The organism is Afifella aestuarii (genome assembly GCF_004023665.1).
GTDB lineage: Bacteria > Pseudomonadota > Alphaproteobacteria > Rhizobiales > Afifellaceae > Afifella > Afifella aestuarii.
Genome location: NZ_SAUF01000001.1, coordinates 1,298,300 through 1,410,078 on the forward strand (window position 1 = coordinate 1,298,300; position 111,779 = coordinate 1,410,078).

At 64.1% G+C, this 111,779-nt stretch carries 104 protein-coding genes and 1 tRNA gene (2 of these 105 running past the window's edge); 63 read left to right on the forward strand and 42 right to left on the reverse strand.

Features of this window, described 5'->3' with window-relative positions:
* The 4 genes from EO094_RS06070 to EO094_RS06085 all read right to left on the reverse strand — a co-directional run.
* On the reverse strand, window positions 1–1,104 hold the 5' portion of the coding sequence (locus tag EO094_RS06070) for an amidase (RefSeq protein ID WP_128291345.1). It extends 249 nt beyond the left edge of the window; only the first 1,104 of its 1,353 coding nucleotides appear in the window; it begins with the start codon at window positions 1,102–1,104; the stop codon falls past the left edge of the window.
* A gap of 18 nt (window positions 1,105–1,122) precedes the next feature.
* A complete protein-coding gene (locus tag EO094_RS06075) occupies window positions 1,123–2,544 on the reverse strand; it encodes a TRAP transporter large permease (protein WP_128291346.1) in 1,422 nt (473 codons plus the stop codon).
* Window positions 2,541–3,263 (reverse strand): TRAP transporter small permease subunit, encoded by a 723-nt coding sequence (locus EO094_RS06080; protein WP_128291347.1) that lies wholly within the window; start codon window positions 3,261–3,263, stop codon window positions 2,541–2,543. The genes EO094_RS06075 and EO094_RS06080 overlap by 4 nt, the downstream gene beginning before the upstream one ends.
* A 70-nt stretch (window positions 3,264–3,333) precedes the next feature.
* Window positions 3,334–4,467, reverse strand: a complete 1,134-nt coding sequence (locus EO094_RS06085) for a TRAP transporter substrate-binding protein (RefSeq protein WP_128291348.1) — start codon at window positions 4,465–4,467, stop codon at window positions 3,334–3,336.
* A 420-nt stretch (window positions 4,468–4,887) separates the two neighbouring features.
* Between EO094_RS06085 and EO094_RS06090 the strand changes: the two genes are divergently transcribed.
* Window positions 4,888–4,964: transfer RNA gene (locus tag EO094_RS06090), tRNA-Arg, on the forward strand.
* Window positions 4,965–5,023: 59 nt separating this feature from the next.
* Here the strand turns inward: EO094_RS06090 and EO094_RS06095 are convergent.
* The 5 genes from EO094_RS06095 to EO094_RS06120 form a co-directional block, all read right to left on the reverse strand.
* The gene (locus EO094_RS06095; RefSeq protein WP_128291349.1) at window positions 5,024–5,935 is read right to left on the reverse strand and encodes a DMT family transporter; all 912 of its coding nucleotides are present in this window, start codon (window positions 5,933–5,935) and stop codon (window positions 5,024–5,026) included.
* Between the two features lie 103 nt (window positions 5,936–6,038).
* Window positions 6,039–8,906 (reverse strand): WG repeat-containing protein, encoded by a 2,868-nt coding sequence (locus tag EO094_RS06105; protein WP_164879567.1) that lies wholly within the window; start codon window positions 8,904–8,906, stop codon window positions 6,039–6,041.
* An 11-nt stretch (window positions 8,907–8,917) separates the two neighbouring features.
* Window positions 8,918–11,701 (reverse strand): WG repeat-containing protein, encoded by a 2,784-nt coding sequence (locus EO094_RS06110; protein WP_128291351.1) that lies wholly within the window; start codon window positions 11,699–11,701, stop codon window positions 8,918–8,920.
* A gap of 307 nt (window positions 11,702–12,008) precedes the next feature.
* Window positions 12,009–12,695, reverse strand: a complete 687-nt coding sequence (locus EO094_RS06115) for a hypothetical protein (RefSeq protein ID WP_128291352.1) — start codon at window positions 12,693–12,695, stop codon at window positions 12,009–12,011.
* A gap of 195 nt (window positions 12,696–12,890) precedes the next feature.
* Window positions 12,891–13,292, reverse strand: coding sequence for a DUF2177 family protein (locus EO094_RS06120; protein ID WP_128291353.1), 402 nt, complete (start codon window positions 13,290–13,292; stop codon window positions 12,891–12,893).
* A 243-nt stretch (window positions 13,293–13,535) separates the two neighbouring features.
* Here EO094_RS06120 and EO094_RS06125 point away from each other — a divergent pair, with 243 nt between their 5' ends.
* Genes EO094_RS06125 through EO094_RS06135 form a run of 3 tightly spaced genes read left to right on the forward strand, consistent with a single transcriptional unit; the run spans window position 13,536 to window position 16,938 of the window.
* Window positions 13,536–14,924 (forward strand): NAD(P)/FAD-dependent oxidoreductase, encoded by a 1,389-nt coding sequence (locus EO094_RS06125; protein WP_128291354.1) that lies wholly within the window; start codon window positions 13,536–13,538, stop codon window positions 14,922–14,924.
* Complete coding sequence (locus tag EO094_RS06130) at window positions 14,921–15,724, forward strand: DUF1365 domain-containing protein (protein WP_128291355.1); 804 nt, start codon at window positions 14,921–14,923, stop codon at window positions 15,722–15,724. The genes EO094_RS06125 and EO094_RS06130 overlap by 4 nt, the downstream gene beginning before the upstream one ends.
* Complete coding sequence (locus EO094_RS06135) at window positions 15,721–16,938, forward strand: SAM-dependent methyltransferase (RefSeq protein WP_128291356.1); 1,218 nt, start codon at window positions 15,721–15,723, stop codon at window positions 16,936–16,938. Before EO094_RS06130 ends, EO094_RS06135 begins: the two co-directional genes overlap by 4 nt.
* Before the next feature lie 3 nt (window positions 16,939–16,941).
* Here EO094_RS06135 and EO094_RS06140 read toward each other — a convergent pair whose 3' ends face one another.
* The 8 genes from EO094_RS06140 to EO094_RS06175 form a co-directional block, all read right to left on the reverse strand.
* A complete protein-coding gene (locus tag EO094_RS06140) occupies window positions 16,942–17,727 on the reverse strand; it encodes an SDR family NAD(P)-dependent oxidoreductase (RefSeq protein ID WP_128291357.1) in 786 nt (261 codons plus the stop codon).
* 110 nt (window positions 17,728–17,837) lie between these two features.
* A complete protein-coding gene (locus EO094_RS06145; protein WP_128291358.1) occupies window positions 17,838–18,329 on the reverse strand; it encodes a TlpA family protein disulfide reductase in 492 nt (163 codons plus the stop codon).
* Entirely contained in the window at window positions 18,329–19,054 is a 726-nt protein-coding gene (locus EO094_RS06150; protein ID WP_128291359.1) for an ABC transporter ATP-binding protein, read from the reverse strand. Before EO094_RS06150 ends, EO094_RS06145 begins: the two co-directional genes overlap by 1 nt.
* 3 nt (window positions 19,055–19,057) lie before the next feature.
* Entirely contained in the window at window positions 19,058–20,230 is a 1,173-nt protein-coding gene (locus tag EO094_RS06155) for an ABC transporter permease (RefSeq protein WP_205649832.1), read from the reverse strand.
* Window positions 20,217–21,509: an ABC transporter permease gene (locus EO094_RS06160; protein WP_128291360.1), complete on the reverse strand. Its 1,293-nt coding sequence runs from the start codon at window positions 21,507–21,509 to the stop codon at window positions 20,217–20,219. The genes EO094_RS06155 and EO094_RS06160 overlap by 14 nt, the downstream gene beginning before the upstream one ends.
* Window positions 21,510–21,511: 2 nt before the next feature.
* Complete coding sequence (locus EO094_RS06165) at window positions 21,512–22,999, reverse strand: Fe-S-containing protein (RefSeq protein WP_128291361.1); 1,488 nt, start codon at window positions 22,997–22,999, stop codon at window positions 21,512–21,514.
* A gap of 71 nt (window positions 23,000–23,070) precedes the next feature.
* Complete coding sequence (locus tag EO094_RS06170) at window positions 23,071–23,604, reverse strand: iron transporter (RefSeq protein ID WP_128291362.1); 534 nt, start codon at window positions 23,602–23,604, stop codon at window positions 23,071–23,073.
* 81 nt (window positions 23,605–23,685) lie between these two features.
* Complete coding sequence (locus EO094_RS06175; protein ID WP_128291363.1) at window positions 23,686–25,647, reverse strand: FTR1 family iron permease; 1,962 nt, start codon at window positions 25,645–25,647, stop codon at window positions 23,686–23,688.
* 213 nt (window positions 25,648–25,860) lie between these two features.
* Between EO094_RS06175 and EO094_RS06180 the strand changes: the two genes are divergently transcribed.
* Window positions 25,861–26,634 carry a HugZ family pyridoxamine 5'-phosphate oxidase gene (locus EO094_RS06180; protein WP_128291364.1) on the forward strand — a complete coding sequence of 258 codons (774 nt, stop codon included), beginning with the start codon at window positions 25,861–25,863 and terminating at the stop codon, window positions 26,632–26,634.
* Window positions 26,635–26,686: 52 nt separating this feature from the next.
* Here EO094_RS06180 and EO094_RS06185 read toward each other — a convergent pair whose 3' ends face one another.
* From EO094_RS06185 to EO094_RS06195, 3 genes are read right to left on the reverse strand one after another with little or no spacing between them, the layout of a single operon-like run.
* Window positions 26,687–27,079, reverse strand: a complete 393-nt coding sequence (locus tag EO094_RS06185) for a Fur family transcriptional regulator (protein WP_128291365.1) — start codon at window positions 27,077–27,079, stop codon at window positions 26,687–26,689.
* A 4-nt stretch (window positions 27,080–27,083) separates the two neighbouring features.
* Entirely contained in the window at window positions 27,084–27,911 is an 828-nt protein-coding gene (gene znuB / locus EO094_RS06190) for a zinc ABC transporter permease subunit ZnuB (RefSeq protein ID WP_128291366.1), read from the reverse strand.
* Window positions 27,904–28,740 (reverse strand): ATP-binding cassette domain-containing protein, encoded by an 837-nt coding sequence (locus EO094_RS06195; protein ID WP_425455845.1) that lies wholly within the window; start codon window positions 28,738–28,740, stop codon window positions 27,904–27,906. Before EO094_RS06195 ends, znuB begins: the two co-directional genes overlap by 8 nt.
* Before the next feature lie 101 nt (window positions 28,741–28,841).
* On the opposite strand from EO094_RS06195, the gene znuA reads away from it, so the two are divergent.
* Together znuA and EO094_RS06205 are read left to right on the forward strand one after the other, a co-directional pair.
* Window positions 28,842–29,882 carry a zinc ABC transporter substrate-binding protein ZnuA gene (gene znuA / locus EO094_RS06200; RefSeq protein ID WP_128291368.1) on the forward strand — a complete coding sequence of 347 codons (1,041 nt, stop codon included), beginning with the start codon at window positions 28,842–28,844 and terminating at the stop codon, window positions 29,880–29,882.
* A 53-nt stretch (window positions 29,883–29,935) separates the two neighbouring features.
* Window positions 29,936–30,859: an alpha/beta fold hydrolase gene (locus tag EO094_RS06205; RefSeq protein WP_246008374.1), complete on the forward strand. Its 924-nt coding sequence runs from the start codon at window positions 29,936–29,938 to the stop codon at window positions 30,857–30,859.
* Window positions 30,860–31,274: 415 nt separating this feature from the next.
* On the opposite strand, the gene EO094_RS06210 is transcribed toward EO094_RS06205, so the two are convergent.
* The 3 genes from EO094_RS06210 to EO094_RS18850 form a co-directional block, all read right to left on the reverse strand.
* Window positions 31,275–32,480 (reverse strand): porin, encoded by a 1,206-nt coding sequence (locus EO094_RS06210; protein ID WP_128291369.1) that lies wholly within the window; start codon window positions 32,478–32,480, stop codon window positions 31,275–31,277.
* Between the two features lie 379 nt (window positions 32,481–32,859).
* Entirely contained in the window at window positions 32,860–35,493 is a 2,634-nt protein-coding gene (locus EO094_RS06215; RefSeq protein WP_128291370.1) for a sensor domain-containing protein, read from the reverse strand.
* 344 nt (window positions 35,494–35,837) lie between these two features.
* Window positions 35,838–38,333 carry a lytic transglycosylase domain-containing protein gene (locus tag EO094_RS18850; RefSeq protein WP_205649833.1) on the reverse strand — a complete coding sequence of 832 codons (2,496 nt, stop codon included), beginning with the start codon at window positions 38,331–38,333 and terminating at the stop codon, window positions 35,838–35,840.
* Window positions 38,334–38,449: 116 nt separating this feature from the next.
* Between EO094_RS18850 and dapA the strand changes: the two genes are divergently transcribed.
* Both dapA and smpB read left to right on the forward strand, forming a co-directional pair.
* A complete protein-coding gene (gene dapA / locus EO094_RS06225; RefSeq protein WP_128291848.1) occupies window positions 38,450–39,328 on the forward strand; it encodes a 4-hydroxy-tetrahydrodipicolinate synthase in 879 nt (292 codons plus the stop codon).
* 23 nt (window positions 39,329–39,351) lie between these two features.
* Complete coding sequence (gene smpB / locus EO094_RS06230; RefSeq protein ID WP_128291372.1) at window positions 39,352–39,825, forward strand: SsrA-binding protein SmpB; 474 nt, start codon at window positions 39,352–39,354, stop codon at window positions 39,823–39,825.
* A gap of 29 nt (window positions 39,826–39,854) precedes the next feature.
* Here the strand turns inward: smpB and EO094_RS06235 are convergent, their stop codons facing one another.
* The 3 genes from EO094_RS06235 to EO094_RS06245 all read right to left on the reverse strand — a co-directional run bounded on the left by EO094_RS06235 (window position 39,855) and on the right by EO094_RS06245 (window position 41,679).
* Window positions 39,855–40,214 (reverse strand): hypothetical protein, encoded by a 360-nt coding sequence (locus EO094_RS06235; RefSeq protein WP_128291373.1) that lies wholly within the window; start codon window positions 40,212–40,214, stop codon window positions 39,855–39,857.
* A gap of 104 nt (window positions 40,215–40,318) precedes the next feature.
* Window positions 40,319–41,008, reverse strand: coding sequence for a uracil-DNA glycosylase (locus EO094_RS06240; protein ID WP_128291849.1), 690 nt, complete (start codon window positions 41,006–41,008; stop codon window positions 40,319–40,321).
* 29 nt (window positions 41,009–41,037) lie between these two features.
* Window positions 41,038–41,679: a LabA-like NYN domain-containing protein gene (locus EO094_RS06245; RefSeq protein ID WP_128291374.1), complete on the reverse strand. Its 642-nt coding sequence runs from the start codon at window positions 41,677–41,679 to the stop codon at window positions 41,038–41,040.
* Window positions 41,680–41,864: 185 nt separating this feature from the next.
* Here EO094_RS06245 and rpoZ point away from each other — a divergent pair, with 185 nt between their 5' ends.
* The 14 genes from rpoZ to gatA all read left to right on the forward strand — a co-directional run bounded on the left by rpoZ (window position 41,865) and on the right by gatA (window position 53,904).
* Window positions 41,865–42,236 carry a DNA-directed RNA polymerase subunit omega gene (rpoZ, locus tag EO094_RS06250; protein WP_128291375.1) on the forward strand — a complete coding sequence of 124 codons (372 nt, stop codon included), beginning with the start codon at window positions 41,865–41,867 and terminating at the stop codon, window positions 42,234–42,236.
* A 180-nt stretch (window positions 42,237–42,416) separates the two neighbouring features.
* Entirely contained in the window at window positions 42,417–44,615 is a 2,199-nt protein-coding gene (locus EO094_RS06255) for a RelA/SpoT family protein (protein ID WP_128291376.1), read from the forward strand.
* A 52-nt stretch (window positions 44,616–44,667) separates the two neighbouring features.
* Entirely contained in the window at window positions 44,668–45,258 is a 591-nt protein-coding gene (locus EO094_RS06260; RefSeq protein WP_128291377.1) for a DUF2062 domain-containing protein, read from the forward strand.
* Window positions 45,255–46,016, forward strand: coding sequence for a pyridoxine 5'-phosphate synthase (locus tag EO094_RS06265; RefSeq protein ID WP_128291378.1), 762 nt, complete (start codon window positions 45,255–45,257; stop codon window positions 46,014–46,016). The genes EO094_RS06260 and EO094_RS06265 overlap by 4 nt, the downstream gene beginning before the upstream one ends.
* Window positions 46,013–46,414 (forward strand): holo-ACP synthase, encoded by a 402-nt coding sequence (acpS, locus tag EO094_RS06270; RefSeq protein WP_128291379.1) that lies wholly within the window; start codon window positions 46,013–46,015, stop codon window positions 46,412–46,414. The genes EO094_RS06265 and acpS overlap by 4 nt, the downstream gene beginning before the upstream one ends.
* Window positions 46,415–46,530: 116 nt before the next feature.
* Window positions 46,531–47,301: a signal peptidase I gene (gene lepB / locus EO094_RS06275; RefSeq protein WP_128291380.1), complete on the forward strand. Its 771-nt coding sequence runs from the start codon at window positions 46,531–46,533 to the stop codon at window positions 47,299–47,301.
* Window positions 47,298–47,999, forward strand: a complete 702-nt coding sequence (rnc, locus tag EO094_RS06280) for a ribonuclease III (protein WP_128291381.1) — start codon at window positions 47,298–47,300, stop codon at window positions 47,997–47,999. Before lepB ends, rnc begins: the two co-directional genes overlap by 4 nt.
* Window positions 47,990–48,940, forward strand: coding sequence for a GTPase Era (gene era / locus EO094_RS06285; RefSeq protein ID WP_128291382.1), 951 nt, complete (start codon window positions 47,990–47,992; stop codon window positions 48,938–48,940). Before rnc ends, era begins: the two co-directional genes overlap by 10 nt.
* Before the next feature lie 296 nt (window positions 48,941–49,236).
* A complete protein-coding gene (ppa, locus tag EO094_RS06290) occupies window positions 49,237–49,779 on the forward strand; it encodes an inorganic diphosphatase (RefSeq protein WP_128291383.1) in 543 nt (180 codons plus the stop codon).
* 161 nt (window positions 49,780–49,940) lie between these two features.
* Complete coding sequence (gene recO, locus EO094_RS06295) at window positions 49,941–50,681, forward strand: DNA repair protein RecO (protein WP_128291384.1); 741 nt, start codon at window positions 49,941–49,943, stop codon at window positions 50,679–50,681.
* A gap of 103 nt (window positions 50,682–50,784) precedes the next feature.
* On the forward strand, window positions 50,785–51,489 hold the full coding sequence (locus tag EO094_RS06300; protein WP_128291385.1) for a metal-dependent hydrolase: 705 nt from the start codon (window positions 50,785–50,787) through the stop codon (window positions 51,487–51,489).
* 152 nt (window positions 51,490–51,641) lie between these two features.
* Window positions 51,642–51,929: an Asp-tRNA(Asn)/Glu-tRNA(Gln) amidotransferase subunit GatC gene (gene gatC, locus EO094_RS06305; RefSeq protein ID WP_092810711.1), complete on the forward strand. Its 288-nt coding sequence runs from the start codon at window positions 51,642–51,644 to the stop codon at window positions 51,927–51,929.
* Window positions 51,930–51,932: 3 nt separating this feature from the next.
* Window positions 51,933–52,412, forward strand: coding sequence for a GNAT family N-acetyltransferase (locus tag EO094_RS06310; RefSeq protein WP_205649834.1), 480 nt, complete (start codon window positions 51,933–51,935; stop codon window positions 52,410–52,412).
* Window positions 52,413–52,422: 10 nt separating this feature from the next.
* Window positions 52,423–53,904, forward strand: coding sequence for an Asp-tRNA(Asn)/Glu-tRNA(Gln) amidotransferase subunit GatA (gene gatA / locus EO094_RS06315; protein ID WP_128291386.1), 1,482 nt, complete (start codon window positions 52,423–52,425; stop codon window positions 53,902–53,904).
* A gap of 74 nt (window positions 53,905–53,978) precedes the next feature.
* Here the strand turns inward: gatA and EO094_RS06320 are convergent, their stop codons facing one another.
* Window positions 53,979–55,400 (reverse strand): MFS transporter, encoded by a 1,422-nt coding sequence (locus EO094_RS06320; protein WP_128291387.1) that lies wholly within the window; start codon window positions 55,398–55,400, stop codon window positions 53,979–53,981.
* A 433-nt stretch (window positions 55,401–55,833) separates the two neighbouring features.
* Window positions 55,834–56,175: a DUF6455 family protein gene (locus EO094_RS06325; protein WP_128291388.1), complete on the reverse strand. Its 342-nt coding sequence runs from the start codon at window positions 56,173–56,175 to the stop codon at window positions 55,834–55,836.
* 214 nt (window positions 56,176–56,389) lie between these two features.
* On the opposite strand from EO094_RS06325, the gene EO094_RS06330 reads away from it, so the two are divergent.
* From EO094_RS06330 to EO094_RS06365, 8 genes are all read left to right on the forward strand, one after another.
* A complete protein-coding gene (locus EO094_RS06330) occupies window positions 56,390–56,698 on the forward strand; it encodes a hypothetical protein (RefSeq protein ID WP_128291389.1) in 309 nt (102 codons plus the stop codon).
* Window positions 56,699–56,867: 169 nt separating this feature from the next.
* The gene (gatB, locus tag EO094_RS06335; protein ID WP_128291390.1) at window positions 56,868–58,364 is read left to right on the forward strand and encodes an Asp-tRNA(Asn)/Glu-tRNA(Gln) amidotransferase subunit GatB; all 1,497 of its coding nucleotides are present in this window, start codon (window positions 56,868–56,870) and stop codon (window positions 58,362–58,364) included.
* A 92-nt stretch (window positions 58,365–58,456) separates the two neighbouring features.
* Window positions 58,457–58,786 carry a hypothetical protein gene (locus EO094_RS06340; RefSeq protein ID WP_128291391.1) on the forward strand — a complete coding sequence of 110 codons (330 nt, stop codon included), beginning with the start codon at window positions 58,457–58,459 and terminating at the stop codon, window positions 58,784–58,786.
* 154 nt (window positions 58,787–58,940) lie between these two features.
* Window positions 58,941–59,297 carry a hypothetical protein gene (locus EO094_RS06345; protein ID WP_128291392.1) on the forward strand — a complete coding sequence of 119 codons (357 nt, stop codon included), beginning with the start codon at window positions 58,941–58,943 and terminating at the stop codon, window positions 59,295–59,297.
* 392 nt (window positions 59,298–59,689) lie between these two features.
* A complete protein-coding gene (locus EO094_RS06350) occupies window positions 59,690–60,151 on the forward strand; it encodes a GNAT family N-acetyltransferase (RefSeq protein ID WP_128291393.1) in 462 nt (153 codons plus the stop codon).
* Between the two features lie 58 nt (window positions 60,152–60,209).
* Window positions 60,210–61,793, forward strand: a complete 1,584-nt coding sequence (gene guaA / locus EO094_RS06355) for a glutamine-hydrolyzing GMP synthase (RefSeq protein ID WP_128291394.1) — start codon at window positions 60,210–60,212, stop codon at window positions 61,791–61,793.
* A gap of 36 nt (window positions 61,794–61,829) precedes the next feature.
* A complete protein-coding gene (locus EO094_RS06360) occupies window positions 61,830–62,495 on the forward strand; it encodes a transglycosylase domain-containing protein (RefSeq protein ID WP_164879568.1) in 666 nt (221 codons plus the stop codon).
* A gap of 307 nt (window positions 62,496–62,802) precedes the next feature.
* Complete coding sequence (locus tag EO094_RS06365) at window positions 62,803–64,134, forward strand: sodium-dependent transporter (RefSeq protein ID WP_128291395.1); 1,332 nt, start codon at window positions 62,803–62,805, stop codon at window positions 64,132–64,134.
* A gap of 137 nt (window positions 64,135–64,271) precedes the next feature.
* Here EO094_RS06365 and EO094_RS06370 read toward each other — a convergent pair whose 3' ends face one another.
* Window positions 64,272–64,772, reverse strand: coding sequence for an Lrp/AsnC family transcriptional regulator (locus tag EO094_RS06370; protein WP_128291396.1), 501 nt, complete (start codon window positions 64,770–64,772; stop codon window positions 64,272–64,274).
* A 99-nt stretch (window positions 64,773–64,871) separates the two neighbouring features.
* Between EO094_RS06370 and EO094_RS06375 the strand changes: the two genes are divergently transcribed.
* Window positions 64,872–65,279, forward strand: coding sequence for a DUF2000 family protein (locus EO094_RS06375; protein ID WP_128291397.1), 408 nt, complete (start codon window positions 64,872–64,874; stop codon window positions 65,277–65,279).
* 169 nt (window positions 65,280–65,448) lie between these two features.
* Here EO094_RS06375 and EO094_RS06380 read toward each other — a convergent pair whose 3' ends face one another.
* A complete protein-coding gene (locus EO094_RS06380) occupies window positions 65,449–66,348 on the reverse strand; it encodes an SDR family oxidoreductase (protein WP_128291398.1) in 900 nt (299 codons plus the stop codon).
* Window positions 66,349–66,445: 97 nt separating this feature from the next.
* On the opposite strand from EO094_RS06380, the gene EO094_RS06385 reads away from it, so the two are divergent.
* Together EO094_RS06385 and EO094_RS06390 are read left to right on the forward strand one after the other, a co-directional pair.
* On the forward strand, window positions 66,446–67,282 hold the full coding sequence (locus tag EO094_RS06385) for a helix-turn-helix transcriptional regulator (RefSeq protein WP_128291399.1): 837 nt from the start codon (window positions 66,446–66,448) through the stop codon (window positions 67,280–67,282).
* A gap of 395 nt (window positions 67,283–67,677) precedes the next feature.
* On the forward strand, window positions 67,678–68,505 hold the full coding sequence (locus EO094_RS06390) for a transporter family protein (RefSeq protein ID WP_128291400.1): 828 nt from the start codon (window positions 67,678–67,680) through the stop codon (window positions 68,503–68,505).
* A 15-nt stretch (window positions 68,506–68,520) separates the two neighbouring features.
* Here the strand turns inward: EO094_RS06390 and EO094_RS06395 are convergent, their stop codons facing one another.
* Window positions 68,521–69,333: an IclR family transcriptional regulator gene (locus EO094_RS06395; RefSeq protein WP_128291401.1), complete on the reverse strand. Its 813-nt coding sequence runs from the start codon at window positions 69,331–69,333 to the stop codon at window positions 68,521–68,523.
* A 117-nt stretch (window positions 69,334–69,450) separates the two neighbouring features.
* Here EO094_RS06395 and EO094_RS06400 point away from each other — a divergent pair, with 117 nt between their 5' ends.
* From EO094_RS06400 to EO094_RS06455, 12 genes are all read left to right on the forward strand, one after another.
* Window positions 69,451–71,010 carry a M81 family metallopeptidase gene (locus tag EO094_RS06400; protein WP_128291402.1) on the forward strand — a complete coding sequence of 520 codons (1,560 nt, stop codon included), beginning with the start codon at window positions 69,451–69,453 and terminating at the stop codon, window positions 71,008–71,010.
* A 66-nt stretch (window positions 71,011–71,076) separates the two neighbouring features.
* On the forward strand, window positions 71,077–72,660 hold the full coding sequence (locus tag EO094_RS06405) for an ABC transporter substrate-binding protein (protein ID WP_205649869.1): 1,584 nt from the start codon (window positions 71,077–71,079) through the stop codon (window positions 72,658–72,660).
* 97 nt (window positions 72,661–72,757) lie between these two features.
* A complete protein-coding gene (locus EO094_RS06410) occupies window positions 72,758–73,699 on the forward strand; it encodes an ABC transporter permease (protein ID WP_128291404.1) in 942 nt (313 codons plus the stop codon).
* 94 nt (window positions 73,700–73,793) lie between these two features.
* Entirely contained in the window at window positions 73,794–74,588 is a 795-nt protein-coding gene (locus tag EO094_RS06415; protein ID WP_234629372.1) for an ABC transporter permease, read from the forward strand.
* A 1-nt stretch (window position 74,589) separates the two neighbouring features.
* Window positions 74,590–76,275 (forward strand): ABC transporter ATP-binding protein, encoded by a 1,686-nt coding sequence (locus EO094_RS06420; protein WP_128291406.1) that lies wholly within the window; start codon window positions 74,590–74,592, stop codon window positions 76,273–76,275.
* Entirely contained in the window at window positions 76,272–77,441 is a 1,170-nt protein-coding gene (locus tag EO094_RS06425) for a M20 aminoacylase family protein (RefSeq protein WP_128291407.1), read from the forward strand. Before EO094_RS06420 ends, EO094_RS06425 begins: the two co-directional genes overlap by 4 nt.
* A gap of 82 nt (window positions 77,442–77,523) precedes the next feature.
* On the forward strand, window positions 77,524–78,660 hold the full coding sequence (locus tag EO094_RS06430; protein WP_205649870.1) for a M20/M25/M40 family metallo-hydrolase: 1,137 nt from the start codon (window positions 77,524–77,526) through the stop codon (window positions 78,658–78,660).
* Window positions 78,660–80,225 (forward strand): gamma-glutamyltransferase, encoded by a 1,566-nt coding sequence (locus tag EO094_RS06435; protein ID WP_128291409.1) that lies wholly within the window; start codon window positions 78,660–78,662, stop codon window positions 80,223–80,225. The genes EO094_RS06430 and EO094_RS06435 overlap by 1 nt, the downstream gene beginning before the upstream one ends.
* A gap of 9 nt (window positions 80,226–80,234) precedes the next feature.
* Window positions 80,235–81,752 (forward strand): amidase, encoded by a 1,518-nt coding sequence (locus EO094_RS06440; protein WP_128291852.1) that lies wholly within the window; start codon window positions 80,235–80,237, stop codon window positions 81,750–81,752.
* 105 nt (window positions 81,753–81,857) lie between these two features.
* A complete protein-coding gene (locus tag EO094_RS06445; RefSeq protein ID WP_128291410.1) occupies window positions 81,858–82,478 on the forward strand; it encodes a biliverdin-producing heme oxygenase in 621 nt (206 codons plus the stop codon).
* Between the two features lie 278 nt (window positions 82,479–82,756).
* Window positions 82,757–85,231, forward strand: coding sequence for an ATP-binding protein (locus tag EO094_RS06450; protein ID WP_128291411.1), 2,475 nt, complete (start codon window positions 82,757–82,759; stop codon window positions 85,229–85,231).
* Window positions 85,228–85,596 (forward strand): response regulator, encoded by a 369-nt coding sequence (locus EO094_RS06455; RefSeq protein ID WP_128291412.1) that lies wholly within the window; start codon window positions 85,228–85,230, stop codon window positions 85,594–85,596. Before EO094_RS06450 ends, EO094_RS06455 begins: the two co-directional genes overlap by 4 nt.
* Before the next feature lie 24 nt (window positions 85,597–85,620).
* On the opposite strand, the gene EO094_RS06460 is transcribed toward EO094_RS06455, so the two are convergent.
* From EO094_RS06460 to EO094_RS06470, 3 genes are all read right to left on the reverse strand, one after another.
* Complete coding sequence (locus EO094_RS06460) at window positions 85,621–85,920, reverse strand: Hpt domain-containing protein (protein ID WP_164879569.1); 300 nt, start codon at window positions 85,918–85,920, stop codon at window positions 85,621–85,623.
* A gap of 243 nt (window positions 85,921–86,163) precedes the next feature.
* A complete protein-coding gene (locus tag EO094_RS06465; RefSeq protein ID WP_342772734.1) occupies window positions 86,164–86,874 on the reverse strand; it encodes an HAD family hydrolase in 711 nt (236 codons plus the stop codon).
* 39 nt (window positions 86,875–86,913) lie between these two features.
* Window positions 86,914–87,951 carry a LacI family DNA-binding transcriptional regulator gene (locus tag EO094_RS06470; RefSeq protein ID WP_128291415.1) on the reverse strand — a complete coding sequence of 346 codons (1,038 nt, stop codon included), beginning with the start codon at window positions 87,949–87,951 and terminating at the stop codon, window positions 86,914–86,916.
* Between the two features lie 510 nt (window positions 87,952–88,461).
* Between EO094_RS06470 and EO094_RS06475 the strand changes: the two genes are divergently transcribed.
* The 5 genes from EO094_RS06475 to EO094_RS06495 all read left to right on the forward strand — a co-directional run bounded on the left by EO094_RS06475 (window position 88,462) and on the right by EO094_RS06495 (window position 94,236).
* Window positions 88,462–89,367 carry a substrate-binding domain-containing protein gene (locus EO094_RS06475; RefSeq protein ID WP_128291416.1) on the forward strand — a complete coding sequence of 302 codons (906 nt, stop codon included), beginning with the start codon at window positions 88,462–88,464 and terminating at the stop codon, window positions 89,365–89,367.
* Between the two features lie 144 nt (window positions 89,368–89,511).
* Window positions 89,512–91,029, forward strand: a complete 1,518-nt coding sequence (locus EO094_RS06480) for a sugar ABC transporter ATP-binding protein (RefSeq protein ID WP_128291417.1) — start codon at window positions 89,512–89,514, stop codon at window positions 91,027–91,029.
* Window positions 91,026–91,985, forward strand: coding sequence for an ABC transporter permease (locus EO094_RS06485; protein WP_092810799.1), 960 nt, complete (start codon window positions 91,026–91,028; stop codon window positions 91,983–91,985). Before EO094_RS06480 ends, EO094_RS06485 begins: the two co-directional genes overlap by 4 nt.
* A 14-nt stretch (window positions 91,986–91,999) precedes the next feature.
* Window positions 92,000–92,950 (forward strand): tagatose kinase, encoded by a 951-nt coding sequence (locus EO094_RS06490; protein WP_128291418.1) that lies wholly within the window; start codon window positions 92,000–92,002, stop codon window positions 92,948–92,950.
* Window positions 92,947–94,236: a D-tagatose-bisphosphate aldolase, class II, non-catalytic subunit gene (locus EO094_RS06495; protein WP_128291419.1), complete on the forward strand. Its 1,290-nt coding sequence runs from the start codon at window positions 92,947–92,949 to the stop codon at window positions 94,234–94,236. Before EO094_RS06490 ends, EO094_RS06495 begins: the two co-directional genes overlap by 4 nt.
* Before the next feature lie 99 nt (window positions 94,237–94,335).
* Here the strand turns inward: EO094_RS06495 and EO094_RS06500 are convergent, their stop codons facing one another.
* Window positions 94,336–95,349, reverse strand: coding sequence for an NADP-dependent oxidoreductase (locus tag EO094_RS06500; RefSeq protein ID WP_128291420.1), 1,014 nt, complete (start codon window positions 95,347–95,349; stop codon window positions 94,336–94,338).
* Window positions 95,350–95,483: 134 nt separating this feature from the next.
* Between EO094_RS06500 and EO094_RS06505 the strand changes: the two genes are divergently transcribed.
* From EO094_RS06505 to EO094_RS06520, 4 genes are all read left to right on the forward strand, one after another.
* Window positions 95,484–96,041, forward strand: a complete 558-nt coding sequence (locus EO094_RS06505; RefSeq protein ID WP_128291421.1) for a flavin reductase family protein — start codon at window positions 95,484–95,486, stop codon at window positions 96,039–96,041.
* A 7-nt stretch (window positions 96,042–96,048) separates the two neighbouring features.
* A complete protein-coding gene (locus tag EO094_RS06510; protein ID WP_425455846.1) occupies window positions 96,049–96,627 on the forward strand; it encodes an HD domain-containing protein in 579 nt (192 codons plus the stop codon).
* A 105-nt stretch (window positions 96,628–96,732) separates the two neighbouring features.
* Window positions 96,733–97,944: a putative DNA modification/repair radical SAM protein gene (locus EO094_RS06515; protein WP_128291423.1), complete on the forward strand. Its 1,212-nt coding sequence runs from the start codon at window positions 96,733–96,735 to the stop codon at window positions 97,942–97,944.
* Entirely contained in the window at window positions 97,944–99,419 is a 1,476-nt protein-coding gene (locus EO094_RS06520) for a UdgX family uracil-DNA binding protein (protein WP_128291424.1), read from the forward strand. The genes EO094_RS06515 and EO094_RS06520 overlap by 1 nt, the downstream gene beginning before the upstream one ends.
* 60 nt (window positions 99,420–99,479) lie before the next feature.
* Here EO094_RS06520 and EO094_RS06525 read toward each other — a convergent pair whose 3' ends face one another.
* Together EO094_RS06525 and EO094_RS06530 are read right to left on the reverse strand one after the other, a co-directional pair.
* Window positions 99,480–100,187, reverse strand: coding sequence for an LrgB family protein (locus EO094_RS06525; protein ID WP_128291425.1), 708 nt, complete (start codon window positions 100,185–100,187; stop codon window positions 99,480–99,482).
* Entirely contained in the window at window positions 100,171–100,593 is a 423-nt protein-coding gene (locus EO094_RS06530) for a CidA/LrgA family protein (protein WP_128291426.1), read from the reverse strand. The genes EO094_RS06525 and EO094_RS06530 overlap by 17 nt, the downstream gene beginning before the upstream one ends.
* Before the next feature lie 91 nt (window positions 100,594–100,684).
* On the opposite strand from EO094_RS06530, the gene EO094_RS06535 reads away from it, so the two are divergent.
* The 6 genes from EO094_RS06535 to EO094_RS06560 all read left to right on the forward strand — a co-directional run bounded on the left by EO094_RS06535 (window position 100,685) and on the right by EO094_RS06560 (window position 106,091).
* The gene (locus EO094_RS06535) at window positions 100,685–101,593 is read left to right on the forward strand and encodes a LysR family transcriptional regulator (protein WP_128291853.1); all 909 of its coding nucleotides are present in this window, start codon (window positions 100,685–100,687) and stop codon (window positions 101,591–101,593) included.
* Window positions 101,594–101,693: 100 nt separating this feature from the next.
* On the forward strand, window positions 101,694–102,149 hold the full coding sequence (locus EO094_RS06540; protein ID WP_128291427.1) for an RrF2 family transcriptional regulator: 456 nt from the start codon (window positions 101,694–101,696) through the stop codon (window positions 102,147–102,149).
* Between the two features lie 115 nt (window positions 102,150–102,264).
* A complete protein-coding gene (locus EO094_RS06545; protein WP_281275230.1) occupies window positions 102,265–103,272 on the forward strand; it encodes a sulfate ABC transporter substrate-binding protein in 1,008 nt (335 codons plus the stop codon).
* A gap of 12 nt (window positions 103,273–103,284) precedes the next feature.
* Window positions 103,285–104,133, forward strand: coding sequence for a sulfate ABC transporter permease subunit CysT (gene cysT / locus EO094_RS06550; protein WP_128291429.1), 849 nt, complete (start codon window positions 103,285–103,287; stop codon window positions 104,131–104,133).
* Window positions 104,123–105,016, forward strand: a complete 894-nt coding sequence (cysW, locus tag EO094_RS06555; protein ID WP_128291430.1) for a sulfate ABC transporter permease subunit CysW — start codon at window positions 104,123–104,125, stop codon at window positions 105,014–105,016. Before cysT ends, cysW begins: the two co-directional genes overlap by 11 nt.
* A 7-nt stretch (window positions 105,017–105,023) precedes the next feature.
* Entirely contained in the window at window positions 105,024–106,091 is a 1,068-nt protein-coding gene (locus EO094_RS06560; RefSeq protein ID WP_128291431.1) for a sulfate/molybdate ABC transporter ATP-binding protein, read from the forward strand.
* Between the two features lie 194 nt (window positions 106,092–106,285).
* On the opposite strand, the gene EO094_RS06565 is transcribed toward EO094_RS06560, so the two are convergent.
* From EO094_RS06565 to EO094_RS06585, 5 genes are all read right to left on the reverse strand, one after another.
* Window positions 106,286–107,446, reverse strand: coding sequence for an HlyD family secretion protein (locus EO094_RS06565; protein WP_128291432.1), 1,161 nt, complete (start codon window positions 107,444–107,446; stop codon window positions 106,286–106,288).
* Window positions 107,447–107,451: 5 nt separating this feature from the next.
* A complete protein-coding gene (locus EO094_RS06570) occupies window positions 107,452–109,041 on the reverse strand; it encodes an efflux MFS transporter permease (RefSeq protein WP_128291854.1) in 1,590 nt (529 codons plus the stop codon).
* A 296-nt stretch (window positions 109,042–109,337) separates the two neighbouring features.
* The gene (locus tag EO094_RS06575; RefSeq protein ID WP_128291433.1) at window positions 109,338–109,784 is read right to left on the reverse strand and encodes a MarR family winged helix-turn-helix transcriptional regulator; all 447 of its coding nucleotides are present in this window, start codon (window positions 109,782–109,784) and stop codon (window positions 109,338–109,340) included.
* Window positions 109,785–109,932: 148 nt separating this feature from the next.
* A complete protein-coding gene (locus EO094_RS06580; RefSeq protein ID WP_246008434.1) occupies window positions 109,933–110,391 on the reverse strand; it encodes a MarR family winged helix-turn-helix transcriptional regulator in 459 nt (152 codons plus the stop codon).
* A 29-nt stretch (window positions 110,392–110,420) separates the two neighbouring features.
* Window positions 110,421–110,840, reverse strand: coding sequence for an organic hydroperoxide resistance protein (locus EO094_RS06585; RefSeq protein ID WP_128291435.1), 420 nt, complete (start codon window positions 110,838–110,840; stop codon window positions 110,421–110,423).
* Window positions 110,841–110,963: 123 nt separating this feature from the next.
* On the opposite strand from EO094_RS06585, the gene EO094_RS06590 reads away from it, so the two are divergent.
* Window positions 110,964–111,440 (forward strand): MarR family winged helix-turn-helix transcriptional regulator, encoded by a 477-nt coding sequence (locus tag EO094_RS06590; RefSeq protein ID WP_128291436.1) that lies wholly within the window; start codon window positions 110,964–110,966, stop codon window positions 111,438–111,440.
* Window positions 111,437–111,779: the 5' portion of a hypothetical protein gene (locus EO094_RS06595; protein ID WP_128291437.1), read on the forward strand. Its footprint extends 104 nt past the window's final position; the window shows 343 of its 447 coding nt (coding positions 1–343); the start codon lies at window positions 111,437–111,439; its stop codon lies off the right edge, out of view. The genes EO094_RS06590 and EO094_RS06595 overlap by 4 nt, the downstream gene beginning before the upstream one ends.

The following is a 111,779-nucleotide window of genomic DNA, read 5'->3' on the forward strand; positions in this document are numbered from 1 at the left end:
GGCGTCGTAGCGGGCAAAGACGCGGTCGAGCCCGGCATTGAGGATGTTGCGCCAGTCGAGAGCGGCAAGATAGTCGACGGCCTTGATCTCGCGGCCTTCTTCGATGGCGTCCTGCATGTGCTGGCTGAGCTGATCCCAGCCGCGCTCGGCCCAGGGGCGGAGATTGCGTGCAAAGCCCGCCATCATCAGACGGCGATGGGCGGGATGGGCGTTGGCGAACGCGGCCGGCAACTCGACCTCGTCGCATTGATCGCCGAGGAGGCTGGCGAGCTCCTGCATGGCGCCCTGCATGTCGGCATCGGCCTGGTCCCAGACGGGCGTTTTTATGAAGGCGAATTGCGGCTTCACCGGAGGCGCGCTCCGCGCCGCCTCGAGAAGCCGGTCGCGGGCGATCGGATGCGTGTCGTGGTCGCCGGCGTCGTAGCCCTGGAGCACCTCGGCGAGGAGGGCCGCATCTTCCACCGAGCGGCCGAAGACGCCGATCGTGTCAAGCGGCTCGGACTGTACGATGAGGCCGGTGCGGGGAATGACGCCGTGGCCCGGCTTGAAGCCGACGACGCCGCAATAAGACGCCGGCCGCAGCATCGAGCCGTTGGTCTGGGTGCCGACCGAGAGCGGCACCATGCCGGCGGCGACGGAGGCGGCAGAGCCGGCCGAAGACCCGCCCGGCGTGCGCGTCGTATCATGCGGATTGCGCGTCTTCGTCGGGGCGAGAAAGGCGAGCTCGGTCGTCGTCGTCTTGCCGAAGAGGATCGCCCCTTCCGCCCGCAGTTTTGCGGCGACGAAGGCATCCTGGCGCGGACGGCGGCCGGCATCGAGCACGGTGCCGTTTTCCTTCGGCATATCGGCGGTGTCGATGATGTCTTTCAAGGCCACCGGCAGGCCGTGCAGGCGGCCGATCGGCTTGCCGGCCTTGCGCCAATCGTCGAGACGCTGCGCCTGGGCGAGGACATGGTCGGCATCGAGAAAGGCGAAGGCTTCGATCTCGCCTTCCTTCTCCGCGACGCGGGCGAGACAGGCCTCCGCCACGGCAAGTGCGCTGATCTCGCCGCGGGCGAGGTGGTCGCGCAACTCGCAGGCATCCAAGGTTCGTTCGGCCGTCATCTCGTTCTCCCCATTCGCTCACCGTCCGTAAACGAGATTCGGCAGCCAGTAGACCACCCCCGGGAAGACGTAGATGAGCGCCATGGCGAGGATGACCATGCCGAGAAAGGGCATGCAACCCTTGAAGATCTCGACGAGCTGCACCTGCGGCGGGGCGATGCCCTTGAGGTAATAGGCCGACATGGCCATCGGCGGGGTGAGGAAGGATGTCTGCAGGTTGAGCGCGACGAGAATGCCGAAGAACAGGGGATCGATGCCGAAATGCGGCAGGAGCGGCAGGAAGATCGGCACGAAGATGATGATGATCTCCGACCATTCGAGCGGCCAGCCGAGCAGGAAGATGATGATCTGGGCGAGGATCAGGAAGACGATCGGCGAGATGTCGAGGCCGGTGACGAAATCGGAGATGACCTGTTCGCCGCCGAGATAGGAAAAGACGGAGGAAAACGTCCACGAGCCGACGAAGAGCCAGCACACCATCGCCGAGGTTCTGACCGTCAGATAGACGGATTCCTGCAGCCGCTGCCAGGTGAGGGCGCGGTAGGCGAGAGCGAGGATGAGGCCGCCGAGGGCGCCGACCGCTGCGGCCTCCGACGGTGTCGCAAGGCCGAAGAGAATGGCGCCGAGCACGGAGAGGATGAGGATCGCCAGCGGAAAGAACGAGGTGATCAGAAGCCACAACAAGGCGAAGCCGGAGACCTGCATCTCTTCGGTTTCGGGCGGGCGTGGCGCGATCTTCGGATTGAGCCAGGCGCGGCCGACGACATAGAGGACGTAGAGGCCGGCGAGCAGCAGCCCCGGCAGGAGCGCGCCGGCATAGAGCCGGACGATCGAGACGCCCGAAGTCGCCGCATAGACGATGAGCATGATCGAGGGCGGGATGAGGATGCCGAGCGTGCCGCCGGCGCAGATGACGCCTGAGGCGAAGCTCGTGTTGTAACGGGCGTTGAGCATCGCCGGGAAGGCCAGCAGCCCCATCAGCGTGACGACGGCGCCGACGATGCCGGTGGCGGTGGCAAAGAGCGCGCAGGTGATGAGGGCGGCGACCGCCATCGAGCCCGGAATGCGTTTGGCCGCGATCTGAAGCGTGGAGAAGAGACGGTCGACGATGTTGGCGCGCTCCACCACGTAGCCCATGAAGAGGAAGAGCGGCACCGCGGTCAAAACGTCGTTCGACATGACCGAATAGGTCTGATTGACGAAGAGATCGAAGATGCGATTGTTGAAGAAGCCGCCGAGCCAGGTTTCGATGCGCGTCCAAAGATCCGCACCGTCGGTGAGGGCACGATCGTAGAGGCGCCATTGCCGGTCGGCGTCGAAATAGGCGTAGTAGCCGAAGCCCACACCGAGCGCCATCAAGGTGAAGGCGATCGGAAAGCCCAGCATGATGGTGAAGATGAAGATGCCGAGCATCGCCACGGCGATTTGCGGGTCGGTCATCTTTCGCCCTTCGTGCCGGGGCTTCCGGGTCGCTCAACGGGCGGCCCGCTATCGTCGCGTTCGTCGCGATGGCGGGGGTGGTCGCGGTGGAAGATGTTACGGGTCTGGCCCGCGGGCAGAACGATGTCGATCGCCTCGCCGCCATGGTGGAGGATGTCGCGCTCATGTTCCTTGATGAGCTGCTCTTCGAGCTCCTCCACATCGCTTTCGTGCTGCGGCCAGGCGCCCCGGCGGATGCACAGAATGCAGCGGAAGACCTGGGCGATGCCCTGCTGGAAGAGCAGGATGCCGGCGGCGACGATGATGAGCTTGAACTGGAAGATCGGCACGTTGGCCGGGCTCATGACGCTCACTTCCATGTAGCGGAGCGAGCGCGAGGCGTATTTCCAGCCGGCGAAGATGAGGGCGAGGATGCCCGGGAAGAAGAACAGGAAATAGAGAACGAGCTCGACGATCGCCTGGGTGCGCGGCCGCCAGAGCCTGTAGACGACGTCGCCGCGCACATGGCCGTCGCGCGACAGGGTGTAGGCGCCGCCCATCATGAAGAGCGCGCCGTACATCATGTAGGAAATGTCGAAGGCCCAGCTCGTCGGGGCGCCGAGCACATAGCGCACGAAGACTTCGTAGCCGACGCCGAACGTCATGACGAGTATCGACCAGGCAAAGGCCTTGCCGAACCACGCGGAGACCCTGTCGGCGAAACGGATATAGGCTTCCATCGGAAAACCGCTCGGGATCGGGCTGGGAAACGGAGGAGGGGCGGGGGCCCAAAACCCCCGCCGAAAGGTCTCAGAAGCCGAGCTTGCCGGGGAAGTAATGCTCGTAGGCGAGCTTGTAATTCGCCTGGTTCATCAGGCTGTAGAAGGCGACGCGCTCCGACCAGGCTTTCTGGCTGTCGACCACCTTGGCGAAGAACTCGTCCTGCATCAGGCCTTCGAGGACGGTGTCCCAGGATTCAAGCTGGGCCGCCATGATGGCGTCCGGCGTGCGCGAGACGGTGACGCCGTCTTCGTTGATGAGGCCCTGCAGATCCTTCGAATACTGATCCATGGCGAGGCCGTAATTGGCGGTGTTCGCCGCCTCCGCCCCGTATTCCAGGATCGCCTGGAGATCGGGATCGAGGGAATCGAAGAGATCCTTGTTGAAGGCGATTTCGAAGAACTCCGCCGCCTGGTGATAGGAGCCGAGCATGTAGTTCTTCGACACATCCTGGGCGCCGAAGCGTCGGTCGGAGGTCGGGTTATTGAACTCGAAGGCCTCGATGACGCCGCGCTCGAGCGCCGGCACGATTTCGCCGCCTGGAAGCTGCGTCACCGACAGGCCCATGCCCTGCATGATGTCCGTGGCAAGGCCCACGGTGCGGTATTTGAGGCCCTTCATCTGATCGGCGGAGGTGATTTCCTCCTTGAACCAGCCGAGCGGCTGGGTCGGCATCGGCAAGGCGAAGAAGCCGACGATGTTGAGGCCCAGAACGTCCTGGACGAGCTCGCGGTAAAGATCCTTGCCGCCACCGAAATGGATCCAGGCCAGAATCTGCGACGCGTCGGCGCCGAAGACCGGGCCGGTGCCGAAGAGCGAGGCGGCCTTGTTCTTACCGTACCAATAGGCGGTCACGGTGTGGGTGGCGTCGATGACGCCGTCGGCAACCGCGTCCTGGACCTGGAAGGCCTGGACCACGGCACCCGCCGGCAGAAGATCGATCTTGAGCCGACCTCCGGACATTGCCTCGACGCGGTCGGCATATTGCTTCGCCATGTCCTGAAAAACGTCCGAGGCGGGCCAGGACGACTGCATCTTCAAGGTTTGCGTGCCCTGGGCGGAGACGATGGCCGGAGCGGCAAGCGCGCCTGCCGCGCTCCCCGCGGCGAGGGTTCCGGCTTTCAAGAAAGATCGGCGCGATACGGGCGTTTTGCTCTCAGACATGTTTCCTCCCGGATGTCGTTTCCGGCTTTTGTCGCCGGTCTTTTGCTTGCCGGCATATCTGAGCCTGGAAAACGTCTGAGTTCAAGTAGAAGTCTTGAGTCGATGTAGAAAGACGGCGTCACAGGGCGGTGAAGGGAGACTTTTAAGAACAAAAATCGCGGGTCTGATTTCTAAGATAACTGACGGTTTCTTTAACTCGTAAAGTGATTGACTTGGGGTGTTGGGTGAGGCGGCGCCTGAGTGCTGCGGGGCGATGTCGACCGATGAGAGGCGTCCGCAGAACTTGCCGGGGCGACAGAGGGGGGCGCGACAGAAGACGAAGGAAGCGGGGCTTGTTCGCTCTTCCTCGAGACGGTAGATAGCAGGAGCTTGGCGCCTGTGCCCGTCGGCCGCGTGTCGGGGCTCGGGTGCGATCGATCAGGCCCCGTAGCTCAGCAGGATAGAGCATCGGATTCCTAATCCGAGGGTCACAGGTTCGAATCCTGTCGGGGTCACCATTTTCTGAGTATTCGGCCCGGAGAAACGGGTGATGGCCTGGTTCCGGCGTGGGCGCCGCTCACCGTCTTTGGCTTTCGGTTTCCTGGCGTAATCCGCGCACCGGCCAGATCTCCAAAATGCCGGCGACGAGGACGAGGGCGCCGCCGATGATTTCGAGGCGCTGCAGCGCTTCGCCGGCGAGCACAGCGGCCGAGGTCGCCCCGACGAGAACCTCCGCCATCAAGAGGATTCCGACACGCGCCGGCTCCAGGCGGACGGTCGCCCACATGAGCGCGGCGATGGAAAGGCCCCACCACAGGCCGCCGCCGGCAAGCGTGACCGCAAGGAGGGAGAGGAGGGTGCGAATGCCGTCCGGCTGCGGCCACGTCTCCAGGACGGGCGCGAGAAGGAGCGCAGTCGCCGCCGCGCCGACGGCGAAGACGAAGGCCGCCTCACGCGGCTGAAGACCCGATTTCGTGCGCATGCCGGTGGTGGCGACCGACCAGAGAATGCCCGCGAGAAGCCCCATCCATTCGCCGGTGCTTTTCGGCATCGGGACACCGCCATCGGCGCCGAGCATCACGACGAGACCGACAAGCCCGACGGCGATGGCGGCGATGCGCATCGGCGGCGTCGGCCAGCCCATGACGTAGCGGCCGATCAGCGTGCTCCAGACGGGCGTCAGGAAGTAAAGAAGGATGACGATCGCCACGCGGCCATAGACGAGGCCGATGGAATAGAGCGCAAAGGCGGCGCCGCCGAGCGCGACCGAGGCGAAAGCGGGGAGGCCGGCACGGGCGATGGCGTGGCGGCGGAAAATGGCTGCGGGAGAGAGAAGAAGAGCCGCGGCGAAGGTGATCGCCAGCGTGCCCCAGGCGCCGGGGAGGCCGAGACCCGATAGCGCGCGGACCGGAAGCCAGTAGAATCCCCACAGGACGCCCGTTGCAAAGACGATGGCGGTGGCCAGAGACGTGGTGCGCTCGCGCTGCATCCGGCCTTCTCTAAAGCGCTTCAAGATCCGGCGGAAGCCGGCCGGTTCTTCGTCTTCTTACATATGCGAGCTGGCGGAGGTGCAAGCACCCCCGCCAGCTGTGTCAGCGGCAGCGCTTGGGGAGACTCTCCGGCCAGAGGCGGCGGTTGTCCGGGCCGTAGAGGACGCGCACGCCGCAGGTTTCGTTGACGCGGGCGAGGGGGCGGCCCTCTCTGTCGATCATCATGGCGTTGGCGCCGGTCGTGACGATCGCCCGGTCGTCGGAGAAGCGCGACGCATCGCGGTAGACGGGCGGGATGAGATAGCGGCCCTCGCTGTCGATATAGCCGTAAAGGCCTTCCTGCGCGGCCGCGTAGGCGAGGCCCTCATCGTCAGGGCGTGAAAGATCGCGGTACCGGCCGATCTCAAGGCGATCGCCGGAACGGTCCATCCAGCCGGGCTTTTCGTTCCGGTTCGGACGATTGAGCGCGACGCCGTTGCGGAAGGAACCGCCGCGGCCCTCGACGCTGAGCGTCTCATCGCCTTGCGCGTCGGCATAGACCGTCCTGTCCTCATCCTCGTTCCAGCCGACGAGCCAGTCGGCGTCCGCGGGCCACGCCCATTGCGCGGTGGGGAGGTCGGCCGTCGTCTCGCCGTCGCGATCGATCAGATGGGCGCCCTCGGCGGTGGCGAAGAGGGCGCGATCGCCGTGGAAGGACGAGCCGACGCCGCGGCGGAGCGGCAGAGCCCATTCGCCTTCGGCTGTCAGATAGCCCGTGGCGGGCCGGCGGATGGTGCGCAGCCAATGCCCGACACGGGCGAATTGCGTCTCGCGGCCATCGATTTCAACGTCGCCGTTCTCCGACAGAAGGAGATGGAGACCGGCCTCGTGGGACAGGACTTCGACACGCCCGTCCGGCCAGGTTGTGACTTGCAGCGAGGGCGTGAACGCCACGATCGTCTCGCCCGCGGCATTCACGATCGCCTTCGGCTTTGTGCTGAATATTTCGTCGGAGGGTTCGTCGCGCACCGCCCAAAGCTTGCCGTTGATGCGCTCGATCTCGGCGTAATCGGGATCGATAATCCAGGCACCGCTCTGGTCGATGACGCCGAGCCGGCCCTCGGCGGTCCTGGCGATCGCCTGTCCCTCGACGAAGTCCTGCACCGTGCGGAAGCGGGCCTCGCCCACCGGCTCCCCGGCCGCGATGTCGTAAAGCCTGAGGAGATCATCGGCCGCGGCCGTCTCCTGATAGGTGACGAGGCCGGGTGAGACGATCTTCAGGCCGAACCCGGAGGGGATGTCGTGGAGTGTGCCGTCGCGGCCGAGCGCCTGGATGTCGCCGTTGCGGGAGGTCAGCGCGTAGCCGTTGTGGAAGCGGCTGATGTGATCCTGTGACGGTTCCAGCAGCACTTTGCCCGTCTCGTCGATCATGCCGACGCCTTCGGCCGTGGCGATGGCGAAGCGGGGTTCGTCGGTCGTGAGCGGCTCGTCCTCCAGGAGGCTTACGTTGCCCCACGATTTGTCGACCACCATGCTGCCATCGGAGAGGAGGAGGCCGGTGCCCTCCTCGTTGCACTGACACCAGGTCTGGCCGAGGATCGCGACCGGTACCGGGCTTTCGCCCTTGTCGACGCGCGGCACGATCTCGACGCCGAAGCCGTCGAGCTTCTCGACCGCTTCGGGCGTGAGGAGGGGTTCAAGGTCGGGACCGAGGATGTTGAGCCTGCCGTCGATGTCGTTCGGCCAGTACCAGCCGCCTTTGATCTCGACGGAATCGATCTGGCCGACCCAGTCATGATCCTTGCGGGAGAGATAATGTCCGTCGCGCGAGATGAGCCCGGCGACGGCGCCGTTTTCGTCCTGCACGAGCAGGAGTTCGTCCTGGATCGTCCGCTCGGCGAGAAAACCCTTTTCGAGAACCACCGGCGCATCCGCCTGAGGCGCGAAGACCTGTGTGCCATCCTCCGCGCGATAGGTGACGAAGGGGCCGAACTGGCCGATCGAGGTGCGGCCCGGCCGGTCGATCTCCGCGAGCGTTTTGCCTGCGCGATTGATGATGAAGACCTCTCCGTCATCACCGGAGGCCCACCAGAGATCGTTGCTGATTTGCCGGATCTCCCGGTATTCGGAGCCGACGACGGTGCCATCGGGCTTGAGGAGCGCCTGATAGGTCGCGCCGCCAGCCGCCGTCCACAATCCGCCGGGCTGCCGCGGTGGGTCGATGTAATCGAAGAGCGGCGGCACCAGAACGTTCAAGTCGCTATCGACGATCCCGAGCGCGCCATGGGTGCGGACGAGGAAGAGGTTCGCCTCCGGAGCGCCGAACCCACCGACGATCTCCAGATCCGGCATCGAGCTGATCTCTTTGCCGTCCGGGCTTTTATAGACCGGGGCATAGGTGGTCTGGACCGGAGCGGGCTCGCCGGACCCGACGGAGAGGGAGGCGAGATGCCCCCCGAGATCGATATCGAGCCGCTTCCCGTCGCGCCCGATCAGCACCCATTCATAGAGTTTCCAGACCGGCGCCACACCGATTTCGGCAAAAGCCTGGGCCTCGCCGAAACCGGGCTCGATCACCCAGTCTCCCGATGTGTCGATGAAGCCCCAATGGCTTCCGTCCCTGGCGGCGGCGAGACCATGCGCGAAGGGCTGCACGGCGTCGAATTTCGGCGGGATCGCGAGCTTGCCGTCGCGATCGACGAAGCCCCATTTGTGATCGCTCAGGCCGTAGCCCTGGCGCTGGCCGGCCGCGATGTCATCGATGTTTCTGTCGGCTCTCGGAAGCTGCACCGCGGCCATGCCTTCGCCGAGCGCCGACATGCAGTCGTTGCTGCGGCTCGGCGTCTGTCCGGAGTTCGGATCCAGCGCGGAGAAGAGGATGGAGCTCCCCATGACGTCGCAGGTTCGCATCTGCGCATGCGCCATCGGTGCGGTGAGGGCGCTCGCGAGGAGGGCGGCGCTAAGTGTCGTCAAGGATGCCGTCTTGCTCATGATGGGCCGCCTCAATGCTTGCTGCCTTTGTCGTCTGCACGTTGTTCGGACGCATCGTTTTCGGATGCCCCGTCGTCGGGCGCATCGCCGCTCGCGTCGGTTTCGCAGGTCACTTCGTCCGGCCAAGTGCGGTTGCCGTTCCCATCCTCGACGATGATGTTGCCGCATTGGGCGGCGAAGCGGATCGTCGGCTCGCCCTCCTTGTCGATGAAGAAGAGATCGCCGTCGCGGTCGACCACGAGGGCCTTTCCTTCGCTGAAGGATTTTGCGGAGAGGTAGATGGCGGGCGTGGCGCGCGTACCGTCGCGGCGGAGGTAGCCGAGCCGGTTGCCCGAGATGTCGAGGCGCCGGAAATAGGCGAGCCCCTCGCTCATCGGCCCAAGCGTTTCGAAGAACGGGCCGATGACCTTGTTGCCGTCGGCATCCATGAAACCGACTTTGCTGGCCTCTTCGTCGCGATAGGCGACCAGACCCTCGCCGCCCGTTTCCTCGCGCAGGGCGTAGCGCCCGTCGATGCGTGCGAATTCTTTGCCCTCGCGGTCGATGAGCGTGGTCTCGCCCTCCTTGTCTAGGGTGCGGGCATAGCGGTCCATGCCCGGGATCGGCACGGTCGCGTCGGCATTGAGCGAAAGGATGTTGCCATCGGCACCGACGAGCAGCGTTTCGCTGCGGTCATAGGCACGCGCCACACGCTGCGGCAGGACGAAGTCCAGCCTTTGGGTGAAACGCGGGGGAACCCGCCATGCGCCGCTCGCATCGACGGCGCCCTGGCCGGAGCGGAAGGTCAGGATCGCCAAATTGCCCGCGGTCGTGACGTCTTCCGGATTGCCGTCCGCCTGCATGCGCGTCTCGCCTGACTCATCGAGGAGAAGGGCGCCGCCGTCCGCCGGGCGAACCAGGAAGCCTCCGCCCGGCATCTCGGTCGGTCTCTCGCCGAGGCCGTCAACGATCACCCGCTTTTCGCGGGGGGAGGCGAGGGCATAGGTTTGCTCACCGTCGACCCGGTGCTCGAGAAGATAGAGGCCGGAGGCAAGACGTTTGGGCTCGAGCGAGATGGTCTCGTCCGGATCGATCACCCATCCGCCATTGCGGTCGATGATGCCCCAGTGACGCCCTCCGTAGGTTGGCGCGGCCTTCTTCGCCGGGGCGAAGCCGTCTGCGAATTCGCCGATCTCGACGAATTTCGGCTCGCCCACCGTTTTGCCCGCCGCGATATCCCAGAGGCCCGCACGCGTGCTCCGGGTGTCGGGATCGCGCTCGCGATAGGTCAGGATGCCATCCGCCATCTTGTCGCGGCCGCGGAAGACGGCGCGCCGCACCGGATGCTCGCTGCCATCGGCGGCGACGATCAGCCCGTCGTCCTCGGACGGTTTCTGGGCGAGCGCATAGCCGTCATGGAAGGAGGCAAGCTGCCGGTAAGCCGGCTCAACGACCCAGTCGCCATCGGCCGCGATGGCGCCGTAAAGATCGTTGTCGGCGCGCACGACGAGCGGACCTTCGTCAGCATAATAGGCGTCGATGTCGGACCAGTCCGCGCGGGTGACGATCTCGCCCTCGTGGGTGAGGATCGCAGGCGGCGCATTTCGATCGTTCGGGCGCAAGGTTGCAAGCGGCAGGCTTTCCGCCTTGCCGTCGGCAGCGGACACCGGCGAGATGGAATAGACGTCAAGCTTTGCCAGCGTCTCGTCGTCGAGAAGCGGTGTGCCATCCGGGCCGAGCGCCTGGATTGCACCTTTGTCGTTGTCGTAGATCCACAGCGTATCGCCCTGCTCGCGCGCATAGCCGATGTCGGGAAAGTCTCTTTCGACGACCTCGCCGCCGGCACGGGCGATGATCACGCCGTCTTCGGTCTGGAAATAGGTGGAGGTCTCGTCGGACTTGATCTCCCGCGTGCCCTTGCCGAGTTCGGCAAGCGTGTTGCCCGCCGCGTCGAGCAGCAGCTCGGTGCGGCCCTCGGTTCTGGCGCGCCAGGTGCCGGGTGCGATCAGCCTGAGGCCGCGGAAGAAGGTGTCGTTCAGGGGCTTGCCGGTGGCATCCACCAGCTGCCAGCCGTCTTCGCGGTCGACGGCGAAGGTTTTCCCGTCGGTGATCGGCAGTTTTTGTGTGCCGAGCACCTCCGGCGCGACAACCCACGCGCCGTCCATGCCGAGAAGGCCCCAGGAGCCGAGATAGCGGCTTTCGCGGATCTGGACGAAGACGCCGTCCTCGATGAAGGGGGCCGGCTCCACCCGCATGGTGCCGTCAGGCAGGGAGAGGGATTTCGTGGTCGCTGCGTCCCACACGACGGGCGCAAGCGGCGCCTCAATGGGGGTGAGCTGAACTTCCGCCTGGTTCGCCGGCTCGAGATAGCGCGCGCCGAGCGGAAAACGCTTCAGCACGGCGCCGGTCTTGTCGATCAGGCTGATCGCCTCTTCCTTTTCGACGATGGCGACGCCGGCGGCGTTGAAGGAATGGGCGGCGTCATATTGCGGCTCGATCGCAAAGGCGCCGGATTTGTCGACATAGCCCCATTTGCCGTCGAGTTTCACCGCGGCGAGGCCGTTGGCGAAGGGCGCCGCTTCCGTAAAGCGCGGGGCGATCGCCATTTTGCCGTCGTGGTCGAGATAGCCGTAGACCGGCGCACCATCGAGCGGGCCGGTGGGAACGAGCGCCAGACTATCGTGGAAGCTGTGGAAGCAGCCCGCCACATCTTTTTGCCATTCACAGCTCCGCGGCCAATTGTCGAGTGCGAAAGCGGGGGATGCGGCGAGGGCGGCCGCAACGAGAACTGAGGCGCGGAGCCTGGCGCAGGTCATGGGCTCTCCCGGTCATGCCGATGCCTCCGCAGGCGCAGAACGACATCGGTCGAATGGAAAGATCAACGCACCGGCGCGCCGGCACTATGGAAGGGCCGGCTGTGTAGCATCGCGGCTCAGGGAGCTGTCAATTCGTCACAGTTGAAATTTCGAAGTCATTCTTCCGGCTTCGAGATTCGTGGCTTTCTCATGACGCGGGAGGAATGGTGGCAGGTCCGGGTCGCCGGGAGGGAGGCCCATAAAAAAGGCCCCGCCCGCGACCGCCGCAGCGGCCGCAGACGGAGCCCTTGGCTCGTGCCTTGATGGGTTACTGGCTCGTGCCCGACGAGCTATCGCCGCCGTTCATCGAATCGTTCTTCATCGAGCCGCTATCCGTCGCGCCCGAGCGCTGCTGCTTGTCCATGACGTCCGAGGCGCGGCTTTCCGGCGTTTCGCCGCAGGCGATCAGGGTGCGTTCGACCGGCACCTCATAGAAGCCACGCATGGCGACGACTCTCGGATGCCCGGATTTGTCCTGGCTGCTCGCCATGCCCGACGTGGCGCTGTCGCTGGAGGTGCTGCTGCCGTCCGAAGACATGCTGCCTGTGTCCGATGACATGGCGTTGCTGTCCGAGGTCATGTCGCTGGTGTTCGTGTCGGCCCCCATACTGCCGGAGGTCGTGGTGTCGGAGCTCATCCCGGACGAGGTCGATGTCGTGCCGCTCGTGCTGGTGGACGTTCCGCTCGTGTCCATGGAGCCGCCGCGCTCCTTCTCTGCCGCCGAATAGCCGGCGATGTAATAGAGCACGCCCGGGACGGCGGCCCGATCGAGCGCCGTCACCTCGCGGCAGGTGATGTCGGACGGGCTCTTGTCGCTGCCCATGTTGCTCGTGGCGGAGGTGGTCGTGCCGCTGCTTGTGCCGGTGGAGCCGCCGCTCGTCTGGGCGAGTGCCGGAGCGGCGCCAAGCGCACAGGCCAGTGCGGTGACGGAAATACCAAGAAGATGTTTCGACATGAGGTCCTCCCATTGTTGCGTGGAGCGGCGCCTTCGCGAGGGCGAATGGCGCCTGCTTGCGACGCAGAACCAATGAGAGGTCGGGGCCGGAGTTCCTGAGAAAATAGCTGTGCGGCTAAGCGCTTAGAGGCGTTTTTCAGGGCTCTGATACCCGCGGGCGCAGGGTTCCGCGGCCTCTGCCGACATTGCGCCGGCTCAGCTGATCCAGCGGGTCAGAAGATAGCCGATCAGCGCCGAGAAGCCGGTGAGGAAGGTGCCCCAGCAGATGTCGACGATGCTGACGGAGGCCGGCCAATCGCGCAGGGTGGCGAGGTTGGTCATGTCGTAGGTGCCGTAGGCGATGAAGCCGAGGATGGCGCCGGCGACGAGGGCCGTCGTCCAGCCGCCGCCGTTGATGGCCGGCCAGACGGCGAAATAGATGATGCCGAAGACATAGACGAGATAGAAAAGGCCGGCGACGGCGAGATCGGGTTTTGCCGCCATCAGGTCGCCCAGCCGGTCCTTGTAGAAGGTGCCGCCCATCTGGCTCAGCCACACGAAATCGAGGCCGAAGAAGACGATTGCCGTCGCAATGTAGGCGGTGAGAGATGTGGGCATGGAACGATCCTTTCGGGGCGACCTGGCAGGTGGGGCGACTTGGAGTGACGCGTGTGCTCGAGAATACATACGCGCAAGGGGCCGTGCCAGTTCAGGCGACACTGGAAAAATCGACGGGAAGAAAAATCCACCGGCGGAAAAATCCACGGGCGGAAAAATCGGCCGGCTTTCGTGTGCGCCACCAAAGTCGGACGCAGGATTTTTACCTGAAGCCGTTATCGTGGCCGCACGGAAGGGGCGGACATGCAGCGATTCGTGAATGACGGGCCGGAAACGGCGACCGGGGAGGCCGAGGGCGGCAAGGTCGCGGTGATCGGCAGTGGGATTTCGGGCCTCTCGGCCGCCTGGCTCTTGCGCCGGAGCGGGCGGCAGGTCGTGCTTTATGAGGCCGAGGGGCGGCCGGGCGGGCATTCCAACACCGTGGTGCTGCCGCCGGACAAGGGCGGGATCGCGGTCGATACCGGCTTCATCGTCTACAACTCCGCCAATTATCCCAATCTCGTCGCCATGTTCGAGCATCTCGGCGTGGCGACGGAGGCCTCCGACATGTCGTTTGCCGCCTCGCTCGACGGGGGGCGGCTGGAATATTCCGGCACCGGCCTCAACGGGCTCTTCGGCCAGCGCAGCAATCTCGTGAAGCCGCGATTCTGGTCGATGCTGCGCGATCTCTTACGCTTCTACCGCGAGGCGCCGGCGCTGATCGGACAGGAGAGGGCGCTTTCTCTGACGCTCGGGGATTACCTGTCCGAAGAGCGTTACGGCGAGCCTTTCGTCAAAGACCATCTTCTGCCGATGGCGGCGGCGATCTGGTCGACGACGGCGGAGGAAATGCGCGCCTATCCGGTTCTCGCTTTCGTGCGCTTTTTCGTGAGCCACGGCCTGTTGCAGCTGAAGGACCGGCCGGCCTGGCGCACGGTGAGTGGTGGCAGCCGCGAATATGTGGCGCGCATGCTCGATGGCTTCGGCGCCGACCTTCGGCTCGGCACGCCGGTCGTCGAGGTGACGCGGCAGGCGGACGGTGTCACCGTCGTCGACGACACGGGCAACCGGGACCGCTTTGCGGCCGTCGTGATCGCAGGTCACGGCGACCAGGCGCTCAAAATGCTGGGCGATGCCGATGCGGAGGAGCGCGCCACGCTGTCGGCCTTCTCCTACACGCAGAACCGCGCCGTTCTGCACCAGGATGCGCGCCTGATGCCGCGGCGTCAGCGCGTGTGGTCGAGCTGGAACTATGTCGGCGAGACGGTTGCGGAGACGGCGGAGGGAGCAGACCCGAAACTGTGCGTCACCTATTGGATGAACCGGCTGCAGAACCTCGATCCGGCCTGTCCGCTGTTCGTGACGCTCAATCCGGTGCGCGAGCCGGCTGCCGAGAGCGTGATCGAAGAGTTTTCTTATCAGCATCCGCTGTTCAATTCGGCCGCCTTGCAGGCGCAGCGCGAGCTCTGGCGTCTGCAGGGACGCCGCAACACCTTCTTCTGCGGCTCCTATTTCGGTTACGGCTTCCACGAGGACGGGCTGCAGGCCGGGCTTGCCGCCGCCGAGGCGCTTTCCGGGGCGCGCCGGCCGTGGAACGTTGCCGCACAATCTGGTCGGATCACGCTTTCGCCCCATCTTGAGATGGCGCAATGACCTTTCGATCTGCCATCTATGCCGGCGATGTGGTGCACAGCCGGATGCGGCCCCGCCGCCACCGCTTGCACTATCGCGTGTTCTCGCTGCTCGTCGATCTCGACGAGCTCGAGAGCCTCAGCCGGCGCTTGCGTCTTTTCGGCTATAACCGCTTCTCTTTGTTCAGCTTTTACGATGCCGACCATGGCCGTGGAGAGGCCGGCGGCTTGCGCCGTTGGGTGTCGGAACGGCTCACAGAGGCGGGCATCGATGCCGAAGGCGGGCGGGTCGCGCTTCTCACCTATCCGCGGGTTCTGGGTTATGTCTTCAACCCGCTCAGCGTCTATTTCTGCTACGATGCGAAAGATCGGCTCGTTGCGATCCTGCACGAAGTGTCGAACACGTTTTCCGAAAAGCACACTTATGTGATCCCGGTGACGGGGGAGGTGCAGGAGACGATCGAGCAGGCCTGCGACAAGCTCATGTATGTGTCGCCGTTCATTCCGATGGACTGTCGCTATCACTTCCGCATCGCGCCGCCCGAGGAACGCGTTCTCGTGCGCATCGCCGAGGAGGATAGTGAGGGGCCGCTCCTCATCGCCTCGTTCGCGGGGGAACGGCGCGCCATGAGCGACCGGGGGCTCTTCAAGGCCTTCATGTCCCATCCGCTGATGACGTGGAAAGTCACGGGTGGCATCTATTACGAGGCGCTGCGCCTGTGGTGGAAAGGCATGCCGCTCTTCCGCCACGAGAAGGCGCCGCAGCGCTACGCTTCCACGATCGTCCTGCCGCAAGCCCAAAATGGAGACAATCCGCAATGAGCCACGCCGAACGCCGGTCCTCATCATGGCCGGCGCTCCCCGCCGCTCTTTGGTCGCGCCTTGCCCGCCAGATCGTCGACCGGATTGCGGTCGGCGAGCTGACACTGCATTTCCCGGACGGCAGCCAGATGACGGCCGCCGGCGCAGCCGCAGGTCCGCACGCCGTCATGCATATCCATCGCGGCCGGTTCTTTCTGCGCCTTCTCAACTCAGGCGCGATCGGGCTTGCCGAGGGTTACATCGCCGAGGATTGGTCGTCGCCCGACCTTGAAGCGGTGCTGGAGCTCGCGCTTCTCAACGAGCCGGCCGTCGGCGATGCCGTGGCGCTCAACCGCCTGCAGGGGGCGTGGGAGCGCCTGCGCCATCTCGGCCGGGCGAACACCCGGCGCGGCAGCCGGCGCAACATCGCGGCGCATTACGATCTCGGCAACGAGTTTTACCGACGCTGGCTCGACGAGACGATGACCTATTCGGCGGCGTTATTCGCGCGCTCCGACGTGGATCTCGCCGAGGCGCAGCGGGCGAAATACCGTCGCATCATCGATATTCTGAAGCTGAAACCCGGCGAGCGGGTGCTCGAGATCGGCTGCGGCTGGGGCGGCTTTGCCGAGATCGCTGCGAAGGAGGCGGATTGTCATGTGACCGGGCTCACCCTGTCACGCGAGCAGGCGGCCTTTGCGCGCGAGCGGCTCGCCGGTGCGGGGCTCGGTGAGAAGACGGAGATCCGTCTGGAGGATTACCGCGATACGGCCGGCTCCTACGACAAGATCGTTTCCATCGAGATGTTCGAGGCGGTGGGCGAGGCGAACTGGGCGACCTTTTTCAACGTCGTCCATCGGCGGCTGAAGGAGAACGGCCGTGCGCTCATCCAGGTGATCACCATGGACGAGGGTCGTTTCCAGCATTACCGCAAGAATGTCGATTTCATTCAGCGCTACGTCTTTCCGGGCGGGATGCTGCCGCCGCGCTCCGCTTTCGAGAGCCATGCGCGCGAGGCGGGGTTCGAGGTCGGCGACGCCTTCTTTTTCGGGCGCGATTATGCCGAGACGCTGCGGCGCTGGGAGAAGGCGTTTCTCGCGCATTGGCCGGCGGTTTCCGAGCTCGGCTTCGACGAGCGCTTCCGCCGCCTGTGGCGCTATTATCTCACCTATTGCGCCGTCGGCTTCAAACGCGGGCGTGTCGATGTCGGCCAGTTCCTCTTGGCGCGGGGCTGAGCCTCATTTGGGGATCATGAACCGCGTCAAAAGGAAGAGAAGCGGGTAGGGGAGCGCGCGCAGGAATTTCATCGAGAGCGCCATCTGCCAGGGGAAGACGATCTCGAAGCGCTTCTTTTCAAGTCCTGAGACGATGGCATCGACAGCGCGATCGACCGGGATCAGGAAAGGCATCGGGAAGCTGTTCTTTTCGGTGAGCGGCGTGTCGACGAAGCCCGGATTGATGACGGTGATCGCCACGCCCTTGCGCTTCAGCTCCGGCTGGAGCGATTCCGCCAGGGCGATCAGCCCCGCTTTGGTGGCGCTATAGGCGGCCGCGGTCGGCAGGCCGACATAGCCGGCGACGGAGGCGACGATCGCGACATGGCCGCGTCCGCGTTCCATGAAGCGCGGCAGGAGGGGCCCGAGCCCATGGACTGCGCCCATCAGATTGACGTCGACGGTCTGGCGAAACTCGTCAGCCGAGAAATTCTCCGCCTTGCGCTGTTTGTAGGTGCCCGCGTTCAGAACGGCGAGATCGATGGGTCCGAGCGCTTCTTCGATCGCGGCGACGGCCTCGGCGGTCTTCTCCTTGTCGGTGACGTCGAGGGGGAAGGCGAGGATGTCGCCCTTCAGGCTCTCCGCCTCGGCGGCGAGGGCATCAAGCTTGTCGGCGCTGCGGGCGCTGACGGCCACCTTCCAGCCTTCGCGTGCGAGCCGCAGCGCCAGGGCCCGGCCGATGCCGGTGCTCGCACCTGTGATCCAGGCATTGCGCCTTGCATGCTGGCCTCGCGTCGATCCGATTTCCATGCGGTCTCCCTGTTATGCGGCCTCGCCGCGCCGCGTCAGCCTTTGAAAGTGTCGCGGCGCGGGGCAAGGGCAATGGGAGGAGCGTGCGACGCTCCCGCACAGATTGCGGATCAGAGCAGCGCTTCGACCTTTTCTTCGAGTTCGTCCTCGGTCATCGGGCCGGGCTTCCAGTCGCGGACGATGCCTTCGCGATCGACGATGACGGAGGTCGGAACGGCGATGACGCGGTAGCGCCGCGAGGTGATTTCGAGCTCGTCGGAAAGGAGCGGGAAGCTCACGCCGATGCGCCTTTGCGCGTCGTGGATGACCTTCTGGCTCTGGCCGACATTGACGGCGAGGATTTCAAAGCCGTCCTTCTTCAGGCGCTGATAGACCTTGTCGTGCTCCGGCATTTCGCGCAGGCAGGGGCCGCATTCGGCGCGCCAGAAATTCACCAGCACGACCTTGCCGCGGTAATCGGCGAGATCGACCGGCTGGCTGTCGTCGTTGAGCGCGGCGATCGCCGGGGCTTCCTGGCCGACTTCCGCCGTCTCGTCCTTCTTGTTGCAGCCGCAAAGGGCGACGGTCGTCGACAAAGCGAGGGCGGAGAGGAGCCGGATCATCACGCCACCTCGGAGGCACGGCGGACGCGGCGGCCGTGTTCGAACCAGATGGTGCGATCGGTGCGGCGGCCGAGTTCCGGATTGTGGGTGATGAGGACGATGACGCGGCCTTCACGGTGAAGCTCGGAGAAGAGCTCCATGACGAGGTGCTCGTTCTTGGCGTCGAGATTGCCGGTCGGCTCGTCGGCGAGGATCAGGGACGGCTCGTTGATGAGCGCGCGCGCGATGCAGACGCGTTGCTGTTCGCCGCCAGACAGCTGCGAGGGCAGGTGGTGGGCGCGGTCGGCGAGGCCGACACGTTCGAGCGCCCGCGTCGCCCCCTCTGGATCCACGACCGAATGGTAGTGCTGCGCCAGCATGACGTTTTCCTGAGCGTTGAGATACGGGATCAGGTGAAACTGCTGGAAGACGAGGCCGATGCGCTCGCGCCGCATCACCGCGCGCTCCTTCTCCGTAAAGGTCGACACGTCGATGCCGTCGAGGAGGTAGGAGCCCTCCGTCGGCGTGTCGAGGCAGGAGATGAGATTGAGGAAGGTCGTCTTGCCCGAGCCCGACGGGCCCATGACGGAGACGAACTCGCCGGCGCGAATGGTGAGGTCGATGTGATCGAGCGCGGTGACCGTGCCGAAGCGTTTGGTCAGGCCGCGCGTCTCGATTACGGGACGGGTATGGCTTTCGGAGTTCGTCTCGAACTCCTCCAGCTCGTCGCTCGAAGCCTGGAGCATGGTCTACTCTCCCTTCAGCACTTGCGCAGGAACGATGCGGATCGCTCTGCGGATCGGGACGATGGCGGCGGCAAGCGCCGCAACAAGCGAAATGGCGAGCGTTGCCGGCACCACGATGGCACGGAACGAGATCGCCGTTGAAAAGACCGCCTGACCGAGAAGCTGGGCGAGGCCGAAGCCGATGACGAGGCCGGCGGCGACGCCGATCAGAGACAGGGTGACGGTTTCGATCAGGAACTGGCGCATGATGGCGGAATCATCGGCGCCGAGCGCCTTCTGCAGGCCGATCTCGCGCCGCCGTTCCACGATCATCGCGGTCAGGGTGGAATTCACGCAAACGGCCGTGATGACGAGAATGATGCCGGCGACGAAGGCCATCAGCACTTTGATCTTGTCGAGAAGCTCGCCGTCGGATTGCGACACCTGGCGGATGGGGCGGATGTCGAGGTCGGGGAAATCGGCTTCGACCGTGCTCGCCAGCCTATCGGCCTCCTCGCCCTCCGCCTGGATGCTCAGCATGGCGAGATTGATGACATTCGGCATGCCGAGGAGTTTCTGGGCGAGCGAACGGTTGACGAGGATCTGATCGTCCTCCGCCTCGCCGGTCTCCACGATGCCGCGCACGGTGAGCTCGGTCTTGAAGGAGCCGTCGTCGTTGGAGACCTCGATGGTATCGCCCGGGTGAAGGCCGAGGCTTGCGGCGAGACGTTCGCCCAGCATGCAGCGGCGCTCGTCGAAATCGACGCCGATCCAATTGCCTTCGACCTGCCAGTAGGGCGAAATCTTCTGCGCGCCGGCAAAATCGAGGCCGGCGATGACGGCTTCGCGGTCCTCGACCCGCGCGACGCCGTAAAGGAAGGGCGAGGCGCCGACGAGTCGGTCGGCCGGGAGTTCGGCGATGAGCTTGCGGTAGGTTGCTTCGCTGAACGTCTTGTCGCCCTCCGCAGAGGCCGGCGCGACGATGAAGTTCGCGCCATAGGCCCTGAGCTCGCGGCTCATCTTGGCGGAGATATCGAAATAGAGGCTCGCGAGCGCCGCGATGACGGCCGCGCCGACGGCAATCGCCGTGACGGCGGCGAGAACGCGGCTGCGGCGCACCAGAAGCGCCCGCCAGAGAAGGCGCGCGCCCATGCCGCCACGGCGGACGGTGGTGGTTGGACGGTCAGCGGCGGCCATAAAGCGTCTCCACGGGAGCCAGAGCGGCAATGGTCCGCGAGGGCAGGACGGAGCCTGCGAGCGCGATCAGGATCGAAGCGATGACGACGACGAGGACGACGACACCGGGGAAGGTGATGGTGGCACCGAAGACGGTGAGGCCGATGATCTGCGAGAGGCCGGCACCGAGGGCGGCGCCGATCAGCCCGCCGATGATGCCGATGATGACGGCCTCGCCGAGGAAGAGCGACAGGATCGCCGTCTCCGATGCGCCGAGCGCCTTCATCAGGCCGATCTCGCGGCTGCGCTCCATGACGGAGGTGTTGAGAAGCGAGGAGATGGCCATCGCCGAGGAGGCGAAGGCGGCGAGCGCCACGACCGCCATCAGGAGCTGGATTTTGCCGATCACCACGCCTTCGCTGTCGGCGACCTGCCAGATGGGGCGCGCCGAGGCGTTGGGCAGGGCCTCTTCGATCTGGTGCACGATGGCGCTCACATAGGCGCTGCAATACCAGGTGTCGTATTGCTGCGCGTCGAGCGAGGAGGGATCGCTCCGCGCCTGACGGGAGAGCGAGTTCTCCGGGATCGTTAGCGCGCTGACGCTGACCGAGCCGACCTTGCCGGAAAGGCCTGCGAGATCCTGGGCGAGAGCGAGCGGGGCGACGATGCCGCCGGCTTCTTCCTCGCTCGCCGCGACGATGCCGCTCACGGTGACGTTGCGGCTTTTGCCCTCGGCGGAGGTGAGCGTGAGCGTCGCGCCGGGCTTGAGGCCTCGCCTATCCGCGAGCGTTTCGCCGACGAGAACCTGATTGAGCGAATCCTCTTCCGGCCAGGTGCCCGTCACCTGCCAGAAGGGATGCGTGACGGTGACGCCGGTGAAGAAATTGTCGAAGCCTTCGACCGGCATCAGCTTGTGAAAATAGGTGCCGATCAGGGGCACATGGTCGTCTTCGGCGCTGCCGAGCGTGACGGGCAAAGTGAGGAAGGGAGTGAGGCCGGTGATGTTGTTGCGCCAGAAGATGTCCTTGATCTTCGGCAGGTCGGCCTCGTTCAGATAATCACGGCCGCTCAGGGGGTTGTAATTGACGCCGCCGATCGTGAGCGGGATGGAATCGCTCTTCGGCACGACCTTGATGTTGGAGCCGTAGGCCTTCATCTCGCGGGCCATCTTGTCGCCGACGTCGATCGACAGGCTGGCGAGCGCCGTCATCAGCGTGGTGGCGAGAACGATGGTGAAGATCGCCAGAAGCTTGCGGCGCCAGTCGCGGCGGAAGGATTGCTGGAGGAGGCGTGTGAACATGATCAGTCCTCCGGCTGCCAGCTGACGCGGGCAGGTGCGAGCGGTTCGTGGCTGTATTTCTCGGGCGCGTCGCGGAACGCGTCGTAGGAGTCCTCGCCGGTGAAATAATAGGTCCGGCCTTCGAATTCGAAGCTGAACGGCGCGTCGGTGTTGACGAGAGTCTCGCCGGTGACGGGATCGGTCACATCGGTGGAGACGACCTCGGAGAAGAAGCGGGCGCCTTTTTCGAGCTCCAGCTGCGCGATGACGATGTCGCCGTTCGCTTCCTCATGCTTCAGCGGGATCGGATTGCAGCCGCCGGCCTTGCCGATCGAGGGCACGAAGATGCGCACGTTGCAGGCGATGCAGATGATTTCGTTGCCGCGCTGGATATAGCCTTTGTCGCCACAGATCATGCAGGCATCGTAGACCACGCCGATGGCGACATGCTCTGCGTCAAAGCGGTTGATGAGGAAGAACCGCACGCGGTGGCCGTCGCTGGAGACGTAGGCGAAACGGTGCAGCGTGCCGTCCTTCACCTGATCGACCGGGATGCGGACGGTGCCGTCGTCGTCGACGGTGACGGGCGTCGCCTCCGAAAGGCGGGGCGGCTGCGAGGCGTAAAGGTCGTAATAGAGCATCGAGGCGACGATGAAGGTCATCGCCGCGGCCAGTCCGCGGAACCAGCGCCGCTCGCCGAGCGCAAACGCCTTCAGCTTGCGCCGCTCGGTGCGCGCCTGCCCGGCGAGGTCGTCGCTCAGCGTGGCAGGGCGTGGCGCGCGCAGAAGGAAGACGGCGCCGAGGACGAGGGCCAGGACGAGTTCGGCGTAAACGGCTGCCTCAGCGTAATAATCGGCCTTGGCGACGAGCGAGACGCGGGCCGAGGTGACCTGCAGCCAGCCGACCTGCAGAAGGCCCAGCATGACATCGCCGCCCCAGACCGCCGCCTCGATGAGGACGGCGAGAACGAGGAGGCCGAGGCCGATGAGCGGCGTGCGGCTCGCGGCGTGGCTGACGGCGGCGGCGAAGGCGCCGAGGGCGGCCGCCGCGATGGTCACGGCAAGGACGTTGAGGATGAGCTCGGTGTTGAGGACGCTCGTCGCCGTCAAGGCATGGGTGGTGGTGTCGTCGGCGAAGACGAGCGCCGCCTGTGCCGTCAGGATCGCGACGAGAAGCGCGAAGATCGGCAGCGCGACGAAGCGCGCCGCCGAAAAGCGCAAGGCGAAGGGGGCGGAAAGAAGAGCCAGGAGGGCGGCGGCCAGACACGCGCCCTCCATGACCATCTTCGCTTCCGTCAACGCCGCCGCGCCGTCCGCCCAGAAAAAGGCGAAAGCGCCGATCGCAATTCCTGCGATCAGCGCCGGCACGGCGATGAAGGTGAGGTGACGACGCAGCCTTTCTTCTGCGGCGAGCGTCGTTCTTGCCGCTTTCAGAAGAAGGCCCGCATAAAGCGCCGCTATGAACGTGGCGGGCCCGAAGGCGCGAAACATATCGGCGAGATAAAAACTCACGTCATCCCTCACTCACGCCCCAGGCCCCGCTTCGAAAAGCGGAGCCTGACACGTGTCATGTCGTTGTTTGCTTAGTCCTTGAGAGGGACGAAGCTGAATTCGTATTCGACGTCGAGCGGCTCGAACCAGCGGCCGACGCCCGTATCCTCGTCGGTGTGGCGGCCGAAGCCCTGCCGCGACGGCGGATCGATGTGATAGCTGAGACGGTAATTGCCGGGGCCCGACATCTTGATGTTGGAGCCGTAATGCGGCCCGTCGATGGCCACCATCGGCATCAGGTTGCCGCTCGTCACCTTGCCGGTGTCGAGGTTTTCAAGCGTATAGCCGATGGTGAGGTAGGGAATCCACTCGCCGGCACCGAAACCGTTCGGGTTGCCCTGCGTGGCGTGGATGTCGGCCTCGATATGAATGTCCGCCTGATCGGCCGGAAGGTCGATGCCGCGCGGCTCCATGTCGATCGGCGAGAGATAGACGGCCGCGATCTCCATATTGGCCATCTCTTTGGCCTCACCGGCCGGATATTCCTTGAATTCGGCATGGGCGGCGCTGGCCATGCCGGCGGAGAAAATCACCGCAGTCAATAACTTGGTACATCTTGCAATCATCGCCAATTCTCCTGTCTGGCGGGTGAGAAGCTTGGTCGTTGTCAGGCGGACTTTCGTCCGGGCTCGGCGCCGCGGCGGAGGTCAGCCGGCATGGGCAGGCCTCCCGGAGCGGCGGACGAGGGGGATGGCCAGAAGCGCGAGCGCAATCAGCACAAGCTGGGGCGCGAGCGTCTGGACGTAGGGGAAGATGCCGAGGAGCGGGACTTGCGGCACCCAGGCGATGAGCGTCGGCTCCAGAACCTTGCCTTCGATCAGCTCCATGACGCCTTTGCCGGCGAAGACGAAGGCGAGGTAGTAGAGGAGCGCGCTGGTGAAGATGAAGAAGGGCCGGATCGGCAGCTTCAGGGCACCGTAGCTCATGGCGAAATAGATGATCGCGAGAAGGCCGAGGCCGATGATGAAGCCGGCAAGGATCGACGAGCCGCCGCTCGCATCAGCGCCGACGGCGAGCGCCTTGTAGAAGAGGACGGTTTCCGCACCCTCGCGGTAGACGGCGAGGAAGCCCGCGAGCCAGAGCGCCGTCAGGGAACCGGTCGACAGGGAATCGCCGATCTTGCCCTTGAGATAGGCGGTCCACTTCTGCGCTTCGGCCTTAGAGATGAGCCAGTAGCTCATGGTGAAGAGGACGACGGTGGCAATCAGCATCGTCGCGCCTTCGAGGATCTCCTGCTGCGAGGCGGCGATGTCGAAGACCCATTGCACGAGGATGGCGGTCGCGACGCTGAGCACGAGGGCGACGACGACGGAATTGTAGACGACGCGCTTCTTCTCGCGGTGGCCGATCTTTTCCAGATAGGTGAGCATCGCGGTGACCACGAGCATCGCCTCGAAGCCTTCGCGCAGGATGATGGTGAGCGAATAGACGAAGAGCGTCCACGGGGAATCGGCGGTGCCGCCGCCGAGCTGTTCCGCGGCAGTCGCAAAATCCGTGTTTGCCGTGGCGAGGTCTTCTTCGAGCGCTGCCGGCTCGAGGCCGGCGCGCATGGCGCCGACGAGCTTGGTGAAATGACCTTCGAGCTTCGTCTTGAACGCCGTGTCGCGGGCGCCGATCGCGGCTTCCATGCCGCTGCCTTCGAAGACGTCGAAATAGGTGTCCTGAACCTCGCCGATCGCCTTTCCGGTGTCGCCGGCGCGGTAGGTTTCGATCGCGGCCGCGAGACGCTCGTCGATGGTGGCGATGACGCCCTGCCAGTCCTTGGAATTTGCGGACGAGGCTGCCGTCGCGCGGTTCTCCATGCCGGGCAGGAGAGGCAGACCCGGAAGGTCGTCTTCGATGTCGGCGACGAGAATGTCGCCCGAGGCGCGCACCATGCGCGCCGGCTTGCCGTCTTCGACGAGGCCGAGGATGCGGGTGAACTCGGCGTTGAATTCGGCGTCCTGGCGCTGCGAGACGTGACGGCGGATGACGGTTTCGAGGAGAGAATTCTTGTAGCCTTCGAACTGCGCCTGGGTGATTAGCGCCTTCGCCTTGTCGGCATTGCCGTTTTCATAGGCGTCGGCCGCGTCCGACATCAGCTTGCCGACATGATCGATCGCCTGCTGCCAGTACGGCTCGACGGTTTGCGGAGCGGCGTTTGCAGGGGCGTTTGCGGAGGCGTCGGCCGTTGTGGCGGCATGGCCCGTCTCCGCCTTGATGTGCACGCCCTCTTCGAGTTGCGGCACGACCTCTTCGAGTGCAGCGATCTGGGCTTCGATGCGCTCGCGAACCGTTGTGGCGGGAGCGCCGTCGATGATCGCCTGACGAATATCGCCGAATTCCGCCTCCAGCTCATAGCTGCGCTTGGCCGAGATGTTGATGCGGATCGGGCCTTCGAGATTTTCGAAGATTTCAAAGTAAGAGCCCTGGACGAGATCTTTGGCGGTGTCCGCATCGCCGGCGTCATAGCTGTCGGCAGCTTTCGCCAGACGATCTTCAATCTTGCTTACGAGGCCGCGATAGTCGGGCTCGGCGGCATAAGACGGCTCGGCAAAGAAGGCCGCGAGCAGAAGCACAACCAGGAGCGCCGGCCAGGCGAAAGACGAAAGCGGGGGGCGTGCCTTCATCTTTTGCCTGCCGGCGTCGGGAAACGCAGCGCGATCGGGTGCGACAGCCGCAAGCGGCAGGGTTTGCGTTTCCGATAGCATTTAAGACCTCGTCCAAAGAACAGTTTGGGGTTAGCTCTTCTTGACTTTTAGAGTCAACATTGATTTGCAGCGACCAAATGTCCGTCGCGCAAGACGTCGCGATGGTGGGAGACAGCGGAGGGCCGCAGGCCTATGAACGACAAGAACAAAGTGATCCGACCGACGGACGACGAGGCACGGAGCCTCGCCAAGCGGCTCATCCGTATGGCCCGTTTCGGCGCGTTGGCGACGCTCGAGGCGGAAAGCGGTCACCCGCTTGCCACCCGCACGGCGCTTGCTACCGATATGGATGGTACACCGATCATCCTGATCTCGGAACTCTCCGCGCATCGCCACGCGCTCATGTCAGATCCGCGCTGTTCGCTGATGGTGGGCGAACCCGGACGGGGCGACCCTTTGGCGCATCCACGGCTGACCATGATGGGCAAGGCGCAGCGGGTCGATGCGGAGGATCCGGCGCATTCGCGGCTTAAGCGCCGCTATCTCGCGCGCCAGCCGAAGGCGCAGCTTTATGTGGATTTTGCCGATTTCGCCTTCTTCCGCATCGAGCCGGAGCGGGCTAGCCTCAATGGCGGCTTTGGCAAGGCGTTTCTGCTCGACCGCGCGGATTTCGTGCTGCCGACGGACCTCGTGGAGGAGCTGGAGCCGATCGAGTATGGCGTGGTCAAGCATATGAACGAGGATCACCGCGAGGCGATCGGGCTTTACGCGACGGTTCTGTGCAAAGGCAAAGCCCCGGCCGATGAATGGTGGATGGCTTCGCTCGATCCGGAAGGGGCCGATCTCGTCTCCGGCGATCTCGTGGAGCGGCTCGTCTTTCCCGAAAGACTGGTCTCGCCACAGGATTTGCAGCCGATGCTGGTGCGGCTTGCCAAAGAGGCGCGGTCCCGCCAGACGGCGGCCTGATGCGGCGCTACCAGAAGGGACGTTGCTAGAGGGGGCACCGCCGCGAAACGTCTCAGTGGCAGGCGGCGCAGCGCCCTTTGATTTCCAAAGTCGTGCGGGTCGGGATGAAATCGTGCTCGCGGCTCCAGGCGGCGAGCCGGCTCTGCAGGACGGGATCGCAGAATTCCTCCACCCGTCCGCAGGCCTCGCAGATCGCAAACGCAACCATTTCGCCGCCATGCTCGGCCGCGTGCGAACAGGCGACGAAGGCGTTCAGCGATTCGATGCGATGGACGAGCTTGTGCTCGGTCAGCTTGTCGAGGGCGCGATAGACCTGGAGCGGCGCCCGCAATCCTTCGGGGCGCAATTCGTCGAGGATCTGATAGGCGCTGAGCGGGCTCTTGGCCTCGCTGAGAACCGACATCACCAGCGACTGGTTTTTGGTCAGGGCGGGCGTTTCATGCATTGTCTCACTCCGTTCCCGTGACTTCTTCGGCCTGGCGGCGCTCCGGCTCGACCATCTTCCATGTGAGGCTCGCCAGGAACAGGATCAATGCGGCGACGACGATCGAGGGGCCGGAGGGGGTGTCGAATTCGAGGGACCCGAAGAGGCCGCCGGAGGCCGCGAGCGCGCCCACGATGGCCGCGATCACGGCCATCCGCTCCGGCGTCGTGGCGAAGCGGCGCGCCGTTGCCGCCGGAATGATGAGCAGCGAGGTGATGAGGAGGACGCCGACGATCTTCATGGCGCCGGCGATGACGGCCGCCATCAAGAGCATGAAGACGAGGCGGGCCCGCTCGGTCGCAAGGCCCTCGGCGACCGCGATTTCCGGGGAGATCGTGCCGGCGAGAAGCGGGCGCCAGATGGCGACGAGAATGGCGAGGACGACGGCGCCGACGCCGTAGATGAGCATCACGTCGGTGCGCGAAACGGCAAGGATATCGCCAAAAAGGTAGCTCATCAGGTCGATGCGGATCCAGGTCATGAAGGCGATGAGGACGAGACCCAAAGCGAGCGTCGAATGGGCGAGGATGCCGAGAAGCGCATCGGCGGGGAGCGAGCGATTGCGCGACAGGGCCACGAGGCCGAGCGAGGCGGAGGTGGCGACGGCGAAGACGCCGAAGGTCAGGTTGATGTCGAAGAGAAAGGCGATGGCGACGCCGAGAAGCGCCGAATGGGCCATGGTGTCGCCGAAATAGGCCATGCGCCGCCACACGACGAAGCAGCCGAGCGGGCCTGCGACGAGCGCAACGCCGATGCCGGCGAGGAGGGCGCGGACGAAGAAATCATCAAGCATGGCGGTGGCCTCCCTCCGTGCCAGTGCGGGCCGGCTGAGCGAGAGTGTTTTCTTCCACATCGTCGCTGTTGGCCGACAGGGGGGCGGTGGTGGCGTGAGTGTGGGCGTGATGGTGGCGGTAGATCGCGAGCGTTTCGGAAGCGCGCGGCCCGAAAAGACGCTGATAGGCTTCGCTCGCCGCCACCTGTTCCGGCGGACCCGAGCAGCAGACATGGCCGTTCAGGCACAGAACCCTGTCCGTCTGCGCCATGACGATGTGCAGGTCGTGGGAAATCAACAGGATTCCGCAATCGAGCCGGTCGCGGATCTGGCCGATCAGATCGTAAATCGCGATCTCGCCGGTGAAATCGACGCCCTGAACCGGCTCGTCGAAGACGAGGAGGTCGGGCTTGCGAATGAGCGCGCGGGCGATGAGGACACGCTGGAATTCCCCGCCCGAGAGCTGTTGCAAAGCGGCGCCAGCGAGATGTGCCACGCCGGTTTCGGCGAGGGCTGCGGTGATCGCATCGGCCGGAAAGCGGGCGGTCAAGGCCATGAAACGGCTGACCGACAAGGGCATCGTGCGGTCGATCGTCAATTGCTGCGGCACATAGCCGACCGTCAGCTTCGGGGCGCGGCGGATCTCGCCTTCGTCGGGGGTGATGACGCCGAGGAGCGATTTCGCGGTGGTGCTCTTGCCGCTGCCGTTCGGCCCGATGAGCGTGACGATTTCGCCGCGACGGATGGAGAGATCGACGCCCCGCACCAGCCATTTGCGGCCCCTGCGCACGCCGAGACCTTCGATCTCGACGAGGAGGTCGGCGTCCTTTCCGTTTTTTTCGCTGCGCATCATCGTCTCCGGTTGCCGCGCTCTATGGCCCATGTTATAGGGTTACGCAAGATATGTAATGTAATAACATATCTGACTTGTGCAATTTAGAGGTCGATTTCATGCGCAAAAGGCATCCTCTTGCATCCCTCGCTCAGGGGCTTGCGGCAGGGCTCGTTCTATCATGGGGCACGCAGGCGATGGCCGCGGCTCCCGATGTCGCCGTCTCCATCAAGCCCGTGCACTCGCTGGTCGCGGCCGTCATGGAGGGGGTCGGAAGTCCGCATCTCATCGTCGCGACCGGTTCGCCGCACGATTATGCCCTGAAGCCGTCGGATGCACGGGCCTTGGAGGGGGCGGACATCGTTTTCTGGGTCGGACCGGAAATCGAGGCGTTTCTGACGGAGCCGCTTGAGACGATCGCGCCCGATGCCAAGAAGGTTGCGCTGTCGCGGGCGCCCGGCGTCACGCTTCTGCCGCCGCGCGAAGATGGCGCTTTCGAGCCCCACGACCACGACCACGACCATGACCATGGACATGAGCATGAGGCGGATGGCGCTCATGAGGAGGCCGGGCACGACCATGAGGGCGACGCGCATGCCAGCGACGAGCATGCGGACAATGATCATGCCGGGCATGACCATGAAGGCGAGATCGACCCGCATTTGTGGCTCGATCCGGAGAATGCGAAGGCGATGGTGAACGAGATCGAGACGGAGCTTGCCGACATCGATCCCGACAATGCTGCGACCTATGCCAGGAACGCCGACAAGACGCGCGAGCGGCTCGACAGTCTCACATCGGAGCTTTCCGACGAACTCGCCGGACTGAAGGGCAAGCCCTTCATCGTCTTTCACGATGCCTATCAGTATTTCGAGAAGCGGTTCGGGCTCGAAGCGGCCGGTTCCGTCACCGTGAGCCCGGAAGTGTCTCCCGGCGCGCAGCGGGTTTCGGAGATCGCTGCGAAGATCCGCAATCTCGGGGTCGTCTGTGTTTTTGCCGAGCCCCAGTTCACGCCGAAGCTGATTGCGGTCGTCACAGAAGGCACGGACGCCAAGAGCGGCGTGCTCGATCCGCTCGGCGCCGACCTCAAGGCGGGACCCGACCTCTATTTCGAGCTGCTCGAGGAGAATGCCGCGGCGCTTCAGGAGTGTCTGGGCTGACGACGCCCCCAATCCTTGGACGGATGGGATGAAAGGCGCTATTGCCTGTCCCTATGAACGACGAAGCGATGGCCGGGACAGGCGAGCGTGAAGGACGCGTCTTATACGTGAAGGCGCAGGACGGGCTGAAGCTCGCCCTGCGCCTTTATGGCGACTGGCAGAGCCCGGCGCTGCCGCTCGTCTGCCTGCCGGGTCTATCGCGCAACGGGCGCGATTTCGGCAAACTGGCGCGGTTCTTTTCGGCCCATGCCGACACGCCGCGAATGGTTGCGGCGCTCGATTACCGCGGACGCGGATTGTCCGGCTACGATCCCGACTGGACGCATTACACGCCGATGGTGGAGGCCGACGACGTTCTCGCCGTCACGACGGCACTCGGCATCGAGAGAGCGATCCTCGTTGGAACCTCGCGCGGCGGCATCATCACGATGATCATGGGCGCCATGCGCCCCGGGCTGATCGCGGGGGTCGTCCTCAACGATATCGGCCCCAAGATCGAAGGGACCGGCCTCGCGCGCATCAAGAACTACCTCTCGAATATGCGTACGCCGCAATCGATGGCGGACGCCGAGAAGATGGTTCGGAAGATCGCCGGCCATTCCTTCACCAGCCTCAGCGATGACGATTGGCGCGCCTATACCGAGGCGCTGTTCGTGGAGCGCGATGGGGCGATCAAGCCGGATTACGATCCGAAGCTTCTGAAGACCGTTGCCACGCTCGATCTCGAAGAGGCGGTTCCGACGCTCTGGCCGCAATTCGACAGCCTGCGGCACGTGCCGCTGTTGTCGATCCGTGGCGAGAATTCCGATCTGTTGACCGCTGCGACAGTGGAGGAGATGGCCTGGCGCCATCCCGGCATGGAGCGTCTGACGGTCGAAGGGCAGGGGCATGCGCCTCTGCTGCGCGATCAGCCGACGCTCGATCGGATCGCGGCCTTCGCGCGCCGCTGCGATCTCCATCAGCCTGCGAAGCCATAGAGGCGTCGCCGAATTCCCCCTGAGACTGTCGTGAAGCGCCTGTGCCGCCGCGACAAAGGTCGGGGTGGCTCAGGTCCTGGCTTCGGGCGAGGGCAGCGGCGGCGCTTGCAGCTTCATCGGGCAGGCTGAGAAGCCCGCCGAGGTCTGCCATGTTCGCACGGCCTCATGTCGCTCTGCCAACTTCGTTTCGCGCAGTTCCGATCAGCCGGGCCGATTGGGCCCTGGCCGAGCCTGCATGTTCGTCCGAATGGGGGGAGCTGAGGCTTGTCGCGCGGGCCTGATAGGATCTCACGCAAAGGGTGCCGCCCTTTGACGCTCCGAAAATCCGCAGAGTCGAGAGAAGCCGAGCCACTGGTCCAAAAGAAAAGGCCCGGCGTTGCCGCCGGGCCTTCCCAATTCCGATCGCTTGAAGCGATTAGAACGTGCGCTGTGCGCGGAACATCACGCCCCAGATGTCGTCCGGAGAGTCTTCGTCGGCGAACTCCCAATCGACATTGTTGTAGGCAACTTCGACGCCCATCAGGAAGCCAGAAACCGGCGTCCAAGCGACGTTACCCGTGATGCCGTAGAAGTCGAGGTCACCAAGGGCTTCGTAGTCGATGTCCGTGTAGGACGCATTCAGAGACGCCGTCCACTGCGTGGCGAAGTCAGCCGAAATGCCGCCGCGGACGTTCCATGCCTTCGTCAGCTCGACGGAGCCATCGTCGTCGAGGGTCACGTCAGAGAGCGTGTTCTCGAGGATGAGGCTGTTCACGCCGGCGGTGATGTAAGAAACAGCACCCTGCGTGTAGTTGGCCTGAACCGAAGCCTCGAAGCCCGTGCCCGGGATGCCGGCGGTCACGCCAGCGCCGATGGCCCAGCCGAGATCGCTGTCGTCGTCGCCGTCGAAGAGGGCGTCGTCGACGAATTCGACACCGGTGTCATGAATGACACCCATGATCTGGGCCGAACCCCAGCCCTGATCGACGCGCACGTTGGCGACGACGTCCGGGAATTCCTGACCGTCGATGACAACGCCATCGAAGTGCGCACGACGGCCGCCGGAAGCGGCGTCTTCGAACGACAGCGTGGCGGAAACGCCATTGCCGACGTTGAAGGTGTACGCGAACAGCGTCTGCTCGGTCGTGTTATCGTCGATGCCGATACGCGTGCCGTAGCCGTAGGTGCCGAAGAAGTCGAAGAACGACGAGGCATGACCGACGGTGAGGGTGCCCATGTCATTCGAGAGCTGGATGAAAGCGTTCTCGAGGTACTGGCCCTCATCGTAGTTGTCGGCGAAGCTCGACGGGCCGATCTGGAGCGAAGAGCTCACATAGGCGCGCAGAAGACCGAAATCGGTCTGCGTACGAGCGTCGAGGCGGACATAGCCACGAGCACGCGAGGTGAACTCGTTGAACGTGTCGCCCTGGTCGTCGCCATTGACGTAGTGCGCTTCAACGCGCACCCGACCGCCGACCTTCAAGCAGGTGTCGGTGCCCGGAATGTAGTAGAATCCAGCGCCAAACGCATCGCAAATCCGCACATATTCGACCGGCTCTGCGACCGGCAGATCGGCGGCCTGTGCTCCGGTGACGGCCATCACTGCAGCCGCCGAGCCGAAAAGAAGGCTCTTGAGTTTCATTTGTAGACCTCCAGTCCAAGTTGCACGAGCCGGGGGATAATGCGTTCAGTCCGTGCCTTTATTGGCGTCGGTTCTGAGTGGCGTCCCCCGCCCCTCAACCTTCTCCGTTTCGAAGAAGTGGGCTGCCTCGTGGCTGCCTGAGGCCACACTATTCATCCGCCTTGCACAGGCAACATCAGAATGCCCGCGCTGCCGGCTTTGGCAGTCGATGTTGCACAATTGCCACGAAGCAGGCCCCAAACCCTAAGAAAACCTTAACGTGGACGCCGTTTCGCGGCTCTTTCGCGCCTCTGGGGGCCTTGCGCACAGCCTTCAAGGTCGGGGGCGGGGAGAGAATCGTGCGCCGAAGCCACACATTTCGGATGGGCTCAGATTCGGATCAGGCGAATCTCTGTTGCGTCAGCGGGGCCGCGTGGAGGGGAATCACCGGGGACGCGAATCTCTCTTCGAAAGCCTGGGGCGGCATCGGTGCTCCGGACAAAGGACCCTGAAGGCGGTCACAACCGGCGGCTGCCAGAGCCCGCCGCTGCGCCTCCGTCTCCACACCTTCCGCGATGACCATGAGGTTGAGGCTGTCGGCGATGCGCATGACCTTGCGGATGAGGGGAGGAGGCTCGGCTGCGATATCGCACATATGCGCCGGATCGATCTTGATCTCGTCGAAGGGCAGCGCTTTGAGCTGGGCGAGGCGCGTGAGGCGGCCGCCAAAACTCTTGAGAGTGAAGCGCACGCCGGAACGGCGCAGCCGATGCATCTTGTCGGCGAGCGCCACATCGTTCTTGCCGACGATGATCTCCGGCAATTCGAGCGTGAGGCGCCTGGGGTCGGCGCCGGCATCCAGAAGAAAGCGGTTGATCCGTCTGACGGCGCCGCGCTCGTGCAGCATGCGCGCGCTGACACCCACGGAAAGCGACAGCCGGCAGAGGTCCGGCCTCGTGCCCCAGCTGCCGAGGAGCGCGCAGGCCTGAGCGATCGTCTGGTGCGTCAGGGCTTCTGCCTGCCCGGCCTCTTCGGCGAAGCTTGCCAGCTCCTGGCTGCGGAAAGCCCCCCATCTTTCATGGTGCCAGGAGGGCAGGAGCTCGGCGCCACGGCAGTTGCCGTCGACATCATATTGAGCATCGAGCACGAACTCGATGTCGCCGCTGTCGATCGCACGGCGAAAGTCGGCGATTGCGCCGACATGCTCGCGGGCGGGGTTTCGCGTTGCGGCGCTGAAGACGCTGAGGCCGTTGCGGCCGGCGGCCTTGGCTTCGTACATCGCGAGATCGGCGTGTTTGAGGAGTTCTTCCGGATCGCTCTCGCGTCCGTCCAGCAAGGTGAGGCCGATCGAGCAGGTGGTCTGAAAGCGCTGCTCGTTGAGGAGGCAGGGCTGGTCGACCGCCTGCAGCACTTTCCGCGCCACCCTGTCGGCGTGGCGCATCGCCTGCGCTTCCGTATCCCCCAGATCCTGCAAAAGCACGACGAACTCGTCGCCCCCGAGCCGGGCGACGGTATCGAGCTCGCGCAGGCACAGACGCAGACGCTGGGCGGTGCTGGCGAGGAGCAGGTCGCCGACATCGTGGCCGTAGCTGTCGTTGATGACCTTGAAATTATCGAGATCGATGAAGAGGAGGGCGCCGAAGCTTTTGCGCCGCCGGCTCGCGGCCAGCGCCATCGCCAGCCTGTCGTGCAGCATCTGCCGGTTCGGCAGGCCGGTCAGCGAATCGAAATAGGCGAGCTCATAAATCTGCCGCTCATTGGTCTTGAGGGCGGTGACATCCGAAACGAGGCCGTGCCAGAGGACGGAGCCATCGGGCTCGCGGTCGGGCACGGCGCGACCGGACAGCCAGATCGTGCCGCGATGAGGATGACTGACACGAAATTCCAGCGCCCAGGGCGTCATGCGGGTTGCCGAGCGCAACAGGCTTGCCGACAGACGCAGGCGGTCGTCGCGATGGACGGCGGCGAGGAGAGGAGAGGCGTCGTTGCGCACGTCGTCCGGAGTGACCCCGAAGAGCGGTTCAAGGCCGAGACCGGCATAGGGAACGGCACTGGTCGCGTTTGGGCGCCGCCGCAATTGAAAAAGACAGGCCGAAATGACGGCGCCGATTTTTTGCAGGCGCTCGTGCAGCTTTAGCTGTCCGACCGTGCCCGTCACCTCGCGGACCGTCCCCTCATAATAGAGTGTCTCGCCGGTCACCGGATCCTTTACGAGATGGGCGTTCTCTTCCACCCAAATGCGCTCGCGCGTTTTGTGGCGGTAGACCTCGGAGATGAACCTTTCCACCCGACCGTGTTCACGCATGGCGGCCTGGAACTCGGCCCGCCGCGTCGGGTCGACGTACCATTCGGTGGCGATGTCGTGGACATTCGCCAGCATCTCCGCCTCGCTGTCGTAGCCGTTGAGACGAACGAGCGCGGGATTGGCCGCAAGCTGCTGCCCGTCGATGGAGGAGCGGTACACGCCTTCCTGAATGTTCTCGTAGATGGCGCGGAACGTGGCCTCAGGCTCTTGCTCTATCCGGAGAGCCGGGGCCAGGGGGGCTTCGGGCGCGATGCCATGAAGGATGGCGACGCATTCATCGGCGCGCGTGCCGCCGCTCGTGAAGGCGCTCAGCGTGAGATTGACCCGCACAGGACAGCCATTGCCGCCGATGCAGTGCATTTCGCCGCTGCATTCCGAAAGAGCACCGCAGCTGAGGCTCGTCAGGCGCTCGCCCCAGATATTGCGCTCCTCCGGAATTGCGAGAGAGATCAGGGAGCGGCCGGCGAGCCCTTCCGGCTCGAATCCGAGAAGGCTGGCGCAGCGATGGTTGATCCGGGTGACGCCGCCGTCGGCGAAACGGATCTGGGCCGCGGCGACGATGTTCTGATCGAACAGAGACGCCGGCGCGCTCGTCTGGAGCGCGCTCGATTGAGGTGCATTCGCCTGAGGTACATTCGATTGCGGCCCACCCGTCTGCGGGCGCGTGACGGGACACGGCGGCGGCTCAGAATCCGCGACAGCTCTCGCACTCGCCGCTTGTTCCCCCATCGGCTCGTCCTCTCCAACCACCGGTGCAGATTCCCCCAGCCTTATGACCAATTTCCTAGAGGAACGATGCTCCCTGAACCTGTCTGGTCAGTAGGTGAATATAATATTAATTCTGACTGCGTATTTGTATTGTCTCCACCTGCAAATGTAAAACAGGTTCTGCTCGCCTATCAATTGTTCTTTTGTACGACTTTCGCGTCACCGAATAATTTCGGATACGCGACGGTGCGCCGGCCGATGGGGCCTGCCGGCGTCACGTCCGAATGAATACCTGCTTGCGGTTTTAGGGGCGGTGCAGCCCGTCTTGGACGGCGGTCTCTGACGGCAGAGGGCGCGTGAAAGGGCTAACGGACTGGATCGCCGTGCGCCAGATCCTCGGAGATGGAGAGCGTATGGCCGAGGCGGCTGCGATAGGCCTGAAGGTTTTCCATCACCTTCTGGACGTAGTTGCGCGTCTCGTCGAAGGGGATGCGCTCGACCCAGTCGACGGGATCGGTCTCCGCCCCGCGTGGATCGCCGTAACGTTTCACCCAATCGATGGCGCGGCCTGGCCCCGCATTATAGCCCGCGAAGGTCATTATATATGAGCCGCGCAGATTGGTCAGAAGTTCGCCGAGATGGGCGGCGCCCAAAGTGGCGTTGTAGGCGGGGTCGCTCGACAGGCGCACGAGAGAGAAGGGAAGGCCGATCTGCCGCGCCGTATAGCGCGCGGTCGCGGGCATGAACTGCATCAGCCCGCGCGCCCCGACATGGCTGGTGGCCGACGGGTTGAAGGCGCTCTCCTGTTTGGAGACCGCATATAGAAGTGCGCGATCGACGATCGCCGGCTGCGGAATGTCCGGCGGGACGACGATGAGCGGCGCGCGCAGGGCCCCGACCTCGACGCCGCGGGCATCGGCACGGGCGGCGGCGAGCATGCCGTAATGCGGTTCGTTGATGCGCCGGGACAGCGTATCGAGAAGGGAAAGCTCGCCAGGACTATCAAGCTTGTCGCCGAGCGCCATGAAAAAGGCGCGGGTGCGGAAATTGTGCTGTGCCGCCGCGAGGCGCTTGATGGCGTGCACTTCCGGCCTTGCGGCAAAGCGCAGCCTGTCGAGTGCGGTCGGGCGCGGCCGGAGTTCGAGACCCGTATGGGTGAGGCCCAAAGCTTCGCGCGACAGCTGACCATAATATGTGGCGCCATGGCGGGCGGCGACGGAATAGGCCTTGGCCGCCTGATCGGCGTGGCCGCTCGCGGCATGGGCGCGACCGAGCCAGTAATAGCCGCGCGCGATGGAGCGCGGCTGCGTGGCGACGGCGGCGATCCTCGCAAAGTGCGCCCGCGCGGCACGCGGGGAATCGAGATATCGGAGTGCCAGCCAGCCGGCATGGAATTCCGCTTCGACGATCGCCTCCGGCGATTGCGCGGCATGGGTGGCCGCCACTGAATAAGCGAGGGCGGGGTAGCCTTCTTCCAGGAGCATGCGCGCCAGATCCTTGCGCAGCTCCCACCACCGGTCGGCATCGCCCAGCTTGCTGCCGGCGCGCTCCACCAGGCTCATGCGCAACGCGGCTTCGACAAGCTGGTCTTTGCGAATGAGCATGAGGATGCGGGCGTATTCCCAGGCGGGCTCGCCACGGAAACGCGTCTTGATGGCCATCAGGCTCGCGGTCGAGCCGCCGCGGTCGACGGCGGCGGCGACGGCACGTGCCAGCTGGTCATAGCCCGGACCGATCGCCTGGCCGACACGGATCGCCTCGCCCGTGCGCTTGTGCAGGAGAAGTCTGCGAAAGCGGTAGAGGTGGTCCTCTTTTGACAGCGCGTCGGCATGCTCGGCCAGAATATGCGCCATCTGCGCGCTCGACAGCGATTCCTCGCGCCAGATCCGGCGAACGATTTTTCGGCTGCGCTTGTGCCAGCCGCGCTCTGAATAGATATCGGCGAGCCGCAGCCAGCCATCATCCGTCATCGGCGCGCCTTCGGCATAGAAGGCGAGAAGGGCTTCGCCCGTCGGACGCGTGCGCAGGAGCGCCTGTTCGGCGCGCAGCCTGAGGAGGTCGGGATCGGGCCAGTCCGGGTGGTCGCGTGCGACTTCCTCGATCGTAGCCGGGGCGAGGCCGGAGAAGGGCGCGCGGGCGACGAAGAAGCGGATGAGCTCGCGGTCGAAGGCGTTCGGCAGGGTCTCGGAGAAGGCGAGCGCACTCGTATAGGCATCGGCCGTCACGAGATCGAGGCCGCGCTTCAGGAGGTCGGCCTGCGAAAAGCCGTAAGGCGGGCGGTCGTTCTTCATCCGGTTCAGCCGCTCAGCTGCGGCACCCATCGGGATCGGACGCGGGCGCGGCGCCAGAAAGGCAAGCTCCTGCGATCCGGTCTTCTCTGCAGCGTTCTCCTGTGACGGGGCCGGCTTCTCCGTTTGGGCCGAGAGCGTCTCGCCGGTTCCGATCGAGCCGGTGGTCGTTTCGGGCTCGACGCTGGCCGAGGCGTCCCCATCCGTCTCCTGGGCCGGGTTTTCATCGGCGCTGGCGGCTGCGGCGTCGGCTGCGGCCGTTTCTTCAGGCGCAGCGTTTTCGGGGGCCGCATTCTCGGCGGTCGAATCTTCGGATGCAGAGGCGGGTGTCGCCTTCGCTTCCGCGACATCGCCCGGCTTTGCGTCTGAAGTTGCGTCTGCGGCAGGACGGGGCGCGGGCATGGCTTCAACGCTCGCTGGGGCCTTTTCCTCCGGGCGTGGCTTCGGCAGCATCGGCGTTGCGGGCGCGGCGGTCGCCACGGGGGCTGAAAGCACGAGCAGAGACTCCCCAGCCGCGATGGCCAGGGCGAACGCTGCGGCGATCGCCGCGAGTTTCCTGCTCGGCAAGATCACGTGTTCGGTTCTGCTTCCTTGCGGCCCCAGAGCGGAGGCGGTGCGCTTGCTCTTGCCAGGATGCGCCACTATCGTCCGCCGCCACAGTCAAAAGGACAGAATTTTTGGGCCAAGTTATGTTCAAGGGGTCAATTCCGGCGCTGGTGACGCCCATGCGCAACGGTAATGTCGATGAAGAGGCGTTCCGCAACTTCCTGGAATGGCAGATCGGCGAGGGCAGCCACGGCTTCGTGCCGGTCGGCACGACCGGCGAATCACCGACGCTGTCGCATGCCGAGCACAAGCGGGTGGTGGAATTGTGCGTCGAGGTCACGGCCAAAAGGGTGCCGGTGATCGCCGGCGCAGGCTCCAACAATACGCGCGAGGCGATCGAGCTTGCCGAACATGCGGAGAAGGCGGGTGCCGATGCCGTACTGGTGGTGACGCCCTATTACAACAAGCCGAGCCAGAAGGGCCTATACGCACATTTCAAGGCTGTGGCGGACGCGATCTCCATCCCGATCATCATCTACAACATCCCGCCGCGCTCGGTGATCGACATGAGCGTGGAGACGATGAAGCAGCTCTTCGAGGATTGCCCGAACATCACCGGCGTCAAGGACGCGACGGCCAATCTGGTGCGCGCCAGCCTGCAGCGCCAGGCAATCGGCACGGAGTTCAACCAGCTCTCCGGCGAAGACCCGACGGCGCTCGGCTTCATGGCTCATGGCGGGCATGGCTGTATTTCGGTGACGGCGAACGTCGCGCCGAAACTCTGTTCGGAATTCCAGAAGGCCTGCATGGCGGGCGATTTCTCAACGGCGCTCGACTATCAGGACCGGCTGATGCCACTCCATCGCGCATTGTTCCTTGAGCCGAGCCCGGGACCCACCAAATATGCACTCTCGGTGCTCGGAAAGATGAGCGAGGAAGTGCGCTCGCCGATCACCACGATCGGAGAGGAGACCAAAAGCGAGGTGCAGGACGCGCTTCGCCATGCCGGGCTCCTCAATTAACGCAAGGTTGCAGTTGGATTTCGATGGCGAAGAAGACGACGACGAACAACAAGGTTGTGGCCGACAATCGGCGCGCCCGTTTCGATTACGAAATCGGCGAGACGATCGAGGCTGGCCTGCAGCTCGTCGGAACTGAGGTGAAGAGCCTCCGGCAGAACAAAGCCAATATCGCGGAATCCTATGTGAGCCCGGAACGTGGCGAGGTGTGGCTGATCAACGGCAACATCCCGGAATACGTCCAGGCGAACCAGTTCAACCATGATCCGCGACGCAAACGCCGGCTGCTCTTGCATCAACGCGAGATCGACCGGCTGTCGCAGAGCGTCGACCGCGAAGGCATGACCATCGTGCCGCTGCGGCTTTATTTCAACGATCGCGGCATCGCCAAGCTCGCGATCGCGCTCGCCAAGGGCAAGAAGACCCACGACAAGCGCGAGACCGAGAAGAAGCGCGACTGGCAGCGCGAGAAGAACCGGTTGTTGAAGGAGCTCGGCTAGCCGGGCTCCTGCTGCGGTTCAGGGGCGGCTCACGAGAGGAGCTCGCCTGAGCTTGTGCGTCTTTCGGTGAGATAAAGCGCCCGGGGCGGAACGGCGACCCCGGCGAGCAGGAATGCGAGCACCATAAAAGCTGCTGCGATCAGATTGAAGCGCCGCACCGGCGCGCCGAAACCTTTTAGAATTTCCTGAGCGTCCTCAGCCTGGCTCGATGGCACGCGCAAGGCGACGCCGCCGAGTGCAACGCTGTAATGCCAGGCGACGGAGATGTGTTGCTGCCCCACCGGCACCACGACGATGCCGTGGGCCTTGAGCATGCAGATAGCGAGCGATGTCTGGCTCGGACCATAGACATGCGCGATCGTCGTCAGATCTTGTGTCGGCTCGGCCATGCCATTCCCCCCCATTCCGATAACGGCGTAGCCTTTCAATCAATGTCGCGGCAAGGTTGCGCCGATGTCTGGATGCCGGCTGGAATTTCTTGGTTAGCGAACGATTAACGCGGCTTGCCCAAGAGATTGCGGATCTCTGCGAACACGCCTTTGAACATCTTTTCCGTCAGAACACCGGTGTTCGTGTTGTAACGCGAGCAATGGTAGCTGTCGAAAAGGCGCAGGCCGCCTGACGCCTCGCCCGTGATTTCGTGCACCGCGCCATGGCCGAAGGGCGCGTCCTTGAGGCGCAGGCCGAGGGTGCGCACGACGCTGTCATGGGCGATGCGCCCGAGCGCCAGGATGGCGGCAAGCTCGGTGTGGCGGGCGATGGTCGCGGCGAGGAACGGCCGGCAATTGTTGATCTCCGCGCCGACCGGCTTGTTCTGCGGCGGCACGCAGCGCACCGCGTTGACGATCGCCGCATCGACCAGCTCGAGCGTGTCGTTGGGATCAGCGCGGTATTCGCCGCGCGCGAAGCCATATTCGATCAGCGTGTCGTAGAGGAGATCGCCGGCATAATCGCCTGTAAACGGGCGTCCCGTGCGGTTGGCGCCGCGCAGGCCCGGCGCCAGGCCGATGATCAAGAGCCGTGCAGAGGAGGGGCCGAAGGTCGGCACCGGCGCGTTGTGCCAGGACGGCTCTTTGGCCCGCCATTCGTTGCGGAATTCGACGAGGCGCGGGCAGAGGGGGCAATCGCGGGGCGGGTTCGCAGGCGGACAGGTGCCGCGGGAGGTTTTTGACGAAGACGGCAATTCCCCCGCGGCCGGGTTTTCAGCGTATTTCACCGGGCGCTCGTGTCGACTTCATCATCATCGTCGTAATAATCGAACTCGTCGTCCTCATAGGAGCCGGGGCTGCCGTCGTTCTCGTCATCGGAGGCGGGACGTGTGCGGGCAGGGCCGGCACGACCGAATTCGGCTGCCATGTCGGCAAGCTCGAGAAAATGGTCGGCCTGGCGACGAAGGTCGTCGGAGATCATCGGCGGTTGCGACTTCAAGGTCGAGGCAACGGTCACCTTTTTGCCTTTGCGCTGCAAGGCATCGACCAGATAGCGGAAGTCTCCGTCGCCGGAGAAGAGGATGAGGTGGTCGATGTGCTCGGCGATTTCCATGGCATCGACCGCGAGCTCGATGTCCATATTGCCCTTGACCTTCCGCCGACCCTGCGCGTCGGTAAATTCCTTCAAGGGCTTGGTGACGATGCGGTAGCCATTGTAATCGAGCCAATCGATCAAAGGGCGGATCGAAGAATATTCCTGATCCTCGGCAAGCGCAGTATAATAAACCGCGCGCAAGACATAGGCTTTCTTGCGAAAACTATCGAGAAGACGACGGTAGTCGATGTCGAAACCCAGCGAGCGGGATGTTGCGTAAAGATTGGCTCCATCCAGAAATAAGGCAACTTTTTCACGCGCATCGAACATCGTGAACCTCCTATAAGACAATGTGTTTTCTTGGAAATTTTTGCCGCACCAAGAAAGTTGCCCACGCCTAAGTGAGGGATTCGGCGCTTTCAAGGCAGGCTGTTCGTAAACCTTGCGGGACTGTTGAAAAAGGCCTATGGGGAACCCAATTCCCGTTTTCGAACGATTTTTGAGGAGGTGCATCCATGGCGCGCGTCACCGTGGAAGATTGCGTCGACAAGGTCGATAACCGGTTCGATCTCGTGCTTCTTGCGGCGCACCGCTCGCGCACGATCTCGAATGGTTCGCCGCTGACGGTGGACCGTGACAACGACAAGAACCCCGTCGTTGCCTTGCGGGAGATTGCCGACGAGACGATTCAGCCCGAGGATATGAAAGAAGATCTCATTCATTCCTTGCAGAGGTTCGTCGAGGTCGACGAGCCGGAGCCGGCTCCGGAAGAGATCGAAGCCCAGAGCGGCGGAGCAGAAGACGAAATGACCTTCGATCGGATGAGCGAAGAAGAGCTTCTGCGCGGTCTGGAGAGCCTCGATCCGCCCGAGCGGCGCGACGACTGAGAACGGCCTCAGCGAGATCGGCGGCGGGAGTTTTCCTCGCCGCGACGATAAAGCCCCGCCGGTGCGGGGCTTTTTTTTCGCACGGATGCGCTCAGCCTTTGTAAAGCCTATATCCGGCAAAATGGGTTGAAAGCGGTTCACTAGCCGCGCAGGGCTACAAGGCCGCGAGGACGTCTGGGGATGATGCGCCAATACGAGCTGGTCGAGCGGGTCGCCGCCTACAATCCAGCCGTCAATGAAGATCTGCTCAATCGCGCGTATGTCTATGCCATGAAGAAGCATGGCACGCAGAAGCGCGCCTCCGGCGATCCTTATTTTTCACATCCCCTCGAAGTCGCGGCCATCATCACCGAACTCAGGATGGATGACGCCTCCGTCGCCGTCGCGCTTCTCCACGATACGATCGAAGATACGAGTGCCACGCGCGACGAGATCGACAAGCTCTTCGGCACCGAGATCGGGCGCCTCGTCGACGGGCTGACGAAAATCGACCGGCTCGATCTCATGTCGCGCGAGGCGCGGCAGGCGGAGAGCCTCAGAAAGCTGCTTCTCGCCGTCGCCGACGATGTGCGCGTGCTTCTCGTCAAGCTCGCCGACCGTCTGCACAATATGCGCACGATCCAATACGTGCCGGAGGCGAAGCGCGGACGCATCGCCGAAGAGACGATGGAAATCTATGCGCCGCTCGCCGGGCGTATGGGCATGCAGGCCGTGCGCGAGGAGCTGGAAGAGCTGTCCTTTCGCACGCTCAATCCGGAAGCCTATGCGACGATCGCGGCGAAGCTCGTCGATCTTCGCGAGCGCACCGGCGGCGACATCGAGACGATCCAGGTGGCGCTTGAAAAGAGATTGCAGGACAGCGGAATCAAGGGTGAGATCCGCGGCCGGCAGAAGCGGCCTTATTCGATCTTCGCCAAGATGCAGCGCAAGGCCGTCGGCTTTGAACAATTGTCGGATATTTTCGGCTTCCGCATCTTCTTCCACGACGTGAGCGACTGCTACCGGGCGCTCGGTGCCGTGCATACGGAATGGCGGATGGTGCCGGGGCGCTTCAAGGATTACATCTCCACGCCCAAGCAGAACGGCTATCAATCGCTGCATACGACCGTGGTCGGGCCGGGCAAGCAGCGCGTCGAGCTGCAGCTTCGCACCTATGCGATGGACCGGATCGCCGAATACGGCATCGCCGCGCATCCGCTCTACAAAGACGGGATTGCCGCCGACCGGGACCGGCTGGCGCGCGAATCCTCTGCCTATGCGTGGCTGCGGCAGACGGTGGAACACATCGCCCATGGCGACGCGCCGGAAGAGTTTCTGGAAAACACCAAGCTCGAGCTCTTTCAGGACCAGGTCTTCTGCTTCACGCCGAAGGGGCGCCTCATTGCACTGCCGCGTGGCGCGACGCCGATCGACTTCGCCTATGCGGTGCACACCGATATCGGCGACACCTGCGTCGGCGCGAAGGTCAACGGCAAGCTGACGCCGCTCGTGACGCCCTTGGAGAACGGCGACGAGGTGGAGATCGTGCGCTCCGAAGCGCAGCGGCCGCCGCCCGCCTGGGAATCCGTCGTCGTGACCGGCAAGGCGCGCGCCGCCATCCGCCGCGCCACGCGCGCCCATGTGCGCAAGCAATATGCGGGGCTCGGCCGCCATACGCTGCACCGGGCCTTCGAGCGATTGGAGGAGCCGTGGTCGGAAGCGCGCCTCAAGGAGCATGTCGGCCATTTCGGCTTCGAAGACGTCGAGGATCTCCTCGCCGCTGTCGGGCGCGGTCAGGTCAATGCCGAAGCGGTGATGAACTCCGTCTTCCCCGAGCGCATGGTCGCGACGCAGGCGGGCACGCGCACCAATACCTGGCACGATACGGCGCGAGCGAGCCTCGGCTTCAACCTCGACGAGGAAGGCCGCCGCGGCGCGCATGACGACAACGCCCTGCCCATCCGCGGGGCGAGCGGCGACATGCCGATCCGTTTCGATCCGGAGGGCGGTGCGGTGCCGGGCGACCGTATCGTGGGCATCCTCACACCAGGTGAGGGGATTACCATCTATCCAATCCATTCTCCGGCTTTGACGGAATTCGAGAACGAGCCGGATCGGTGGGTCGATGTGCGCTGGGACATTCCGGGCGGTTCGGCGGAGCGGTTTCCGGCGCGGATCAAGGTGTCGACACTCAACGAGCCTGGATCTCTTGCCGAGGTTGCAGATTCGATCGGCCGCAGTGACGGGAATATTGACAATCTTCGGATGCTGCAGCGCCGTCGTGACTTTACCGAGCTTGAAATCGATCTAGAAGTCTGGAACCTCAAGCATTTGAACCACATCATGCGGAACTTGAGGGCGAAATCGGTGGTGAGCGGCGTGGTGCGCGTCAACGGATAGTTAAGATTTCAAGCCGCTGCGTCATGCGGGCGGAGAGATCAGAAGGCGAAAGATGCTGTTTCGCAGACGTATAGAGGAAGGCCGTTTTCAACGCTTGCGCGTCTGGCTTTGGCCGCGTTCGAGCTGGCGACGCTCGTTTCTCTATTTCATGAAGCGGATTTTGCGGCTCTCCGCGACGCCGCATGCGATCGCCGCGGGCTGCGCAGCCGGCGTCTTCACCTCGTTCACGCCGTTTCTCGGTCTTCATTTCGTGATTTCCTTCGCCATCGCCTGGCTCATCGGCGGCAACCTCATCGCCGCAGCACTCGGCACCTCGATCGGAAACCCGCTCACTTTCCCCTTCATCTGGGCCGCGACCTACAAGCTCGGGCATCTTCTGTGGCGCGGCGCGCACGAACTGCCGCCACCCCGTCTCGGTCACGATCTGGTGGAGAAATCTTTCGACCAGCTCCTGCCGATCCTGAAGCCGATGACGATCGGGGCGGTGCCGCTCGGGCTTGTCGCCGGGATCATCACCTACACGATTGTCTACAGGCTCGTGGCGGCCTATCAGGCGGCCCGGCGGGAACGTTTCGTGGCGCGGCGCAAACCGGCGGCGAGCGATGCCCCGCAGAACGGTGCAAGCTTCAACGGAATTCAATGACCTCTTCGCTTCGGCTCGGTATCAACATCGATCACGTGGCAACGGTGCGCAATGCGCGCGGCGGCGACCATCCAGACCCCTTAAGAGCGGCGAAAATCGCCGAGGAGGCTGGCGCCGACGGCATCACCGCGCATCTGCGCGAAGATCGCCGCCATATCCGCGACGGGGATATCGCCCGGCTCATGAGCGAGATCTCGCTGCCGCTCAATCTGGAGATGGCGGCGACCGACGAGATGCTCGAAATCGCGCTGAAGCACGGCCCGCATGCGGCGTGTCTCGTTCCCGAACGGCGCGAGGAACGCACCACGGAAGGCGGGCTCGACGCGGCCGGCAGCCTCACGCGGCTCGGACCGATCGTGAGCGCGCTCAACGAACGGGGTGTGCGCGTTTCGCTGTTCATCGAGCCGGCGAAAGCGCAGCTCGATGCGGCGCGAACGCTTCACGCGCCCGTCGTCGAATTGCACACCGGGCGCTTCTGCGATCTCTGGCGCGAGGGCGACGAGGCCGGCGCCGAGGAAGAGCGCCAGCGCATTGCGGAGATGGCGCGCTACGGCGTTTCGATCGGGCTCGAAGTGCATGCCGGCCACGGGCTCGGCTACGACAATGTGGCGCCGATCGCCGCGCTTGCCGAAGTCCGCGAGCTCAATATCGGCCATTACCTCATCGGCGAGGCGATCTTCATCGGGCTTGAGGAGAGCATCCGCGAGATGCGCCGGCTGATGGATGCGGCCCGCGCGCAAGCCGGAGAGGCGGCATGATCATCGGCCTCGGCTCCGATCTCATCGACATTCGCCGGGTGGAACAGACGCTCGACCGCTTCGGCACGCGCTTCGTCGAACGCGTCTTCACCGAGGTGGAACGCGCGAAATCGGAACGCCGGCGGATGCGGGCGGCGTCTTACGCCAAGCGCTTCGCCGCCAAGGAGGCCTGTTCGAAGGCGCTCGGGACGGGGCTTCGGCAGGGTGTCTTCTGGCGCGATATGGGGGTGGTCAATCTCCCATCCGGCAAGCCCACCATGCGGCTGACCGGCGGGGCGGCGGAAGTGCTTGCCCGCATGACGCCCGAGGGCTACGAAGCGCTCATCCATCTCACCATCACCGACGACGGCCCGCTGGCGCAGGCTTTCGTCGTGATCGAGGCGGTGCGCGCAGACTGACGGCGCTGCCGCATTCAGGCCTCAAAAACAGAATTAATGCGCAGCGGAGACGGCCCGGCGTTGCAGGCGGGGGACGCTGCCGTTAAACCCGCGAGCAATTTCCCAAGGACGGAGCCATGAACGTGGCCGAACGCAGCGCCGAATCCGAGAAAGCCAAATCGAGCGGAGGCCTGGGCGAAACGCTCAAGGTCGTCATCCAGGCGCTCTTGATCGCGCTCGTCTTCCGCACCTTTCTCTATCACCCTTTCAACATTCCTTCCGGATCGATGATGCCGACACTTCTCGTCGGCGATTATCTCTTCGTCTCGAAGTTCAGCTACGGCTATTCGCGCTACTCTTTCCCGATCGATCTGTCGTTCATCCATGGCCGCATCTGGGAAGGCGAGGGGCCAAAGCGCGGCGATGTCGCCGTCTTCCGGCTACCGCGCGATCCCAAGACCGATTACATCAAGCGCGTCATCGGACTGCCCGGCGACAAGATCCAGATGAAGAACGGCCTTCTCTACATCAACGGCACGCCGGTGGAGCGCGAACGCGTCGAGGATTACACCGGCGAGAACGCCTTCGGTCAGGAGATCAAGGTCGCGCAGTACCGCGAGACGCTGCCGAACGGCGTCAGCTATATGACGCTCGACCTCACGCCGAACGGCGAGAAGGACAATACCGGCGTCTACGAAGTGCCGGCCGGCCATTATTTCATGATGGGCGACAATCGCGACAATTCCTCCGACAGCCGCTTTCTGAATTTCGTCGGCTTCGTGCCGGAAGAGAATCTCGTCGGACGCGCCGAGGTCATCTTCTTCTCGGTCGAGGAGGACAGCCATGTCTGGGAATTCTGGCGGTGGCCGTGGTCGTTGCGCTACAACCGGTTGCTTGAAGCATTATGAGCGGCAAGGCTTCGCTCGGCGATCTTGAAGAGCGGATCGGCCATCATTTCACCCGCCCGGACCTGCTGAAGCGCGCGCTCACGCATGCGAGCGCCATCGGCGACGAGCGGCGCGGCGATCCGCTGAATACCTATGAGCGGCTGGAGTTCCTGGGCGACCGGGTGCTGGGCCTCGTGATCGCCGATTTGTTGATCGAGGAATATCCGCAGGCGCCGGAGGGCGAGTTGTCCCGCCGGCTCGCACGGCTCGTCAATCGCGACGCCTGTGCGGAAGTGGCGGAGGAGATGCATCTCGCCGAGCATTACCGCGTCGGCGAGAGCCTGGCGCGGGCAACGGAGCGCACGGCGCGGTCGATCCTCGCCGATACGTGTGAATCGGTGATCGGCGCGGTCTTCCGCGATGCCGGCCTGGATGCGGCCAAAGTCATCATTCACCGTTTCTGGATCAAGCGGCTGCGGACGATGCAGGGCCCGCTGCGGGACGCCAAGACCGAATTGCAGGAATGGGCGCATCGCAACGGGCACGGCACGCCGCGCTATCAGGAGAGTGGACGCAGAGGACCGGACCATGCGCCGGAATTCTCCGTCAAAGTGTTGATCGAAGGCGCCGAAGGGGCAGAGGGCCGAGGCCCGTCGAAGCGAGAGGCCGAACATGCGGCCGCTTCCGCCATTCTGCGTCGCGAGGGGGTATGGCTGTGACAACCGAGCTTGAGAGCCCGGCATCATCTGAAAGCGAAGAGCGAACGCGGGCGGGCTTCGTTGCCCTGATCGGCGCGCCGAATGCGGGCAAGTCGACGCTGTTGAACCAGCTCGTCGGCACCAAGGTGGCGATCGTCACGCACAAGGTGCAGACGACACGCTCCGTCATCCGCGGCATTGCCATGCACGAGGGTGCGCAGATCGTCTTCGTCGATACGCCCGGTATCTTCGCGCCGAAGAAGCGTCTGGAAAAGGCGATGGTGAGCACCGCCTGGGCGCAGGTGGCCGATGCCGATATCACCGCCGTCCTGATCGATGCACGTGTCGGTCTCGACGAAGCAGCACTCGGCATCATCGATCGCCTGGGCGAATCCGGGGCGCGAGAGGACAAGCGCGTTCTGATCTTGAACAAGATTGACCTTGTGCGCCGCGACGCGCTTCTCGCCATCACGGCGGAGGTGAATGCGCGGCTGCCGTTCTCGCGCACCTTCATGGTGTCGGCGGCGAACGGCGACGGCGTCAGCGACCTTCTGGAGTTTTTCTCCGGAGCGATGCCGGAGGGGCCGTATCTCTATCCGGAAGATCAGGTGTCGGACCTGCCGATACGCGCGATCGCGGCCGAGGTGACGCGCGAGAAGCTGATGCTGCGCCTGCATCAGGAGGTGCCGTATTCGGCGACGGTCGAGACGGAAAGCTGGGAAGAAAAGCGCGACGGATCGGTGAGGATCAGCCAGGTGATCTTCGTGGAGCGCGAAAGCCACCGCAAGATCCTGCTCGGCAAGGGCGGCGAGACGATCAAGCAGATTTCGATCGCCGCACGCCGCGAGCTGCACCACATGCTGGAGCGCAAGGTGCATCTCTTCCTGTTCGTGAAGGTGCGCGAAGGCTGGACGGACGATCCCGAACGCTACCGGGAAATGGGCCTGGAATTTCCGAAATAGGGGCGTTGCGGCGCTTGTCGTAAAAGGGAAATTCACTTTCCTCAGCCTATAAGCTCTTCCAGTCGATGATGCCGATCACAGCCGAAAGGTGCATTGAGCCCGATTTGCCGGCATGGCAGAGCGCATTTCTTTCAGCGGTAAGGCCATCTCGCGTTTGGCTTTGCCGGCGCAGCTTTCGCCAAGAGACGCTGCGCTCCGGAATCTTCCTGAATCGTCTCAAAGGGCTGGCAGGCGATTTCAAACTTACGAATCTACTTTAAGAAGGGCAGCACGAGCAGCCCGCTGCGAGGATCTTCATGGACCTACGTCATATCTCTGTCGGCAAGAACCCGCCCCGGGATCTTCATGCCATCGTCGAAATTCCGCTCGGCGGCATTCCGGTGAAATACGAGCTCGAGAAGAAGTCGGGCGCGATCTTCGTCGATCGCTTTCTGCACACCGCGATGTTCTATCCGGGCAATTACGGCTTCATCCCGCACACGCTGTCGCCGGACGGCGATCCTTGCGACATCATGGTGGTGAGCCAGGTGCCGGTGGTGCCGGGCGCGGTCATCCGCTGCCGTCCCGTCGGGGCGCTGATCATGGAAGACGAATCGGGTGGCGACGAGAAGATCATCGCCGTGCCGGTCGACGCGCTGCATCCGTTCTATACCGGCGTGCGCAGCTATCTCGATCTGCCGCAGATCATGTGCGAGCAGATCGCCCACTTCTTCCAGCATTATAAGGATCTGGAGAAGGGCAAGTGGGTCGATGTCGGCCGCTGGGTCGACACCGAAGGGGCCGAACAGCTCGTCCTGGAAGGCATCGAGCGCGCCAAGGCCAAGGCCGCCGAAAAGTAAGCATCACCAGTAAGCATCTCCGGGAAGCGGCGCGACGCCCGGTGCGTCGCGCCGCTTGCTCTATGCCCGTGTCGCGCTTGCCTGCGTTCCCGCCGGATCACCCCATCGCGGGCGAACGAGAAGTGTTTCCGTCGCCGGATGAAACGCTCTAAGCCTGCGCCATGGAATGGTCGGAGCACGGTATCGTCCTGTCCACGCGCCGGCATGGCGAGGCGGACATCATCCTGGAGGTGATGACGGAAACGCGCGGCCGCCATCTCGGCCTCGTCAAGGGCGGGCGCTCGCGCCGCCAGCGGCCGATCCTGCAGCCGGGCAATACCTTGTCGCTCACCTGGCGGGCGAGGCTCGACGCCCATCTCGGCAATTTTCGCGCCGAGCCGATCACCGAACGTGCCGCTGCCATCATGGCCGACCGGACCGCGTCCTACGGCATGCAGCTTCTCTCCGCGCATTTCAGGCTCCTGGCGGAGCGGGACCCGCATCCGGCCCTGCATGCGGCGCTCAGGACACTCCTCGACGGGGCGCTCAGCGCCGATGCCGCGCGCGCGGGCTTTGCCGCGGGGATGGTGCATTTCGAGATCATGCTTCTGGAGGAGCTCGGGGTCGGGCTCGATCTCACCGCCTGTGCCGCAACGGGCACGACGGAGCGGCTCGTCTATGTGTCGCCGAAATCCGGCCGTGCGGTGAGCGAGGGGGCAGGGGCACCTTACCGGGACCGATTGCTGCCGTTGCCGGCTTTTTTGCGCGCAGACGGCGGCGAGGCGCTGCCCGACGAGGAAGATCTCGCGGCGGGCTTTGCCATTACCGGGCTGTTTCTCGAGCGGCATGTGCTCGCGCCCAGGGGTCTCGGCCTGCCCGAGATGCGCCAGGCCTTTATCCGCACGGCGCTGGCGCGACCGTGAACGTTGCCGTGCCGGGCCTCATCATGCCGCGCGCTTTGTCCCGCGCCCTCGTCATGTCGTGAAAGCCCGCTAGAGTTATCGCCGAACAAGGGAGGCTTATCTCATGAAAGTAACCTGGCTCGGACATTCCGCATTCCGTCTCGAATTCGCCGACAAGGTGGTGATGATCGACCCGTTCCTGTCGGACTCGCCCGTCTTCGAGGGCGACCCGCTGGATGTGGCGAAAGGGGCGACGCATGTTCTGCTGACGCATGGCCACAGCGACCATACCGGCGACACGCTGCCTATCCTCAAGGAGACGGGGGCTATGCTCGTCTCTTCTTTCGAAGTGTGCATGTATCTCGCCGCGCAGGGCGTCGACGAGAACAAGATCAATCCCGGCAATCACGGCGGCACGGTGGATTGCGGCGGCTTCACCGTCTCCTTCGTCAACGCGCTGCATTCCTCCTCGATGATGGTCGACGGCAAGCCGGTCTATCTCGGCAATCCGATGGGCCTCGTCGTCAAGGCGCCGGGCGAGAAGGTGCTCTATCATATGGGCGACACCGACATTTTCGGCGACATGGCTCTCGTCCACGAACGCCACAAGCCGGAAATCGGCATCGTGCCGATCGGCGATCGCTTTACGATGGGCGGCGAGACGGCGGCGCTCGCCTGCCAGCGCTATTTCGATTTCGAGAAGATCTTCCCGTGCCATTATCGCACTTTCCCGCTCGTCGATCAGACGCCGGACAAGTTCCTGGCGGCGCTCGGTGACGATGCCGGCAAGGTGCTGGTGCCCGAGGTCGGAGAGACGATGGAGGTCTGAGGCCTGCCTGTTATGAACGACTGAGAGGGCGGGGCGGCGTTTTGTCCGCCCCCGCATCTCCTGCCGGCATCGGATGGTTGGCATGCCGGGGCGCGGGGCGTTGCCGCGCCGGTTTCTGCGGTCTATAGCGGGCCGGAGAAGAGGGGTTTTTTATGTCCGTCGATCTTTCCACCGTCAAACGCGTCGCGCATCTCGCCCGCATCAAGGTCACCGAGGAAGAGGCCGAGGGCCTGCGCGGCGAGCTCAACACCATTCTCGGCTTCGTCGAGCAATTGCAGGAAGTCGATGTCGAGGGCGTCGAGCCGATGACCTCCGTCGCCGCGATGACGCTCAAGATGCGAGCCGACGAGATCACCGATGGCGCCAAGGCCGCCGACATCGTCGCCAACGCGCCTTTGAGCGAGGACAATTTCTTCCTGGTTCCCAAAGTCGTGGAATGAGCCGTGACGGCGGTTCTGGAACAATCGGTTTCTATCGCTGCGGAACCTCCCGATCAGCCGGAGGTGCATGCGCTCATCGCCGACCTCAACGCCTATCTTCTGTCCTTCTATCTTCCCGAGGCCTGCCACCACATGACGGTGGCGGAATTGTCGGAGCCCAATATCGTCTTCTTCGTCGCCCGTGAGCGGGGAAAGGCGGTCGGCTGCGGCGCGCTGCGGGTCCTGTCTGAGGACGAGGGTGAGGTGAAGCGGATGTATGTGGCGCCGGGCCAGCAGGGGCGTGGCCTCGGCCGGCTGATCCTCACGGCGATCGAAGCGCGTGCCCGCGACATGGCGCTTGCCACGCTTCTTCTGGAAACCGGCGACCAGCAACCGGCCGCCCTCAACCTCTACCGTTCGGCCGGCTTCGCCGTCCGCGGTCCCTATCTCGATTATCCCGATGACGGCGTCTCCATCTTCATGGAAAAACGCCTTTCCAACTGAGCCGATTTCGATGACCGATCTTACTTCCCTTACCATCGCCGAGATCGGCGATGGCCTCGCCGCCAAGTCGTTCTCCGCCGTGGAGCTGACGGAGGCGTATCTGTCCGCCATCGATGCGGCGAACGATGCGCTCAACGCCTATGTGGCCGTGACGCCCGACAAGGCGCGCGAGATGGCGAAAGCTTCCGATGCGCGCCTCGCCAGGGGTGAGGGTGGAACGCTCGAAGGCGTGCCGCTCGGCATCAAGGATCTCTTCGCCACCGAAGGCGTGCATTCGCAGGCGGGCTCGCACATCCTCGACGGCTTCGAACCGCGCTACGAATCGACGGTGACCGCCAATCTGTGGGCCGACGGCGCGGTCATGCTGGGCAAGCTCAACATGGACGAGTTCGCCATGGGCTCCTCCAACGAGACCTCGCATTACGGCCCTGTCGTCAGCCCGTGGCGGGCGAAGGGCTCGAACACCGATCTCGTGCCGGGCGGTTCCTCGGGCGGCTCGGCGGCCGCGGTTGCCGCCAATCTCTGCGCCGGCGCGACGGCGACGGATACAGGCGGTTCGATCCGCCAGCCGGCGGCCTTCACCGGCACCGTCGGCATCAAGCCGACCTATGGGCGCTGCTCGCGCTGGGGCATCGTCGCCTTCGCCTCCTCGCTCGACCAGGCGGGCCCGATCGCCCGCACCGTCAAGGATGCGGCGATCATGCTGAAATCCATGGCCTCGGTCGACGCGAAGGATTCCACCTCCGTCGACATCGCCGTGCCGGATTATCCGGCCGCGCTCGGCGAAAGCGTCAAGGGGCTGAAGATCGGCGTGCCGAAGGAATACCGCGTCGAGGGGATGCCGGAGGAAATCGAAAAGCTCTGGCAGCAGGGCATCGACTGGTACCGTGACGCAGGCGCCGAGATCGTCGAAGTGTCGCTGCCGCACACCAAATACGCACTGCCGGCCTATTACATCGTGGCACCCGCCGAGGCTTCTTCGAACCTCGCGCGCTATGACGGCGTGCGCTACGGGCTTCGCGTCGACGGCGACGACATTATCGACATGTACGAGAAGACGCGCGCGGCGGGCTTCGGCCGCGAGGTGAAGCGGCGCATCATGATCGGCACCTATGTGCTCTCCGCCGGCTATTACGACGCCTATTATCTGCGCGCCCAGAAGGTGCGCACGCTGATCAAGCGCGATTTCGAGGACGTCTTTGCCGCGGGTGTCGACGCCATTCTGACGCCGGCGACACCGTCGGCCGCCTTCGGCATCGCCGATCAGGAGATGAATTCCGATCCGGTGAAGATGTATCTGAACGACGTCTTCACGGTGACGGTGAACATGGCCGGGCTTCCGGGCATCGCGGTGCCGGCCGGCCTCGACGCCAAGGGCCTGCCGCTCGGCCTGCAGCTCATCGGCCGTCCCTTCGACGAGGCGACCTTGTTCAAGGCCGGGCAGGTGATCGAAGACGCCGCCGGCTCATTCAAGCCGGAACGCTGGTGGTGACCGCGGGCCTCATCGATCCGGACTGGCTCGTCGAGATCGGGTTCGAGGCGGTGATCTCCGAATAAACGACGCGCTCAGAGCTTGCTGAGGCCGCCGCCGCTGCCGGCGGCGGGGCTCGCAATATGGCCGCTCATCTCCGAGCCCGCATCATCCGGCAGGCGCAGGAAGAAGAGCATGGAGAGGGCGGAGACGATCGCCACGCCGTAAAAGGCGAAGTGGAAATCGCCGATCTCGATCCCTCCGCCGTGGCTGAGCATCGAGACTTCCAGAAGCGTGCCGCCGACGGCGACGCCTGTCGCGAGCGAAATCTGCTGTGCCGTCGCCCAAAGGCTCGTCGCATGGCTCATGCGCTCGTGGTCGATATCGGCAAAGGCGAGCGCGTTGAGCGAGGTGAATTGCAGCGAGCGGGCGAAGCCGCCGGCAAGCAGCAGCCCCATCATGACGAGCGCCGGGGTTTCCTCGGTGAAGAAACCGATGACGCCGAGGAAGGCTGCGCCGATCAGCGTGTTGGCCACGAGGACGGCGCGAAAGCCGAGGCGGCGCAGAATGGGCTGCGCCAGAAACTTCATAAACAGCGCACCGGCCGCGCCGGTGAAGGTGATGAGGCCGCTTTGAAACGGGCTGAGGCCAAAACCCATCTGCAGCATCAAGGGCAGGAGGAAGGGCATGGCGCCGACGCCGATGCGGAAGAGGGTGGCGCCGCCGAGGCTCAAGCCGAAAGACGGCACGCGGATGAGGGAGAGGTCGACCACCGGATAGGCGACGCGCCGCGCGTGGCGGAGATAGGCAAGCGCGGACACGCCGCCGATGACGATCATCGTCTGCCAGGCGATTGCCGGCAGCACGCCGAGGCTTGCGACCGAAAAGCCGAAGACGAGGCCTGAACTCGCAAGGCCCATCAGCACGACGCCGAGCGAATCGAGCGGGCGCGTCTCCCCCGATTTCAATTCCGGCACGAAGCGGAGCGCGAAGAAGATGCCCAGAATGCCGATCGGAATGTTGATCAGAAAGATCCAGTGCCAGGAGAAATAGGTGGTGATGAAGCCGCCGAGCGGCGGACCCGAGATCGGCCCCAGCAGAGCGGGGATCGAAAACCACGCCATGGCATTGACGAAATCGCGCTTTTCCACCGTGCGCATGATCACGAGGCGGCCGACGGGTGTCATCATGGCGCCGCCCAGCCCCTGCAGGAAGCGCGCGCCGACGAAGTTCATGAGCGAATTGGACGCGGCGCAGGCGAGCGAGCCGATCATGAAGACGATGATCGCCGAGGTGAAAACCCGCCGCGCGCCGAAACGGTCGGCCGCCCAGCCGGAGACCGGGATGAAGATCGCAAGCGACAGAAGATAGACGGTCAAGGCGAGCTTGAGCGCGATCGGCGTGGTGCCGATGTCGGCCGCGATCTGCGGGAGCGACGTGGAAATCATGGTCGCGTCCATGTTTTCCATGAAGAGCGCGACCGCGACGATAAGCGGGATAAGACGGTGGGCGGGCATTGAAAAAGAAAGGCTGGGAAGATGTCTTATTCCCGCGTTTTGTCGCAGGGCGCAATCTTTTCAATGCAGGGATAGACGCGGAAGGCCTGACCTGCGGGCCTGACGGCGAGGGTTATGCGATCAGCGGGCGGGCGCAGCGCGTGCGGCGAGAATCGGTCTGTCGCGGCGGAAATCTCGCGGAGGTTGTGCGCGAGGCTCGTCAGTGAGGTGCGGTGATGGCGGTTTTCTCGGGCGACCGGTGGGTCGTCTCCTGTCTCACGCCTCCAGCGGATTGGGCTCAGGGGAAATGCGCCCCAAGCAAAATGGGGCAGGCGGAGACGGAGCGGATCCTTGGCACGAGACCGAAGTCCCGAGCTCCCCCCAAGCCGCTCACGTCACCGCCTACCCCGGCCCCCATCCGGTGGGCGTATTCGCTTTGGCTGCCCTCCGAGGTTCAGGCAGAGGCGCCGAAGCGGACGCCGCGCCGATCAATCGAGTGCCAGGCACTCACATCGGCGCTTTCGGACCGGGCCTGTCTCGGGTCGCCGTCCAACTGGGCGGCGAGTGCCTCGATAAGTTGCAGGTTCGGGCAAAAAACCGGCGCGTCCGCATTCTCACCGTCTGCAAGGTATGCTTCGCAAGGGCATACAGAGTCGCAGGTGATACAGCGGCCGAGGGCGTTGCGCGTCTCGTTGTCGCCGAGCTTGTTCGTGACATCGCTCGGGCCCAAGCCGTAGATCGCCATCATTCGGCGCATCCGGTTCAGGTGTTCGAGGTAGCGCTTCTTGAGTGCCATACTCGCCTCCGCCGTGCTGCGGGCTGCCCGCTTGCGGCGAAATTATGGCCGAGTGCGAAGGCCAACATTGATCAGGATCAATTGGCGGGTCCTGCGCGTGTTAACTGAAAATTTACGATGGCAGCAACTCGGCCGGGAACACTTCGTCTTGTTAACCATTTCGAGCCCGATTTGCCTCAATTTGGGCAAGGTTGATCGAGCGCTGGGGAGTTGCATGAGACGAGAATACTGGCGTACGGCGCGGCAGATGCTCGCTGTGGCTGCATTGTCGGCGGCGGCCATCGGAATGTTGGCGGCGAGCGTTTCTGCCGCAAGAGCGGCCGATCTCGATGTCGGCTATTATCCCCCGGTCAATCCGCAGCCGCAGGTCGTGGTGTGCCCGATCGGCGGGGAGACCGTGAAGCTCTTCGACAAAGAACGGCGGCCGACCGTTCCGGCGCGCACGCCGTATTTCTATTGCGCCACCGGCGAGACGCTCCTGCCGGGCGAGATCCCGCCGCCACCGGAATATTGCTGCTACTGAGGTTTGGCCTCTGGGGTCCGGCCTCTGCCGTGCCACCTTGGGGACTGAGCCTTACCGGGATGCCGGGTGCGGCTTTGCGGTCCGATGCGCGGCCGGCGGCGGGCGACTGGCCTCTTTCCTTTCGGCGAAACGGTGGTCTATAGCGGGCGCAACGCTGGAGCCTTTGCGAATGATCGCCGAAAACCGCAATACAAATCCGAAAAACCTCATTGCCGGTGCGACCGGTGACTGGGAAATCGTCATCGGCATGGAAGTCCATGCCCAGGTCGCCTCGAACTCGAAGCTCTTTTCCGGCGCCGCCACGGCGTTCGGGGGCGAGCCGAACGATCATGTGAGCCTCGTCGACGCGGCGATGCCCGGCATGCTGCCGGTGATCAACGAGGAATGCGTGGCGCAGGCGGTGCGCACGGGGCTCGGCCTCAAGGCTGAGATCAACTACCGCTCGGTTTTCGCCCGCAAGAACTACTTCTATCCCGATTTGCCGCAGGGCTATCAGATCTCGCAGTACGACCAGCCGATCGTCGGCGAGGGCGAGATGATCGTCGAGGTCGGCCCGGACAAGAAGGGCGAGTTCGAAGAGATCACGATCGGCATCGAGCGGCTGCATCTGGAACAGGATGCCGGCAAGTCGCTGCACGACCAGCACGAGACGATGAGCTTCGTCGATCTCAACCGTTCGGGCGTCGCCCTGATGGAGATCGTCTCCAAGCCCGATCTCCGGTCGTCCGACGAGGCCAAGGCCTATCTCGCCAAATTGCGTTCGATCCTGCGCTATCTGAGGACGTCCGACGCGGACATGGACAAGGGCAATCTCCGCGCCGACATCAACGTTTCGGTGCGGCGGCCGGGCGAGCCTTTCGGCACGCGCTGCGAGATCAAGAACGTCAACTCGATCCGCTTCGCCGGGCAGGCGATCGAATACGAGGCGCGCCGCCAGATCGGCGTCATCGAGGATGGCGGCACGATCGATCAGGAGACGCGACTCTTCGACCCGAACAAGGGCGAGACGCGGTCCATGCGCTCCAAGGAAGAGGCGCATGATTATCGCTATTTCCCCGATCCCGACCTTCTGCCGCTCGAGATCGACGCCGCCTATGTCGAGGCGCTGGCCGCCGATCTGCCGGAATTGCCCGACGACAAGCGCGTGCGGTTGATCCAGGCTTTCGGCCTGTCGGCCTATGATGCGTCGATCCTCGTCTCCGAGCGCGCCATCGCCGATTACTTCGAGCATGTCGCCGAGGGCCGTGACGGCAAGCAGGCGGCGAACTGGGTGATCAACGATCTTCTGGGGGCGCTCAACAAGGACGGCCGGACGATCGAGGAATCGCCCGTCTCTCCGGCGCAGCTCGGCGAAATTCTCGACATGCTCAAGGAGGAGGTGATCTCCGGCAAGATCGCCAAGGACCTCTTCGAGATCGTCTACAGCGAGGGCGGGGATCCGCGCGAGATCGTCGAGGCGCGGGGCATGAAGCAGGTGACCGACACCGGCGCCATCGAGAAGGTGGTGGACGAGGTGATCGCGGCCAACCCGGACAAGGTCGAGCAGGCGAAGGCCAAGCCGACGATGATCGGCTGGTTCGTCGGCCAGGTGATGAAGGCGAGCCAGGGCAAGGCCAATCCGCAGGCCGTCAACGCCCTCTTGAAGGAAAAGCTCGGCATCGAATAGGCTGAGACGGCAACGAGAGCGGATCGGCGGGGGCGCCCGCCGATTGCCTTTCCCGGGGGGCGCAGTTCGGAATGGATTCGCAGGCTCTCGCGATGACCGCGCGGTTTTGTTCTGTCATCGCGTTCTTTCTCGGCGTGCTCATCTGGGCGGAGGGCGCTTCCGATTTCGTCCTCAATCTTCACATGATCGCCGGGGGCATTTTTCTCGCCGCCTTGTGGATCCTGAGCCGCCGTCTGCTGACGGTGAGGCCCTGGGTTTCGGCAGCGGGCTTCATTCTCATCCCCCTGGTCGTGCTTGCCGGCATTGCGCCGATCCTTAATTTGATCGACGGGCGGGTGACGGGCGTCCTGCATCTCCTGCTCGCCGTCGCGGCTATCGGTGTCGCGGAGATGACCGCCAAACGGTTGAAGCTTGCGGCTTGAGCGCGAGATTCCGGGCCGTCCGCAGGTCCGCTGCAACCCTCTTTCCCGTCCCATGCCTCACGCGGATCAGATCTTCCTGCGCGGTTGGCGAGCGATGAGCGCCGGCTCACATGCCGGTTCGACAGACATCCCATTCTGAATTGGAGAGCGAACGATGACGAAAATGCTGATCATGGCCGCACGGGTGTTGGCCCTCGTTGCGCTCGCCCTCGGGGCGGCGTGGTGGTTCGGCTATTACGAATTGCCCATCCACCTTCACATGACCTTCGGTGGCCTTTTCGTGCTGATCTTGTGGGCGCTCGCCTTCAAGGTGATGCCGGTTTCGAAGGGGGTGGCTGCAGGAGCTTTCGTGCTCGGCCTTCTTCTGCCCATCGTCGGGCTGGCGCAGCTCCACATGCCGATCGCGAGCGCGCCCTGGCTCCTGAAGCTCGTGCATGTGGTGGTCGCACTCGCCGCCATCGGTATCGCCGAAGCGGCAGCAAAGCGCGCCAAGCCCGTGGCAAATGCGTGACGGCGGGGAGTAGGAAAAAGTCGATGTGCGGGCAGCTCGCGGTCTCTGTGCGAGTGCCCCGCTTATTCTAAGGTCTTAAGAACAAAAAGGCGACTGCACTTGCGTGCAGCCGCCTCCACAATACCTGGACTGGAAGAGATTACTTCTTGCCGCCCTTACCGCCCTTCGGATCCTTCGGGCCCGGCTTCGGAGTATTTGCCATCGTCTCTATCCTGAAAGCATCGGCGGTGTTGGCTGGGCCGGAATTGGCCTTTAGAGCTCACCGTCGATAGTTGAAATCTTGTTTTTGACTTGTGTCCGCGTTGAGGCGGAAATGCGGCGCAAATCCGGCATCGTGAAGGTAATGCCGCGGCTTTGCGCCGGCGAAGGAATGGTCGAGAGGACGGAATGAGATGGTTGAATTGGTGATCCGCCGAGCCAAACGGGGTGACCTTGCGGCGTTGATCGCCATCTTTGCGGCCGATGATATCGGCGGCCATGGCGACACGCTGCATCCTGCGGCCTTGCCCTCATACCAGAAGGCGTTCGAGGAGCTGGCGGGCAGCCCGGACGAGTGTCTTTACGTCGCCGAACAGGACGGCGAGGTGATCGGCACCTTCCAGCTCGGATTTCGCTATTCGCTGCCCGATCGCGGCGCTCTGAAAGCCACGCTCGAAGCCGTCCAGGTGCGCCCCGCCGAGCGGGGGCAGGGGATCGGCGGCAAGCTCGTCCGCTTTGCCATCGCCGAGGCGCGGCGCAAGGGCGCGCATTCGCTCTCCCTCACGTCGAACAATGCCCGCCGCGATGCGCACCGCTTCTACGAGCGCCTCGGGTTTCAGAACACGCATCGCGGCTACAAGCTTTTTCTGGACTGAGGCCTTCTCCGGCGATTGGGTTATTGAGCTCACGCGCACATGCGCCTAAAGGCGTGCCATGAAAGAGCATCCCTCCGAACAGCACGATACGCTGCTCATCATCGATTTCGGTTCGCAGGTCACCCAGCTCATTGCGCGGCGGGTGCGCGAAGCCGGCGTCTATTCCGAAGTCGTGCCCTTCCAGAAGGCCGAAGAGGCGCTCGAGCGGCTCAACCCCCGCGGCATCATCCTTTCGGGCAGTCCGGCCAGCACGACGGAAATCGACACGCCGCGCGCGCCGCAGGCGATCTTCGAGGCCGGCCTGCCGGTGCTCGGCATCTGTTACGGCGAACAGACGATCTGCCGGCAGCTCGGCGGCGAGGTGGAGCTTTCCGACCATCGCGAATTCGGCCGCGCCTTCGTCGAGGTGAAAGAGGCCTCGCCGCTGTTTGAAGGCGTGTGGGACAAAGGCTCGCGCTACCAGGTGTGGATGAGCCACGGCGACAAGGTGACGGCCATCCCTGAAGGCTTTCGCGTCATCGCCGCCTCGAGCGGGGCGCCGTTTGCCGCGATCGCCGATGAGAGCCGCAAGATCTACGGCGTGCAGTTCCATCCCGAAGTGGTGCACACGCCGGACGGGGCGCGGCTCATCGCGAATTTCGCGCACAAGGTCGTCGGGCTCAAAGGCGACTGGTCGATGGCGGCCTTCCGCGAGGAGGCGATCTCGCGCATCCGCGAGGATGTGGGCTCCGGCCGTGTCATCTGCGGGCTTTCCGGCGGCGTCGATTCCTCCGTTGCCGCGGTTCTCCTGCATGAGGCGATCGGCGATCAGCTCACCTGCATCTTCGTCGATCACGGGCTGATGCGGCTCGGCGAGGGCGAGGAGGTCGTCTCGCTCTTCCGCGACCATTACAATATCCCGCTCGTGCATGTGCGCGCCGAGGACATCTTCCTCTCGGCGCTCGAAGGCGAGGCGGACCCGGAGACGAAGCGAAAGACCATCGGCCGCCTCTTCATCGAGACCTTTGAAGCCGAGGCGGAGAAGCTTGCCGCCGACGGGCGCAAGGCGCCGGAATTTCTGGCACAGGGCACGCTCTATCCGGACGTGATCGAATCCGTGTCCTTCACCGGCGGGCCTTCGGTAACGATCAAATCGCACCACAATGTCGGTGGGCTGCCGGAGCGGATGAATCTGAAGCTCGTCGAGCCGCTGCGCATGCTCTTCAAGGATGAGGTGAGGGCGCTCGGGCGCGAGCTCGGACTGCCTGAAAGCTTCGTCGGACGTCATCCTTTCCCGGGGCCGGGGCTCGCCATCCGCTGCCCGGGCGGTGTGACGCGCGAAAAGCTCGACATTTTGCGTAAGGCCGATGCGATCTATCTCGACGAGATCCGCAAGGCCGGGCTCTATGACGCGATCTGGCAGGCCTTTGCCGTGCTTCTGCCGGTGCAGACCGTCGGTGTGATGGGCGATGCCCGCACCTATGATTTCGTCTGTGCGCTCCGCGCCGTCACCTCGGTCGACGGTATGACGGCCGACTTCTTCCACTTCGACATGGACTTCCTGGGCGCGGCCGCGACCCGCATCATCAACGAGGTGAAGGGCATCAACCGCGTCGTCTACGACGTGACCTCGAAGCCGCCGGGGACCATCGAGTGGGAGTGACGAGATAAACGGCGGCACCTAGGACAAGCAAATAGAATGACGCGGATACTGAAATATGCGGTCATCTTATTTGCTCTCTTGCTTGTCGGTCTCGTGGGCTATGGCGCCAAGGGATACTGGGATGCGGTATCGGATGCCGAGAGCTTGCGCGCTCGTGCCGATGCCGCGATTGCTCAAGGGCGCGGCGGGGCCTCCCTGGGGGCGGCCCACCGGGATATCCTGCTCGCTGTCGAAGACCCGAATTTTTCAACGCATCCCGGCGTGGATTTCTCGACCTCCGGCGCCGGCTTGACCACCATCACCCAATCGGCGGCCAAGCGGCTCGCCTTTGAGGAATTTCACCCCGGCCTCGGAAAGATACGCCAGACCGGCTATGCGCTCGGGATGGAGAGCCGTCTTTCCAAGGAGCAGATCCTTGCCCTGTGGCTGGAGACGCTGGAAATGGGCAACGGTCCCGATGGCTGGATGGTCGGCTTTCATTCGGCAAGCTCAGCGATTTATGGGCGGCCTCCAGCCGACCTGACCGACGCCGAGTTTATCCGGCTCGTGGCGGTGCTGATCGCGCCGGCCTCCTATAATCTCGCTGGCAGAGACGCCAAGCTGGACGAACGGGTGGCCCGGATCCAGCGTTTGGTGGCCGGCGCGTGTGCGCCTGCGGGTTTTTCAGATGTCTGGCTCGAGGGATGCCGGCAACCCGAGTGAGAAACGGCTGAGGCCGCAGGATGTGCACACGGCCGCATGCGCTGGCCGCCGACCTTTTGGAAAGCCGACTTGGGGCGACGTGCCGAATCGTCGCATTCGCGTAAAAATGTCCCGCGAAAGCGGGGATCGGCGAAATTTTTAAGTTTCGATCATCGACTTTCGTTTGCGGAGCGGGTTTTAAGTTCGCCAGCCCGAGCCGGTGAGGCGACAGCCCGTCCTTCCCTGCACCGGCACTCATCCACACGAGAGCATCCGTGCCGGCCATGCGACGGCCGGTCGGCATGCGAAAACCCGACAGGATCGATTCATGGACGCTCCGAGAGAAAAGTGGCACTCCCGCATCGGCTTCATCGTCGCCGCTGCTGGCTCCGCCGTCGGCCTCGGCAATATCTGGAAGTTTCCTTACATCACCGGCGAAAACGGCGGTGCTGCTTTCCTCCTGCTTTATCTCGCGATCGTCTTCACGATCGGCCTGTCCGTGCTGCTGGCTGAAGTCGCCGTCGGGCGCGCGAGCCAGAGCGATGCGCTGTCGGCCTTCAAGGTGCTCGGCCATAAGGGCTGGACCGTGGTCGGCGCGATCGGCCTTACCGTCGCCTTCCTGATCCTGTCGTTTTATTCGGTCATCGCCGGCTGGACGATCGCCTATGTGATCAAGTCCGCCGACGGCGCCTTCAGCGGCCTCGACATCGGCGGTATCGGAGATTCCTTCGTCGGCTTCATCTCCGATCCCTGGCAGCCGTTGATCTATCAGGCGGTGTTCGTCGTGCTCACCGTTTTTGTGGTGTTGAAGGGCGTCGCCTCCGGCATCGAACGGGTCAGCAAGATCCTGATGCCTGTGCTGTTCCTGATCCTGCTCGCCCTCGTCGCCCGCTCGATGACGTTGCCGGGCGCGGAAGCGGGCCTGAAATTCTTCCTGTCGCCGGACTTTTCCAAGATCAACGGCACGGTCTTCATGGCCGCCCTCGGCCAGGCCTTCTTCTCGCTCTCCATCGGCATGGCGGCGATGCTGACCTACGGCTCCTATCTCGATCGCGACACCCGCATCGGCCGCTCGGCCTGGTACATCGTCTCCCTCGACACGATGGTGGCGGTGCTGGCCGGTCTCGCCATTCTGCCGGCGGTCTTTGCCTTCGGTCTCGATCCGGAAGCCGGTCCGGCGCTCACCTTCATCACCCTGCCGACGGTGTTCCAGGCCATGCCCGGCGGCGCGATCTTCGGACCCGCCTTCTTCGTGCTGTTGCTGATTGCGGCGCTGACCTCCTCGGTCTCGCTCCTGGAACCGCTCGTCGCCCTCTTCTGCGACCGCGGTTTCGGCCGGGTGCCGACGACCATCGCCATCGGCGTCGTCACCTTCCTGCTCGGCGTTCCGTCTTCGCTGTCGCAGGGCATCTGGGCCGATTACAAGCTGTTCGGCATGGGGTTCCTCGATCTCCTCGACTTCCTGACCGCCAACATCATGCTGCCGATCTCCGGCCTGATGGTGGCGATTTTCGTCGGCTGGGTGCTGGGGCCGCGGGCCGCCAGCGAGGTGACCATGGACGGCGAGCATCCCGGCGTCTTCTTGACGCTGTGGATCTTCATCCTGCGCTTCGTCGCCCCGGTCGCGATCCTGGCGATCCTCATCAACGGCTTGATGTAGGGACATCCGGCCTTATCGAGATGACAGGCGAGGGGACGGGCGAGATGCGCGCCCCCTTGCGGATGGAACGGGTGTCGGCCGGCGGCCGGCATTTCCGTGCTTTGGGAGCCTCGCGCGGTTTCTATCGGCCGATGCTCCTAATCGTCCGCGACCGGGCTCGGTCCGCGTTCGAGATAGGTTGACAGGGCGATGTAGCTGCGGGTCCCCTTGAATCCCTCGATGGAATGGATCCGCTCCAGAAGCTCCTCCAAGGCCTGCGTGTCGCGCGTCCTCACCTTGAGGAGCATGGCGCTTTCGCCCGTGACAGTGTGGATCTCTTCCACTTCGGGAAGCTCCTTGAGCGCCAGCAGCTGGCGCGTCACCGCCCAGCTCGTCGTGTCGATATGCACGAAGGCCAGGAGGGGTCTTCCGAGCCTTGCGCCGTCGAGAACCGCGATATTGGCCTTGATCACGCCATCCTGCCGCAGGCGCTTGACGCGCTCGTGCACGGCCGGCGGCGAGAGATGGAGCAGCTTGCCCAGCTCAGCATAGCTCCGCGTGGAATCCTCAGCCAAAAGACCTAACAGGGTTCGGTCCTTGTCGTCCAAACGGGCCGGCGGTGCGAGCCGCTGCCGAACCTGGTTCGTATCTTTCGTCATCGCCCGGAATGCCTTTGGTGCGGAATATCATTCGGCATTATGATGTCTGGATCTTATGAAATGCAATAAATTCCCGGTTAGTCTGAAGGAAAGTAAGGCATGTTCGATACGAAGGTCGCCATTCTGGTGCTGGACGATCTCGCGACCTGGCAGAAGCTGAACGTCACTGCGTTCCTCGCGACCGGCGTGGCCGCGATGGCTCCGGAGGCGATGGGCGAGCCCTATGAGGATGCGGCGGGACGACGGTTCGCCAGTCTCCTCGGACAGCCGATGCTGATCTTCGCGGCGGGAGAAAGCGAGCTCAAGCGCGCCCACCGCATTTCGGGAGAGAAAGGGCTTCTCACGGCCGCCTATGTCAGGGCGATGTTCTCGACGGGCCACGACGCGGCAAACCGCGAGGTGTTCAAGGCCGAACCCGCCGATGCCCCCGATCTCGTCGGGATCGCGATCCGCGGTCCGAAGAAGGACGTCGACAAGGCGACAAAGGGGGCGAAGCTGCATCCATGATGCGAAGCTTCGGCTGTCGTCGCTCCTAACTCTTGTCCTTCGTGACCTTCGGCGCCGCGGGGCGCGGCGCCGAAGGTTTTTGTGTCCGTCGAAGAGGTCGGCGCGATGGTCCGCTTTTCCGGCGGCATCGATCAAGGTCATGCCGCGAGACGGCCGGGTCGTTCGTCGATCAAGCGGCGCTGGCCGCGTAATCCATGCGAGCAAGGTCTTCCAGAAGCGTCGGTCCCGTCGGCTTCCAGCCGAGCCGTTCGCGGGTGAGGGCACTGGACGCCGGCATATCGAGACTTGCAAAGCCTGAGAGCCATCCAAAGTGGGTCTCGGCCTCGTTCTTCGTCACGGATTGGACCGGCACATCGAGGCCGGCACCGATCGCTTCCGCGATGGCGCGCATCGGAACGGCTTCCTCGGCCACGGCGTGCCAGCGGATGCCCGGCTCGTGGTGATCGAGCGCCAGGACATAGAGGCGGGCGACGTCTTCGACGGCGGCAGCGCACCAGCGGTTGCTGCCCTCGTCGACATAGGCCGACACGCCTTTTTCGCGGGCGAGGTCGATCAGTGGCGAAATCAGGCCCTGTTTGACGGGATCGTGGACCTGAGGCAGCCGCACGACGCCGACGGAGACGCCGCGTTCCCCGACGGCGAGGCCCGCGAGCTCGCTCTTGATCCGGGGGATCGGATGCTCGCGATCAAAGATATCCTCGCGGGCGAACTGTCCCGGCCCGGGGCTGCCCATCGCGGTGCCCGAGGTGATGAGGAGCGCACGATCCGACCCGGCCAGCACGTCGCCGATCGCCTCGATCACCCGCCGGTCCTTGTCGCAATTCTCTTCATATTGCGCGAAATTATGGTCGAATGCCGTGTGGATCACGGCGTCGACGCCCTCGGCGCCCTTCGCCAGGGCTCTCGGGTCGTCGAGATCGCCGCGGTGGACTGCGGCGCCGGCCTCCTGCAGCCGGCGCGCACCCGCCTCGGAGCGGGTGTTGCCAAGCACCTGGTGCCCCTCCGCAAGCAGATTGGGCAGGATTCGCGAGCCGATAAAGCCGGTTGCGCCAGTCAGAAATACACGCATCAGGTTCTTCCTCTTTGAGAGGATCCGTATTTCGCGAGCTTGCGGTACCTGTTAAAGTAGTGAGCTTATCATGGTATAATTCACAACAGGATGGATCGTGCCTGACGACACGCCAAATCAGCTCGGCATATACCTGCGCGACCGCCGCACGCGGCTCGATCCGGCGTCGTTCGGCTTCGTCGGAGGCCGGCGCCGAACGCCTGGGCTGCGCCGCGAGGAGGTGGCAGCTCGCGCAAATATCAGCCCGACCTGGTACACCTGGCTCGAGCAGGGGCGCGGCGGTGCGCCCTCGGCCGATGTGCTCGACCGGCTCGCCAAGGGGCTGATGCTGACGGAGCTCGAGCGCGAGCACCTTTATATGCTGGCCCTTGGCCATCCGCCGGAAGTGCGTTACCAGCCGGTCGAAGGCGTCACCCCGCGGCTCCAGCGCGTGCTCGACGCGATGCCGCTCAGCCCCGCCATCATCAAGACGGCGCTATGGGACGTCGTCGGCTGGAACAGGGCTGCAGCGGCGCTGTTGATCGACTATTCCAAGCTGCCGCGCGAGCGACGCAACATCCTCCGCCTCATGTTCAGCAGCTCCCGCGTGCGCGCCAAACAGGAGGGGTGGGAGAGCGTCGCTCGCTTCGTCGTCGGCTCGTTCCGGGCGGATGTGGCGCGAGCGGGCGCGAGCGGCAGCGCCGAGGTGATGCGGCTCGTTGCCGAGCTATGCGAGATGAGCCCCGAGTTCGAGGCGCTGTGGCAGGACAACGACGTGGTCGCGCATGGCGAGGGCGTGAAATGCATTCATCACCCGGAGGCCGGAATGCTCGATCTGGAATTCTCCTCCTTCGCCGTCGAAGGGCGGCCCGAGCTCGGCATGATCGTCTATAACCCGGCATCGCCAGAGGACGCCGAGCGCTTGCGAGCTCTCATCGACGCGAAAACGATCTAGTCGGGTTGCAGCGGACTCGGGCCAAGGACGGCCATGACGTGACGCATATCCGTTCGGGCGCGTGCCGCTCTTTCTATGGACATAGGTCGTCGCGGCCTTTGGCGCGACGGCGGGAAGCGCCGCCACGATGAAACACTCGTGCGGGTCCGGACTGACCTCGATGAAGATGTCTGTATGATCTAAGGCAGAATCGAGTTTGTACTATAGTTCACATTAAATAATAATTGAATTTTGTAAGTTTATCGGAATGATGCCTGGCGTCTGCGTGAAGTTTTGCGTGGTGTGGCGGGCGGTATGTCAGAGTTTGCGTTTCGTCGAGGTCATCGCTTCTCGCGTGTTGCCGGTCCAGTTCTTGTGGAGGCAAAGGGCGGAAATCTTTCCGCGCGTTTTCTCGCATGTTTCGCCTGACAAGCGGTCGGGCCGCGGCGGGGGTGTCGCTGACGGCTCTCCTTGCCCAAAGCTTCTTCGTCGTTTCGCTCGCCTTGTCTTTTCTCGCCGGCAATTCTGCTGCCCTCGCGGGTGCGTGGACGCTGCAGAAAGGCGCCGGTCAGGTGATCGGGACGTTGGTCTTTTCGCAAAGTCCAGGCGACCTCACGGGCCTCGTCTACGATACCACGAAGACGGAATTCACGCTCTTTGCCGAATATGGCGTCACACGCGACCTGACGGTGATCGCGGCACCTGGATTTCGCCGTGCCTCGGTCGGAGATTCGACGAGCAGCGGGCCGGGATATTTCGATTTCGGTGCGCGCTATCAGGTCTTCAGGAAAGGCGCGGCGGTCGCATCGGTTCAGGGGATCGCGCGCATTCCGGGCGCCTCCGATCCCACAGTTTTGGCCAATCTCGGCTCCACCAACGCGGAATATGATCTGCGTGGTCTCTTCGGCTACGGCTTCAAGCTCGGCGAGAACGATGCATTCGTCGATATTCAGGCCGGCTACCGGTTCCGGACCGCCGGACCGGCGGACGAAGTGCGGGCCGATCTCACGTTCGGCTACCGCTTGCGGCCGGATCTGCTCCTCATCGGTCAGTCCTTCAATACGGTGAGCGTCGGAGAGGTTCAGGGCGGCTTCCGACGCGTTCGAGAGCACAAGCTGCAGGTGAGTGCCGTCTACGACGTCAACGCCCGTCTCTCCGTGCAGGCCGGCAGCTTTGCGACTGTCCTGGGAGAGAACGCGCTTCGCGAGCGGGCCGTCTTCTCCGCCGTCTGGGTCCGTTTCTGAGCCTTCGAGAGGTCCTCAGAGACTGCCCATGATCGCCCGCGCCGCTTCCATGGCAAGCGGAGAGGCCCGTTTGACGAAATCCTCGGGCGTCCATTCCGACAGCGATCCCGCCACGTGGATTGCGCCGAGGGGGACACCGTCGCCGCGTGAGATCGCCACGCCGAGTGCGACTTCACCGTGCAGAAACTCCTCTACAACCAGGGCATAGCCGTCGGTGCGGGCCTTTTGGATTATCTTCATGATTGCGGCGGGCTCGACGACCGTTTTGGCGGTGTACTTGTGCAAAGGCGTGCGCTGGATGATGTCGCGTGCTGCCTCGTCCGGCAGGAGCGAGAGGAGGGCCCGGCCGCCTGCCGTGCAATAGGTCGGCACGCTGTGGCCGACGAGGGTGGCGTGGAAGGTCTCGCGTTTGCTCTGCATGCGCAGAGCGTAGATGATGCGGGTCTCGTCATAGAGGCTGAAATCGACGCGCTCGCGGATCGTCTTGCGCAGCTCCAGGAGCACGGGCGTCGCTTTCTGTATGACGGGATCGAGCCGGAGCACGTCGAGCGTGTGGTCGAGAAGGCGGATGCCGGGGAGATAGCCGCGATCGCCCGGGCCGCGCCGAAGATATCCCAGTTTCGAGAGGGTGTGGACGAGCCGCTGGGCGGCCGATCTGTCGATGCCGGCGCGAAGGGCGATTTCCGAAAGGCTGAGAGGGCCGGACGCGTGATGAAAGGCGCTTAAAACCTGCATGGCCCGGCCGGCCGCGCGGACGAAGAGGCTGTCGTCCTCATAGGGGAGGGAATCGATCGGTTGGGAGGGGTCAGCCCGTAGACGCTTATTCATGGATAGCTTGACGGCTCGTTCGAGGGGTTACTATGATCGTTGTGCAATATATTTGTATTGCATAGCGATACACAACCTCTTTTAACGGTGTGTGCCGATGGGTGGGGGCAGGCGGAGATGACGTTCAGGGTCGCGGTGGCGGGCTTCCTCCACGAAACCAATACGTTCGCTCCGGTTCGGGCGGATTTCGAGGCTTTCCGGGTCGGCGGAGGCTATATCGGGATGACGCGGGGGGCCGCGCTTCTCGATGCGGCGCAGAAGGTCAATCTCGGCATTGCCGGCGCGCTCGACGTCGCCAGGGAGCAGGGCTGGGACGTGGTGCCGACGCTCTGGGCCGGGGCGATTCCCTCAGGCTATGTGACGCGCGCGGCGTTTGAGTCGATCGCCGGCGAGGTCGTGCAGCGGATCTCCGAGGCCGGGCCGCTCGACGGCGTCTTTCTCGATCTCCATGGCGCGATGGTGGCGGAGCATCTCGACGACGGGGAAGGCGAGATCGCCCGCCGCGTCCGCGCGGTGGTCGGTGACGCCGTCCCGATCACATCGGCGCTCGACCTGCACGGCAATATCTCAGCGGCCTTTGTCGACACGGTCGACGCGCTCGTCGCCTTCCGCACCTATCCCCATGTCGATATGGCCGCGACCGGCGCGCGGGCGGCCCGGCTTCTCCATGAGATGATGGCAACGGGCAGGCGGCCCGCGAAAGCCTTCCGGCGCATGTCCTATCTCGTGCCGATCCCGTTTCAGGCGACGGAGATGGCGCCGGGGGACGCGCTCTACGCCGAGATCGATGCACTGGAGCGGGAGGGGGTGCTCTCCGCCTCACTCTTCATGGGTTTTCCAGCGGCGGATATTCCCGATTGCGGCCCGACGGCGATGGCCTTCGCGGCGACGCAGGAGGAGGCCGAGCGTGCCGCCGACCGTATCGCGGCCGCCTATGAGGCGGCCGAGCCGCTCTTCGACAATCGCACTTTTACGGCCGAGGAAGCCGTGGCGGAGGCGGCGCGCATCGCCGCCGTTAAAACGGGTCCAGTCATCATCGCGGATACGCAGGACAATCCCGGGGCGGGCGGCGTTTCGGCGACGACCGGGATGTTGCGCGCGCTCATCGCGGCCGATGCCCAAGATGCCGCGATCGGCCTCATCGTCGATCCGGCGAGCGCGGAAAAGGCGCATCAGCTCGGCGAGGGGGCGACGGCGCATTTTGCGATCGGCAGTCACCCCAGCGTTCCAGGCGACCATCCGGTCGAGACGGAGGCGGTGGTGGAGCGTCTTTCCGACGGGCGGCTTCATGCGACGGGTCCCTATTACGGCAGCGGACGGCTCGACCTCGGGCGATCGGCGTGCCTGCGCATCGGCGGTGTGCGCGTCGTCGTGACGAGTGGCATCGCGCAGATGGCGGACCGCGAAATGTTCCGTTTCGTCGGCGTTGTCCCGGAGGAGCAGGCGATCCTGGTGGTGAAAAGCTCCACGCATTTCCGCGCCGATTTCGCGCCCATCGCCTCAGAGATTCTGGTGGCCCTGTCGCCCGGCCCGATGCCTTTCAATCCTGCCGATCTGCCGTTCACGCGGCTTCCGGCCGACATGAAACTCTTCCCGAACGGACCTCTGTTCGGAGAAGCGAGCGCCGCAAAGGCGCATTCCGACCCAGGCGGGGAGAACATCGCCGCGGTCCAATAACGATAAAGCACAAACAGATCGAATCCGAGAGAGGGATGTATGCAGAGCTTGAAACCACTTTCTTGCATGAAGCGTAGCCTCGCCGCCGCGCTTCTTGCAGGCGGCGTGCTGTCCGCACCCGCTGTCGCCAACGCGCAGGATGATGGCAAGACCATCACGGCGGTGATGCATTCGGGTCTGCGCGTGCTCGACCCCGTGATCACCACCGCGCACATCACCCGCGACCACGGCTATATGATCTATGACGTCCTGACGGCCGTGGACGAGAATTTCGAGCCTCAGCCGCAGATGGCGGATTGGGACGTCTCCGACGACAAGCTGACCTACACCTTCACCCTGCGCGACGGGCTGAAGTTTCATGACGGAGCGCCGGTGACCGGCAAGGACGTCGTCGCCTCGCTCACCCGCTGGGGCAAGCGCGATTCCGGCGGTCAGATGATCTTCGACGTGACGGAAAGCCTCGAGGCGCCGGACGACAAGACCATCGTGTGGAAGCTCTCGGAGCCTTTTCCGCCGCTCCTCAACGTTATTTCCAAGCAATCGGCCGTGCCGCCCTTCATCATGCCGGAGCGGGTGGCGGAAACCTCGCCGGACGAGCCGATCACCGATTACACCGGCTCCGGCCCGTTCGTCTTCAACACGGACAAATACGAGCCGGGCGCTTCGGTCACCTACGACAAGTTCGAAGATTACGTGCCGCGCGACGAGCCGCCCTCCTGGATGGCCGGCGGCAAAAAGGTCAATGTCGACCATGTCGTCTGGACGACGATGCCCGACAATCTGACCGCGATGAACGCGCTCGCGGCCGGAGAGATCGATTATCTGGAACAGGTGCAGGTCGACCTTCTGCCGGTGATCGAGAACGCGCCGGACGTGACGGTCGAGATGCGTGACCCGCTCGGCTTCGTCACGATCGGGCGGCCGAACTTCCTGCATCCGCCCTTCGACAACAAGAAGGTGCGCCAGGCGGCCCTTCTGGCCCTGAGCCAGGAAGACGTGCTCGCCACCATGATGGGCTCCGACAAGTACTACAAAGTCTGCGGGGCGATCTTCGGGTGCGGAACGCCGCTCGGCGATGAATCGGGCTCCGAGCCGATCACCTCCGGCGCGCATCCGGAAGAGGCCAAGAAGCTTCTGGAAGAGGCGGGTTACGACGGCACGCCGGTGGTGCTCATGCAGCCGACGGACGTCGTCAGCCTGACCAATCAGCCGGTCGTCGCCGCACAGGCACTTCGCCAGGCGGGCTTCAACGTCGATATGCAGGCCATGGACTGGCAGTCGGTCGTGCAGCGGCGGGCGCAGCAGAATCCTCCCTCCGAGGGCGGCTGGAACATCTTCTTCACGAACTGGATGGTGCCGGAGATTTCCGATCCGCTCATCAACGTGATGGTGAACGGGCGTGGCGACGATGCCTGGTTCGGCTGGCCGGACGATCCCGAGATCGAAAAGCTGCGTGACGACTTCGCGCTCGCTGAGGATCAGGAGGCCCGCAAAGCGGCCGCCGTCGCGATCCAGAAGCATGTGATGGACAATGTGAACTATATCCATCTCGGCGAATACAACATGCCTCAGGCGCGGCGGAATTCGATCCAGAACATGATCCCGTCGCCGGTTCCGGTCTTCTGGAACATGACGAAAGAGGCGGAGTGATCCACCTTCGGAGACGCGCTTTTGCGCGCGTCTCCGGCCGTCCTGTCTCGCAATTTGCGTTGAGGTTCTAACAGGCCTCGCGGCAAGGAGACCGATCATGTTCGGCTATATCCTGAAGCGGATCCTCGCCACGATCCCCGTGATGGCGATCGTCGCGGTCTTCGTCTTCCTTCTGCTTCGCCTGACCCCCGGCGATCCGGCGGCGATTCTCGCCGGTGATGCCGCCACGCCTGCGCAGCTCGAGCGCATCCGTGACCGGCTCGGCCTCAACGATCCTCTGCATATCCAGTTCTTCACCTGGATCGGGCAGATGCTGCACGGCGATCTCGGAACCTCCCTCATTTCCAGCACACCGGTTGCGGGCATGATCGGAGACCGGCTCGGGCCGACGCTCAGCATCGCCATCATGACCATCATCATCTCGGTGCTGCTGGCCGTGCCGATGGGCGTGATCGCGGCGTGGCGCCATCGCACCTGGGTCGATTTCCTGGTGATGTCCTTCTCGGTGCTGGGATTTTCCGTCCCCGTCTTCGTGATCGGCTACATCCTGATCCAGATTTTCGCGATCGAGCTGCGCTGGGTGCCGGTGCAGGGCTACGCGCCGCTTTCCTCGGGCATCGGTCCATTCCTGACGCGGGCGATCCTGCCGTCGCTGACGCTCGCCACGATCTATGTGGCGCTGATCGCGCGCATGACGCGCGCCTCCATGCTGGAAGTTCTGGGCGAGGATTACGTGCGCACCGCCCGCGCCAAAGGCGTGCGGGAAAACGTCGTGCTTTTCCGCCATGCACTGCGCAACGCCGCGGTGCCGATCCTGACGATCATCGGCACGGGCTTTGCGCTTCTCATCTCGGGCGTCGTGGTGACGGAAAGCGTCTTCAACATTCCCGGGATCGGCCGGCTCACCGTCGATGCGATCCTGGCGCGGGACTATCCGGTGATCCAGGCGATGATCCTGTTCACCGCCGGCATCTACGTCTTCGTCAATCTCATCGTCGACGTCTCCTATTCCTTCTTCGACCCGAGGATCCGCTACTGACATGGCTGAGATTTCCCCATCCCGCCATAGCGCCTTCCAGGTCTTGACCGGAGTGTTTTCGCTCCCGGCCGGAGCGCGTCTTGGCGCGGGCCCGATGATCGCGGCTGTCATCCTTGTCGCGATCGTGCTCGCTTCGCTGCTGGCGCCGCTTTACGTGCCCTACGATCCGCTGGCGATGGATTCCATGTCCCGCCTGAAGCCCCCTTCGGAGGCGCACCTTCTCGGCACGGACCAGTATGGCCGCGACACCTTCAGCCGGGTGATGACCGGCGGGCGCGTATCGCTCCTCATCGGCGTCGGCGCGGCTCTCGTCAGCGTGGTCATCGGCCTCATCATCGGCCTGGTCGCCGGCTTCTTCCGCGCCGCGGACGGCATCATCATGCGCATCATGGATAGCCTGATGGCGATCCCGGCGATCCTTCTTGCCATCGCGCTCGTCGCCCTCAACGGTCCGAGCCTCGGCTCGGTGATCATCGCCATCACGATTCCCGAAGTGCCGCGCGTCGTCCGCCTGGTGCGGTCCGTCGTGCTGTCGGCGCGCGAGGAGCCCTATGTGGAGGCCGCCATCGCGCTCGGCTCGTCGATGCCGAAGATCCTGGTCCAGCATCTGATGCCGAACACGCTCGCGCCGCTCATCGTGCAGGGAACCTATGTCTGCGCCTCGGCGATCCTGATCGAAGCGATCCTGAGCTTTCTCGGCGCTGGCGTCTCAACCGAGATCCCGACCTGGGGGAACATCATGGCCGAGGGCCGAAGCTATTTTCAGGTGAAGCCCGGCCTCATCTTCTGGCCGGGACTTCTCCTGTCCCTGTGCATTCTGGCGATCAACCTCCTCGGCGATACCGCGCGCGATCTCCTCGATCCGCGGATGAAGAAGCGGGAGGGCTGAGATGCAGCTTTCATCGCGAGACTTTTCGAACGCGCACCGCGTCCTCAAAATCCGCGGGCTGAAGGTCGCCCTGACGGGACGCCCCAATGCGGCACCGGTCTTGAACGGCATCGATCTCGATATCCGGGCGGGGGAAACCCATTGTCTGGTCGGCGAGAGCGGCTCGGGGAAATCGGTCACCTCGCTCGCCGTCATGGGGCTTCTGCCGAAAGGGGCGCTCGAGGTGCAGGGCGGCGAGATCGACGTCGAAGGCTTCGAGATCACCACCGCGACGCATGCGCAGCTGCGCGAATTGCGGGCCCGGCGGATTGCCATGATCTTTCAGGAGCCGATGACGGCGCTCAATCCCGTGCTGCAGGTCGGCGAACAGATCGAAGAGGTGCTCAACATGCACACCGATCTCTCGCAGGCGGAAGCCAAGAAACGCACGCTCGACATCATGGAGCAGGTGCATCTTCCGGACGTTGAGCGGATCTATCAATCCTATCCGCACCAGCTGTCCGGCGGTCAGCGCCAGCGCATCATGATCGCCATGGCGCTCGTGCTCGATCCGCATTTGTTGATCGCGGACGAGCCGACGACGGCGCTCGATGTCACGACGCAGCTGCAGATTTTGAAGCTCATCGCGGAATTGCAGGAGCGCAAGGGAACGGCGCTTCTCTTCATCACGCACGATATGGGCGTGGTGGCGGAAATCGCCGACACGGTGAGCGTGATGCAGAACGGCCGGATCGTGGAGAAGGCCCCGATCCGCGAGCTGCTGACGAACCCGAAAGAGGCGTACACCAAAAAACTCCTGACCGCCGTTCCGAACTTGGCGCCGCGGCCGGCGCGGCCAGCTGCCTCGGCCAAGGACGTGCTCGATGTCCAGGATCTCGAAATGGTCTATGGCGGCGGCGGCCTTCTCAAGCGCCAGGGCGGCGTGAAGGCGGCGCAGGAGGTGAGCTTTACCATTGCGCCGGGACGCACCCTCGGGATCGTCGGCGAAAGCGGCTCCGGCAAGTCCACGGTGGCGCGCTGCATCATCCGCCTGATCGATCCGACGGGCGGCCAGGTGAATGTCGCCGGCACGGATATCTCGACGCTGTCGCGCCGGCAGCTTCGGCCGCATCGCAAGCATCTGCAGATCGTCTTCCAGGATCCCTACCGCTCGCTCAATCCGCGCTGGACCGTGGCGCGCAGCCTTTGCGAGGGGCCGATCAATTTCGGCACGTCGAAGGCTGCGGCGATGGAGCATGCCGCGGAGCTGATGGAACTCGTCGACCTGCCGCGCGATGCCCTGAAACGCTATCCGCACCAGTTTTCGGGAGGACAGCGGCAGCGCATTGCGATCGCCCGCGCCGTCGCCATGAAGCCCGATTTGCTGATCGCCGACGAGGCGGTCTCCGCGCTCGATGTGAGCGTGCAGGCGCAGGTGCTCGACCTCCTGGACGACGTGCAGGAGAGGTTCGGTATCGCGATGCTCTTCATCACCCACGATCTGCGGGTCGCCGCACAGATCTGCGACGAGGTGCTCGTCATGCAGAAAGGCCGGGTGGTGGAGCATGGTGCCGCCGGCGCCGTCCTGCAGAACCCGCATGATCCCTACACACGCAATCTGATTGAGGCCGCGCCCGGCCGGGAATGGGACTTCGCCAATTTCCGTGCACTCGGCACGCCGCCGTTTAACGAAGGAGCCTCCGCATGAGCGTCATCCCGAAGATCGAAGAATTCGCTGCCGAGCTGACTGCGATTCGGCACGACTTTCATGCGCATCCTGAGCTCGGTTTCGAGGAGACGCGCACCGCCGGTATCGTTGCGGAAAAGCTGCGCGCCTATGGCGTTGACGAGGTGCATGAGGGCATCGGCGGCACCGGTGTCGTGGCGCTGATCAAAGGAGAGGGCGGCGGCAACCGCAGGGTCGGGCTGCGCGCCGACATGGACGCGCTGCCGATCGAGGAGGCGTCGGGTGTCCCCTATGCCTCGCAAAACCCGGGGCGGATGCATGCCTGCGGCCATGACGGGCATACGACGATGCTTCTCGGCGCGGCCCGGTATCTTGCCGAAACGCGCGATTTCGACGGCACCGTGGTGTTGATCTTCCAGCCGGCCGAAGAGGGGCTCGGCGGGGCACGACGCATGATCGCCGAAGGTCTCTTCGAAAAATTCCCCTGCGACGAGATCTACGGCATGCACAACGATCCGAATGCCGAGCCCGGGATCGTCACCGTCGCGCCGGGGCCGGCGATGGCGGGGGCGAGCTTCTTCGACATTACGGTGAAGGGCACCGGCAGCCATGCCGCCATGCCGCATCAGTCGAAGGATCCGATCGTCATCGGCACGGCACTGGTGCAGCAATTGCAGAGCGTCGTTAGCCGCAACGCGCCGCCGACGAAGCCGGTGGTGATCTCGGTGACGACGTTCCATGCCGGCGCCGCCTACAACGTCGTGCCGGACACGGCGACGATCTCCGGCACGATCCGCTATTTCCACGACGAAGTGGCGGAGATGGCGCATCAGCGGATCAAGGATCTCTGCGCAGGGCTGAGCCAAGCCTACGGTGTCGAGATCACGGCCGATCTGCGCAACGTCTTCGACGTTTTGATGAACGACCCGGAACTCTCCACCGCCTATGTCGATGCGGCGAAGGAGGTCGTGGGTGCCGACATGGCCTTCGAAACCAGCGATCAGATGACCGGTTCGGAAGATTTCGCCGACATGCTGAAGGTGGTGCCGGGGGCCTATTGCCGGGTGGGGCATGCGGGGTCGATCGGGCTGCACAATCCGGCTTTCGTGCTCGACGACGCGATCCTTCCCGTGGGTGCCTCGATCTATGCGCGCATTGTCGAAAACCGCCTGAAGCGCGGCGCCTGACACAGCCGACGCACTTTCCTTCTCCGATATTCAACCAGCCCGGCCCGCCCGAAGCGGCGGCCGGTAGAGGAGCTGTCTGATGATGAATCCGCTCGATCTGCCCTTCCATGCGGAGGAGATGCTCGCGGGCCTGAAGCCCTGGATCGAGACCGAAAGCCCGACCTTCGATGCGGCGGCGGTCAATCGCATGATGGACGTCGTGCAGCACGAGCTGGCAGCGCTCGGGGGCAAGGTCGAACGCATTCCGGGCCGCATGGGGCTCGGCGATAGCGTGCGCGCGACGATGCCGCATGCGCGGGCGGGCGAGGGGGGCATCCTGCTTCTCGGCCATCTCGACACGGTGCATCCGCTCGGCACGATCGACGTCCTGCCGTTCAAGCGGGAGGGCGAGATCTGCTACGGCCCGGGCCTGATGGACATGAAGGGTGGCAATTACGTCTATCTCGATGCGCTTCGGAAGCTCTTTGCCGCCAGGATCGAGACGCCCCTGCCGGTCACCGTCCTGTTCACGCCCGACGAGGAGATCGGCACGCCTTCGACGCGCGAGCTGATCGAGGCCGAGGCGAAGCGCCACAAATATATCCTGGTTCCGGAACCGGCGCGCCCCGACGGCGGCGCGGTGATCGGGCGCTATGCCATCGCACGCTTCAACCTGACGGCGCGCGGCAAGCCGAGCCATGCGGGCTGGCAGCTCGCCGAAGGGCGTTCGGCGATCGCCGCGATGGCGAAGAAGGTCGCGGAGATCGAAGGCATGACGACGGAAGACTGCACGTTTTCTGTCGGCGTCTTCAATTCCGGGCGATGGGTGAATTGCGTCTCCTCCGTCTGCGATGCCGAGGTTCTGAGTATGGCGAAGACGCAGGAGCTTCTGGATGAAGGCATCGCCAAGATGATGGCCTTCAACTCCTCCAACGGCGATGTGACGCTGGACGTCACACGCGGCGTCACCCGGCCGGTCTGGGAGCCGGATCAAGCGGGCACGATGGAGATGTTCGGGCTCGCCAAGGAGATCGCCGGCGAGATCGGTTTCGAGCTGAGCGCCGCTTCCGCCGGCGGTGGCTCGGACGGCAATTTCACGGGCTTTCTCGGCCTGCCGACGCTCGATTCGATCGGCGTGCGCGGCAAGGATCTGCACACGCTCAACGAACATATCTATGTCGACAGCCTCGTCGAGCGGGCAAGGCTCGCCGCGGCGCTCTACTGCCGGCTAGGTGCGTGATGTCGGAAGCTCTGTCGCGGACGATGGAGATCCGCAAACATGTCGTTGAGACGGAACGCGGCGTCGTCGCCTCGCAGCATCGTCTGGCGTCGGAGGCGGGCGCCGAAGTGCTGCGGGCCGGCGGCGATGCCGTCGATGCGGCGGTGGCCTGCAGCTTCGTCTGCGGGGTCCTCGAACCATGGATGAGCGGCCCGGCCGGCGGCGGTGCAGCCATGCACTGGCGTGCCGACAGCGGCGAGGCGCATGCGCTCGATTTCGGCATGCGTGCGCCGGTGGGGCTGAAGATCGAGGATTTTCCTCTGTCGGGCGAGGGGGCGGCCGCCGACCTGTTCCCGTGGGAGCGCGTCGTCGACGATCGCAACGTCATCGGTGCGAAAGCCGTGGCGGTGCCGGCGCTCGTCGACGGGCTGGAGGCCGCGCATCGGCGCTGGGGGCGCATGCCCTGGGCGGAATTGCTGGCGCCCGCCATTGCCCATGCCCGCGAGGGGATGAGGGTCGACTGGTATGCGGCGCTCATCATCGCCACGGCCACCCGCGATCTGGCGCGTGATCCGGATGCGGCGGCGATGTTTCTCGCCGACGGGCAGTGGCCGCGGCCGTTCTCCTGGACGGGGATCGGGGAAGACCGGATCGACCAGAGCCGCATGGCGGACAGTCTCGACATTCTCGCGCGAGAGGGCGCGGCGGCAATGCATGGCGGCGATCTCGGCGCCGTGATGGCGCAGGATATTCGCGACAAGGGCGGGAATCTCACGCGCGATGATCTCGCCGGCAACCGTGCCGCGTTCAAGGCGCCGCTGTCGGTCGCCTATCGCGATGCGCTCTTTCACGCCGTGCCCGGGCTCACCGGCGGGGCAACCTTTGCCGGCGCCATCGCCGGGCTCGCCAAGACGGAGCTGCCGTCGCCGGATAAGGCCTATCCCGCCTATGCGCGCGCCCTCTTTGCGGCCTATCGCGATCGGCTGGAGCGCATGGGGCATGACGGAGAAATCCCCGAATGCGCAGGCTCGACGACGCATTTCTCCGTCGTCGACCGCGACGGCAATATGGTGGCCCACACCCAGACCTTGCTGTCGCTCTTCGGCTCGCGCGTGGTGTCGCCGTCGACCGGCTTTCTGATGAACAACGGCATCATGTGGTTCGATCCGGTCGCGGGGCGGGCGAACTCGCTCGGACCCGGCAAGACATGTCTGATGAATGTCTGTCCGGTGCTGGGCGAGGCGAATGGGCGGCGCTTTGCGCTAGGCGCCTCTGGCGGGCGCAAGATCGTTTCGGCGGTGACGCAGCTTGCCTCTTTCATGGCCGATTTCGGCATGGATCTCAGCGCGGCGTTTCGGCAGCCGCGCATCGATGCGTCGAGCGGGGAGCAGATCGTCGCCGATGCGGCGCTGCCGGCGGAAATCGTCTCGGCTCTGGAGGCTATCGCGCCGGTCAAAGCCGTGCGCCGGTCGATGCTGCCTTATCCCTTCGCCTGTCCGTCGGCGGTGATGGATGAGGGCGACAGGCGCTTCGGCATGACGGAAACGATGAGCGCCTGGGGCGACGCCGTCGCCGAGGGGGAGTGAGCTGTGGCCATGGTCGCGAATTCCAGACCTGACGCGTCAGATCCGGCCGATCTCAGCGCCATCGAGGCGCGGCGATTGATCGGGCGGGGAGAGCTTTCCGCCGAAGAACTTGCGCGGGCTTGCATCGCGCGGGTCGAAGCGATCGATCCGGCGTTGAACGCGCTGGTGGCGCGCGATTTCGACGCCGTGATCGAAGGCGCGCGGAAGGCGGACCGGGACAGGGCGGCCGGGAACGCTCTCGGTCCTCTGCACGGCCTGCCCGTCGCCATCAAGGATATGAACGACGTCGCGGGTCTTGCGACGACGTTCGGCTCCGAGATTTTTCGGGGCAACGTGCCGAAGCGCGACGATGCGCTCGTCGCGGGGCTCAGACACGCCGGTGCGCTGCCGCTCGGCAAGACCAACAATCCCGAATGGAGTGCCGGCGCCAATACGCGCAACCGCGTCTACGGCACGACGGCCAACCCGCATGACCTCACCCGCAATTGCGGCGGCTCGTCGGGCGGGTCCGCCGTCGCGCTCGCCTGCGGCTACGCACCTCTCGCTTCTGGGTCGGATCTCGGCGGTTCGCTGCGCACGCCTGCGGCTTTTTGCGGGGTCGTCGGGTTTCGCCCGAGTTTTGGCGTGGTGCCGGGAGACGCCCGTCGCACGAGCCTGTTGCCGCTTGCGACCTCCGGGCCGATGGCGCGCAACGTCGCCGATTGCGGCTTGATGCTGTCAGTCATGGCGCGTCCGGATCCGCGCGATCCGTTTACGGCCGTTGTGGGCGGCAAGACGGCGTGGAAGCCAGATGATTTCGCCCGTCTGCCGCGCTGCGATCTCGCCTCGCTCCGCTTTGCGGTGACGGAGGATTTCGGTTTCGCTCCGGTCGAGGCGGCGAGCCGGCGCGTGTTCCGCAAAGGGGTCAACGCGCTTTTGCCGTTTTTGCGCGCGTGCGAGGAGACGAGCCCGGATTGCACGGATGCCGATCGCATCTTTGCCGTGCTGCGGTCGGTCATCTTTCTCTCCACGCATGCGGCCTTCGTCGACAAGAGCCCCGAGCTCGTCGGCGAGAACGTGACGGAGAATGTCCGCGAGGGACGGTCCTACAGCGCCGGAGACGTGGCGCAGGCGCTGGTCATCCAGGGCAATTACGACCGGCGCTGGCAGCGTTTTTTCGACGAGTGCGATTTCATCCTGTCGCCGGCGGTCACGGCGCAGCCTCGGGACTGGCATGAGGCCTATCCGAGGGAGATCGATGGGCGGCCGACGGCGAGCTATTATCACTGGCTGGCTTGCGCTTATGCCTCGACGATCGCCGGATGTCCCTCGATCACGATCCCGTGCGGGCGGGACGAGAACGGCATGCCGTTCGGCCTGCAGATCATCGGGCGACGGCAAGACGATCTGCGGCTGCTCGCCGTCGCGGCCGAACTCGAAGCTTTGATGGCCGGTCTCTCCGGGCTGGCGCCGAAAGGCCCTGATCTCGTGGCGCTTTCGAATGCGCCGAAGCTCAGCGCGGCCGAGGGGGTCTGGGATGTTCCATGAGGCGGGGCGGGCGCTGTGGGGGGGGCGGCGCTGCGTCAGCCGGTCCTCCCGGGACGGGCGAGTTGAAGGGGGACGCGACGGCACGCACATGTTATGGCCGGTTTCATGAGTGCCACCGATTTCGCGCAATGTGTGGAACCGAGCCGGGCGAAACGGCTCAAGGCCGCGACGGACGAAACGCATCAGCGGCTCGACCAGACGGTCATGGCCTGCGACCCGTTTTCCAGCCTTGAACGCTACCGGTTGTTTTTGAAGATGCAGCATCGCGTGTTCTTCGACGTCGACGCGCTGTGTTTTCATCCCGAGCTCATCGCTCTCCTGCCGGACCTTCCCGAGCGGCGGCAGCTGCATCTCGTCGAGCAGGATTTCGCCGATCTCGGGCTCGTCCTGCCACCGCCGGAACTGGAGCCCGTCTTCGGCAAGGGCGCGATCGATGTGCCGACGGCGCTCGGCTATCTCTACGTCACCGAAGGCTCCAATCTCGGCGCGGCTTTTCTCATCAAGGAAGCCAAGAAGATCGGCCTGTCGGAGAGTTTCGGGGCGCGCCATCTCGCTGGTGCGGAAGAGGGCCGGGCCCGGTCCTGGCGAGCCTTCACGAATGCGCTCGACGCCGTCGAGCTTTCGCCGGAAGAGGAGGCCCGGGCCGTGGCCGGGGCGGAAGCCTCCTTCGAGCGCGTTTTCGTGCATGTCGAGAGTGCCTTCGGCAAGGTTCAGGCGCCCCGCTAGGGCTGCGCGCGGCAGCGGGGGACCGTTGCGCGCCGAAGCATGTGTGTGCCGCTTTGCGCCTGTTGCGCTCATTTTACATTCTGTCGTTGTTTTTTGCGCCTTGCGGCACATCGTGCTGCGGTTTTCGCGTGTTTGTGCGGTTGAGAGAACGCCGTCGGCCAGAGCTTTGTTCGTGCGCAGTTTACGAGATTGGCGGATAGAGCGACGCCGGCCTTGTATTCTTAAGCCTTTCCATCAACTTTGACGGGTGAAGATGCGCAGGCGGCGAAGATATTAGAATGCTCCAGTTTATCCATATGATCGAGAGTGCGGCTCTTGTGACGCTCGCCATCCTGGCGCTGTCGTTTCTCGGGCCGCGGCTCGACCGGTCGCATTGGCTGAAGGGCGGCGTCACCGGTCTGATTTTCGGATTGACGGGATTGTTGAGCATGGCGGCGCCGATCGTGCTTGCGCCGGGCATCGTGGTGGATGCGCGCAATGTCGTGATGGCGCTCTCTGCTGGTCTCGGCGGGCCGATCAGCACGGTCGTCACGGGCGCGATGCTCGTTGCCATGCGCGTCTGGTTCGGCGGGGCCGGGATGGTCGCCGGCATTTTCGCGATCCTTGTCGTGGGCGCTGGCTCGACGGTCGTCTGGTTCGTCATCAACCGGCGATATCAGGGGCGGCTCAACATCGGCGGGCTCTTTGCGCTTGCCGCGATCGCAGCGGCGACGCCGGCGCTCCTGCTCGTCTTCATCCCGAATCTGTCGGGGAAGATGGCCTTCTCCCTTCTGTCGCTGCTGGTGCCGACCAACTTCGTCGCTGTCATCGTGCTCGGGCTTTTGTTCCTGGGCGATCTGCAGAGACGCTGGGCAATCGCCGCCTATGGCGAAAGCCGGCTGTTGCTGCAGGCGATGGTCAACAACGCGCCGGGGGTTCTCTTTCAGCTCAAGGAGGAGCGGCCGGGCTCTGCCTCGTTCACCTATGTGTCGGCGGGCGTGAAGCGGTTCCTCGGCATCGGAGTGGAGGAATTGCTGGCGGATTCCTCGCATATCGACCGCCTGTTTTCGCCCAATGATCTGGCCCGGGTGAGGGAAAAGCTCGCCACTTCGGCGAGCAGCATGCAGTCCTGGGTGATGGAAGCCGAGCTCGCCGTTCGCGGTGGCGGCAAGGTGTGGGTGCGTATTGCCGCCAAACCCCGCATGGATCCGAGCGGCAAGGTGATCTGGGACGGCTCGCTCTTCGACATCACCGACCGCAAGCGCATGGAGCAGATGAAGAACGATTTCATCTCCACGGTCAGCCACGAATTGCGCACGCCGCTCACCTCCATCCGCGGCTCTCTCGGCCTTGTCGCCGGCGGTGCGGCCGGCGAGCTGCCTAAGAAGGCCGCGAGCCTGATCAACATCGCGCATTCCAACTCGGAACGGCTCGTGCGCCTCATCAACGATATCCTCGATATCGAAAAAATCGAGTCCGGGCGCATGCCCTTCGAACCGATACCGGTCGGGCTTCATCCCGCCGTCGAACAGGCGGTGGAGGCGAGCCGCGACTATCTTGCGGACCGGAATGTCGAGATCAGCGTCGTCGACGATGCACCGGATGCTAATCTCTACGTCGATCCCGACAGGCTGCATCAGGTGCTGACGAACCTCTTGTCGAATGCCATCAAATATTCGCCGGAAGACGGGACCGTCGTCGTCAATCTATGCCGCCATGGCGACAGTCTGCGCATCTCCGTCATCGACAACGGGCCGGGCATTCCCGAAGCCTTCAGGAGCCGTATTTTCCGACGCTTCGAGCAGGCTGATTCCTCGGCGACACGCCAGAAGGGCGGCACCGGCCTCGGCCTCAATATTGCGAAAGCCATCGTGGAGCGCTCCGGCGGGGACATCAGCTTTGAGAGCGAGCCGGACGTCCGCACCGTCTTCCATGTCGATCTTCCCGAATGGCACGTCACGCGCGAGGCATCGCCGGCGGTTGAGATGTCTTTGCCCGCCGAGACGTCGCGGACGGTTTTGATCTGCGAAGATGCCGAGGACGTTGCGGAACTGATTGCCGAGAACCTGCAGCAGGAAGGCTTTCAGAGCACGATCGCCCGCAATGTCGCAGCTGCACGCCGCGACATTGCTGCCAAGGATTATCTGGCCGTGATCGTCGATCTCGATCTGGAGAACGAGGCGGGTTTGTCGCTCATTCGCGAACTCTGCGATGCGACCGCCGACCGAGGCATGCCGGTCATCATGATTTCGGCCAGCATCGACGATGCGCAGCGGGTGCTCAACGGCTCTGCCGTCGGGGTGGCCGCGTGGCTGGAGCGGCCCAGGAACATGGAGGAGTTGCGGCGGGCGGCGTCAGTGATCGCGGCGCGTCTGTCGCACCGGCGCCCCTCCATCCTGCATGTGGAAGACGACGACAGCCTTCTGGAGGTGATGGCGGCCGAACTCGGCGAGGAGATGCAGGTCGTCAAGGCGCGCACGATCGCAGAAGCGAAAGCCGCTCTCTCGCGCACGACGTTCGATCTCGTCATCCTCGATCTCGGCCTGCCGGACGGACAGGGCGCCTGCCTTCTCGGCACGATCCCGAGCGGGACGGCGGTGATCATCTTTTCTGCTGCCGATGCGGAAAAGGATGTCGCCAAACGGGTGCAGGCGGCGATGACGAAGACCCGGACGTCGGAGAAGGCGATCGCCGATCTGGTGCGCAAGCTCGCCTTCGAGCACCTTGAAAAGGATGAGGCCGCGCAACGCCGCGAAATGGGAGCCATCAGATGAACTTTCGTGTGCTTTATGTCGACGACGAACCGGATATCCGCGAGGTCGCTGCGCTATCGCTCGAACTCGACGAGGCATTCACGGTGCGCACCTGTTCGTCGGGAACCGAAGCGCTCGTCGAGGCTCCCAAGTTCGAGCCGCATCTCATTCTGCTCGATGTGATGATGCCGGGTATGGATGGGCCGGAAACCCTGAAGCAGCTGAAAGCCGATCCGCGGACCGCTGACGTGCCGATCGTCTTCGTCACGGCGAAGACGCAGACGACGGAGATCGCTCGCTTCATGGCGATCGGTGCGGCCGGCGTCATCCGGAAGCCCTTCGATCCGATGACGCTTGCCGAGCAGGCCCGCAGTTATTTGAGCTGAAGAATGTGAGGCCGGCGCCGCGGGCTATTCTTCCGCGGCCGCCTCGAGAGCCTGAAGCAGGGCTTCAAGCGCTTCGCGGCTTTCTGCGCAGGTGCAGGAAGTTCGCCGCATTACCTGCTCGGCCCGCAAAGCGCGCTCGCTGATTTCGGGATAGCCGAAAGTTCCGCCCGCCCCGGCGAGCGAATGCACACGCAGGATCAGCTCCGCCTCTTCGTCGGACGAGAGCGGCTCATTGCGATTGATGAGTTCGTAGATCCAGTCGTGCTCGCGCCGGCAGCGCTTACGAAAGCGGTTGTGGATCGATCCGGAAGTGGGGGCCGACATCTGCGCTCCTGGAGACGGTGTCTCGCCTTCGGGTCTATGGCGCTGGCTGGCGGAGACGCTGCCTGCCAGAATGTCTCTCTTTGAATGCCATCGCCCAAACTGCAGGGCCACCACGACAGGCATACGCAGTTGCGGTTAAAAAAAGACTGGCAGGTCTCGTAAATACCTAACGATTTGCCGGCTTAATACCGGTTTGAGTGCGTGCCGCCGATGCTTCTTGCAAGGCGCCCGCGGCGCGCTGCTTCAGCGTTCGATGTGGGAGAGAAGGAAGGGCCGCAGGCGCGGATCGTGGTAATCGCGGATTGCAAGTGCCGCACCCGCGTCCAGCAAAGCCTTCTCTTCAAGGCTCGAGCGAAGGCCGACGGTCGGCACGCCTGCCTTCACGGCTGCCGTCAAACCCGGGATCGCATCTTCGAAGGCGACCGAGTTTTCAGGGGCGACGCCGAGCCGCTCCATCGCCGTTTGATAGGGCAGTGGATCCGGCTTGCCGCGCGGAAGCTCGTCAGCGGAGATCAGGATGTCGAACGCGTCGGAAAGCCCGACACCGGCTAGGATCGCCTGCTGATTGGCGATCGGCGCATTGGTGACGAGCGCGAGCCCCCAGCTCTTGTCGCGGGCCCAGGAGAGAAGCTCGGGCAGCCCGGCGATCGGCTCCGCACCCCGCTCCAGAAGCTCGCGGAACAGCGCTTCCTTCTCATCGGCGATGTCGGCGTGCCGCGATGCGTCGATATGGGGGAAGAGTTCGGCGCAAATCTCGTCGTTGGTGTGTCCGGAGATGCGGGTGCGGAAGATCTCTTCGTCGATCTCGGCGCCGTATTTCTCACCGATCTTCTGAAAGGCCTCGTAATGATAGGGATCGCTGTCCATCACCGTGCCGTCGAGGTCGATGAGGAGAGCGCCTTTGAGCGAGCGGGAAGGGGACAGGATGGCCTCGTTCGGGTGAGAGGTTGAGATTTGCGTAGGCCCCGGTGCTCAGGACCGTGAGCGCGTGCCTCAGGCGGAATCGCGCATGATCAGCTTTGCTTCAAGAAGCGTCGGCCCGGCTGGTTCCGTTTTCGACGGCGTTTCGTCGGATTTGCCGATCATATCGAGAAGACGTTTCAGGCTTGTGGTCGCAAGCCCCGAATAATCCTGGGCAACAGTCGTCAGGGCAGGACAGGTGTAGCGGCTCAAGGGATGATCGTCATGGCCCGCGACCCGGAGATCGGCGTCGGCGCTGCGGCCGATCTTGAGACCGCGCTGATAGGCGGCCGCCATGACGCCGAAGGCGAGGCGGTCGTTGGCGCAGAGGACCGAGCGCGTCGGAAAGCCGCCGCGGGCGAGGATCTTGTTGGTCTCCTCAAAGCCGACGGTTTCAAAATCCCAGTCGGCGGATTCCACGGAGAGCACATGCGCCTCGAAGCCGAGATTGGCCATCGCCCGTTCATAGGCGGCGCGGCGTTCCGTGGCGTTGCGGTTGACGCGCGGCATTTCGAGGAAGCAGGGGCGCTCGCCGGTGCGGCAGAGATATTCCACCATCAAGGAGACGCTCTGCGCATTGTCGGTGCCGACGAAGGGCTGGTCTTCGGCAGCGCGCGAATCGAGGAAGACGAGCGGCATCGCCTGGCGCAGCTCGCGGATGAGGCCTGCATCGGATTCGTAGCCGAGCGGCGCGACGACGGCGCCCGAGAGCTTCAGAGATTGGAGCATCTGGATGGCTTTTGCCTCCAGATCCGGCTCGCCGTGCGAGCTCAACACGATCGCCCAATAGCCCTGGCGAAGGCTCGAAATCTCGATCTGCCTGACGATCTCCGCATAGAACGGGTCGGAGATGTGGGGGACGATGACGCCGATGTTGCGCGGATTGCGGCGGTTCAGGTTCACCGCGAAAATGTTCGGCTGATAATTGTGGCGCGCCAGCGCCTCCTCGATGCGCTGCCGGGTGGAGGCGCGCACGGAACTCGGGTCCTGAAAGTACTTGGAGATGGTCGGACGGGAGATGCCGGCGGCGGCCGCGAAATCCTCCATGTTCCTGATTTTCTTGCCGCTCATCGGGAGGTTCCGCAGCTGTCTCTGTCGAGGTTGGCGTTGCTTTGGGCCGGCCAGGAGATTCGGACGGCGAAGGAATTCGGCATGATTGAACCGATTTCCGGCTCAATCCAAAACGAAGACAATCGGCCACGCTCCTTTTTGCCGTGACGAGAGGTGGGCGGTCACGGACAAGTTATCTGGCACGCGACATTCCAATTCTTTACGCGCGACAAATTTAAATTGACATTTTGTCCCATGAAGTGTCATCTGGCGTCAATAACAATTTGATGAAAGGAGGCGCGGCCCGTGCCCGCGCATGTGCCGGTTCAGATTTGTCGTGGTCCCGTTTTCGCCTCTCTAGGCACGGCTTTCGCCGCTGCCGGTGATGCGCGGTGAGATGACCCGAAGATCGGAAGCTGGCGCCTCGGCGCGACGAGAAAAGCCGTTCGCGACAAAGCCAGTGATCGGGCGCCGTTCATGCTCGCCATCAGGAAAGGCGGAGCGCACCGCCCGATAATCAGGAGGAAGCCTATGTTCAAAAGTTTCGTTTCGAAGTCCCTGCTCGCCGCCGGGATCGCGCTCGCCGGGTTCGCCGGCCCGGCATCTGCCGAGGGGATCGGGGCTTCGCTCCTGACCCAGCAGCATCCGTTCTACATCGCGCTCGCTGACGCCATGCGCGCCGAGGCGCAGGCCGAAGGCGTGCCGCTCGAGATCAAGATCGCCAACCAGGATCTCAACAAGCAGTTCGCCGACGTCGAGGATTTCATCACCAAGGGCGTCGACGCCCTCGTCATCTCGCCGGTCGATTCCACCGGCGTGCGCACCGTCATCGGGCGTGCCCAGAAGGCCGGCATCAAGGTCATCACCGTCGACGTGCCGGCGAAGAACGTCGATGTCACCTCCTATGTCGGCACCGACAATTATGCCGGCGGCGTGAAGGCGGGCGAGCTCATGGCCAAGATGATCGGCGACAAGGGCAAGGTCGCCATCATCGACTATCCGATGGTTGCCTCGGTCGTCGCCCGCACCGATGGCTTCAGGAAGGCGATGGAGTCGCATCCCGACATCGAGATTGTGGCCCAGCAGGCCGGCATCACGCGTTCTGAAGCGCTGACGACGGCGCAGAACATTTTGCAGGCGCATCCCGATCTCGACGGCATTTTCGGCTTTGGCGATGACGCGGCTCTGGCTGCGGCTTCGGCTGTCGCCTCCGCCGGGCTTCAGGACCAGGTGAAAGTCATCGGCTTCGATGGCATGAAGGAAGCCCGCGACGCGGTCGCCAGCAATCCCGTCATGGTGGGCGTGATCGCGCAGTATCCCGAGGAAATGGGCAAGGTCGCGGTCGAGACGGCCGTCAAGGTCATGAACGGCGAAGAGGTTGCGGCCGAGCAGCCGATCGAGCCGGGCGTCGTCACCAAGGACGGCGAGACCAAGTAGCGAGAAGAGGTCAGGAGAGAGCCGCCCCCCACTCTCTCCTCCTGTGCCCCGCGCCCACCCCCTCATCTGGTGGGCGCGGGCACTTCCTCGCCACCTGACAGCCTTCCTGCCAGTCTTCCTGCCAGCTTCGGCGGAGCTTTCGCCATGACCGCCCCCCAAGACGAGACGGTTCTCGACATCCGCAACGTGACCAAGACCTTCGGGCCGGTCACGGCGCTCAAAGACATGACGCTCTCGGTGAAGAAGGGACGCGTCCACACGCTCATCGGCGAAAACGGTGCCGGCAAGAGCACCTTGATGAAGATCCTCGCCGGGGTGCATCCGCAGACCTCGGGCGAGATTACCTTCAAGGGCGAGCCTTATCGACCGAAGAGCCCGCGCGAGGCGCGGCTTTCGGGCCTGACGATCGTCTTCCAGGAGCTGAGCCTGTGCCGCCACATGACTGTGGCGGAGAACATTTTCGCGACGCACGAGCCGAACCGCTTCGGCTTCATCGATGACGCGGAACTGGTGCGCAAGGCCGAAGAGCTGATCGAAGAACTCGGCCTGCCGATCAAGGCTCGCGCCAAGGTCAGCCAGCTCTCGATCGCCCGCCGGCAGCTCGTCGAGATCGCCAAGGGGCTGAGCTATCCCGCCGATCTCGTTATTCTCGACGAGCCGACCTCGTCGCTGTCGGAAAGCGAGGCGGAAATCCTGTTCTCGCTGATCGGGCGCCTCAAGGAGAAGGGCGTCACGGTCATCTATATCTCGCACCGCATGGAAGAGATCATGCGGCTTTCCGACGACATCACCGTCATCCGCGACGGCGAGCTCGTCGGCACGATGGCGCGCGAAGAGACGAGCATCGACAAGCTGATCGCCATGATGGTGGGACGCGAGATGCACGACATCTACCCGCCGCGCGTGGCGCCGAAGCCCGGACCAGAGGTCGAGCCGGTCCTGCGTGTCGATGGGCTGAATGGCGGGCATCTCTTCCACGACGTGACGTTCGATGCCCGCCCCGGCGAGGTGCTCGGCTTCTTTGGGCTGGTCGGCTCGGGTCGCTCCGACGTCATGAATGCGCTGTTCGGCGTGAAGCGGCCGGAAGGCGGCGAGATCTTTCTCGATGGCAAGAAGATCCGGCCGCGCTCGCCCGACGATGCGATCCGGCACGGCATCGCCTTCCTCACCGAAAACCGCAAGGAAGAGGGGCTCGTTCTCGCCCACACGGTTGAGCGCAACATCAACATGGTGTCGCTCGGCGATATCTCGAACGCCTTCGGCTTTGCCAGGCGCTCCGCCGAGCGCCGTGCAGCCGAAGACGAGGTCGCGCGGCTGACGATCAAGACCGACACGATCGACACGCCGGCCGCGAACCTTTCCGGCGGCAACCAGCAAAAGATCGTGCTCGCCAAATGGCTGCGCATCAAGCCGCGCATCCTGATCCTCGACGAGCCGACGCGTGGCGTCGATGTCGGGGCGAAATTCGAGATCTACCGGATTATCCGGCAATTGGCCGCCGATGGGGCCGCCATCCTGATGGTGTCTTCCGATCTGCCGGAAGTGCTCGGCCTCTCCGACCGGCTCGTCATCATGCACGACAAGAAGGTCGCCAACATCCTCGACGGGGAGGGGCTCACGCCTGAGACCGTCATGACCTACGCCGCAGGAATGCAATCATGAAGAGCTTCGTCTCGAAATTCACCTCGGCGCCGGCCGTTCGCGAATATGGCGGCATCGTCGCTTCGCTGATCGTGCTCTGTGTCGTCTTTTCGGTGCTGAGCCCGCGCTTTCTCGTCTTCTACAATCTGCTCAACATCGTGCAGCAGGTGTCGGTGGTGGCGGTGCTCGCCTTCGGCATGACCTATGTCATTCTCCTCGGCGAAATCGATCTCTCTGTCGGCTCGATCCTGGCGGTCGCCGGAATGGTGGCAGCGCAATGTTTCGCGATCGGTTTGGGCTTCTGGCCGACCCTCGGACTGACGCTTTTGTCCGGCGCGATCATGGGGGCCTTCAACGGCGTGCTCGCGGCCTATCTGTTGCTGCCGTCGTTCATCGTGACTGTGGCGACGATGGGGATTTTTCGCGGGCTCGTATCGCTGCCGACGGGCGGCCTGCCGGCGCCGATCAACAACGATGCCTGGCTTGCGATCGGGGCTGAGAACTGGCTCGGCCTGCCGATCATCATCTGGATCGTGCTGGCGCTCTTCGCCTTCAATTTCGTGCTTCTCGCCAAGACGGTGTTCGGGCGGCGCGCCTATCTCGCGGGCGGCAACAAGGAAGCGGCGGTCTATTCCGGCATCCGCGTGAAGCGCATCAAGGTGATCATCTTCACCATTTCCGGCGTGATGGCGGCCGTCGGCGGCATCCTTCTGTCGTCGCGTCTCGGCTCGGCGCAGACCAATGCCGGTCTCGGCTACGAGCTCGATGCGATCGCGGCTGCCGTGCTCGGCGGGACCAGCCTTGCCGGCGGCGTCGGCACCATGGTCGGCACGCTTCTCGGCGCGCTCATCATCGGCATCATCAACAACGGCATGAGCCTTCTGTCGGTGCCGTATTTCTACCAGCTCATCGTCAAGGGCCTCGTCATTCTGCTGGCGGTGTGGATCGACGTGCGCTCCAAAACCAACCGCGGCTGAAGCCCGCTCATCTCATGAAGAAGATCGTTACCATCGGCGAAGTGCTCGTCGAGATCATGGCCGAGGAGCGCGGCAACGGCTTTCTGGAGCCGATCACGCTCGTCGGCCCATTCCCTTCCGGTGCGCCCGCCATCTTCATCGATCAGGTCGCAAAACTCGGCCAGCCTTGCGGCCTCATCAGCGCCGTCGGCCCGGACGATTTCGGCACCGTGAATCTGGAGAGGCTGAGGGCGGACGGGGTCGATGTCTCCGCCATCGCCGTCATCCCCGATGCCGTCACCGGCTCCGCCTTCGTGCGCTACCGCGAGGACGGCAACCGCGATTTCATCTTCAATATCCGGCACTCGGCCTGCGGACAGGTGAGCCTCGATCAGGGCGCCGAAAAGATGCTGCGCGCGGCGGACCATCTGCATGTGATGGGCTCGTCGCTCTTCTCCGACGAGATCATTTCCTTGATCCGCACCGCGGTCGAGCGGGTGAAGGCGAAAGGCGGCAGCGTCTCCTTCGATCCCAATATCCGCAAGGAGATGCTGGATTTTCCGGGCATGCGGGAGGCGCTCGTCCATATCTTCGAGAATGCCGACATCTTCCTGCCGAGCGGCGACGAGCTCTTCCTCTTCACCGAGGCGAAGGAGGAGGCGGCGGCGATCGAGGAAATCCTGACGCGCGGCACGAAAGCCGTGGTCATCAAGCGCGGCAGTGAAGGGGCGAGCTATTTCGACGCCTCGGGTGAGACGCGCGTGCCGGCGTTTTCCGTCGATGAGATCGATCCGACCGGGGCCGGCGACAGTTTCGGTGCCACCTTCGTGACCTTCTGGCTGCGCGGCGTCTCGCCCGAAGACGCGCTGTTGATGGCGAATGCGAGCGGGGCGCGCGCCGTCGGCGTCAAAGGGCCGATGTCGGGCACATCGACAGGCGCCGAGCTTCAAGACTTCATCGAACGACACAAAGGCATAAGGGCATGAGCACGGCCTATCTGGCGAGCCTGCCAAGGCGGCATCAGGCACATGAGAATGTCGGCATTTCCTCCATCTGCTCGGCGCATCCGATGGTCATCGAGGCGACGCTACGCCATGGCCTCAAGAGTGGCGGCCCGGTCCTGATCGAGGCGACCTGCAACCAGGTCAATCACGAGGGCGGCTATACCGGCATGACGCCGGCGGATTTCCGCCGCTTCGTCGAAGAGATCGCCTCAAAGGTCGGTTTCGACACGAGCCGGCTCATCCTTGGGGGCGACCATCTCGGTCCCAATCCCTGGAAAAGCCTTCCGGCCGAAGAGGCGCTGGGCAAGGCCGAGGCCATGGTGGAGGCCTTCGTGAAGGCCGGTTTCACCAAAATCCATCTCGATACCTCGATGGGATGCGCGGGCGAAAGCGTGGCGCTCGCTGACGAGGTGACGGCGGAGCGGGCGGCGCGGCTTGCCGCCGTATCGGAAAGGGCGGCGAAGGCATCGGGCTTCGATCTTCCTGTCTATGTCATCGGCACGGAAGTGCCGATCCCGGGCGGGGCGATGGAAGAGATCGAAGAGCTTGCCGTCACCGATCCGGAAGCGGCACTCGCCACCGTCGAGGTGCATCGTGCGGCTTTTGCTGCGCGTGGGCTCGAGGATGCGTTCGCTCGCGCCATCGGCGTCGTCGTGCAGCCGGGCGTCGAATACGGCAACGAGAACATCGTTTTCTACGACCGGGCGAAGGCGGCCTCGTTGAGTGCGGTCCTGTCGAAGATGCCGCAATTCGTCTTCGAGGCGCATTCGACCGATTATCAGCCGGTGGAGCTTCTGGCGGGCCTGGTCGACGATGGCTTTCCGATCCTGAAGGTCGGGCCGGCGCTCACCTTCGCCTATCGCGAGGCGCTTTACGGGCTCGATCAGATTGCGGTCGAGCTCGACGGGCTTTCGCCTGAAGAGACGCTGAAGCACGCGATGGAAGAGGTGCTCGTCGGCGATCCGCGCGAATGGGCGAAATATTACCACGGCAGCGACGCGGAGAAGCGCATCAACCGCCATTTCAGCTATTCCGACCGCATCCGCTATTACTGGCCGCAGCCGAAGGCCGTTGCCGCGGTGACGACGCTCCTGACGCGCCTCAAGGGCCGGCAATTGCCGCTGCCGCTCATCAGTCAGTATCTCGGCGCGCTCTACCCGGCGGTGGCGGACGGACGGCTTGCGGCGACGCCCGAGGCCCTGATCCTTGCCAATATCGAGCGCGTCGTGTCGACCTATGCCGCGGCGGCGCGCACACCCGCGGTGTGATTTTTTCAGGCGTTGCGGTCTCGGCCGTCACGTCTTTCCGTGATGACAAAGCCCCCGCCGCGGCGGGGGCTTTTTTCGTGATGGCGTGTTTTCGTCGGCTCAGGCGACTTTGACGATCAGCTTGCCGAAATTCTTGCCTTCCAGAAGGCCGATGAAGGCGTCGGGCGCCTTGTCCAGTCCTTCGACGATATCTTCCTTGTAACGGATGCGTCCGTCCGCGACCCAGCTGCCCATTTCCTTGATGAAGTCCGGCATCTGATCCTTGAATTCCGTCTGAATGAAGCCGCGGATGGTGAGGCTCTTCGTCAGGATATCGCGCATCAAGCCCGGCAGCTTGTCCGGGCCTTCGAACGGGCCGGTGGCGTTGTATTGCGAGACGAGGCCGCAGACGGGCATGCGCGCATAAAAGTTGAGAAGCGGGCGCACGGCCTCGAAGACGGCACCGCCGACGTTTTCGAAATAGACGTCGATGCCGTCCGGGCAGGCGGCCTTCAGATCCTCCGCGAATGTTTCGGAGCGATGGTCGATCGCCGCGTCGAAGCCGAAGTCTTCCGTGAGCGCCCGGCACTTCTCCGGTCCGCCGGCGATGCCGACGGCACGTGCGCCCTTGATTTTTGCGATCTGGCCGACGGCGGAACCTACAGGGCCGGTCGCCGCGGCGACGACGACCGTTTCGCCTTCCTTCGGCTTTCCGAGCGTGAGAAGCGCCGAATAGGCGGTGAAGCCCGGCATGCCGAGGACGCCGAGGGCGGTCGTCACCGGTACCTTCTCGGGATCGAGTTTGCGCAGATGAGCGGCTTTTGCGACCGCATGTGTCTGCCAGCCGGAATAGGAGAGGACCATATCGCCGAAGGCAAAGTTCGGGTCGCGGCTTTCCACGACCTCCGCCACGGTGCCGCCTTCCATCACGGCGCCGACCTCGACCGGGGCGGCGTAGGATTTTGCCGCGCTCATGCGCCCGCGCATATAGGGATCGAGCGAGAGGTAACGGATCTTGAGGAGGACTTCGCCCTCCTTCGGCGCCGGCACGGACGCGGTCTCCGTGCGGAAATTCTCTGGCGTCGGCCGGCCCTCGGGGCGTGACGCGAGGAGTATCTGCGTGCTTTCTGTCATGGAATGAACCTGATTGAGATGTGAGTGGATGTGTTGCTGCATCTATGCCGCATGCGTGCCTTGGCGAGGCCTCACCGGGTCTCAGACGGCATTCGGCGGTGGGATGGAGCCATGCCATTTCGGAGAGGCAGAAGATGACGGCGGTGAAGAAAATCGATTTCGACGTGTCGGATGTGCGGCGCTATCTGGAGCCCGGGCCGGTCGTGCTCGTCTCGTCCGCCCATCAAGGCGAGCACGACATCATGACGATGGGCTGGCACACGATCATGGAATTCTCGCCCTCGCTCGTCGGCTGCATGATCTCCGCCGGCAACCATTCCTTCGAGCTCATCCGTGCGAGTGGCGAATGCGTCATCAATCTGCCGACGACGGCGCTCACCGATACCGTCGTCAAGATCGGCAACACCTCCGGAGAACGGATCGACAAGTTCAAGGATTTCGGCCTGACGGCCGAGGCGGCCGAGATGGTGGGCGCCCCGATGATCGGCGAATGCCACGCCAATTTCGAATGCCGGCTGTTCGAGGATGCGCTCGTCGGGCGCTACAATTTCTTCGTCTTCGAGGTGGTGAAGGCGCATGTGGCGCCGGAGCCGGAACATCCTGAAACGCTGCATTACAAGGGCGGCGGCATCTTCATGGTCTCTGGCGAAATCATCGACAAGAGCGCGCTCTTCCGTCCGGGCATGCTGTGAGGGGATGATGAGGCAGGAGGATCTTTCCGGCGCCCTCGATTTTCTGCGCGCGGCGGAGCGGCTCAAGGACACGTTCCGCTCCGGCTTTACGGCGGAGGGACGGCCGGAGAGCACGGCCGCGCACACCTGGCGCCTCGCCCTGATGGCGATCGTTTTCGAGAAGGATCTCGGCGACATCGACTTCGGCCATCTTCTCAAGATCTTGATCGTGCACGATCTCGGCGAAGCGCTGTCGGGCGACGTGCCGGCGGTTGCGCAGATGCCGGGCGAGGAGAAGGCCGCGCAGGAGCGCGCCGATCTTCTGCAACTGACCGCGCCGCTCGACCCGGCACGGCGGCAGGCGATCCTCCATCTCTGGGAGGAGTATGAGGCGGGGGCGACGCCGGAGGCGCGGCTCGCCAAGGGGCTCGATAAGCTCGAGACGATCCTTCAGCACAATCAGGGGCTTAACCCGCTCGACTTCGATTATCGATTCAATCTCGATTATGGGAGGCGCGCGACCGACGCTCATCCTTTGCTTCAAGAGATCCGGGCGGTGCTGGACGCGGAGACGGAGGCGCGTGCGGAAAATTCTCGAGTCGATTGAGGTCGATGGCCTGAACTTCGGAGATTGTGATTCAGACAGACTGATTCAGCCCGGGCGCCACATAAGCCCGTTGCGAACAAAAGAAGAACATGGCATCATCCCGGCATGGATGAGAAGCTCGCAACCAAGCTCGGCATTCTGGCGGACGCGGCAAAATATGACGTGTCCTGCGCCTCGTCGGGCGCGCCGAAGCGCAAGGCGGGGAAGAACGGGCTCGGCGCGACGGCGCCGTCCGGCATCTGCCACGCCTTCACGCCGGACGGGCGCTGCGTCTCGCTTCTGAAAATCCTTCTGACGAATTACTGCCTGTTCGACTGCGCCTATTGCATCAACCGGCGCTCCTCGAACGTGCCGCGGGCGCGTTTCTCGGTCGAGGAGGTGGTGCGGCTCACGCTCGAATTCTACAAACGCAACTATATCGAAGGCCTCTTCCTCTCCTCCGGCATTGCGCGCTCGCCCGACCGGACGATGGAGGAGATGATGCGGGTGGCGAAGACGCTCCGGCGCGTCCACGGCTTTCGGGGCTATATCCATCTCAAGGCCATTCCGGAGGCGAGCCCGTGGCTGATCGAGGAGGCGGGGCGGTACGCTGACCGGTTGTCGATCAATCTGGAGCTTGCGAGCGGGGCGAGCCTGAAAGCGCTCGCGCCGGAAAAGAACGACCGGACGATCACCGAGGCGATGGGGCAGATGCATGAGCGCATCTTGGAGGCGCGCGACGAGCGACGGCGTTTCTCGCCCGCCGGGCAGAGCACGCAGGTGATCGTCGGGGCGGATGATGTGAAGGATGCCGCGATCATTCGCGCGAGCGCCAGGCTCTATGACGATTACGCGTTGAAGCGGGTCTATTATTCCGCCTTCAGCCCGATCCCCGAGGCGAGCCTGCTTCTGCCGGCGAAGGCGCCGCCGCTTCGCCGGGAAAACCGGCTTTATCAGGCGGACTGGCTGATGCGGTTTTACGGGTTTTCGGCCGACGAGGTCGCGGAAAGCGGCGAGGACGGCATGCTGGCGCTCGATGTCGATCCGAAGCTTGCCTGGGCGCTGAAGCATCGCGAGCGCTTTCCCGTCGACGTCAATCGCGCGGAGCGGGAGATGCTTTTGCGGGTGCCGGGGCTCGGGCAGAGGGCCGTGGAGCGTATTCTCACCTCGCGCCGGCACCAGAAGCTGCGACTTCCAGATCTCGCGCGGCTGACGGCGGGCCTGAAACGGGCGCTGCCGTTTCTCGTCACGCCGGACCACCGGCCCGTCTCCCTCATCGACCGGCTCGATCTGCGGCAAAGGCTCGCCGAGCCGGCCCAGCAAATGAGCCTGTTCTGATGAGCCGCGTGCGCATCGATATGAAGGCGGGGGCGGATCTCGACGGTTTTCGCCGGGCGCTGCGCATCTTCGTGCGCGACCGGGTCGCGCCGGACGATGTCGTCTTCGCGGCGGAGGGTGTGCAGGATCTCTTCGGCGCGCCGCTTGCCGGAGAGGCGCCGCCGGTCGTCTTGCCGCGCGCCGTGACACGGCTCATCGCCGATGTCGTCTGTCACCGCGACCACGAGCGCTATGGGCTTCTCTACCGGCTCGTGTGGAGAATTCTGAAGGGCGAGCGCGGGCTCCTCGAGGTGGCGAGCGATCCGCTCGTCTACCGTCTTGCGCGCATGCAGCAGGAGGTGCGGCGCGACATCCATCATATGCATGGCTTTCTGCGCTTTCGCCGTGTGGTGACGGAGGGAGGCGTGACGGAGGGCGAGACTGAGAGCTCTGGCATCGAGGAAAAAGAACGCTTCGTCGCCTATTTCGAGCCGGTGCATTTCACCTTGGCTGCGGCCGCGCCTTTTTTCGCCGAGCGTTTCGCCAATATGGCCTGGTCGATCCTGACGCCCGACGGCTCGCTCCACTGGGACGGCAAAAAGCTGGTCGAAGGGCCGCCGGCGCGCCGCGACCCGGCCGCTGCCGGCGACGGTTTCGAAGAGGGGTGGCGGACCTATTATGCGGCGACGTTCAACCCGGCGCGGGCCAATCCCAAATTGATGGCGCAGCATATGCCGCGGCGCTACTGGGCCGACATGCCGGAGGTGGCGGCGATCCCGGAACTCGTCAGCTTCGCGCCGGTGCGGGTGCGCGAGATGATCGCGCGCGAGGCGGCCGCGTCGCCCAAGCGCGCGCCGGAGAAGGCGCTCCAGAAAATGCGTGAGGGTCGTCCGAAGAGCCTGCAAGACCTCAACGCGCTGATCGCTGCCTCGGAACCGCTGGTGTCAGGGGCGGTGCCGGGAGCGACGCGTGCGGTGCTCGGCGAGGGCCCTCTAGATGCCGACATCGTCTTTGTCGGCGAGCAGCCGGGCGATCAGGAGGATCGTCAGGGAAGGCCATTTGTCGGGCCGGCCGGCCAGCTTCTTGATCGGGCGATGGCGGAGGCCGGCATCGACCGCGGCTCGGTTTATCTCACCAATGCCGTGAAGCACTTCAAGTTCGAGATGCGCGGCAAGCGGCGCATCCACCAGAAGCCCACCTTGTCGGAGGTGAAGCATTATCGCTGGTGGCTGATGGCGGAGCTTGAATTTTTGTCGCCGCGCCTCGTCGTGACGCTCGGCGGGACGGCGGCGCTGGCGCTTTCGGGGCGACAGGTTTCCGTGACGAAGATGCGCGGCCGGCAGGAGTTTCCGCCTTTTGCCGGCTTCCTCACCGTGCATCCATCCTATCTTCTGCGACTGCCGGATGCGGAGGCCAAGGCGAGTGCTTACTGTGCCTTCGTCGACGATCTTCGGCAGGTGCGCGAGATTGCGGGCGAGAGACTGAAGGCGGCCTGAAGAGCCGATTTGAGGAGCCGGCCTGGGGCGGCTGTCTGCTGCGGCTGCCGGTGGAAGGGCTCAGAGATAGGGCAGGCCGTGGGCGATCAGCGGTGCGACGAGGACGTTCAAAAGGCCGACGAGCACCATGACGAGGCCGGCGACGGAGCCTTCCTCGTGGCCGATCTCGTGGGCCTTGGCGGTGCCGCTCGCATGAGCTGCGACGCCGAAGAGGGCGCCGCGGGCAAGAGCCGATTTGACCGGCAGGATGGTCAGCATCAACTCGCCGAGGATGGCGCCGAAGACGCCGGTCAGGACGACGAAGACGGCGGTGAGGTCGGGGGCGCCGCCAATGTCGGAGGAGACCACCATGGCGAAGGGTGTCGAAACGGAGCGCGGTAGAAGGCTGAGGCGCAGGGCGTCGTCGAGACCGACGAGGCTTGCAAAGGTCCAGCCGGAGAGAATGGCCGTGGTGGTGCCCGCCAGCATGCCGACGAAGAGGACCGGCCAGTGGCGCGCGATCAGGGTGCGCTGCTCGTAGATCGGCACGGCGAAGGCGACCATGGCCGGGCCGAGCAGGCTGACGAGCCAGCCGGTGGAGCGGATATAATCGCGGTAGGTCTCGTCGGCGGTGACGACGATCAGGATGAGAAGCGCCGGGGTGATCGCGAGCGGCATCAAAAAGGGCTGCCGCCAGCGCAGATAGATGCGCTTTGCCAGAAAATAGGTGCCGATCGTCAGAGCCGACCAGAAGAGGCCGTGGAGCAGGATTTCACTCGAAGAGGGCATGGCGGTCCTCCGCGGCCAGGCGACGGCGATAATAGAGGTCCGCCGTCAGCGCCGTGACCGCCATGACGGAGGCGGTGCCTGCCAGGATGACGAACAGGATCTTGAGGCCGAGCAGGCCGACGAATTCGCGGTGATCGACGACGGCGAGGACGGCCGGCACGAAGAACAGGATCATCTCCGCCAGAAACCATTGGGCGCCGCGGCGCATGCTGAAAAGGCTGAGGCGGCCGGAGATCAAAAGGGCGAGGACGAGCGCCATGCCGATGATGCCGCCGGGCACCGGAAGCCCCGAAAGGCGCACGATCGTTTCCCCGATGCCCCAGAACACGAAGATCGCCGCGATCTGGGCGAGGCGGCTGTTGTGAAGGCTGCGGCGGAAGCGAAGCGCGAGGCTGCGGGGGGTCATCGGAATCTCCTGGAAGGAGCGGCATATAGTTGCAGCTGATCAATCGACAAAATGAATTGACTGAATGGACTTCATTCCATATCGGAATGTTATGGAATTTCGCAATCTGCGGGCCTTCGTCGAAGTGGTCCGCCAAGGCGGTTTCACGCCCGCCGCGAAGGCGCTTTTCGCCACGCAATCGACGATCTCAAAGGCCGTGCGGCAGCTCGAAGACGAGATCGGCCTGCCGCTTCTCGACCGCATCGGTCATCGCAGCCACCTGACCGCACCGGGCGAGGTGGTCTATCGAAGAGCCGTGAAGCTTCTGGCGGAACGTGCAGATCTCGCGCGCGAGCTCGACGAGATCCGCGGCCTGAAGCAGGGGTCTCTCTCGCTCGGTCTGCCGCCCGTGGCGAGCAGCGCGTTGTTTGCGCCGCTCTTCGCGATCTATCGCCAGCGCTTTCCGGGCATCGATGTGCGCCTCGTCGAGCATGGCAGCGACCGGCTGGAGGAGATGCTGCGGACGGGCGAAATCGAAATGGCCGCCTCGCTTCTTCCATTTGGGGAGGATTTCGAATGGCAGGGCGTGCGGCGCGAGCCGCTGATGGCGGTCATGCCCCGAGCCCATGCGCTTGCCGGGCGCCAGACGATAAAGATCGAGGATGTGCGCGAGGAGCCGTTTATCCTTTTCGAGGCCGGTTTCGGCTTGAACCGGATCATCGGGGACGCCTGCCGCCGACATGGGTTTTCGCCCGCGGTCGCCGCACGAAGTAGCCAGATCGAGTTCATCGTCGGCCTTGCGGCGGCGGGCCTCGGCATCGCCTTCCTGCCCCAGATCATTGCGCCGCGCTCGGAGGCGGGCCATGCTGCCTCGGTGCTTCTCGACGAGCCGGAGACTGCCTGGCATATCGCCATGATCTGGCGGCGCGGCGCCTATCTGTCCCATGCGGCGCGGGCCTGGCTTGCCCTCGTCGAGGAAATGCACCCCGACCGAGGGCGCGCCGAGCCGCCGCAGAGCTGACTGGAACGACCGTACCGATGCCTCCCGCAAGCTTGCCGCAACGGCTTCAATATACTACCCAATTAATAGGAAATAGCCCAGCCCAGAGGTGTCCGCGCGGATGATTTCCCAGAAGGCCAAATACGCCCTGCGGGCGCTGCTTGCGCTCGCAGAGATGGAGAGCGATTCCATTTCCGCCGGCGAGCTTGCCAAGGGGGAGCGCATCCCGCGCAAGTTCCTGGAGCAGATTCTGATGGAATTGAAGCGTGACGGCCTGATCCAGAGCCGGCGTGGGGTGAATGGCGGCTATTTCCTGCAGCAGCCGGCCGATACGATCACGTTTGGGCAGGTTCTGCGGCTTTTCGACGGGCCGATCGCGCCGCTTCCATGCCTCAGCCGGGTGGCCTATCGCCGCTGCGCCGATTGCAAAGACGAAGGCGCATGCCGTGTGCGCCGGGTTTTCGCCCATGTCGCCAATTCCGCGCGTGCGGTTCTCGACCAGACCACGCTCGCCGATGCGATCGCCGATCCGGACAGTGTGGATCGGATTGCCGGGGTTTCGCTCGGCGCTTCCTGAGCCTTTCTGCGGTGCCCTTGTCGCGGTCGTTTCGCCTCCGTTGACATAGCCTACCAAAAAGGTAGGCTATTAATCCCTACCAGATCGGTGGGTGATGGAGGTTGGCATGCGAAGGATGCAACGATCTCTTGCGGCGGGGCTCGTCGCGCTCTGGGCGATGGCGGCACCGGCCGTCGCCGACACCACGCTCCTCAACGTTTCCTATGATCCGACGCGCGAGCTCTACGAGGCGTTCAACGCCGCCTTCGCCGCGCATTTCAAAACCGAGACCGGGGAGACCGTCTCCGTGCGCATGTCGCATGGCGGCTCCGGCAAGCAGGCGCGGGCGGTGATCGACGGGCTCAAAGCCGATGTCGTCACGCTGGCGCTCGAAGCCGATATCGACGCGATCGCCAAGACGACCGGGAAGATTCCCGCGAACTGGCGCGATCGGCTTCCCAATCACAGCGCGCCCTACACCTCGACCATCGTTTTCCTCGTCCGCAAGGGCAATCCGAAGGGGATCCACGACTGGCCGGACCTCGTGAAGGAGGGCGTGGAGGTCATCACGCCCAATCCGAAAACTTCTGGCGGCGCACGCTGGAGCTATCTCGCGGCCTGGGCCTACGCCAATGAGGCTTTTCATGGCGACGAGGAGGCGATGCGCGGCTTCATGGGCGAGCTTTTTCGGCATGTGCCGGTGCTCGACACAGGCGCACGCGGCGCCACCACCACCTTCGTGCAGCGGGGCATCGGCGACGTCCTGATCACCTGGGAGAACGAGGCCTTTCTGGCCCTCAAAGAGCTCGGTCCGGACAAGTTCGAGATCGTGGCGCCGTCGATTTCCATCAAGGCGGAGCCGCCGATCGCCCTCGTCGACGGCAATGTCGACAAAGCTGGAACGCGCCAGGCGGCTGAAGCCTATCTCGCCTATCTCTATTCGCCGGAGGGGCAGAGATTGGTGGCGAAGAATTTCTACCGCCCGGCAGAGCCGGCCTTCGCCGATAATGCGGATATGGCGCGGTTTCCCGATCTCAAGCTCGTCACCATCGATGATCCGCTCTTCGGCGGATGGGAGAAGGCGCAGCCGGCTCATTTCGGCAATGGCGGCGTCTTCGACCAGATCTATCAGCCTGCGCGATAGGGACGGCGGCAGATGCGCGGGCGCGCTCGGACCTGGCGGAAGCGAAGCGTTCTGCCGGGTTTCGGTCTCTCACTCGGCTTCACGATCGCCTATCTGGGGCTCGTCGTTCTGGTGCCGCTTGCGGCTCTCGTTATCAAAAGTGCGGGCCTCGGCGCGGCCGAATTCTGGCGTCTCGCCAGCGATCCACGCACGCTCGCGGCCTTGCGCTTGAGTTTTGGCGCAGCGCTTGTCGCCGCTTCAATTAATGCCGTCTTCGGTGCCCTGATTGCCTGGGTCCTGGTGCGCTATCGCTTTTTCGGACGCCGGTTTCTCGATGCCGTCATCGACCTGCCTTTTGCCCTGCCGACGGCGGTGGCGGGCATCGCGCTCACCTCGCTTTATGCGCCGAACGGCTGGGTCGGGCAGTTTCTACAACCGCTCGGATTGAAGGTCGCCTATGCGCCGGCGGGCATCGTCGTCGCACTCACCTTCGTCAGCCTGCCCTTCGTCGTCCGCACCGTCGAACCGGTCCTCGGAGAGATCGACCGCGAGCTCGAAGAGGTTGCCGCAACGCTCGGAGCCACGCGGCGGCAGACGATCTTCAAGGTGATCGTGCCGGCCCTGGTGCCGGCGCTCCTGACCGGGTTCGCACTCGCGCTTGCCCGGGCTGTCGGCGAATACGGCTCGGTCATCTTCATCGCCGGGAATATTCCCTATGTATCTGAGATCGCGCCGCTTCTGATCGTCATACGACTGGAGGAATTCGATTACGCCGGGGCGACGGCGGTCGCCGCGGTGATGCTTGCGATTGCTTTTGTCATGCTCTTCGTCATCAATCTGCTTCAGGCGTGGAGCCGCAGGAGGTTCGGCTATGGCAGCTGAATTGTCGGGCGCGTCGTTGAGGGTCTCGAGGCCGGTGCGGCGGGGCCGACCGGCCACGACGGAGGCGCCCGCCGTGCGCGCGGCACTGATCGGCCTCGTCTTCGTCTTTCTCGGCTTCTTTCTCGTGATGCCGCTTGTCGCCGTCTTCGTGGAAGCGCTGCGCGGGGGCATCTCCACCTATCTTGCGGCGGTCGTCGAACCGGATGCGCTCGCCGCCATCCGGCTGACGCTGCTGGTGGCGGCGATCGCGGTGCCGGCCAATATGGTTTTCGGGATCGCGGCCGCCTGGGCCGTCGCCAAGTTCGAGTTCAAGGGCAAAAGCCTGCTCGTCACGCTGATCGATCTGCCGTTTTCCGTCTCGCCGGTGATTTCCGGCCTTGTCTACGTGCTTCTCTTCGGGGCGCAGGGGCTTTTGGGTCCCTTTCTCGACGCGCACGGCGTGGAAATCATCTTCGCGGTGCCGGGCATCGTTCTCGCGACGATCTTCGTCACCTTTCCCTTCGTGGCGCGCGAGCTCATTCCGCTCATGCAGGAGCAGGGGAGTGGCGACGAAGAAGCCGCGCTGTCCCTTGGTGCGTCCGGCTTTGCGACCTTTCTGCTCGTCACGCTGCCGAACGTGAAATGGGCGCTTCTCTACGGCGTTCTCCTCTGCAACGCCCGCGCCATGGGCGAGTTCGGGGCCGTCTCCGTCGTCTCCGGACACATTCGCGGGCTCACCAACACGATGCCGCTGCATGTGGAGATCCTCTACAACGAGTACAGTTTCGCGGCCGCATTCGCCGTCGCCTCGCTGCTCGCTCTCCTGGCGCTTTTCACCCTTGCCCTGAAGACCTTCCTGGAATGGCGTTTCGCCGGTGCGATCGCCGCTGAACGCGCGCATTGAGGCCCAGATGGACATCGTTCTTCAAAACATCTCCAAGGCGTTCGACGATTATCCGGCGGTGCACGATATTTCGCTCGCCATTCGCTCGGGCGAGCTCATCGCGCTCCTCGGACCTTCGGGCTCCGGCAAGACGACGCTTCTGCGCCTCATCGCCGGGCTCGAATTTCTCGATCGCGGCCGCATCCTCTTCGGCGAGGAAGATGCCTCGGCCAAGAGCGTGCAGGAGCGCAATGTCGGCTTCGTCTTTCAGCATTATGCGCTCTTCAAGCAGATGAATGTCGCCGACAATGTCGGTTTCGGCCTCCGGGTGCGCCCGCGCGGAAGCCGGCCCGGCCGAACGGAAATCCGGCGTCGCGCCTTGGAGCTTCTCGATCTCGTGCAGCTTTCGGGGCTCGAAAAGCGCTTTCCGATGCAGCTGTCCGGTGGGCAGCGGCAGAGAGTGGCGCTGGCGCGGGCGCTCGCGATCGAGCCGGCCGTTCTCCTGCTGGATGAACCTTTCGGTGCGCTCGATGCCAAGGTGCGCAAGGAGCTGCGCCGCTGGCTGCGCGATCTGCATGAGCGGACCGGCCATACGACGGTCTTCGTCACGCATGATCAGGAAGAGGCGCTGGAGCTTGCCGACCGCGTCGTGGTGATGAATGCCGGGCGTGTCGAGCAGGTCGGCACGGCAGACGACATCTACGACGCGCCGGCTTCGCCCTTCGTGCACGGCTTCATCGGCGAATCCTCAAGCCTCCCGGTGACTCTCTCAGGCGGTGCCATCCTCGTTGCGGGGCGCCCGAGCGGGCTTGTCGGCGCAGGGGCGGGCGCCGCACGGCTCTTCTTCCGGCCCGGCCATGTGGAGATGCTCCGGCCGGGCGAGCACGGCATTGTGGGCGTGGTGACGGGAAGCCGGCGTCTCACCGATCGCAGGCGGCTCGAGATTGCGGTCGGCGGCAACCATCCCGTCGAGATCGACGTGCCTTCGCTTGCGGAGACGAGCAGTGGCGTGGAGACGGGAAGCGAGGTGATCTTCCGCCCGCGTGAATTCCGGCTTTACGGGGAAAGCGAGACCGCTCCCCGGCGCGCGGCCTGACGCTAACCGTTTGCGGTGGCGATCGCCCGCGCGACGCCCGCAGGACCATAAATCGGAGCCATAGAACTGGGCGAGGAATGAGATCGGCCGGCCCGTTAAGAGCCGGCCGATCCAGGCCTCGACGCGAAGGGAGGTCCGCTCCAGGTCGAGGCCGGGCACGCTGAGGGGTGCGGCGGGCCTTCAGCGTACCGAGCTCAATTGGTTTCCAGACGCGCTCCTCCGGCTCTGGATTCCGTGCGGCCGAGCCTGACCGGCTTTTTGGCGGAGGCTTTCTCCGAGGTTGGTCTATCGTTTTCGTCGGCGATTTCGGGTGTGCTCTTGGCTGCGGTGTCGACCGTCGCCACCACCGACATTCCGGGCGCAAGGCGTTCGGACAGAGGCTGGTCCGGGTCGATGGCTATGCGCACGGGCAGGCGCTGCGCCACCTTGGTGAAGTTTCCGGAGGCGTTGTCGGATTTGATGACGCTGAATTCCGACCCCGTGGCCGGCGAAAAGCGCTCGATATGGCCTGAAAGACTGGCGCCTTCGAGCGCGTCGACGGTGAAGGTCACCGGCTGGCCGACGCGCATTTTGGCGACCTGGGTCTCTTTGAAGTTCGCCACGACCCAGATGCTCTCCGGCACGAGGGCGACGAGCTGGGTGCCGGTGGAGACATATTGGCCGATGCGCGTGCCGACCTGACCGAGACGCCCGCCTGCCGGGGCGGTGATGTGGGTGTTGTCGAGGTCGATTTCGGCAAGGTGCACGGCGGCTTCCGCGCCTTCGACGGCGGCCTTCAGAGACGCGCGGTTGACGATGGTCGATTGCAGCTCCTGTCTCGCCACTTCGATCTCCGCCTTGGCTTCATCGTAGGCGGCCTGCGCCTGATCGCGCCTTGAGCGGCTTTCGTCGCCCGACGCCTTGTTGACGACGCCGCGATCAACGAGGGGTTCGACCCGCTTCCAATCCGCCTCCGCCTGTTGGAGGGCCGCTTTCTTGCCGGCGAGCTGCGCCTGCGTGGAGCGGAGTTTCGCTTCGGCGGAATGCCGGCTCTGCTCGGAATTGGCGAGCGCCGCCGTCTGCGCATCGAGCTCCGCACGCGCCTGTTCGAGCTTCTGCCTGTAGATGCGATCATCGAGCTGGACGAGGAGATCGCCTTTCTCGACGGTCTCGAAATCCTGTACCGGAACCTCGGTGACATAGCCCGCCACTTGCGGGGCGATCATCGTCACCGGTCCACGCACATAGGCGTTCTCGGTCACCTCCACGGCGCTGGTGAAGGGCGGCAGCCGCCAGGCATAGAGCACGACGCAGATGCCGAGGAGGCCGATCGTGACGGCGAGGATTGTCGAAAAGGAGCGCAGAAAATTGAACATCGGGATTACGCAGGCTGGGTTTGAGGCGCCGAGGCGGGCTGTCGCTGTTTCATCAGCCAGACCACGGCGACGTGGATCGTGAGTGCGAGAAGAGCCGTCGCGGCGAGCGCGGAGACGGCCAAAAAGGTGTCGTTGTAGGCGAGGATGTAGGCCTCGCGGGACGTCGCTCTGGAGAGAAGGGCGGCGCCTTCCGCCTTGATAAGTGCGTGATCGCCGAGCACGCCGGCATAGCTTCCGGCAAGCTGGGAGATGCGTTCGGCAACGATCGGATCGGTCGATTTCAGACCTTCGATCAGCGCTTCGGAGTGAAACTTCTCGCGGATCTGCACGAAGGTTCCGAAGAGCGCCGATCCGAAGAGGCTTCCGAGGCTCTGCGTCGACAGGAAAACGACGACGAAGCTCAAGATATAGTTCGGGCCCTTCTTGAAGGCGGCGACAAAGCCGCGGGCCATGGCCGCCGGCAGGAAAAGGGCGCCGCCGAAGGCGACGAGACCCTGACTGACCATCAATTGCTCGGGCCGGGTGAGATTGGTCGATTGACCGTCGAGATAGGCGCCGGCAGCGAGCGCTGCGAGGGCGACGGCGTGAATGGCGGGCTCGCGCCCCGGTTTCAGGACCATGGCCGAAAGCGCGCCGCCGGCGAGCACGCAGGCGAAGACCACCCAGTAAAGCGGCATGGCCTGCGCGTTGGTGACGTCGAGCTGGCTGAAAAGGCCGCGAATGCCGGCCGATTGTTCGGCGAGCACGGTGCGGAAAATGATGAGTGCGCCGGCGAAATGCAGGATCGGCGGGCTGCAGATCCAGCGGATATCGACGAGCGGATATTTCCGGTTGAGCTCGATGACGGCGGCGAGCGTGAGCGAGGCGATCGAGATGACCAGGAGCCAACCGAGCCAGTCGCGCTCGAACCACCAATAGACGCGACCTAGCGTCAGGAAGACAGCCATGCAGCCGGAGCCGACGGCGATGAGCGGATAGCTGACGAAATCGAGCGGATCGACGACCTTCGCCTGGGGCGGCGAGGTGAGAGGCAGCATGTAGACGCCGCAAAAGCAGATCATAGACAGGCCGAGCTCGAACGTCGTCAGGCCGTGCCATTGGTCGATGTCGAAGAGCGTCGGCGAAATGAGCCGGGCGATCGGCATGGCCAGAGTGAGGTTCGTCATCGCGAAGGAGACGCCGATCGTCAGCTTCTTTTCGCGCGGCAGGACCTCCATCATGTAGAGGATGCTCAAGGCGGAGAGGGGCGCGGCCGAGATGCCGGCGATGAAACGCAGGATGACGGCGCTCTGAAGGTCGCGCGCAAAAGAATTGAGAAGCGCCACGACGACGAAGACGAAGATGGAAAGCTCGGCGAAGCGGCGCAGGCCGAACTGGCGGCGCAGCTTCACGAGCGCGAGGGCCAGCGAGGCGTAAGGCGCCATATAGGCGGCCATCAGCCACATCGTCTCCGACTGGGTCGCGCCGATCGAGCCCTGGATCTGGAAAAGATTGGCCCCGACCATTTGCGTGCCGAGGCCCTGGGTGATGCCGAGAAGTGCGGAGGTCGCGATATAGGCGGCCGCCCGTGCCGGATGTTTCGGCACATAGGGCATGGGCTGTATGACGGGCGGACGCTCGGGCTCTGCCGGCGGGGGCGGCGCGGCCGTGGTCTTGGTCTTGGTGGGAGCCGCGGCGCCTGCTTCGTCGATTGCTGCGGCCTTCGGCGCTTCGTCGGCATCTGCCTGAGGCGGTGTCGCCTGCGGCTCACTGCGCGCACCATCCGCCACGCTGCTTTTACCGAGAAGCCGCCGGCGGTCGAGCTTTGCGGCCCGAGGTGCCGGCGTGCGGGCCGCGCCTCTTACGAGGGGGTCCGGGCCCTGGTCGCTCGTACGTCTTTCAGGCATGGAGCTCACGACTGCGCCGCGATATTGGCGGCGACCTTTTGCAGCGTGAGCGTCGCCTTCCGCAGCTCTTCGGCTTCGATGCCTTCCAGCACCGTGGCCTTCAATTCTCTCGCGAAGGAGAGGATTTCACCGGCTTTTTCGCGGCCGGCATCCGTCAGATAGATGTGCTTGGAGCGACGATCCTCTTCGGCCGCCTGTCGTTCGATGAGGCCGCATTTTTCCAGACCGTCGACGAGGCGGACCATGCTCGGCTGTTCGACTTCAAGAAGGTCGGCAAGCTCCGCCTGGCTCGCCCCTTCGTGACGGGAGAGAAGCACGAAGAGCCGCGCGCGAGAAAAGGTGAGGCCTCGGCTCTTGGCCATGGCGTCGAAGCGGGTGCGCAGCTTGCGCGTGACGTTGGTGACGGCCTCAATGAACGCGTCATGCGTGGGGGAGTTCTGGGACAGCGGCATAATACATAGCAAGCTAATTGTGTTACCGCTATCTAATGCGTCACCAATGCGGCGACAAGACGCCTTGTCCGAAAGTTGATATGCTGAATGAGGCGGTCAGGGTTGCGCGATGGGCTCGGGACTTTGCCCCTGGCGGAGGTGAGCCAGGTCAGGCTTTTGGCGCGTCGTTTTCGTCGAGCGCTGCGTTGAGCTGTCTCAGAGTCGCGCGCAGCGACACCATGGTCTCGCGCGGAAGGCCGACACGGCAGACGATTTCTTCCGGCACTTTCGAGGCCGGCACGCGCAGAGCCCGTCCGGCTTCGGTGAGGTCGACGATGACGCGGCGTTCGTCTTCCGGATCGCGGCGGCGGTCGACGAGCCCCTGCGCTTCCAGCCGCTTCAGGAGGGGGCTCAGGGTGCCGAAATCGAGACCGAGCGTCTCCTTGAGGCTGCCTACGGAGCGGGGCGCCTTTTCCCACATAGCCAGCATGGCGATGTATTGCGGGTAGGTGAGGCCGAGAGGCTCCAGGAGCGGCCGGTAGAGCTTCGTCATCCGGCTCGACGCGGAATAGAGCGCAAAGCATATCTGCGCATCGAGGGTCGTCGCCCGAAGCGCGTCGGGCGACAATCCGTTCTCAGAGGTTTTGTGCTTGTCGCTCACTTCGCCTCGACGGTGATCGCCACGTTCACATTGCCTTTGATGGCTCGCGAATAAGGGCATCCCTCATGCGCCGACGCGACGAGATCCTCGGCCGCTTTTCGGTCGAGGCCTTCCGTCTCGGCGATGAGATCGACATCGAGCCCGAAAGCGGTCTCTGACACCGCACCCAGGCGCACTTTGACGGTGACCGATGCGCCTTTCAAGGGAAGCTTCTTTTTGCCGGCGAGGAAGCGCATGGCGCTTTCGAAACATGCGGCATAACCGGCGGCAAAAAGCTGCTCCGGATTCGTCGCCCCGCCTTGTCCGCCCATCTCTTTCGGAGTTGCGAGATCGACGCTGAGGAGGCCATCCGGCGTCTCCGCGTGGCCCTGGCGGCCGCCAACGGCACGGGCTTCGGTTTCGTACATGACTTTCATGGTATTACTCGTGTTAGATTAAATCGTGCACGATGCATATAGGCCATGAACCCTATGATGCAAGTGACGCGAGAGGGGCAACCGCATCTTGACAGCATGCTGCTATAATGTATGTATGCTGTCATGATTGAGAAAGCTCCTTATCCCTTCGAACATCCGCTCAATGCCCTGGTGCTGGAAGTCTTCCGGCTGAACGGGGCGCTGATCGCCTCAGGCGATGCGCTCGTCCGGCCGCTTGGGCTGACGAGTGCCCGCTGGCAGGTGATGGGCTCAGTCGCGCAGGGGAGGGGCGGGTTTTCCGTGGCGCAGCTTGCCCGAAACATGGGTCTCACGCGTCAATCGGTGCAGCGCATCGTCGATGAGCTGGTCGGCGACGGCGTCTTCGAGCTTGCCGACAACCCGCATCACAAACGGGCGAAACTCGTGCGGCTGACCGAAAAGGGGGAAGCGCTCTTTGCTGACGCGACGGCCCGCTGGCTGCCGCATGCCGACGATCTCGCCGCCGTTCTCGCACCCGGCGAACTCGCGCGGCTTACGGAACTCCTGGCGCAACTCAGGGCCCGCCTGGAACAGGGACCCATTTCTGGAGGTGGAAGATGATCCGCAAACTGCACCCGATGGCGGGAGGGGCCGCCTTTCTCATCATTCTGACGTTCTGGACGTCGACGGTCATCGCCGAGCTCTTCGGCAGCGAGGCCGCGGTCCTCGCCGTCAAGACGGCCATCCTTTGGGGCATGCTTGCGCTGATCCCGGCGATGGCCGCGGTCGGTATGTCGGGTTTCCGGCTCGGAGCAAGGTCGCGCCATCCAAGGATCGCGGCCAAACGCCGACGCATGCCGGTGATCGCCGCGAACGGTCTTTTCGTGCTCGTGCCGTGCGCCTTCTTTCTGCAGGCAAAGGCGGCGGCCGGCGACTTTTCAGGCTCGTTCTTCGCTGTCC

What these genes read in the sequence shown, in the direction of transcription:
- EO094_RS06075 (WP_128291346.1), bottom strand. Translation starts at nt 2,544, where the DNA reads ATGACCGACCCGCAAATCGCCGTGGCGATGCTCGGCATCTTCATCTTC.
- EO094_RS06080 (WP_128291347.1), bottom strand. Translation starts at nt 3,263, where the DNA reads ATGGAAGCCTATATCCGTTTCGCCGACAGGGTCTCCGCGTGGTTCGGC.
- EO094_RS06085 (WP_128291348.1), bottom strand. Translation starts at nt 4,467, where the DNA reads ATGTCTGAGAGCAAAACGCCCGTATCGCGCCGATCTTTCTTGAAAGCC.
- EO094_RS06095 (WP_128291349.1), bottom strand. Translation starts at nt 5,935, where the DNA reads ATGCAGCGCGAGCGCACCACGTCTCTGGCCACCGCCATCGTCTTTGCA.
- EO094_RS06105 (WP_164879567.1), bottom strand. Translation starts at nt 8,906, where the DNA reads ATGAGCAAGACGGCATCCTTGACGACACTTAGCGCCGCCCTCCTCGCG.
- EO094_RS06110 (WP_128291351.1), bottom strand. Translation starts at nt 11,701, where the DNA reads ATGACCTGCGCCAGGCTCCGCGCCTCAGTTCTCGTTGCGGCCGCCCTC.
- EO094_RS06115 (WP_128291352.1), bottom strand. Translation starts at nt 12,695, where the DNA reads ATGTCGAAACATCTTCTTGGTATTTCCGTCACCGCACTGGCCTGTGCG.
- EO094_RS06120 (WP_128291353.1), bottom strand. Translation starts at nt 13,292, where the DNA reads ATGCCCACATCTCTCACCGCCTACATTGCGACGGCAATCGTCTTCTTC.
- EO094_RS06125 (WP_128291354.1), top strand. Translation starts at nt 13,536, where the DNA reads ATGCAGCGATTCGTGAATGACGGGCCGGAAACGGCGACCGGGGAGGCC.
- EO094_RS06130 (WP_128291355.1), top strand. Translation starts at nt 14,921, where the DNA reads ATGACCTTTCGATCTGCCATCTATGCCGGCGATGTGGTGCACAGCCGG.
- EO094_RS06135 (WP_128291356.1), top strand. Translation starts at nt 15,721, where the DNA reads ATGAGCCACGCCGAACGCCGGTCCTCATCATGGCCGGCGCTCCCCGCC.
- EO094_RS06140 (WP_128291357.1), bottom strand. Translation starts at nt 17,727, where the DNA reads ATGGAAATCGGATCGACGCGAGGCCAGCATGCAAGGCGCAATGCCTGG.
- EO094_RS06145 (WP_128291358.1), bottom strand. Translation starts at nt 18,329, where the DNA reads ATGATCCGGCTCCTCTCCGCCCTCGCTTTGTCGACGACCGTCGCCCTT.
- EO094_RS06150 (WP_128291359.1), bottom strand. Translation starts at nt 19,054, where the DNA reads ATGCTCCAGGCTTCGAGCGACGAGCTGGAGGAGTTCGAGACGAACTCC.
- EO094_RS06155 (WP_205649832.1), bottom strand. Translation starts at nt 20,230, where the DNA reads ATGGCCGCCGCTGACCGTCCAACCACCACCGTCCGCCGTGGCGGCATG.
- EO094_RS06160 (WP_128291360.1), bottom strand. Translation starts at nt 21,509, where the DNA reads ATGTTCACACGCCTCCTCCAGCAATCCTTCCGCCGCGACTGGCGCCGC.
- EO094_RS06170 (WP_128291362.1), bottom strand. Translation starts at nt 23,604, where the DNA reads ATGATTGCAAGATGTACCAAGTTATTGACTGCGGTGATTTTCTCCGCC.
- EO094_RS06175 (WP_128291363.1), bottom strand. Translation starts at nt 25,647, where the DNA reads ATGAAGGCACGCCCCCCGCTTTCGTCTTTCGCCTGGCCGGCGCTCCTG.
- EO094_RS06180 (WP_128291364.1), top strand. Translation starts at nt 25,861, where the DNA reads ATGAACGACAAGAACAAAGTGATCCGACCGACGGACGACGAGGCACGG.
- EO094_RS06185 (WP_128291365.1), bottom strand. Translation starts at nt 27,079, where the DNA reads ATGCATGAAACGCCCGCCCTGACCAAAAACCAGTCGCTGGTGATGTCG.
- znuB (WP_128291366.1), bottom strand. Translation starts at nt 27,911, where the DNA reads ATGCTTGATGATTTCTTCGTCCGCGCCCTCCTCGCCGGCATCGGCGTT.
- EO094_RS06195 (WP_425455845.1), bottom strand. Translation starts at nt 28,740, where the DNA reads ATGCGCAGCGAAAAAAACGGAAAGGACGCCGACCTCCTCGTCGAGATC.
- znuA (WP_128291368.1), top strand. Translation starts at nt 28,842, where the DNA reads ATGCGCAAAAGGCATCCTCTTGCATCCCTCGCTCAGGGGCTTGCGGCA.
- EO094_RS06205 (WP_246008374.1), top strand. Translation starts at nt 29,936, where the DNA reads ATGAACGACGAAGCGATGGCCGGGACAGGCGAGCGTGAAGGACGCGTC.
- EO094_RS06210 (WP_128291369.1), bottom strand. Translation starts at nt 32,480, where the DNA reads ATGAAACTCAAGAGCCTTCTTTTCGGCTCGGCGGCTGCAGTGATGGCC.
- EO094_RS06215 (WP_128291370.1), bottom strand. Translation starts at nt 35,493, where the DNA reads ATGGGGGAACAAGCGGCGAGTGCGAGAGCTGTCGCGGATTCTGAGCCG.
- dapA (WP_128291848.1), top strand. Translation starts at nt 38,450, where the DNA reads ATGTTCAAGGGGTCAATTCCGGCGCTGGTGACGCCCATGCGCAACGGT.
- smpB (WP_128291372.1), top strand. Translation starts at nt 39,352, where the DNA reads ATGGCGAAGAAGACGACGACGAACAACAAGGTTGTGGCCGACAATCGG.
- EO094_RS06235 (WP_128291373.1), bottom strand. Translation starts at nt 40,214, where the DNA reads ATGGCCGAGCCGACACAAGATCTGACGACGATCGCGCATGTCTATGGT.
- EO094_RS06245 (WP_128291374.1), bottom strand. Translation starts at nt 41,679, where the DNA reads ATGTTCGATGCGCGTGAAAAAGTTGCCTTATTTCTGGATGGAGCCAAT.
- rpoZ (WP_128291375.1), top strand. Translation starts at nt 41,865, where the DNA reads ATGGCGCGCGTCACCGTGGAAGATTGCGTCGACAAGGTCGATAACCGG.
- EO094_RS06255 (WP_128291376.1), top strand. Translation starts at nt 42,417, where the DNA reads ATGATGCGCCAATACGAGCTGGTCGAGCGGGTCGCCGCCTACAATCCA.
- EO094_RS06260 (WP_128291377.1), top strand. Translation starts at nt 44,668, where the DNA reads ATGCTGTTTCGCAGACGTATAGAGGAAGGCCGTTTTCAACGCTTGCGC.
- EO094_RS06265 (WP_128291378.1), top strand. Translation starts at nt 45,255, where the DNA reads ATGACCTCTTCGCTTCGGCTCGGTATCAACATCGATCACGTGGCAACG.
- acpS (WP_128291379.1), top strand. Translation starts at nt 46,013, where the DNA reads ATGATCATCGGCCTCGGCTCCGATCTCATCGACATTCGCCGGGTGGAA.
- lepB (WP_128291380.1), top strand. Translation starts at nt 46,531, where the DNA reads ATGAACGTGGCCGAACGCAGCGCCGAATCCGAGAAAGCCAAATCGAGC.
- rnc (WP_128291381.1), top strand. Translation starts at nt 47,298, where the DNA reads ATGAGCGGCAAGGCTTCGCTCGGCGATCTTGAAGAGCGGATCGGCCAT.
- era (WP_128291382.1), top strand. Translation starts at nt 47,990, where the DNA reads ATGGCTGTGACAACCGAGCTTGAGAGCCCGGCATCATCTGAAAGCGAA.
- ppa (WP_128291383.1), top strand. Translation starts at nt 49,237, where the DNA reads ATGGACCTACGTCATATCTCTGTCGGCAAGAACCCGCCCCGGGATCTT.
- recO (WP_128291384.1), top strand. Translation starts at nt 49,941, where the DNA reads ATGGAATGGTCGGAGCACGGTATCGTCCTGTCCACGCGCCGGCATGGC.
- EO094_RS06300 (WP_128291385.1), top strand. Translation starts at nt 50,785, where the DNA reads ATGAAAGTAACCTGGCTCGGACATTCCGCATTCCGTCTCGAATTCGCC.
- gatC (WP_092810711.1), top strand. Translation starts at nt 51,642, where the DNA reads ATGTCCGTCGATCTTTCCACCGTCAAACGCGTCGCGCATCTCGCCCGC.
- gatA (WP_128291386.1), top strand. Translation starts at nt 52,423, where the DNA reads ATGACCGATCTTACTTCCCTTACCATCGCCGAGATCGGCGATGGCCTC.
- EO094_RS06320 (WP_128291387.1), bottom strand. Translation starts at nt 55,400, where the DNA reads ATGCCCGCCCACCGTCTTATCCCGCTTATCGTCGCGGTCGCGCTCTTC.
- EO094_RS06325 (WP_128291388.1), bottom strand. Translation starts at nt 56,175, where the DNA reads ATGGCACTCAAGAAGCGCTACCTCGAACACCTGAACCGGATGCGCCGA.
- EO094_RS06330 (WP_128291389.1), top strand. Translation starts at nt 56,390, where the DNA reads ATGAGACGAGAATACTGGCGTACGGCGCGGCAGATGCTCGCTGTGGCT.
- gatB (WP_128291390.1), top strand. Translation starts at nt 56,868, where the DNA reads ATGATCGCCGAAAACCGCAATACAAATCCGAAAAACCTCATTGCCGGT.
- EO094_RS06340 (WP_128291391.1), top strand. Translation starts at nt 58,457, where the DNA reads ATGACCGCGCGGTTTTGTTCTGTCATCGCGTTCTTTCTCGGCGTGCTC.
- EO094_RS06345 (WP_128291392.1), top strand. Translation starts at nt 58,941, where the DNA reads ATGACGAAAATGCTGATCATGGCCGCACGGGTGTTGGCCCTCGTTGCG.
- EO094_RS06350 (WP_128291393.1), top strand. Translation starts at nt 59,690, where the DNA reads ATGGTTGAATTGGTGATCCGCCGAGCCAAACGGGGTGACCTTGCGGCG.
- guaA (WP_128291394.1), top strand. Translation starts at nt 60,210, where the DNA reads ATGAAAGAGCATCCCTCCGAACAGCACGATACGCTGCTCATCATCGAT.
- EO094_RS06360 (WP_164879568.1), top strand. Translation starts at nt 61,830, where the DNA reads ATGACGCGGATACTGAAATATGCGGTCATCTTATTTGCTCTCTTGCTT.
- EO094_RS06365 (WP_128291395.1), top strand. Translation starts at nt 62,803, where the DNA reads ATGGACGCTCCGAGAGAAAAGTGGCACTCCCGCATCGGCTTCATCGTC.
- EO094_RS06370 (WP_128291396.1), bottom strand. Translation starts at nt 64,772, where the DNA reads ATGACGAAAGATACGAACCAGGTTCGGCAGCGGCTCGCACCGCCGGCC.
- EO094_RS06375 (WP_128291397.1), top strand. Translation starts at nt 64,872, where the DNA reads ATGTTCGATACGAAGGTCGCCATTCTGGTGCTGGACGATCTCGCGACC.
- EO094_RS06380 (WP_128291398.1), bottom strand. Translation starts at nt 66,348, where the DNA reads ATGCGTGTATTTCTGACTGGCGCAACCGGCTTTATCGGCTCGCGAATC.
- EO094_RS06390 (WP_128291400.1), top strand. Translation starts at nt 67,678, where the DNA reads ATGTTTCGCCTGACAAGCGGTCGGGCCGCGGCGGGGGTGTCGCTGACG.
- EO094_RS06395 (WP_128291401.1), bottom strand. Translation starts at nt 69,333, where the DNA reads ATGAATAAGCGTCTACGGGCTGACCCCTCCCAACCGATCGATTCCCTC.
- EO094_RS06400 (WP_128291402.1), top strand. Translation starts at nt 69,451, where the DNA reads ATGACGTTCAGGGTCGCGGTGGCGGGCTTCCTCCACGAAACCAATACG.
- EO094_RS06405 (WP_205649869.1), top strand. Translation starts at nt 71,077, where the DNA reads ATGAAGCGTAGCCTCGCCGCCGCGCTTCTTGCAGGCGGCGTGCTGTCC.
- EO094_RS06410 (WP_128291404.1), top strand. Translation starts at nt 72,758, where the DNA reads ATGTTCGGCTATATCCTGAAGCGGATCCTCGCCACGATCCCCGTGATG.
- EO094_RS06415 (WP_234629372.1), top strand. Translation starts at nt 73,794, where the DNA reads ATGATCGCGGCTGTCATCCTTGTCGCGATCGTGCTCGCTTCGCTGCTG.
- EO094_RS06420 (WP_128291406.1), top strand. Translation starts at nt 74,590, where the DNA reads ATGCAGCTTTCATCGCGAGACTTTTCGAACGCGCACCGCGTCCTCAAA.
- EO094_RS06425 (WP_128291407.1), top strand. Translation starts at nt 76,272, where the DNA reads ATGAGCGTCATCCCGAAGATCGAAGAATTCGCTGCCGAGCTGACTGCG.
- EO094_RS06430 (WP_205649870.1), top strand. Translation starts at nt 77,524, where the DNA reads ATGAATCCGCTCGATCTGCCCTTCCATGCGGAGGAGATGCTCGCGGGC.
- EO094_RS06435 (WP_128291409.1), top strand. Translation starts at nt 78,660, where the DNA reads ATGTCGGAAGCTCTGTCGCGGACGATGGAGATCCGCAAACATGTCGTT.
- EO094_RS06440 (WP_128291852.1), top strand. Translation starts at nt 80,235, where the DNA reads ATGGTCGCGAATTCCAGACCTGACGCGTCAGATCCGGCCGATCTCAGC.
- EO094_RS06445 (WP_128291410.1), top strand. Translation starts at nt 81,858, where the DNA reads ATGAGTGCCACCGATTTCGCGCAATGTGTGGAACCGAGCCGGGCGAAA.
- EO094_RS06450 (WP_128291411.1), top strand. Translation starts at nt 82,757, where the DNA reads ATGCTCCAGTTTATCCATATGATCGAGAGTGCGGCTCTTGTGACGCTC.
- EO094_RS06455 (WP_128291412.1), top strand. Translation starts at nt 85,228, where the DNA reads ATGAACTTTCGTGTGCTTTATGTCGACGACGAACCGGATATCCGCGAG.
- EO094_RS06460 (WP_164879569.1), bottom strand. Translation starts at nt 85,920, where the DNA reads ATGTCGGCCCCCACTTCCGGATCGATCCACAACCGCTTTCGTAAGCGC.
- EO094_RS06470 (WP_128291415.1), bottom strand. Translation starts at nt 87,951, where the DNA reads ATGAGCGGCAAGAAAATCAGGAACATGGAGGATTTCGCGGCCGCCGCC.
- EO094_RS06475 (WP_128291416.1), top strand. Translation starts at nt 88,462, where the DNA reads ATGTTCAAAAGTTTCGTTTCGAAGTCCCTGCTCGCCGCCGGGATCGCG.
- EO094_RS06480 (WP_128291417.1), top strand. Translation starts at nt 89,512, where the DNA reads ATGACCGCCCCCCAAGACGAGACGGTTCTCGACATCCGCAACGTGACC.
- EO094_RS06485 (WP_092810799.1), top strand. Translation starts at nt 91,026, where the DNA reads ATGAAGAGCTTCGTCTCGAAATTCACCTCGGCGCCGGCCGTTCGCGAA.
- EO094_RS06490 (WP_128291418.1), top strand. Translation starts at nt 92,000, where the DNA reads ATGAAGAAGATCGTTACCATCGGCGAAGTGCTCGTCGAGATCATGGCC.
- EO094_RS06495 (WP_128291419.1), top strand. Translation starts at nt 92,947, where the DNA reads ATGAGCACGGCCTATCTGGCGAGCCTGCCAAGGCGGCATCAGGCACAT.
- EO094_RS06500 (WP_128291420.1), bottom strand. Translation starts at nt 95,349, where the DNA reads ATGACAGAAAGCACGCAGATACTCCTCGCGTCACGCCCCGAGGGCCGG.
- EO094_RS06505 (WP_128291421.1), top strand. Translation starts at nt 95,484, where the DNA reads ATGACGGCGGTGAAGAAAATCGATTTCGACGTGTCGGATGTGCGGCGC.
- EO094_RS06510 (WP_425455846.1), top strand. Translation starts at nt 96,049, where the DNA reads ATGAGGCAGGAGGATCTTTCCGGCGCCCTCGATTTTCTGCGCGCGGCG.
- EO094_RS06515 (WP_128291423.1), top strand. Translation starts at nt 96,733, where the DNA reads ATGGATGAGAAGCTCGCAACCAAGCTCGGCATTCTGGCGGACGCGGCA.
- EO094_RS06520 (WP_128291424.1), top strand. Translation starts at nt 97,944, where the DNA reads ATGAGCCGCGTGCGCATCGATATGAAGGCGGGGGCGGATCTCGACGGT.
- EO094_RS06525 (WP_128291425.1), bottom strand. Translation starts at nt 100,187, where the DNA reads ATGCCCTCTTCGAGTGAAATCCTGCTCCACGGCCTCTTCTGGTCGGCT.
- EO094_RS06530 (WP_128291426.1), bottom strand. Translation starts at nt 100,593, where the DNA reads ATGACCCCCCGCAGCCTCGCGCTTCGCTTCCGCCGCAGCCTTCACAAC.
- EO094_RS06535 (WP_128291853.1), top strand. Translation starts at nt 100,685, where the DNA reads ATGGAATTTCGCAATCTGCGGGCCTTCGTCGAAGTGGTCCGCCAAGGC.
- EO094_RS06540 (WP_128291427.1), top strand. Translation starts at nt 101,694, where the DNA reads ATGATTTCCCAGAAGGCCAAATACGCCCTGCGGGCGCTGCTTGCGCTC.
- EO094_RS06545 (WP_281275230.1), top strand. Translation starts at nt 102,265, where the DNA reads ATGCAACGATCTCTTGCGGCGGGGCTCGTCGCGCTCTGGGCGATGGCG.
- cysT (WP_128291429.1), top strand. Translation starts at nt 103,285, where the DNA reads ATGCGCGGGCGCGCTCGGACCTGGCGGAAGCGAAGCGTTCTGCCGGGT.
- cysW (WP_128291430.1), top strand. Translation starts at nt 104,123, where the DNA reads ATGGCAGCTGAATTGTCGGGCGCGTCGTTGAGGGTCTCGAGGCCGGTG.
- EO094_RS06560 (WP_128291431.1), top strand. Translation starts at nt 105,024, where the DNA reads ATGGACATCGTTCTTCAAAACATCTCCAAGGCGTTCGACGATTATCCG.
- EO094_RS06565 (WP_128291432.1), bottom strand. Translation starts at nt 107,446, where the DNA reads ATGTTCAATTTTCTGCGCTCCTTTTCGACAATCCTCGCCGTCACGATC.
- EO094_RS06570 (WP_128291854.1), bottom strand. Translation starts at nt 109,041, where the DNA reads ATGCCCTATGTGCCGAAACATCCGGCACGGGCGGCCGCCTATATCGCG.
- EO094_RS06575 (WP_128291433.1), bottom strand. Translation starts at nt 109,784, where the DNA reads ATGCCGCTGTCCCAGAACTCCCCCACGCATGACGCGTTCATTGAGGCC.
- EO094_RS06585 (WP_128291435.1), bottom strand. Translation starts at nt 110,840, where the DNA reads ATGAAAGTCATGTACGAAACCGAAGCCCGTGCCGTTGGCGGCCGCCAG.
- EO094_RS06590 (WP_128291436.1), top strand. Translation starts at nt 110,964, where the DNA reads ATGATTGAGAAAGCTCCTTATCCCTTCGAACATCCGCTCAATGCCCTG.